General features: G+C 62.7%; 121 protein-coding genes and 1 tRNA gene (2 of these 122 cut by a window edge). 77 read left to right on the top strand and 45 right to left on the bottom strand.

The window, feature by feature from the left end; genetic code table 11:
• The 6 genes from IEY38_RS08205 to IEY38_RS08180 form a co-directional block, all read left to right on the top strand.
• A protein-coding gene (locus IEY38_RS08205) for a DUF7318 family protein (protein ID WP_170096000.1) crosses the window boundary here: on the top strand, nt 1-73 show its end. Its footprint begins 347 nt before the window's first position; the window shows 73 of its 420 coding nt (coding positions 348-420); its start codon lies beyond the left edge, outside the window; the stop codon is at nt 71-73.
• A gap of 1 nt (nt 74) precedes the next feature.
• Complete coding sequence (locus tag IEY38_RS08200) at nt 75-941, top strand: ubiquinol-cytochrome c reductase iron-sulfur subunit (RefSeq protein ID WP_170095999.1); 867 nt, start codon at nt 75-77, stop codon at nt 939-941.
• Nucleotides 942-944: 3 nt separating this feature from the next.
• Complete coding sequence (locus IEY38_RS08195; protein WP_005534629.1) at nt 945-1748, top strand: cytochrome b; 804 nt, start codon at nt 945-947, stop codon at nt 1746-1748.
• A 4-nt stretch (nt 1749-1752) separates the two neighbouring features.
• Entirely contained in the window at nt 1753-2517 is a 765-nt protein-coding gene (locus IEY38_RS08190; RefSeq protein ID WP_188976893.1) for a cytochrome bc complex cytochrome b subunit, read from the top strand.
• Nucleotides 2518-2628: 111 nt separating this feature from the next.
• The gene (locus IEY38_RS08185; protein WP_188976891.1) at nt 2629-2928 is read left to right on the top strand and encodes a DUF7315 family membrane protein; all 300 of its coding nucleotides are present in this window, start codon (nt 2629-2631) and stop codon (nt 2926-2928) included.
• A 10-nt stretch (nt 2929-2938) separates the two neighbouring features.
• On the top strand, nt 2939-3208 hold the full coding sequence (locus tag IEY38_RS08180; RefSeq protein ID WP_004517812.1) for a DUF7314 family protein: 270 nt from the start codon (nt 2939-2941) through the stop codon (nt 3206-3208).
• Between the two features lie 30 nt (nt 3209-3238).
• Here IEY38_RS08180 and IEY38_RS08175 read toward each other — a convergent pair whose 3' ends face one another.
• From IEY38_RS08175 to IEY38_RS08160, 4 genes are all read right to left on the bottom strand, one after another.
• A complete protein-coding gene (locus tag IEY38_RS08175; RefSeq protein ID WP_188976889.1) occupies nt 3239-3415 on the bottom strand; it encodes a DUF7317 family protein in 177 nt (58 codons plus the stop codon).
• 232 nt (nt 3416-3647) lie between these two features.
• Nucleotides 3648-4109 carry a DUF7313 family protein gene (locus IEY38_RS08170; protein ID WP_170095996.1) on the bottom strand — a complete coding sequence of 154 codons (462 nt, stop codon included), beginning with the start codon at nt 4107-4109 and terminating at the stop codon, nt 3648-3650.
• Between the two features lie 41 nt (nt 4110-4150).
• Nucleotides 4151-4864, bottom strand: a complete 714-nt coding sequence (locus IEY38_RS08165) for an NAD(+)/NADH kinase (RefSeq protein ID WP_188976886.1) — start codon at nt 4862-4864, stop codon at nt 4151-4153.
• Between the two features lie 54 nt (nt 4865-4918).
• Nucleotides 4919-6154, bottom strand: a complete 1236-nt coding sequence (locus IEY38_RS08160) for a digeranylgeranylglycerophospholipid reductase (protein ID WP_188976884.1) — start codon at nt 6152-6154, stop codon at nt 4919-4921.
• Between the two features lie 111 nt (nt 6155-6265).
• Here IEY38_RS08160 and IEY38_RS08155 point away from each other — a divergent pair, with 111 nt between their 5' ends.
• The 4 genes from IEY38_RS08155 to IEY38_RS08140 all read left to right on the top strand — a co-directional run bounded on the left by IEY38_RS08155 (nt 6266) and on the right by IEY38_RS08140 (nt 8827).
• Entirely contained in the window at nt 6266-7435 is a 1170-nt protein-coding gene (locus IEY38_RS08155) for a hypothetical protein (protein WP_188976882.1), read from the top strand.
• A gap of 68 nt (nt 7436-7503) precedes the next feature.
• Nucleotides 7504-8052 (top strand): COG1361 family protein, encoded by a 549-nt coding sequence (locus IEY38_RS08150; protein ID WP_188976880.1) that lies wholly within the window; start codon nt 7504-7506, stop codon nt 8050-8052.
• Nucleotides 8052-8534: a metal-dependent hydrolase gene (locus IEY38_RS08145; protein ID WP_188976878.1), complete on the top strand. Its 483-nt coding sequence runs from the start codon at nt 8052-8054 to the stop codon at nt 8532-8534. The genes IEY38_RS08150 and IEY38_RS08145 overlap by 1 nt, the downstream gene beginning before the upstream one ends.
• 83 nt (nt 8535-8617) lie before the next feature.
• Nucleotides 8618-8827, top strand: a complete 210-nt coding sequence (locus IEY38_RS08140) for a TOBE domain-containing protein (RefSeq protein ID WP_188976877.1) — start codon at nt 8618-8620, stop codon at nt 8825-8827.
• A 29-nt stretch (nt 8828-8856) separates the two neighbouring features.
• On the opposite strand, the gene IEY38_RS08135 is transcribed toward IEY38_RS08140, so the two are convergent.
• The 3 genes from IEY38_RS08135 to IEY38_RS08125 all read right to left on the bottom strand — a co-directional run bounded on the left by IEY38_RS08135 (nt 8857) and on the right by IEY38_RS08125 (nt 13107).
• The gene (locus IEY38_RS08135; protein ID WP_188977351.1) at nt 8857-10227 is read right to left on the bottom strand and encodes a cryptochrome/photolyase family protein; all 1371 of its coding nucleotides are present in this window, start codon (nt 10225-10227) and stop codon (nt 8857-8859) included.
• A 259-nt stretch (nt 10228-10486) separates the two neighbouring features.
• Entirely contained in the window at nt 10487-11350 is an 864-nt protein-coding gene (locus tag IEY38_RS08130) for a 2-oxoacid:ferredoxin oxidoreductase subunit beta (protein WP_004517803.1), read from the bottom strand.
• Nucleotides 11347-13107, bottom strand: a complete 1761-nt coding sequence (locus IEY38_RS08125; protein WP_188976875.1) for a 2-oxoacid:acceptor oxidoreductase subunit alpha — start codon at nt 13105-13107, stop codon at nt 11347-11349. Before IEY38_RS08125 ends, IEY38_RS08130 begins: the two co-directional genes overlap by 4 nt.
• Before the next feature lie 205 nt (nt 13108-13312).
• Between IEY38_RS08125 and IEY38_RS08120 the strand changes: the two genes are divergently transcribed.
• Nucleotides 13313-13948, top strand: a complete 636-nt coding sequence (locus IEY38_RS08120; RefSeq protein ID WP_188976873.1) for an FAD-dependent oxidoreductase — start codon at nt 13313-13315, stop codon at nt 13946-13948.
• A 68-nt stretch (nt 13949-14016) separates the two neighbouring features.
• Here IEY38_RS08120 and IEY38_RS08115 read toward each other — a convergent pair whose 3' ends face one another.
• Complete coding sequence (locus tag IEY38_RS08115; protein WP_188976871.1) at nt 14017-14883, bottom strand: universal stress protein; 867 nt, start codon at nt 14881-14883, stop codon at nt 14017-14019.
• A 128-nt stretch (nt 14884-15011) separates the two neighbouring features.
• Between IEY38_RS08115 and IEY38_RS08110 the strand changes: the two genes are divergently transcribed.
• Complete coding sequence (locus IEY38_RS08110) at nt 15012-15302, top strand: transcriptional regulator (RefSeq protein WP_004592932.1); 291 nt, start codon at nt 15012-15014, stop codon at nt 15300-15302.
• A 37-nt stretch (nt 15303-15339) separates the two neighbouring features.
• Here IEY38_RS08110 and IEY38_RS08105 read toward each other — a convergent pair whose 3' ends face one another.
• Nucleotides 15340-15756, bottom strand: a complete 417-nt coding sequence (locus IEY38_RS08105; RefSeq protein WP_188976869.1) for a Rieske (2Fe-2S) protein — start codon at nt 15754-15756, stop codon at nt 15340-15342.
• 537 nt (nt 15757-16293) lie between these two features.
• On the opposite strand from IEY38_RS08105, the gene IEY38_RS08100 reads away from it, so the two are divergent.
• Nucleotides 16294-17547 carry an alpha-amylase domain-containing protein gene (locus tag IEY38_RS08100; RefSeq protein WP_229775248.1) on the top strand — a complete coding sequence of 418 codons (1254 nt, stop codon included), beginning with the start codon at nt 16294-16296 and terminating at the stop codon, nt 17545-17547.
• 75 nt (nt 17548-17622) lie between these two features.
• Here the strand turns inward: IEY38_RS08100 and IEY38_RS08095 are convergent, their stop codons facing one another.
• The 5 genes from IEY38_RS08095 to IEY38_RS08075 all read right to left on the bottom strand — a co-directional run bounded on the left by IEY38_RS08095 (nt 17623) and on the right by IEY38_RS08075 (nt 22228).
• A complete protein-coding gene (locus IEY38_RS08095; protein WP_188976865.1) occupies nt 17623-18495 on the bottom strand; it encodes an aminotransferase class IV in 873 nt (290 codons plus the stop codon).
• The gene (locus tag IEY38_RS08090) at nt 18480-19229 is read right to left on the bottom strand and encodes an anthranilate synthase component II (protein ID WP_188976863.1); all 750 of its coding nucleotides are present in this window, start codon (nt 19227-19229) and stop codon (nt 18480-18482) included. The genes IEY38_RS08095 and IEY38_RS08090 overlap by 16 nt, the downstream gene beginning before the upstream one ends.
• A complete protein-coding gene (gene pabB / locus IEY38_RS08085; RefSeq protein WP_188976861.1) occupies nt 19226-20695 on the bottom strand; it encodes an aminodeoxychorismate synthase, component I in 1470 nt (489 codons plus the stop codon). Before pabB ends, IEY38_RS08090 begins: the two co-directional genes overlap by 4 nt.
• A 70-nt stretch (nt 20696-20765) precedes the next feature.
• On the bottom strand, nt 20766-21380 hold the full coding sequence (locus IEY38_RS08080; RefSeq protein WP_188976859.1) for a helix-hairpin-helix domain-containing protein: 615 nt from the start codon (nt 21378-21380) through the stop codon (nt 20766-20768).
• Between the two features lie 50 nt (nt 21381-21430).
• Nucleotides 21431-22228 (bottom strand): shikimate dehydrogenase, encoded by a 798-nt coding sequence (locus IEY38_RS08075; protein ID WP_188976857.1) that lies wholly within the window; start codon nt 22226-22228, stop codon nt 21431-21433.
• Between the two features lie 133 nt (nt 22229-22361).
• On the opposite strand from IEY38_RS08075, the gene IEY38_RS08070 reads away from it, so the two are divergent.
• From IEY38_RS08070 to IEY38_RS08040, 7 genes are all read left to right on the top strand, one after another.
• Entirely contained in the window at nt 22362-23723 is a 1362-nt protein-coding gene (locus IEY38_RS08070; RefSeq protein ID WP_188977349.1) for a sodium:calcium antiporter, read from the top strand.
• A complete protein-coding gene (locus IEY38_RS08065; protein WP_188976855.1) occupies nt 23723-25078 on the top strand; it encodes a D-aminoacyl-tRNA deacylase in 1356 nt (451 codons plus the stop codon). Before IEY38_RS08070 ends, IEY38_RS08065 begins: the two co-directional genes overlap by 1 nt.
• A gap of 103 nt (nt 25079-25181) precedes the next feature.
• Nucleotides 25182-26342, top strand: a complete 1161-nt coding sequence (gene ftsZ, locus IEY38_RS08060) for a cell division protein FtsZ (protein ID WP_188976853.1) — start codon at nt 25182-25184, stop codon at nt 26340-26342.
• Between the two features lie 129 nt (nt 26343-26471).
• Complete coding sequence (locus IEY38_RS08055) at nt 26472-27710, top strand: ABC transporter substrate-binding protein (protein ID WP_229775247.1); 1239 nt, start codon at nt 26472-26474, stop codon at nt 27708-27710.
• Nucleotides 27707-30160, top strand: coding sequence for a methyl-accepting chemotaxis protein (locus tag IEY38_RS08050; protein ID WP_188976851.1), 2454 nt, complete (start codon nt 27707-27709; stop codon nt 30158-30160). Before IEY38_RS08055 ends, IEY38_RS08050 begins: the two co-directional genes overlap by 4 nt.
• Before the next feature lie 145 nt (nt 30161-30305).
• Nucleotides 30306-30485 carry a protein translocase SEC61 complex subunit gamma gene (locus IEY38_RS08045; RefSeq protein ID WP_004592944.1) on the top strand — a complete coding sequence of 60 codons (180 nt, stop codon included), beginning with the start codon at nt 30306-30308 and terminating at the stop codon, nt 30483-30485.
• A gap of 4 nt (nt 30486-30489) precedes the next feature.
• On the top strand, nt 30490-30927 hold the full coding sequence (locus tag IEY38_RS08040; RefSeq protein WP_004516836.1) for a transcription elongation factor Spt5: 438 nt from the start codon (nt 30490-30492) through the stop codon (nt 30925-30927).
• A 125-nt stretch (nt 30928-31052) separates the two neighbouring features.
• On the opposite strand, the gene IEY38_RS08035 is transcribed toward IEY38_RS08040, so the two are convergent.
• Nucleotides 31053-31352, bottom strand: coding sequence for a DUF7565 family protein (locus IEY38_RS08035; protein ID WP_004516837.1), 300 nt, complete (start codon nt 31350-31352; stop codon nt 31053-31055).
• A 115-nt stretch (nt 31353-31467) separates the two neighbouring features.
• Here IEY38_RS08035 and IEY38_RS08030 point away from each other — a divergent pair, with 115 nt between their 5' ends.
• Entirely contained in the window at nt 31468-32229 is a 762-nt protein-coding gene (locus tag IEY38_RS08030) for a PHP domain-containing protein (protein ID WP_188976849.1), read from the top strand.
• Here IEY38_RS08030 and IEY38_RS08025 read toward each other — a convergent pair.
• Together IEY38_RS08025 and IEY38_RS08020 are read right to left on the bottom strand one after the other, a co-directional pair.
• Nucleotides 32226-32732, bottom strand: a complete 507-nt coding sequence (locus IEY38_RS08025) for a metal-dependent hydrolase (RefSeq protein ID WP_058996143.1) — start codon at nt 32730-32732, stop codon at nt 32226-32228. The two genes, IEY38_RS08030 and IEY38_RS08025, sit on opposite strands and share 4 nt — an antisense overlap.
• Before the next feature lie 36 nt (nt 32733-32768).
• Nucleotides 32769-33278 carry a CinA family protein gene (locus IEY38_RS08020; protein WP_188976847.1) on the bottom strand — a complete coding sequence of 170 codons (510 nt, stop codon included), beginning with the start codon at nt 33276-33278 and terminating at the stop codon, nt 32769-32771.
• 74 nt (nt 33279-33352) lie between these two features.
• On the opposite strand from IEY38_RS08020, the gene IEY38_RS08015 reads away from it, so the two are divergent.
• Together IEY38_RS08015 and IEY38_RS08010 are read left to right on the top strand one after the other, a co-directional pair.
• Nucleotides 33353-33496: a hypothetical protein gene (locus IEY38_RS08015; RefSeq protein WP_170095974.1), complete on the top strand. Its 144-nt coding sequence runs from the start codon at nt 33353-33355 to the stop codon at nt 33494-33496.
• 38 nt (nt 33497-33534) lie between these two features.
• Nucleotides 33535-34653, top strand: coding sequence for a pyridoxal phosphate-dependent aminotransferase (locus IEY38_RS08010; RefSeq protein WP_188976845.1), 1119 nt, complete (start codon nt 33535-33537; stop codon nt 34651-34653).
• 15 nt (nt 34654-34668) lie between these two features.
• On the opposite strand, the gene citE is transcribed toward IEY38_RS08010, so the two are convergent.
• Genes citE through glmS form a run of 5 tightly spaced genes read right to left on the bottom strand, consistent with a single transcriptional unit; the run spans nt 34669 to nt 39939 of the window.
• Nucleotides 34669-35709 carry an L-malyl-CoA/beta-methylmalyl-CoA lyase gene (gene citE / locus IEY38_RS08005; protein WP_188976844.1) on the bottom strand — a complete coding sequence of 347 codons (1041 nt, stop codon included), beginning with the start codon at nt 35707-35709 and terminating at the stop codon, nt 34669-34671.
• Entirely contained in the window at nt 35706-36782 is a 1077-nt protein-coding gene (mch, locus tag IEY38_RS08000) for a 2-methylfumaryl-CoA hydratase (RefSeq protein ID WP_188976842.1), read from the bottom strand. Before mch ends, citE begins: the two co-directional genes overlap by 4 nt.
• Nucleotides 36775-38043 (bottom strand): methylaspartate ammonia-lyase, encoded by a 1269-nt coding sequence (locus tag IEY38_RS07995; protein WP_188976840.1) that lies wholly within the window; start codon nt 38041-38043, stop codon nt 36775-36777. The genes mch and IEY38_RS07995 overlap by 8 nt, the downstream gene beginning before the upstream one ends.
• The gene (locus IEY38_RS07990; protein ID WP_005534697.1) at nt 38033-39496 is read right to left on the bottom strand and encodes a methylaspartate mutase subunit E; all 1464 of its coding nucleotides are present in this window, start codon (nt 39494-39496) and stop codon (nt 38033-38035) included. Before IEY38_RS07990 ends, IEY38_RS07995 begins: the two co-directional genes overlap by 11 nt.
• 2 nt (nt 39497-39498) lie before the next feature.
• Complete coding sequence (gene glmS, locus IEY38_RS07985) at nt 39499-39939, bottom strand: methylaspartate mutase subunit S (RefSeq protein WP_004516847.1); 441 nt, start codon at nt 39937-39939, stop codon at nt 39499-39501.
• A 121-nt stretch (nt 39940-40060) separates the two neighbouring features.
• Here glmS and mct point away from each other — a divergent pair, with 121 nt between their 5' ends.
• The 6 genes from mct to IEY38_RS07955 all read left to right on the top strand — a co-directional run bounded on the left by mct (nt 40061) and on the right by IEY38_RS07955 (nt 46490).
• Nucleotides 40061-41251 carry a succinyl-CoA:mesaconate CoA-transferase gene (mct, locus tag IEY38_RS07980; RefSeq protein ID WP_188976837.1) on the top strand — a complete coding sequence of 397 codons (1191 nt, stop codon included), beginning with the start codon at nt 40061-40063 and terminating at the stop codon, nt 41249-41251.
• A gap of 70 nt (nt 41252-41321) precedes the next feature.
• A complete protein-coding gene (locus IEY38_RS07975; RefSeq protein ID WP_188976835.1) occupies nt 41322-41762 on the top strand; it encodes a TRAM domain-containing protein in 441 nt (146 codons plus the stop codon).
• Between the two features lie 202 nt (nt 41763-41964).
• The gene (locus tag IEY38_RS07970) at nt 41965-42525 is read left to right on the top strand and encodes a TATA-box-binding protein (RefSeq protein ID WP_004516850.1); all 561 of its coding nucleotides are present in this window, start codon (nt 41965-41967) and stop codon (nt 42523-42525) included.
• 140 nt (nt 42526-42665) lie between these two features.
• The gene (locus tag IEY38_RS07965) at nt 42666-45113 is read left to right on the top strand and encodes an ATP-dependent DNA helicase (protein WP_188976833.1); all 2448 of its coding nucleotides are present in this window, start codon (nt 42666-42668) and stop codon (nt 45111-45113) included.
• Nucleotides 45114-45188: 75 nt separating this feature from the next.
• Entirely contained in the window at nt 45189-45350 is a 162-nt protein-coding gene (locus tag IEY38_RS07960; RefSeq protein WP_004516852.1) for a DUF7563 family protein, read from the top strand.
• A gap of 51 nt (nt 45351-45401) precedes the next feature.
• On the top strand, nt 45402-46490 hold the full coding sequence (locus IEY38_RS07955) for an ArsA family ATPase (protein WP_170095965.1): 1089 nt from the start codon (nt 45402-45404) through the stop codon (nt 46488-46490).
• A gap of 18 nt (nt 46491-46508) precedes the next feature.
• Here IEY38_RS07955 and IEY38_RS07950 read toward each other — a convergent pair whose 3' ends face one another.
• The 4 genes from IEY38_RS07950 to IEY38_RS07935 all read right to left on the bottom strand — a co-directional run bounded on the left by IEY38_RS07950 (nt 46509) and on the right by IEY38_RS07935 (nt 50208).
• Nucleotides 46509-47333, bottom strand: a complete 825-nt coding sequence (locus IEY38_RS07950; protein WP_188976831.1) for an SDR family oxidoreductase — start codon at nt 47331-47333, stop codon at nt 46509-46511.
• 42 nt (nt 47334-47375) lie between these two features.
• The gene (locus tag IEY38_RS07945; protein WP_188976829.1) at nt 47376-48194 is read right to left on the bottom strand and encodes an endonuclease V; all 819 of its coding nucleotides are present in this window, start codon (nt 48192-48194) and stop codon (nt 47376-47378) included.
• A 2-nt stretch (nt 48195-48196) separates the two neighbouring features.
• Nucleotides 48197-49132: a rhomboid family intramembrane serine protease gene (locus IEY38_RS07940; protein ID WP_188976828.1), complete on the bottom strand. Its 936-nt coding sequence runs from the start codon at nt 49130-49132 to the stop codon at nt 48197-48199.
• A gap of 131 nt (nt 49133-49263) precedes the next feature.
• Nucleotides 49264-50208 carry a response regulator gene (locus IEY38_RS07935; protein WP_188976826.1) on the bottom strand — a complete coding sequence of 315 codons (945 nt, stop codon included), beginning with the start codon at nt 50206-50208 and terminating at the stop codon, nt 49264-49266.
• A 407-nt stretch (nt 50209-50615) separates the two neighbouring features.
• Here IEY38_RS07935 and IEY38_RS21635 point away from each other — a divergent pair, with 407 nt between their 5' ends.
• Complete coding sequence (locus tag IEY38_RS21635) at nt 50616-50750, top strand: DUF7503 family protein (protein ID WP_268238757.1); 135 nt, start codon at nt 50616-50618, stop codon at nt 50748-50750.
• An 88-nt stretch (nt 50751-50838) separates the two neighbouring features.
• On the opposite strand, the gene IEY38_RS07930 is transcribed toward IEY38_RS21635, so the two are convergent.
• Nucleotides 50839-52914, bottom strand: a complete 2076-nt coding sequence (locus IEY38_RS07930) for a caspase family protein (RefSeq protein ID WP_188976824.1) — start codon at nt 52912-52914, stop codon at nt 50839-50841.
• Between the two features lie 226 nt (nt 52915-53140).
• Here IEY38_RS07930 and IEY38_RS07925 point away from each other — a divergent pair, with 226 nt between their 5' ends.
• The 3 genes from IEY38_RS07925 to IEY38_RS07915 are packed head-to-tail and all read left to right on the top strand — an operon-like array spanning nt 53141 to nt 55788.
• Nucleotides 53141-53593, top strand: a complete 453-nt coding sequence (locus IEY38_RS07925; protein ID WP_188976822.1) for a DUF5788 family protein — start codon at nt 53141-53143, stop codon at nt 53591-53593.
• 1 nt (nt 53594) lies between these two features.
• Complete coding sequence (polX, locus tag IEY38_RS07920) at nt 53595-55331, top strand: DNA polymerase/3'-5' exonuclease PolX (RefSeq protein WP_188976820.1); 1737 nt, start codon at nt 53595-53597, stop codon at nt 55329-55331.
• Complete coding sequence (locus IEY38_RS07915; protein ID WP_188976818.1) at nt 55324-55788, top strand: Mut7-C RNAse domain-containing protein; 465 nt, start codon at nt 55324-55326, stop codon at nt 55786-55788. Before polX ends, IEY38_RS07915 begins: the two co-directional genes overlap by 8 nt.
• A 24-nt stretch (nt 55789-55812) precedes the next feature.
• Here the strand turns inward: IEY38_RS07915 and IEY38_RS07910 are convergent, their stop codons facing one another.
• The gene (locus IEY38_RS07910) at nt 55813-56832 is read right to left on the bottom strand and encodes a LolA family protein (protein ID WP_188976816.1); all 1020 of its coding nucleotides are present in this window, start codon (nt 56830-56832) and stop codon (nt 55813-55815) included.
• Nucleotides 56833-56890: 58 nt separating this feature from the next.
• On the opposite strand from IEY38_RS07910, the gene IEY38_RS07905 reads away from it, so the two are divergent.
• Genes IEY38_RS07905 through IEY38_RS07895 form a run of 3 tightly spaced genes read left to right on the top strand, consistent with a single transcriptional unit; the run spans nt 56891 to nt 59413 of the window.
• Nucleotides 56891-57646 carry an ABC transporter ATP-binding protein gene (locus tag IEY38_RS07905; protein ID WP_188976814.1) on the top strand — a complete coding sequence of 252 codons (756 nt, stop codon included), beginning with the start codon at nt 56891-56893 and terminating at the stop codon, nt 57644-57646.
• The gene (locus tag IEY38_RS07900) at nt 57646-58881 is read left to right on the top strand and encodes an ABC transporter permease (RefSeq protein WP_188976812.1); all 1236 of its coding nucleotides are present in this window, start codon (nt 57646-57648) and stop codon (nt 58879-58881) included. Before IEY38_RS07905 ends, IEY38_RS07900 begins: the two co-directional genes overlap by 1 nt.
• A 52-nt stretch (nt 58882-58933) precedes the next feature.
• The gene (locus IEY38_RS07895) at nt 58934-59413 is read left to right on the top strand and encodes a DUF5797 family protein (protein ID WP_188976810.1); all 480 of its coding nucleotides are present in this window, start codon (nt 58934-58936) and stop codon (nt 59411-59413) included.
• 23 nt (nt 59414-59436) lie between these two features.
• Here IEY38_RS07895 and IEY38_RS07890 read toward each other — a convergent pair whose 3' ends face one another.
• Nucleotides 59437-60462, bottom strand: a complete 1026-nt coding sequence (locus tag IEY38_RS07890; RefSeq protein WP_188976808.1) for a DUF5787 family protein — start codon at nt 60460-60462, stop codon at nt 59437-59439.
• A 207-nt stretch (nt 60463-60669) separates the two neighbouring features.
• Here IEY38_RS07890 and IEY38_RS07885 point away from each other — a divergent pair, with 207 nt between their 5' ends.
• Nucleotides 60670-61110 (top strand): DUF5684 domain-containing protein, encoded by a 441-nt coding sequence (locus IEY38_RS07885; RefSeq protein WP_229775246.1) that lies wholly within the window; start codon nt 60670-60672, stop codon nt 61108-61110.
• 95 nt (nt 61111-61205) lie between these two features.
• On the opposite strand, the gene IEY38_RS07880 is transcribed toward IEY38_RS07885, so the two are convergent.
• A complete protein-coding gene (locus IEY38_RS07880) occupies nt 61206-61634 on the bottom strand; it encodes a bis(5'-nucleosyl)-tetraphosphatase (RefSeq protein ID WP_188851239.1) in 429 nt (142 codons plus the stop codon).
• A 95-nt stretch (nt 61635-61729) separates the two neighbouring features.
• On the opposite strand from IEY38_RS07880, the gene IEY38_RS07875 reads away from it, so the two are divergent.
• Together IEY38_RS07875 and IEY38_RS07870 are read left to right on the top strand one after the other, a co-directional pair.
• The gene (locus IEY38_RS07875; RefSeq protein WP_188976806.1) at nt 61730-62062 is read left to right on the top strand and encodes an uS10/mL48 family ribosomal protein; all 333 of its coding nucleotides are present in this window, start codon (nt 61730-61732) and stop codon (nt 62060-62062) included.
• Between the two features lie 55 nt (nt 62063-62117).
• Nucleotides 62118-63389 (top strand): amidohydrolase, encoded by a 1272-nt coding sequence (locus IEY38_RS07870; RefSeq protein WP_188976804.1) that lies wholly within the window; start codon nt 62118-62120, stop codon nt 63387-63389.
• A 5-nt stretch (nt 63390-63394) separates the two neighbouring features.
• Here the strand turns inward: IEY38_RS07870 and IEY38_RS07865 are convergent, their stop codons facing one another.
• Together IEY38_RS07865 and IEY38_RS07860 are read right to left on the bottom strand one after the other, a co-directional pair.
• The gene (locus IEY38_RS07865; RefSeq protein ID WP_188976802.1) at nt 63395-63847 is read right to left on the bottom strand and encodes a type IV pilin; all 453 of its coding nucleotides are present in this window, start codon (nt 63845-63847) and stop codon (nt 63395-63397) included.
• A 242-nt stretch (nt 63848-64089) separates the two neighbouring features.
• Nucleotides 64090-65508 (bottom strand): geranylgeranyl reductase family protein, encoded by a 1419-nt coding sequence (locus IEY38_RS07860; RefSeq protein ID WP_188976800.1) that lies wholly within the window; start codon nt 65506-65508, stop codon nt 64090-64092.
• 175 nt (nt 65509-65683) lie between these two features.
• Between IEY38_RS07860 and IEY38_RS07855 the strand changes: the two genes are divergently transcribed.
• Both IEY38_RS07855 and IEY38_RS07850 read left to right on the top strand, forming a co-directional pair.
• Entirely contained in the window at nt 65684-66016 is a 333-nt protein-coding gene (locus IEY38_RS07855; RefSeq protein WP_188976798.1) for a 2Fe-2S iron-sulfur cluster-binding protein, read from the top strand.
• Nucleotides 66017-66211: 195 nt separating this feature from the next.
• A complete protein-coding gene (locus IEY38_RS07850; RefSeq protein WP_005534746.1) occupies nt 66212-66814 on the top strand; it encodes a DUF7110 family protein in 603 nt (200 codons plus the stop codon).
• Nucleotides 66815-66894: 80 nt separating this feature from the next.
• Here the strand turns inward: IEY38_RS07850 and IEY38_RS07845 are convergent, their stop codons facing one another.
• The gene (locus IEY38_RS07845) at nt 66895-67512 is read right to left on the bottom strand and encodes a stage II sporulation protein M (RefSeq protein ID WP_188976796.1); all 618 of its coding nucleotides are present in this window, start codon (nt 67510-67512) and stop codon (nt 66895-66897) included.
• Between the two features lie 136 nt (nt 67513-67648).
• Here IEY38_RS07845 and IEY38_RS07840 point away from each other — a divergent pair, with 136 nt between their 5' ends.
• A complete protein-coding gene (locus IEY38_RS07840; RefSeq protein ID WP_101349902.1) occupies nt 67649-68626 on the top strand; it encodes a phosphoadenosine phosphosulfate reductase family protein in 978 nt (325 codons plus the stop codon).
• A 697-nt stretch (nt 68627-69323) separates the two neighbouring features.
• Nucleotides 69324-70514 carry an MFS transporter gene (locus tag IEY38_RS07835; protein WP_188976794.1) on the top strand — a complete coding sequence of 397 codons (1191 nt, stop codon included), beginning with the start codon at nt 69324-69326 and terminating at the stop codon, nt 70512-70514.
• Here IEY38_RS07835 and IEY38_RS07830 read toward each other — a convergent pair whose 3' ends face one another.
• Nucleotides 70515-72536 carry an acyl-CoA synthetase gene (locus tag IEY38_RS07830; protein ID WP_188976792.1) on the bottom strand — a complete coding sequence of 674 codons (2022 nt, stop codon included), beginning with the start codon at nt 72534-72536 and terminating at the stop codon, nt 70515-70517. It lies immediately after the preceding gene.
• A 144-nt stretch (nt 72537-72680) separates the two neighbouring features.
• Nucleotides 72681-73550: an SDR family oxidoreductase gene (locus IEY38_RS07825; RefSeq protein ID WP_188976790.1), complete on the bottom strand. Its 870-nt coding sequence runs from the start codon at nt 73548-73550 to the stop codon at nt 72681-72683.
• A gap of 246 nt (nt 73551-73796) precedes the next feature.
• On the opposite strand from IEY38_RS07825, the gene IEY38_RS07820 reads away from it, so the two are divergent.
• The 5 genes from IEY38_RS07820 to IEY38_RS07800 are packed head-to-tail and all read left to right on the top strand — an operon-like array spanning nt 73797 to nt 78735.
• On the top strand, nt 73797-75146 hold the full coding sequence (locus tag IEY38_RS07820) for an ABC transporter substrate-binding protein (protein ID WP_188976788.1): 1350 nt from the start codon (nt 73797-73799) through the stop codon (nt 75144-75146).
• 9 nt (nt 75147-75155) lie between these two features.
• Nucleotides 75156-76100 carry a branched-chain amino acid ABC transporter permease gene (locus tag IEY38_RS07815; RefSeq protein ID WP_188976786.1) on the top strand — a complete coding sequence of 315 codons (945 nt, stop codon included), beginning with the start codon at nt 75156-75158 and terminating at the stop codon, nt 76098-76100.
• On the top strand, nt 76100-77248 hold the full coding sequence (locus IEY38_RS07810; RefSeq protein ID WP_188976784.1) for a branched-chain amino acid ABC transporter permease: 1149 nt from the start codon (nt 76100-76102) through the stop codon (nt 77246-77248). The genes IEY38_RS07815 and IEY38_RS07810 overlap by 1 nt, the downstream gene beginning before the upstream one ends.
• A 1-nt stretch (nt 77249) precedes the next feature.
• Nucleotides 77250-78005, top strand: coding sequence for an ABC transporter ATP-binding protein (locus IEY38_RS07805; protein WP_188976782.1), 756 nt, complete (start codon nt 77250-77252; stop codon nt 78003-78005).
• Nucleotides 77998-78735 (top strand): branched-chain amino acid ABC transporter ATP-binding protein, encoded by a 738-nt coding sequence (locus tag IEY38_RS07800; RefSeq protein ID WP_188976780.1) that lies wholly within the window; start codon nt 77998-78000, stop codon nt 78733-78735. Before IEY38_RS07805 ends, IEY38_RS07800 begins: the two co-directional genes overlap by 8 nt.
• Nucleotides 78736-78758: 23 nt before the next feature.
• Here IEY38_RS07800 and IEY38_RS07795 read toward each other — a convergent pair whose 3' ends face one another.
• On the bottom strand, nt 78759-79463 hold the full coding sequence (locus tag IEY38_RS07795; protein WP_188976778.1) for a helix-turn-helix domain-containing protein: 705 nt from the start codon (nt 79461-79463) through the stop codon (nt 78759-78761).
• A gap of 107 nt (nt 79464-79570) precedes the next feature.
• Between IEY38_RS07795 and IEY38_RS07790 the strand changes: the two genes are divergently transcribed.
• Nucleotides 79571-80155, top strand: a complete 585-nt coding sequence (locus IEY38_RS07790) for a GNAT family N-acetyltransferase (protein WP_188976776.1) — start codon at nt 79571-79573, stop codon at nt 80153-80155.
• Nucleotides 80156-80177: 22 nt separating this feature from the next.
• On the opposite strand, the gene IEY38_RS07785 is transcribed toward IEY38_RS07790, so the two are convergent.
• The gene (locus tag IEY38_RS07785) at nt 80178-80651 is read right to left on the bottom strand and encodes an FKBP-type peptidyl-prolyl cis-trans isomerase (RefSeq protein ID WP_188976774.1); all 474 of its coding nucleotides are present in this window, start codon (nt 80649-80651) and stop codon (nt 80178-80180) included.
• 129 nt (nt 80652-80780) lie between these two features.
• Between IEY38_RS07785 and IEY38_RS07780 the strand changes: the two genes are divergently transcribed.
• Nucleotides 80781-82463, top strand: a complete 1683-nt coding sequence (locus IEY38_RS07780) for an acyl-CoA mutase large subunit family protein (RefSeq protein WP_188976772.1) — start codon at nt 80781-80783, stop codon at nt 82461-82463.
• Nucleotides 82464-82546: 83 nt separating this feature from the next.
• Nucleotides 82547-82936, top strand: coding sequence for a methylmalonyl-CoA epimerase (gene mce / locus IEY38_RS07775; RefSeq protein WP_170097825.1), 390 nt, complete (start codon nt 82547-82549; stop codon nt 82934-82936).
• Nucleotides 82937-82959: 23 nt separating this feature from the next.
• On the opposite strand, the gene IEY38_RS07770 is transcribed toward mce, so the two are convergent.
• A complete protein-coding gene (locus IEY38_RS07770) occupies nt 82960-83607 on the bottom strand; it encodes an NUDIX hydrolase (protein WP_188976770.1) in 648 nt (215 codons plus the stop codon).
• Nucleotides 83608-83691: 84 nt separating this feature from the next.
• Here IEY38_RS07770 and IEY38_RS07765 point away from each other — a divergent pair, with 84 nt between their 5' ends.
• The gene (locus IEY38_RS07765; protein WP_188976768.1) at nt 83692-84660 is read left to right on the top strand and encodes a sugar phosphate nucleotidyltransferase; all 969 of its coding nucleotides are present in this window, start codon (nt 83692-83694) and stop codon (nt 84658-84660) included.
• 28 nt (nt 84661-84688) lie between these two features.
• Here the strand turns inward: IEY38_RS07765 and IEY38_RS07760 are convergent, their stop codons facing one another.
• The 4 genes from IEY38_RS07760 to IEY38_RS07745 are packed head-to-tail and all read right to left on the bottom strand — an operon-like array spanning nt 84689 to nt 88338.
• Nucleotides 84689-85408 carry a diphthine--ammonia ligase gene (locus tag IEY38_RS07760; protein ID WP_188976766.1) on the bottom strand — a complete coding sequence of 240 codons (720 nt, stop codon included), beginning with the start codon at nt 85406-85408 and terminating at the stop codon, nt 84689-84691.
• Between the two features lie 35 nt (nt 85409-85443).
• Nucleotides 85444-86565: a DUF373 family protein gene (locus IEY38_RS07755; RefSeq protein WP_188976764.1), complete on the bottom strand. Its 1122-nt coding sequence runs from the start codon at nt 86563-86565 to the stop codon at nt 85444-85446.
• A gap of 40 nt (nt 86566-86605) precedes the next feature.
• Nucleotides 86606-87601: a signal peptide peptidase SppA gene (sppA, locus tag IEY38_RS07750; RefSeq protein ID WP_188976762.1), complete on the bottom strand. Its 996-nt coding sequence runs from the start codon at nt 87599-87601 to the stop codon at nt 86606-86608.
• Nucleotides 87601-88338 (bottom strand): proteasome assembly chaperone family protein, encoded by a 738-nt coding sequence (locus IEY38_RS07745; RefSeq protein WP_188976760.1) that lies wholly within the window; start codon nt 88336-88338, stop codon nt 87601-87603. The genes sppA and IEY38_RS07745 overlap by 1 nt, the downstream gene beginning before the upstream one ends.
• Before the next feature lie 87 nt (nt 88339-88425).
• On the opposite strand from IEY38_RS07745, the gene IEY38_RS07740 reads away from it, so the two are divergent.
• Both IEY38_RS07740 and IEY38_RS07735 read left to right on the top strand, forming a co-directional pair.
• Nucleotides 88426-89337, top strand: coding sequence for an RsmB/NOP family class I SAM-dependent RNA methyltransferase (locus tag IEY38_RS07740; RefSeq protein WP_188976758.1), 912 nt, complete (start codon nt 88426-88428; stop codon nt 89335-89337).
• Nucleotides 89334-89834, top strand: coding sequence for a DUF7122 family protein (locus IEY38_RS07735; protein ID WP_188976756.1), 501 nt, complete (start codon nt 89334-89336; stop codon nt 89832-89834). Before IEY38_RS07740 ends, IEY38_RS07735 begins: the two co-directional genes overlap by 4 nt.
• A gap of 34 nt (nt 89835-89868) precedes the next feature.
• Here IEY38_RS07735 and IEY38_RS07730 read toward each other — a convergent pair whose 3' ends face one another.
• Entirely contained in the window at nt 89869-91677 is a 1809-nt protein-coding gene (locus IEY38_RS07730) for an ABC transporter ATP-binding protein (protein WP_188976754.1), read from the bottom strand.
• Nucleotides 91678-91825: 148 nt separating this feature from the next.
• Between IEY38_RS07730 and IEY38_RS07725 the strand changes: the two genes are divergently transcribed.
• From IEY38_RS07725 to IEY38_RS07710, 4 genes are all read left to right on the top strand, one after another.
• On the top strand, nt 91826-92122 hold the full coding sequence (locus tag IEY38_RS07725) for a PqqD family protein (protein WP_188976752.1): 297 nt from the start codon (nt 91826-91828) through the stop codon (nt 92120-92122).
• Complete coding sequence (locus IEY38_RS07720) at nt 92049-92540, top strand: lasso peptide biosynthesis B2 protein (protein ID WP_326838511.1); 492 nt, start codon at nt 92049-92051, stop codon at nt 92538-92540. Before IEY38_RS07725 ends, IEY38_RS07720 begins: the two co-directional genes overlap by 74 nt.
• A 424-nt stretch (nt 92541-92964) precedes the next feature.
• Nucleotides 92965-93879 (top strand): phosphoenolpyruvate carboxykinase (ATP), encoded by a 915-nt coding sequence (locus IEY38_RS07715; protein ID WP_188976750.1) that lies wholly within the window; start codon nt 92965-92967, stop codon nt 93877-93879.
• Complete coding sequence (locus tag IEY38_RS07710; RefSeq protein WP_188976748.1) at nt 93873-95096, top strand: nucleotidyltransferase domain-containing protein; 1224 nt, start codon at nt 93873-93875, stop codon at nt 95094-95096. Before IEY38_RS07715 ends, IEY38_RS07710 begins: the two co-directional genes overlap by 7 nt.
• Before the next feature lie 77 nt (nt 95097-95173).
• On the opposite strand, the gene IEY38_RS07705 is transcribed toward IEY38_RS07710, so the two are convergent.
• Nucleotides 95174-96742 (bottom strand): DUF790 family protein, encoded by a 1569-nt coding sequence (locus IEY38_RS07705; RefSeq protein WP_188976746.1) that lies wholly within the window; start codon nt 96740-96742, stop codon nt 95174-95176.
• Between the two features lie 89 nt (nt 96743-96831).
• The gene (locus IEY38_RS07700) at nt 96832-98166 is read right to left on the bottom strand and encodes a DEAD/DEAH box helicase family protein (protein ID WP_188976744.1); all 1335 of its coding nucleotides are present in this window, start codon (nt 98164-98166) and stop codon (nt 96832-96834) included.
• A gap of 151 nt (nt 98167-98317) precedes the next feature.
• Between IEY38_RS07700 and IEY38_RS07695 the strand changes: the two genes are divergently transcribed.
• From IEY38_RS07695 to IEY38_RS07605, 19 genes are all read left to right on the top strand, one after another.
• Nucleotides 98318-99403: a right-handed parallel beta-helix repeat-containing protein gene (locus IEY38_RS07695; RefSeq protein ID WP_188976742.1), complete on the top strand. Its 1086-nt coding sequence runs from the start codon at nt 98318-98320 to the stop codon at nt 99401-99403.
• A gap of 99 nt (nt 99404-99502) precedes the next feature.
• Nucleotides 99503-99573: transfer RNA gene (locus IEY38_RS07690), tRNA-Pro, on the top strand.
• Nucleotides 99574-99743: 170 nt separating this feature from the next.
• Complete coding sequence (locus IEY38_RS07685; RefSeq protein WP_188976740.1) at nt 99744-100298, top strand: SWIM zinc finger family protein; 555 nt, start codon at nt 99744-99746, stop codon at nt 100296-100298.
• Nucleotides 100299-100437: 139 nt separating this feature from the next.
• On the top strand, nt 100438-100893 hold the full coding sequence (locus tag IEY38_RS07680; protein WP_188976738.1) for a hypothetical protein: 456 nt from the start codon (nt 100438-100440) through the stop codon (nt 100891-100893).
• A 254-nt stretch (nt 100894-101147) separates the two neighbouring features.
• A complete protein-coding gene (locus IEY38_RS07675; RefSeq protein ID WP_188976737.1) occupies nt 101148-102380 on the top strand; it encodes a hypothetical protein in 1233 nt (410 codons plus the stop codon).
• Nucleotides 102377-102943 carry a hypothetical protein gene (locus IEY38_RS07670; RefSeq protein ID WP_188976735.1) on the top strand — a complete coding sequence of 189 codons (567 nt, stop codon included), beginning with the start codon at nt 102377-102379 and terminating at the stop codon, nt 102941-102943. Before IEY38_RS07675 ends, IEY38_RS07670 begins: the two co-directional genes overlap by 4 nt.
• Entirely contained in the window at nt 102937-103497 is a 561-nt protein-coding gene (locus IEY38_RS07665; protein ID WP_188976734.1) for a hypothetical protein, read from the top strand. The genes IEY38_RS07670 and IEY38_RS07665 overlap by 7 nt, the downstream gene beginning before the upstream one ends.
• Nucleotides 103498-103501: 4 nt before the next feature.
• Nucleotides 103502-104074 (top strand): hypothetical protein, encoded by a 573-nt coding sequence (locus IEY38_RS07660; protein ID WP_188976732.1) that lies wholly within the window; start codon nt 103502-103504, stop codon nt 104072-104074.
• The gene (locus IEY38_RS07655) at nt 104071-104325 is read left to right on the top strand and encodes a hypothetical protein (RefSeq protein ID WP_188976730.1); all 255 of its coding nucleotides are present in this window, start codon (nt 104071-104073) and stop codon (nt 104323-104325) included. The genes IEY38_RS07660 and IEY38_RS07655 overlap by 4 nt, the downstream gene beginning before the upstream one ends.
• On the top strand, nt 104325-105125 hold the full coding sequence (locus tag IEY38_RS07650) for a DEAD/DEAH box helicase family protein (protein ID WP_229775244.1): 801 nt from the start codon (nt 104325-104327) through the stop codon (nt 105123-105125). The genes IEY38_RS07655 and IEY38_RS07650 overlap by 1 nt, the downstream gene beginning before the upstream one ends.
• Nucleotides 105122-105262 (top strand): hypothetical protein, encoded by a 141-nt coding sequence (locus IEY38_RS07645; RefSeq protein WP_188976728.1) that lies wholly within the window; start codon nt 105122-105124, stop codon nt 105260-105262. Before IEY38_RS07650 ends, IEY38_RS07645 begins: the two co-directional genes overlap by 4 nt.
• 110 nt (nt 105263-105372) lie before the next feature.
• Nucleotides 105373-105618, top strand: coding sequence for a hypothetical protein (locus IEY38_RS07640; RefSeq protein ID WP_229775243.1), 246 nt, complete (start codon nt 105373-105375; stop codon nt 105616-105618).
• A gap of 2 nt (nt 105619-105620) precedes the next feature.
• The gene (locus IEY38_RS07635) at nt 105621-106151 is read left to right on the top strand and encodes a hypothetical protein (protein WP_188976725.1); all 531 of its coding nucleotides are present in this window, start codon (nt 105621-105623) and stop codon (nt 106149-106151) included.
• 7 nt (nt 106152-106158) lie between these two features.
• Entirely contained in the window at nt 106159-106887 is a 729-nt protein-coding gene (locus IEY38_RS07630) for a hypothetical protein (RefSeq protein ID WP_188976723.1), read from the top strand.
• A gap of 100 nt (nt 106888-106987) precedes the next feature.
• Nucleotides 106988-107170, top strand: coding sequence for a hypothetical protein (locus IEY38_RS07625; protein ID WP_188976721.1), 183 nt, complete (start codon nt 106988-106990; stop codon nt 107168-107170).
• Complete coding sequence (locus IEY38_RS07620; protein ID WP_188976719.1) at nt 107170-107679, top strand: hypothetical protein; 510 nt, start codon at nt 107170-107172, stop codon at nt 107677-107679. Before IEY38_RS07625 ends, IEY38_RS07620 begins: the two co-directional genes overlap by 1 nt.
• The gene (locus tag IEY38_RS07615; protein ID WP_188976717.1) at nt 107679-107882 is read left to right on the top strand and encodes a hypothetical protein; all 204 of its coding nucleotides are present in this window, start codon (nt 107679-107681) and stop codon (nt 107880-107882) included. The genes IEY38_RS07620 and IEY38_RS07615 overlap by 1 nt, the downstream gene beginning before the upstream one ends.
• A gap of 81 nt (nt 107883-107963) precedes the next feature.
• Nucleotides 107964-108320 (top strand): hypothetical protein, encoded by a 357-nt coding sequence (locus IEY38_RS07610; RefSeq protein ID WP_188976715.1) that lies wholly within the window; start codon nt 107964-107966, stop codon nt 108318-108320.
• Nucleotides 108320-108462 carry the 5' portion of a hypothetical protein gene (locus IEY38_RS07605; RefSeq protein WP_229775242.1) on the top strand. 253 nt of this gene lie beyond the right edge of the window, so 143 of the gene's 396 nt are visible here — the first part of the coding sequence; the start codon lies at nt 108320-108322; its stop codon lies beyond the right edge, outside the window. Before IEY38_RS07610 ends, IEY38_RS07605 begins: the two co-directional genes overlap by 1 nt.

Here is a 108462-nt window from a genome sequence, read left to right as displayed (position 1 = left end):
AACGACGGTGGCGGACGGCGACAAGCTCGCAGAGACATTCAAACGCGCAGTGTACCCATACTACAAGAAATAATATGCCACTTGATGAAGACAAATACCCGGCTGAAACAGGCCGTCGCCGCTTCGTAAAGGGCGTCGTCGGAAGTGCGGCACTCTCCGGCGTTGGTGTCGGTGGTGCAGCAGCCGTCGACGCGACGACAGACGCCGCTGGCGAAGGTGGCGGGACGACCCCGTTCGTTGCCGTCGAGAACATCGGCGGACCGGCCCCGCGGGGGATGCCGATCATTCCTATCGAGATTAACGGTGGCGAGATCAGCGGGCACTGGCCGGAATACGATGAGGAAGCCGGTGCGGCCGTTGCACCGGACTTCGGTGGAAGCGGTATCGACTACACCTCCCAGTGGTTCCAGTACTGCGGTATCCAGAGCAGTGAGGCTGTCTACCCGCAATCGGACCGGAACAGCACATTCCTCAACGACACTGGGTCCTTCTCTTGGCAGGGTGAGTACGAGTCCGGTAAACCAGTCACAGTCGATATGTTCACTGACTACGAGGACTGGGGCAACGGCATCGGCGACTCCGGCCTCGGGAAGCCAGCAAGTGTCGCTTGGCGGACCAACAGCGAGGGAAGCGATGGGGTTCCGGTGCAGATCATCAGGTCACCTGAGGTTGAGAAGATGGCCAACGGCGAGGGCGAGTACGCGGAGCTTCCCGGAAGCGTCCAGTCGTTCATTTCCGAGGCGACAGATCAGGGCTTCATCGCCTGGCTGAACAAGTGCACGCACTTCTGCTGTGTGCCAGGGTTCAAAACGCAGAGCGGGAGCGCCAACTTCGGTGCGGCCAACGACATCTACTGTCAGTGCCACCAGTCCGTGTACGACCCGTTCAGCCCTGTGCAAGCGACGTTCGTGGCGCTGCCACGCCCACCACTGACGGAGTAACCAATGAGTCTCGAACGCAAAGACGAACACGACCACAAAGGCTGGATGGAATCGCGCGAGCTGACGCCGGTAGAATCGGTGTACCTGACCGTGCTTATCTGGCTCGATCGGCGGCTGCGCGTCGTTGACTATCTGGAGATCCTCGAAGATCTCTACTACAAGGTCAACATGCAGATGCCGAAGAGCCACACGGAACAGTACAACCTCGACAACAAGTTCTGGTACTGGTACCCACTGTACGCACTCGGGTCGTTCTCGACAGTTGCGTACATCGTTGCTGCGATATCAGGCGCGCTGCTGGGCTTCTACTACGCTCCGGCCGCCGCGGCTGCCGACGGGTCGCCCACGGTCGCGTACGATTCAGTGATGCTTATCATGGGCCAGCTCAATCTCGGCTACTTCCTGCGCTCGGTCCACCGCTGGGCCGCGCAGATTATGGTCGCCGCGGTGTTCCTCCACATGCTCCGTGTGTACTTCACCGGGGCATACAAGGAGCCGCGCGAGCTGAACTGGCTCATCGGTATCGTCCTGATTTCGCTGACGCTGGTGTTCGGATACACCGGCTATCTGCTGCCGTGGAGCCAGCTCTCGTTCTGGGCCGGCCAGATCGGCGTTGAAATGTCCCTCTCCATCCCACTTATCGGTGAGTGGGTCGCACAGCTGATGTTCGGCGGGTTCACACTCTCGCAGGCCACGCTACAACGGATGTACATCCTGCACGTGTTCTTCCTGCCGTTCATCACGACTGCCATCATCGCGGTCCACATTGGCATTGTCTGGATGCAGGGGATCGCTGAACCACACTAATACTATGAGCGACAACGACACAGACGACGTTCGCACGGACGGTTCCGGCACCGGTATCGTCTCGCCGGACGACGAGACCCCCGCATGGTCCGAACGCAAAGAGCGGACCCAGGGGCTCTCCCGGCTGACGTACGAGTACTTCGAGCGGGCGCGCCGCGAGGACCAAGACCTTCGCCAGCAGTCGGATTACGTCGAGCGCGACGTGCTCGCGTTCCCGGCTTGGCCCCACGAGATGATGCGCAACATCGCGCTCACCTCCTTTTTCGTCGGGATGATCCTGTTCGTGGCGGCGACACTCCCGCCGGAGATGCCGAATCCGGCGAACTCCAGCGTGACGCCGGCGATTATCCTGCCGGACTGGTATCTCTACTGGTCCTTCGGCCTGCTCAAGCTCGGCCCGCTGAACCCCGACCTGAGCATCCTCGGCGGTTCGAAGCTCATGGCTGACCGAACCTACGGTGTGCTGGCAAACGTCGTGGTCGTCGGCTTCGTTGCCATCGTCCCCTTCCTGAACAAGGGGTCCGCCCGCCGTCCCGTCGAGCAGCCGTTCTGGGCCGCCGTCGGGATGTCCGGCGTCATCTTCAGCCTGACCATCGCGGCGCTGTCGATCAAGAACCTCGCCCCGATAGCTCCCCACCTGCTGTTCGACCTGACGTTCCTCGTCCCCATCATCAGTGCGACGATTACCTACGCGGTGCTCAAGACGATGCGCGAGGGCTACATGTTCGACCTCAACCGTCGGTACTACCGGCTACGACCGCCGAAGTAACCCCGGTCAGTACTTTTCTCCGTCGTTTCTCACGTTCTCTGCTCGTGGCTGTCGCAAGCGGTGGCGACTCGTCTCGCCGCAGTAAAGTGGCTCCCGTCCCTACTAGTACCGATGACAGAGGACCAGTCAGCGGGGACTGAAGACGGTTCGGATCGGCGGGACGTTGTGGTGCCGCTGCGCGTGTACAAGGCCGTGACAGTGTTTTCGACGCTGTTTGCGGTCGTCAGCGTCGTCGCCGGCTTCATCCTCGTCGACGTGGCGACACAGCGGGCGTCAGCGCCCGCCTCGGAGATCGATGTGCCGGTCGGCATCGCCGGAATCGCGTGCATCCTCGCTGGCACAGTCGTCTATGCGTTTTCGACACGGTTCCGGACCGAGGAAATGGGAAAGTCTAAAGACGACGCTACCTAACGTTCGGATAATGGCTGACGAGTTCATGAAGGGGTTCGCGTGCCTCATGGTCGGCGGACTGGGTTGGATGACCATCAAAGGATGGTACAACACGCCGAGTTTCGAGGGGGCACAGCTCACGGGCGAACTTACTATCGAGGAACCGACCACGTTCGACCAGATCGCCCTGTTCATGGGCGACGCGTTCTTTTGGTTTGCGGTGCTGGGCGCACTGACTTTCTGGGTCGTGCTCCCGCTGATTAGTGAATTCCAGGCGTATCTCAACGAGCGGTCGGCGTAAGTAGCCTTTTTCACGGGACCGACGCCGAACTCAGTTCGGAGTCTGGTCGACTGGCGTAACGTCTTCGTCACGCACCTGAATGCCGCGCGAGCGAAGCGCCGTAGCGAATTTTGTTGGTGACACCCCGCCGTACGTCGCCGCCTCTTCGAGTGTGAGTGTTTCCCCGCGATACAGTGTCAGCGCCGTTGTGAGGGACCTGTGTGACATTTTGGTCTACATCGATATCCATGCAGCGGTGGCATTAAACTATTTCGCCCAATACTAGACCAAACTGTCGATAATAGTGCTCAGAAGCAAACGATAACTCAATTAAGTAGCATAGAACTATACAGACGAACGATATGGCCTAGCAAGTAGTTACCGACCGCATACACGAGGTTATCGATAAGCGCGGCTGCTGAATTGTCGCACTCGAAGTCCGCAAAAGGAGAAACCGTGTTTAGACGATGGCGCTCCAGGGACCCTTGATGACCCAGAACAGGCTCTGGTAGCCCGCGTACATGAACACTACGAGGGCGGCGACGATGGCTCCCTTCGGCCGTTCGAGCGGAATGTCACGGCGCGCCTCGACTTTCCGGGACTCGAACTCGAAGAAGTCGGTGATGACTGCACCGAGTACGAGTACAGACAAGACCATTCCACCGTGGTGGTGGAGCGTCATGTAGAAGAACGACAGCACGATCAGCGCGATGTTGGTGAACGTGTGTGCCGGGTGGCGGCTGATCGCGTCCGCGCCACCGTTTTCGTACTGCTTGACGTGGCTTCTGTGGGCGAGCTGCCGCGTGAGGAAGTTGACGATTACCACTCCAAAAATGATGTACTCAATGAGGAACGAACCGCCGACTGTGGGGTTCCCCAGAATGGTATCCAGTGGCCCAAAGAGCGTTACGGATGGCTGCATATCCAAAGCTCTGTCCACCGTCCATTAGTGTCTTTCCAATCTCACTCGAATCTGGACTGGCTCTTGTCGACGACAGCGGTCCGAACAGGGGACCCGAGCGAGATCGTGATACGCTCCTGATAGCTAACGGGGCGCGAGATCCGGTCATCAACAAGTAATTCGACAGTCGCCTCGTCGCGCTCAATCGAAGCACTGAGTCCGTCGACTGGCAACACCCAGTGGTCCGGGTCAGTCGCAAACGGTGCGATCGGTGCTACCACTGCCTGGTCCGACGGTGCCAGAATCGGGCCGCCGACACGGTGGGCGTAGCCCGGTGAGCCAGCGGCCGTCGCAATTACGACACCGTCGGCCCGGAACTGTCCGATGCGGTCAGCCGTCGATGCAATAGTGAACTCGGAGATGCGGGCCGCGTCGGCAGTCACGAGAGTCACGTCCCAGAATGCCTGTTCGACCGTCCCGTCAGGCATTGTCACGTGGAGGACCGGATGCGTCTCAATCCGGGCATCAGCGAGTCCCGACACAGCGGCGACGGCGTCGTCGCGTGGCACTGACCGGACGCCGCGACCCGCCGCGACCGGTAACACAAGCGGGTCACCCTCGGCCCGTGCCACGGCGGCGACGGCGTCCTCGCCGACGGCGACGACCCGGTCAGTATCCGGAACCGCGCCGTCACTACCCCGCTCAACAGCTATGCCGGCGTCTCGAAGCACGTCTGCCAGGGCGTCGTCACCGACCACACCAACGGGGGTTCCCATCACCTGAAACTCCGGGCCGGCGGAAAAAAACCTGCCGCACTTCGCGCGATCAGTTCAAATATCGAGGCGACGGCGGGCGTATTCGACGAGAATCGGCATGTCAGAGAGGTGGGTGAGTTTCGCAATCGCCCGCCGGTCGCCGCCGTTGATCTGCCTGAGGGTATCCTGGCCGGTGCTTCGGAGATCGGCCATTAGCTGATCGTATCGCTCGTTCGGGGCGAGATACAGCAGTTCCGTCATCATCAGGCGGGCGTTGTGTTTCGGGGCTACCTCGCTGTGCCAGAGCTGATCGTAAACAGAGAGGTTCTCCGCCGACGTATCGGGTTCGTCGGGCTTGAGCGCCGAATCGGCTGTCGCGGCTGCGGCGCGGGCCGATTTCATCCCTTTGTGTATCCCCTCTCCCCACAGCGGGTCGACAGTCGGGACGGTGTCGCCGATAGCCATGAAGTTGTCCGTGCTCATCGAATCGGGTGGCTGGATGTGGGCCGATCCGCGGTGGGCCTGTGTGCCCTCAATTCGCTCGGCGTCGTCGAATCTTGGGTCCGAATCGAGCCAGTACTCCAGATAGTCGTCGATGCCCATCCCGTCTTTGGCGTACTTCTGGTGGGAGCCGTTCTGGATGTAACAGAGACCGACCTTCGCCGTATCCTCACCGGTGTGGAAAATCCAGGAGTAGCCACCCGGGGCGAGGTCGTGATCGAGGCGGAGCATCATCGCGTCCCTGAGGTCGGCGTAGTCGTCGTGGTTGACTTCCACGCCCTCGAGCTCGTACTCGACGCCGATGGCCTGGTGGTCCCGCTGGAGGTTACACACGTCGAGTTTCTTCGCCAGCGGCGCGGCAGGGCCGGTGGCGTCGATGACGATGTCTGCGTACACCTCTTCGTCGCCGTCGTAGCGGACGCCGACGATCTCACCGTTCTCCATGATCGGTGCCGAGACGCGGGAGTCAAAGCGGTAGGTCGCGCCCTTATCGCGCCCCTCAGAGACGAGCCACTGTTTGAACTCCGCGAACTCCAAGACTGCGCCGGTCTGACTGCGGACGTAATGGTCGTTGGGGGACTCAAGCACGACGTTGTCTGTGTAGTTCATCACCACGTCATCAGGAATCGCAAAGCCCGTCATCGCCGACATAAACGTCCCGGCGGTAGACTTGTTGCTCTGACGCGGGAACCCGTCTTCGGGCTCGCTTTCGAGAACGAGCACCTCGTAGTTTCGCTCCGCTAGATCACGGGCACACTGCGCCCCGGCAGGGCCGGCTCCGGCTATTACCACGTCAAAGCGCTCGCGCATGGTTGTGGGTATTCCCTGTCAGTAATCAGTCTTTCCGAATACACCGAGGGCGTTCTCGAAAGGGTAAAGACGGCCCCACTACCATGACGGGAACACCCGGGGCGACATACAATGGTTCTCAAGACAGGCGCGGGCGTGCTCGCGGACAGACGTCGGCTTCCCACGGCAGTACGGGCAGTGCTGGGATACTACGCGGACACCGGTGTGTTCGACGCCGGCAGCCTCTCGTTGAAGTCTGAGATCGACGATCGGACAGAGTCGATGGTCGACGATGTCACTGACCGCATCGAGGATGCCCTCGAAGACGAGTTCGGCCGTCCGGTCGAGTTCTCCTATGACACGAAGCTCATCCTGCCTGCACAGCTGACGCTCGGCTACGTCTACCGCAACGCCCGTCAGCAGGCACCCGGTGACCCCGTTATCGATACTATCGCCGACGGCGTCCCGACGGTCGACGAGACGGCACTGGAAAAGGGGCCTGCACAGGACCTCGCACCCCGCGAGATGGTCGTCCGCGCCGAGCAGATGACTCGCCTCTCCATCGAGGCACTCATCGATGGCGACATGCGCGACGCCATCAACGACGACGAGTTCGAAGATTTCGAGGTCGACTTTGACGTGAGCGAAGCTGACCGTCGTCGCGTCGCCGAGGTCGCCCAGTCCGCGCTGCAGTCCCATCTCGACGGCCTGTTGGAGGACATGCCGCCTGTTGTCGAGAACGCCTATCAGTGGGCTGTCGACTACAGCGAGGCTCATCAGGACCGCGACGACTACTTCCGGGAGCTGATGACCGCGGCCGAGGACGGCGACGCCGATGCCCTGACCGATATCCGCGAGGCGTACAAGTTCGCCGAGTACGACGAGGAGCCGGCGACCCTCACCGAGACAGAGAAGGAACTCCCCTACAGCAAGACCCAGTACGCTCGCGTGGGCGTCCTCTACGACGGAATGCTTGATCTCTACCGACTCGCTGGCCTCGACATCGACGACGAGTTCGCGAAGGCCATCGTCCTCGCCATCATCGGCGCACAGGTGTGGCTCGACGACGTGGACGACTACGAGGACGACCGCGCGGAGGGACAACTGACGCCCGTCACCGCCGAGTACCTGCTCGCGCCCGACGACGAAGCCGCCTATCGGCGCGTCGTCGACGTGACCGAACAGTACCTCGATCTCGCGAAGTCCTACGCCACGGCCGCCGACTCGCCGCTGACCGGCGTCGCTGTCGAGTACATCTACCGCTCCGGCGACCCGGATGTCCTGCCCGGGAAGCCTGAGTAGGCGCACGAGCGACACCAACTCGACCCAAGCGCCAGAATTTATATCCCACCGCCCGCACTGGAATCTGAATGCTTCACTCGCGGGTGGGCAGGGTTACAGCTATCGCTGGACTGTTGGCCGTGTTATTCGTACTCATGATCGGACTAGGGACGATTACACCCACGCCAGCGATGGGCGACTACCCCGGTGGAAACTCGTTGGCTCAGCATCCGGATAGCTACGTCGGCGAGTCCGTCCAGGTGACCGGCACTGTCATCGGAACGGAGCCAGTCGAGACCACCGTCGGGTACGAGTACGCTGCCAACGGGGAGTACCACAGCGGCACATTCACAATTACGGTCCGGAACGTCGGCACAGCCGTCACTGAAGGCGAATCGCTGCAGGTGTACGGAACGCTCGGTCCGGAGCTGACTGTCACCGCGGAGAACAGCGTGAGCGTGCCGGCGCGGAACTACGCTGCGATGTATCTCGTTTCTGCCCTCGCTGGCTTTTGGACCCTCGGGCGACTGGTCTGTGGCTGGCGGCTGGACTGGCAGACAGGAGCACTGTGTCGGCGAGAGGAGCCACTCAGGCCGATACAGGCGCTCCGTACAAGAATGCAGGAGGTGCGTGCCTGATGCCGGACCTGCTCTCGCATGCCTTCATCGCGTTCACCGTCTGTACTCTCCTCTCACTCAGGTATGACTGGCTCACCGGCGAGTACGTCACTGTGGGGATGGCCGGTGCGTTCATCCCGGATATGGCGAAGATCAAGATTCTTGTGGACGCTGCGGCCGTCGAGGCGGCGCTGGATCTCCCGTTCGACTGGCTTGGCGTCCACACGCTCGGCGGCGCGTTCGTCGCCGTCCTCGTAGGGACGGTCATCGTGAACCGCTCAGACCGACGGCGCGTGTTCGGCCTGCTGTCGCTCGGGGCGGCCAGCCACCTGTTTGCCGATGCACTTCTGCTGAAGGCCTCTGGGCGGTCGTACGAAGTACTGTGGCCACTGACACAGTACCACCCGCCGACCCCGGGGCTGTACCTGAGTACGGATATCTGGCTCACGGGCGTCACCGGAACCGTCGCGGTGGCAGCGTGGCTGTTCGCGTCCCGGTCGTGATTATACGGAGACCACTTGCCAGTCTCGCGACCATACTCCCCGGGATGACAACTGTATTACTATTGTACATCTAACCAGTTCGCATGGCACTCAGTGCCCGGAACAACCTCAGCGGGACGATTCGTTCAGTGACGATGGATGAAGTGATGGCCGAGGTGGTCATCGAACTGGACGGCGGCGAGACGGTCACGTCGACGATCACACGCGGGTCCGCGGACCGGCTCGACCTCGCAGAAGGCGACGAGGTGTCGGCAGTCATCAAGGCCAGCGAAGTGATGGTCAACAAGGACTGAAAACGGCGTCAGCAACGCTCTCGAACCGACTAGCGCTTCCCCAGCGCCGTCTCGAACACGCGCTGTGCCCGCTCGTAGGCGGCGTTCCGGTCGACGATTGGGTGGTAGTAGTTTGGGGCCAGGTCCTCGCGTTCGCCGTCCGAGAGCGTCGGCCAGTCGACGATTTTGTTCGCCGGAACGTCACGAAGTTCCGGCACGTACTCCGTAACGTAGTCCGCCCCGCTGTCGTACTTGCTCATCTGTGCGACCGGGTCGAAGATTCGCACGTCCACGGAGTCGGTCCCGGTCGAGGCCGTCCACTGCCAGCTGGCGGCGTTGTTAGCCGGGTCGTGGTCGACCAGTCGCTTCCGGAAGTGCCGCGCCCCCTCACGCCAGTCAACGAGGAGGTGTTTCGTGAGGAATGACGCGACGTTCTGGCGCGGCCGGTTGTGGATGTACCCCTCCCGTTCCAGCTGGCGCATCCCGGCGTCGATGAACGGATACCCCGTCTCGCCGCGCTTCCATGCCTCGAAGTTGTCCTCGTCGTTTTCCCACTCGATGCGGTTCGGGAACGACTTGTAGTTCTCCGACAGCAGCGTCGGGTTGTGGTACAGCAGGTGATAGCTCTGTTCGCGCCACGAAAGCTCGTAGCGGTACTTCTGGATGTTCCGCTGGGCGTCACCGGTGGCTTCCGTATGTCGGTCGGACGCGTCCCGCCACATCTCGCGGATGCCGATCATCCCCGCCGCGAGGTACGGCGACATACGCGAGACAGCGCTGCTCGGCCGCTCGACAGCAGCCCGCATATCATCCCGAGTGTCGTTGTACGTCTCGATGCCGCCGGTGAGGAAGTCGTCATACCGCTGCCGTGCGCCCTCGTAGCCGGGCGTCGGCAAGTCGATATCCGTCTTGATGCTCGGGGCCGTCGTCGAGTCCGACACGTCGACGAGCGAGTCGCCTTCCGGACGTCCTACCGGCGGTAGCTTGTGGTGGGCCTGCCAGTCGTCGTAGAAGCGACTGTGGTTCTGGTACCGGCTATCGAGCCCCGCCGGGTCGACGAGCACGAGGTCTGTCAGCGATTTCGTCGGGAGTTCCCCGTCCACGCGGCGCTGTCGGTTCCGCCGTGCAGGCCGGTAGTGTTCGTTGTAGTACACCCGGTCGGCATCGTACTCGTCAACGACATCTGAGAGCACCTCGACGGCGCTTCCCTTCCTGACAAGTAGATACCCGCCGTGGTCCCGATACGCCTGTTTCAGCGCTCGGACGCCGGCCAGCAGGAAGGCTCGCTGCCGCTTCCCGACCTTCGACAGCAGGTCTGTGTCGAGAACATACACCGGCAGTACTTCCTCGTCTGCGGCGGCGGCAGTCAGTCCGCGGTTATCCGGTATCCGGAGGTCCCGCTGGTGCCAGAAGACGTGCATACCTGTTGTTAGGGATGCCCGCATATGGGTCCAAACCCGATTCTATTGTGTAGGCGTCGGTCCCAAAGCCAATGTGCTGTCGCCGGGTGGTCAGCGAGTCAAAAATCACAGTGGTCAGCATACGGCGGCCGCAGGCCGCCGTTTCACCGGAATCGAGGCCGATCCTCGATTCCGGCCTTTTTCGCCCACGTTTTTCGAGGAGCCTTCCCACAGCGCGCTCTGTGATCGCGCGAGGAAAGGCGACGCTGAAAAAGGTGGTCTAGTAGAACTCGCGGACGAGGTCCATCGCGCCCTCGGGCGCACCGTCCGGAATCTCGGCCATCGAGCCCTCGACGCCCTCACGCTCCTCGAAGGGAACGGAGTCCTCGTCCTGATATAGGACACCCATGTACTCCTTCTCGCTTTCGAGGATCTTGTCCTTGGCCTGGTCGCGGTCCGACGGGTCGTGGTCGGTCTCGTCGAGGTCCACGATGGCGTCGCGGAAGTAGTCGTAGGTGTCCACGTCGTTGAACGTCACACACGGCGAGTAGACGTTCACGAAGCCGAACCCGTCGTGTTCGACGGCCTTCTGGACGATTTCGGCGTGTCGCTGCGCGTTCGAGGAGAACGACTGCGCGATGAACGTCGCACCGGAGGCCAGCGCCAGCGCCTTCGGGTTGACCGGCGGCTGGTTCGGTCCGTCGGGCGAAGTCGAGGTCTCGAAGTCCTCGCGCGAGGTCGGTGAGGCCTGCCCCTTCGTTAGCCCGTAGATGCGGTTGTCCATCACGACGTAGCTCATGTCGACGTTCCGGCGAACGGCGTGGATGAAGTGGCCGGCACCGATGGAGTAGCCGTCGCCGTCGCCGCCCGAGACCATCACTTCGAGGTCCGGGTTGGCCATCTTCACGCCGATGCCCACCGGCAGGGCGCGGCCGTGAACGCCGTGAAGCGCGTAGCTGTGCATATACGTCCCGATCTTGCCGGAACAGCCGATACCGGCGACGATGAAGGTGTTGTCGGGGTCGTTGCCCGTCTCTGCCAGTGCCTTCATCATGCCGTTCATCGTCCCGAAGTCACCGCAGCCGGGACACCAGGTCGGTTGCTTGTCGGATTTGAAGTCTGTGAAGCGAACGTCGGAACTCATTGTGTTGCCTCCGCGGGTGTGTCAAGCGTTTGCTTGATCTCGGTCGCCAGTTCGTCTGCTTTGAACCGCACGCCGTTGTACTTGTTGATTCGCTGTACCCGTTCGAGGACGTCGTGCTCGATGACGTCCGCGAACTGGCCAGTGGCGTTACACTCGACGACGATGACGTCCTCTGCGGCTTCGATCTCTTCGGAGAGGTCCGGCCGCGGGAAGATGTACGGCACCGAGAGGAACCGCACATCGTAGCCGTCCTCCTCCAGCAGCGTCAGTCCCTCACGCAGAGCCCCTTCGTTGGAGCCCCAAGAGATGACGAGCGTGTCGGCGTCGGGGTCGCCGAACTCGCGGTAGTCGAAGTCCTCCTGCTCGCGGGCGGTCTCGACTTTCCGCTGGCGCTTGTCGACCTGCTCGATACGCACGTCCGTGTCTTCGGTCCGGCGACCGAGTTCGTCGTGTTCGAGGCCGGTCGTCATGTGTGCGCCGTCGGTCGTGCCGGGGAATGCACGCGGCGAGACCCCGTCGGCGGCCGCAAAGTGGGCCTGGAAGCGGCCCTTCTCGTCCAGCCAGGTGTCGATTTCGTTCTCGTCGACGACCTTCCCGCGGTCGATTTCGACCTCGTCCATGTCGAAGGTCTCTGGCGAGAAGGTCTGTTCCGTCACGGCCATCGCGAGGTCCGAGACGAGGAAGACCGGGGTCTGGTACTTCTCGGCGAGGTTGAACGCCTCGACGGTCTTCCAGAAGCACTCCGAGACGGTCGTCGGCGCGACGACGAACCGCGGAATCTCGCCGTGGCCGCCGTACAGCGTCATGTTGAGGTCGCCCTGTTCCTGCTTGGTCGGCATCCCGGTCGAGGGACCGGAACGCATCACGTCACAGATGACCAGCGGCGTCTCGCTGGTGGCGACCAGCCCGAACGTCTCGGTCATCAGGTCGATACCCGGACCGGACGTTGCGGTCATGGCTCGGGCACCGGCGCGGGCCGCGCCCAGTGCCATATTGATGGCCGAGAGTTCGTCCTCGGCCTGAACGACCTTGCCGCCGAACTGGTCGACGCGGCCAGTCATGTACTCCATCACGTCCGTCGCCGGTGTGATGGGGTAGCCGGCGTAGAAGCGACAGCCGGCGGCGATAGCGCCCATGCCGATGGCTTCGTCGCCGTTGAGGAGCACGTAGTCCTCGTCGGTGGTCTCCATGTCGTAGTCGAACTCGCCGTACTCCTCCTGGACGTAGTGCTGGCCCTTCCGGGCGGCCTCCTTGTTGTTCTCGACGATGGCCTCGCCCTTGTCGCCGAAGCGCTTTTCCAGGCTTTCGTCGAGGTTCTCGATGGGGAAGCCGGTGACCTCACACGCCGCGCCCAGCGCAACGACGTTGAGCATGATGGCCCCGCCCGCGTCCTCGGCGAGCCGTTTCAGCGGTACTTCGAGTGCCGTCGCGTCGCCGGGAACCTCCACGTCCTGCATCGTCGAGCGCTCACCGTCGTAGATGATGACGGAGTCCTCGTGGAGTTCGTCCTCGTTCTCGTGGATGGTGCGCTCGGTGAGTGCAATCAGGATGTCGAGGCGGTCAACGACACTCTCGACGCGGTCGACTGACGTCCGTACCTTGTAGGCAGTGTACCCGCCACGGATGCGGGAGGCGAAGTCCTTTGAGGTGAAGACGTGTCGACCAGCCCGGGAGAGTGCCTGCGCGAAAATCTTCCCGGTGGAGTCGATTCCATCGCCGGCTTCGCCGCCGATGGCCCAGTTCAGGTCCTCTGGCATTATATCCCTCGGGTAGCCAGCGTGGTAGGAAAAGCCTTCCGTAACCGCCCGCGCGCGCACTACTCGCATTCGAGTGAATACCGGTGTAGTTTCGAGCGGATACCGGCATAATACACCGTATGTGGGAAAACACCGGCAATCGATGCCGACGAACGTGAAACTCCGCGACCGTAACCCCCTTGCCCGGTCACGGTAACTCCCGAGTATGGATGAACGAGTCCTCGACGTGGTTGCCGTCCGGGATGTCGGACCGGATACCGTGGCGATCGACTTCGAGACACCGGACGCCTTCGACGCACAGCCAGGTCAGTTCGTCAAGCTGACCCTGCCCGTTGAGGGGGAGGACGTCTCGCGGTTCTACACGATCTCCTCGCCGACAGTCGAAGGGGCGTTCGAGATCACTGTCGGTATCGACCCCGACGGCGAACTAGCCCCCCAGCTCGGCGCGCTCGAAGCGGGCGACGGTGTCCGCATTGCCGGGCCGTTCGGGTCAGATTACTACGAAGGGGAGAGTCGCGCTGTCGTTCTCGCCGGGGGTTCCGGTGTCGGTCCGGCCGTCGGTATCGCCGAGCGCGCGCTGGACGACGGTAACGAGGCCGCAGTCGTGTATCAGGACGATGCACCGGTCCACGAGGAGCGGCTGGACGCGCTCGCCGAGGCCGGAGCGCTCGTCACGGTCATCGGCAGCGAGGAGTCCCTGGCCGAGCCAGTCGCCGACGCCGTCGAGGACGGCGGGCAGGTGTTCATTTACGGCTTCGCGGACTTCCTCGACGCCGCCACGGAAGCGCTGGAAGCTGCTGGGGTCAACACTGACGACGCGAAGGTCGAAAACTTCGGATAGTTAGTCGAGCGCCGTTCGGTGCTGTCTTACCGGCTGGCCGTCCCTACGATAGGCCGCTGGTAGCGGCGTTATTGCTCCTCACCGGCGTCCGACGCTCGAACAGTCATCACCGGCACCGGCGAGGTTCGGACCAGCTTTTCGGCAACGCTGCCCAGTAGGTAGCGGTCGATGCCGGTACGGCCGTGAGTTCCGATGACGACGAGGTCGGCATCAGCTTCCTCAATAGCGTCGAGGATAGCCCGATACGGGACGCCGTGCGCGATAGCTGTCTCGACGGTTTCGACCCCCATCTCGGAGAGTCGGTCGGACGTATTCTCGACTGCATCCGTCGCGACTGACTCCAGCTCGTCGACGATAACGCCCGATCCGACATCGACACCGAGCGACCGCGTGTCAACGACCGAAACGAGATGGACGGTGGCATCTGTTACGCTTGCGAGCGCGCCCGTCGGTTCAATCGCTGCCTCTGCGCCGCTACTGCCGTCGGTTGGGAGCAGAATATCGTCGAACGAAACGGTTCCCGGCTCCGCGTCGGCTTTGACCGAGAGGACTGGCACGTCGGCGAGACGGACGACCTTTTCGGTAACGCTGCCCAGGAGGAACCGCCGGACGCCAGTTCGACCATGGGTCCCCATGACGATGAGATCGATGTCGGTCTCGTCGGCGTAGTCGAGAACCGCGTCATGGACAACTCCCTCGCGGACCGCGGCGGTGACGGACAGGTCCTCGGTGTCGACGTGGTCGGCCTGGGATTCTATGAAGGCCGCTGCTGGGGAGTCGCCGTCGTAATCCCAGTCGTCCGTGGGTCCGTGCTCGTCAACGACCGAAAGGACGTGAACGGTGGCGTCGTGTGTTCTTGCGAGCGTCGCGGCGGCCTCAAACGCGCGCTCGGAACCGGGGCTGCCGTCGGTCGGAACGAGTATTCGGTCGAACATCGGGTGTCGCTATTCACCGCCGTCGGTGATAAAGTATCGTGGCGGATGGAGGAACTGGCCAGGAGACGGCGACGGTGGTGCCACAAGAACAGAACAAAGCCTATAACAATCGGATGCCAACTTCTCCCATGCGCGAGGCAAGTCGGACGACGCGCCAGCGCATCGCTGACCAACTACGCGACGAAGCGATGGCCGCCGGGACAATCGCGAACGAGTTCGAGATACAGACCAGCGACGCGCTCACACACGTAGAGCATATCTCGAAATCTCTGGAATCGACCGACGAACAGCTTCTCGTCGCGCCGCCCGAGTGCGAGGAGTGCGGCTTCACGGACTTCGACGACCTGACGAACCGACCGAGCCGGTGTCCGGAGTGCAAATGCGAGGCCGTCTCGGAGCCGGCGTACCGGATCAGCTGATACAGGACCGACTCCCAGCGGCACCGGTTCTGTGCGTTCAGTTCCCGGAGAAGCCGATGCGACCGCGCGATGAAAGGTCGTGGTCGCCCGACGGTCCCTGATTTTCGAATTCGTAGCGCTCGTCGGTCAGATAGACGTCACCGTCCTCGGTGGTGATAGCGACTTCCTCCAGAACCGCCCCTTCGCAGGGACCGTAGCTACACAGTCCCGAATCGGATGCAAACGTCGCCCCGTGTTTCTCACACACCAGTTCCCCGTTGCGGATCGTCGCTCCACTACCCTTGTCCAATCGGACATCCGTCCAGTGGGGACAGTAGTTCTCGAACGCGACGACTGCATCTGACAACTCGACAATAATCGCTTCCTTGGTGTCGAACCCGTCGCGAACAGTGAACAGAAAGGTTCCGTCATCAGGTACCTCGTCCAGTGCGACGATACGGCTGTCCTCGTCCATACTACGCATCCGTAAGGATGTAAGCCGTTTCAAACCGCCGGTCACGGCGAGTAGCGCGGAACGTAGCTCCGCAGACCTTGTGGTGGGAATCAAGTCGCCAAAGCCGTGAACGGCCACCAAGCGGGTCCCGGATGCGAACCACTCGTCGGGATTCTGATGTCCACTGGCACGTCGGGATTCTGAGTTGCGTCTCGCTATTGGCGGTGTGGAGCGCGAAGACGTGGTGTGAACGAGCCGCCTCGATACAGAGCGAGTTTGCAATTAAGCAATCAAATAAGAAATACGTTCCCAACGCTGTATATATCGAGAGTCAGAAGTGGGTATAGATAGCGGCTCTGTCGACGATTCTTTCCCTGATTAGCATTCAGGTTCTCTCGAACTCTGACACATAATTCTACTATTACTACCGACTATTTATTGTGATGTAGTGTTTCATCATTCTTTGCAGATGTGCATGGTAAATAACATGAGACACACCTTCGATTCCAGATGAACAGAACCCAAATAACCGGCAGTGGCCGAGCGTCTCGGCGAACTGTGCTGAAAGGGATTGGCGCGCTCGGTGCTGCAGTATTCGGCACCGCCACATCGGTCAGCAGTAGCGCCGCCGTCGGTGATAGCGCGGTGTACCAGTACTACCACACAGACTGGACAGAAGTCACAGCGACACTGGAAACAGTTGCACAACAGGGCTACGATGCAATTCAGGTTCCACCGGCCCATCGGAGCCGCCTCGATCGGAGCCATCAAAACGGTGTCACCGACCCACCGCTGGGGTACCAGCCCGTCGACCTGACGGATTTCAACAGCGTGTTCGGCACAGAGGCCGAGTACGAGGCGATGGTTCAGGAGGCCCACAATCAGGGCCTCGACGTCGTCGCCGACGCAGTCATCAACCACATGGCTGCAAATGACGACTTCCGGGACGCGCCGGGCATTACGTTCGAGGACCTCCCCCGGTTCAGCGAACGCGACTTCCACCCGAAAGACGACATTAACTACGACGATCCAGAGTCGGTCGAGGACGACTGGCTCGTCGGGCTGAAAGACCTGAAACAGCAGTCCGAATACGTCCGCGGCGAGTTACAGAACTATGTCCAGAAGTACGCGGACCTCGGTGTCGACGGCATTCGCTGGGACGCCGCCAAACACGTCCCCGAGTCGTTTTTCGCCGACTACGCGAACCAGTGGGCCGACGACCTCGATCTCTGGACAGTGGGTGAGGTGCTCGACGGCGATGTCAGCGTCTGCCAGGGGTACGCCGACACGGGGATGTCCGTCACTGACTACCCACTCTATTACACGATGAAAGAGGAGACATTCCACAGCGGCGGCGATATGCAGGCGCTCGACGGCGCCGGCATGGTGAATCAGTCGCCGTTCCAGGCGTTCACGTTCGTTTCAAACCACGACAGCGGGCCGCCGGACTACGAGAAACTCGCGTACGCCTACATCCTCACATACGAGGGGTATCCACGGGTGTACAGCAACCGTATCAGTGTCGACGACGACGACATCCGGAACCTCCTCTGGATCCGGAACAACCTCGCAAGCGGCGACGCTCAGACCCGTCACGTCGATCAGGACCTGTACGTCTACGAGCGCAAAGGGAACCTCCTCGTCGGCCTGAACCGTGCGAGCGGCCAGCGGAGCAAGTGGGTCCCCACAAGCTGGACGAACCAGGCACTCAACGATTACAGCGGCAACGCGGGCAATATCTCGACCAACGGTGACAGCTGGGTCCAGATCACCGTTCCCGCAACAAGTTGGGTCTGCTACGCACCCGAGTAGGCCGCGGACGCGGGCACCAGCCAGCTAGCACGCCAGCGATCCACGCTGGCTTGCTTTTTACCCCCTTCAGTGCAATCAGTACTGTTGCTCCTCAATGCGCTCGTCGAACAGCCGCTGGAGGAGCTTCGTCATCGGCCCGCTCCCGACGGAGATGCCGTCAACGGTCTCGATCGGCCGGATCTCCCACGTCGAGTTTGTGAGAAACGCCTCGTCGGCGTCGCGCAGGGCATCGAGCGAGTAGTGGCCCGTCTCGACGGGGAAGTCCTCGCCGCGAGCGATGTCCATCACCACGTCACGGGTGACCCCCGGTAGCAGATCGAGGTCCGTACTCGGCGTCCGGAGACCGTTGTCCGTGACGAAAAAGAGGTTGCTCGTCGCCCCTTCGGCCAGATTTCCGTCCACGTCCCGGATGAGACACTCGTCGGCGGGCTCGCCGCCAGCGGCGGCTTTCCGGAGTTCGAGTCGGCCGAGAATCCCGTTGAGATAATTGTGCGTCTTCGCATCCGCCGGGACGGCCTCGCTAGGAATCCGCCGGGTCCTGACCGTCTGGACCGACGCCGGTTCGTCCCAGACGCGCTCACCCTCTAAACCGCCCCGTTGCAGTCCCTTGCATATGACGACGACAGTCGGGTCGACGTCGCTCCCCGGCGTGAGCTTTCCGGGCTGGACGCCCCGCGTGACAGATAGCCGGACGTACGCCTCCTCCAAGTCGTTAGCCGCTAGCGTCTCGTCAACGCGCTCCCGGAGATCACCGGGCACGGCGTCGGCGAAGCCCAGTGTCTCGGCCGTCCGCTGGAGACGGTCGCGGTGGGCGTCCCACCGGAACGGCTCGCCGCCGTAGGCCCGAAGCGTCTCGAACGCCGCGTCGCCGTACATGAACCCGCGGTCGCGCACCGACACCGTTGCCTCGTCCTCGGGGACGAGCGTCCCGTTTACGTGGTATTGCATAGCAGGCAGAAGTTCTCGATCATGGTCTTGCCGTGGTCAGTCAGGATGCTTTCGGGATGGAACTGCACGCCGATGTGCGGGCGGTCGTTGTGGCGGACGCCCATGACGACCTGCGACTCGTCCGTGCCGTCGGCGGTGGCAGCGTCGTCCGAATCAGATGCCATAGCGGTCCCAGCAGTATCGCCGTCACTGACGGTGTACGCTGTCTCGGTCAACACGTCGGGGAGGTGCTCGCGGTCGACCGCAAGCGAGTGGTACCGGCCGACGTCGAACGGGTCCGGGATGTCTTCGAACACGCCTGTGCCGTCGTGGGTAACCGACGAAGATTTACCGTGGACGACCGCCTCGGCGTGGCCGACGGGTGCGCCGTTGGCCGCACACAGTGCCTGATGGCCGAGACAGACTCCCAGCGTCGGGTACTCCAACTCTTCGAATATAGGCATCGAGACGCCCGCCTCCTCGGGCGTCCCCGGCCCCGGCGAGACGACGATGCCGTCGGGGTCCATCTCTCGGATGTCCTCGATATCGATGGCGTCGTTGCGCCGCACAACTACGTCGTCCTCAGTCCCGCCGAGGCGGAGGACCACCTCACCGACGTACTGGACGAGGTTGTACGCGAACGAATCGTAGTTGTCGACGACCAGCACGGTCGGCGCCAGTGAATCTGTTTCCGGACCGCCCGCGGCGTCGGTGCCGCTATCGCCGCTACCACCGCTGTCAAAATGACCGCTCATCCCTCGCCCTCCATCGACAGGTCGACGCGCCGCCCCAGCGCCTCGTCGACGGCGTTGACGAGCGCGCGGCCCTTGTCCAGCGTCTCCTGATACTCGCTGTCGGGGTCCGAATCGTGGACCACGCCGGCACCGACGCGGAGGTGGTACTCCTCGGCGTACCGGACCAGGGTCCTGATGACAATGTTCAGCGTCGCTCTGCCGTCGAAGCCGAACAGGCCGATAGAGCCGGTGTATGGTCCCCGCCGGGTAGCCTCCACCTCGTCGATAATCTCCATCGTCCGGGGCTTGGGCGCACCGGTGATGGTGCCGCCGGGGAACACCGCGGCGATGGCGTCCTGCAGGGACGCGCCGTCGCGGAGTCGGCCCTCGACGACCGAGACGAGGTGCATCACCTCTGAGTAGCGGTCGACGCGGCGGTAGTCCGACACCTCGACGCTCCCGAATTTACTCACTTTCCCCAGGTCGTTGCGCTCCAGATCGACGAGCATCGCGTGTTCGGCCCGCTCCTTCTCGTCGTCGAGCAGGTCCGTTTCCAGTCGGTCGTCGGCATCGGGCGTCTCGCCACGCGGCCTGGTACCGGCGATGGGTTCGGTCTCGATCCGATCACCGTCGCGGTGCAGGAGGAGTTCCGGGCTGGCGCTGACGAGGTCGACGCCGGGGAACTCAAGCAGGGCCGAGTACGGTGCGGGATTCACAGTTCGAAGTGCGTCGAAGGCCTCGACCGGGTGGACTGCGGCGGGTGCGCGCAGGCGTTGCGAGACGTTCGCCTGGAACGTGTCGCCGTCGCGGATGTACTGCTTGACTGTCCGGACGCGGTCGGCGAAGGCCCCGCGCGTGCAGTCGCTCTCGAAGGTCGCTTCGTCGGCTTCGACCGGCGGGTCCTCGACTGCAGGATCGCCCTGCATGGCCGCCCGAGCCAGATCCAGCGCGTGTTGCTTGCCGAACTCGTAGGCCAGTTCTGGCGTCTCAAAGTCGCCGACCCGCGGGCAAGCCGTCACGCGCAGCGTCACCGACTCACCGCGTGGCTCTTCCCAGGCGGCGAAGCGGTCGTAGCGAGCTATCTGGAGGTTCGGGAGCGCGCGGTCGGCGTCGGCGCTGTCGGGCAGTGACTCCAGTTCCCGTGCCACGTCGTAGGAGAGCCAGCCGACGGCTCCGCACGGATACGGCACGTCGCAGTCACCGCGGACCAGTCGTTCGTCATCGAGAAACTCGGTCAGCGCGGCGAGGGTCCCGCCTGCTCTCGGATCGACCTCGCGGAAGTCCGCCGGAGCGGTCCCGAAGTAGCCCCACCCAGACTGGCCGCCGGTCGTCGCCAGATACACACCGCCAGTCTCGTCGCGCGCCCGGCGATAAGCGAGAAACGGGTCATCGACGTCCACTCGAACCTCGACAGGGACGCGCGCTTCTGAGGGCGCATCGGCTGCGAGGTCGGTGAACGTTGTCCGGTCGGTTTCGACCGATTGCATTACCGAACAAAAACAGTGCGGCGACTAATTCCCTTGCGGTTCGGCGCACAAAGACGGAACGTCAACGGTCTCAGAAGTCTTCGGCCCGCTCGATCCAGCCCGAAACACGGCTCTCGGAGAGGTCAGTGTCTGCGGCGATGTCTGCTGCATCCGCGACGGCCAGCTCGCCCACCGTCTCGATACCGATATCGGCGAGTCGATCAGCGTAGGCGGGACCGATACCTTTGATGTCTGTGACAGGGGCGGTGCTCCCCTCCTCGATATCGGTCGAGTCATTGTTGGATTCGGCTGGCTCCGCATCGGCCTCGGCCGGGTCCTCGTCAGCGGTGGCCTCCGAGTCGCCGGCTTCGTCGTCGGCCACCGTTTCTGTCTCGGAGTTCATAGAAGAATCATCGGCCGAAGATGTCGATTCGTCATCAGTAGTGGTCGGTGACGCGGCAGTCTCCGACTCGTTCGTGTGAGCGGGCGTCGCACTCCCATCCCCTGATTCAGTACCGTCCCCAGCCGCGGTATCGGATGTGTGGGTCTCGGTAGTCGTCGCGGTGTTCGTCCCCTTCACAGCGTCTTCGTCTTCAGTAGAGGGCTCTCGCTCGACGGTCACGTCCACGTCGCGGTTAGTTCCCGACGTGGATGACCCAGTCCCGTCAAGCCCGAGGGCGGATTTCAATTTCTGAAGCAGACCCATACATGAACGTATTTATCCCCCACACAAATCTCTTGCTGGTGACCGCTCCGCTACAGGTGGTCGCGCAACTGGTCGTTCATCCGGTCCACTGGCGCATCTTCGCCAGTCCAGCGTTCGAACGCTTCGACCCCCTGATACAGGAGCATCCACGCACCGTCGACTGTCGTTGCGCCCGCGGCCGCCGCGTCCTGTAGCAGACGGGTCTCGATCGGCGTGTACACCGCATCGAGCACCGCGAGGTCACCGTGCAACGCGTCAGCGGGGACCGGTGTCGTATCTTCTTCCATGCCGACGCTGGTGCAGTTGACGAGGACGTCGGCGTCCGCAAGCAGGTTGGGGAGCGAGTCGAGCCCGTGGCCGGAGGCGTCCGGGACCTCATCGGCGAGTGCGTCGGCTTTCGATTCGGTCCGGTTCGCGATCCGCACCGACAGTCCCTCATCGGCGAGGCCGAACGCGACCGCTCGTCCCGCACCGCCCGCCCCGACAACGACCGCCGTGCCCGACAGCGACACGTCGTGGTGCTCTAGCGCTCGGACCGCACCGACCGCGTCGGTGTTGTAGCCCGTCGGGGTCCCGCCGTCGAAGTCGACGGTGTTGACCGCGCCGATGCGCTCAGCGAGCGGCGCTGGGTCGACGGCGTCTAGCACGTCCTGCTTGAACGGGATTGTGACGTTTAGGCCGTCAACCCCGAGCGTTGCTGCCGCTTCGATGGCTTCGGCACCAGAATCCGCTGGTGGTTCGAACGTAACATAGCGTGCATCAAGTCCCAGTGCCTCGTAGCCCGCCTCATGCATTGGGGGCGACAGCGAGTGCCCGACCGGGTTGCCGATGAGTCCGTAAACGTCCATACCAACGCCAGCGCGCCCCGGTCGTATCAACGCCACGCTCTGTGGGAAGCACGGCCTTAGGCCGACACTTTCGCAAGCTTTTCAGCCGGACCCAGCCACATTTCCGATAGTGAGTCGTTTTCGCCATCCACTGATGCAAGTCGCAGTCGCGCTGGCCCTGACTGTCGGCTGGATTTACCTATTTATTTCCGGCATTGAGGTCGGGAACGTGACCACCGTCGCGGTCAGTGGGCTCGCCGTCCTCGGGGCGTCGTTCCTGCTGGCCTGGGGCGCTGAAACCGCAGAGAAAGACGTACCGAGGGCGTTCGCTATCGCTGTTCTCGCTATCCTCGCCGTGGCTCCCGAGTACGCCGTCGACGCGCTGTACGCCTGGAACGCCGGGGCTGGTGGCGCGACAACGGAAGCCTGTCGGCAGTTCACGGCGGCAGAAATCGAGTCCGCGACCGGGGGGCTCGCTCGTGCCTGTCACGACGCGAACCTCGCGATCGCGAACATGACCGGCGCGAATCGTATACTCATCGGTATCGGCTGGGCCGGCATCGCCGTGTTCACCGTCTGGCGCGCCGCAAAGACGCGAGACGCGGCAGTCACGAAACGCGACGGGTTCCTGAAAGACGCTGTCCAGCTGGACACCGACATCGCAACCGAGATTGCATTCCTCTTTCTGGCGACGATGTGGGCGTTTCTCGTCCCCCTCGGTGGCGGTATCGGTATCTTCGATACGCTGTTTCTGGTTGGCCTCTACGTCGCGTACATCGGCCTCGTGCTCAAGTCTGACATCGAACACAGCGAGCACACTGTGGGCGTGCCGAAGTACTTTCAGGAGTGGTCGCTACCGTGGCGGCCGCTCGTCGTCCTGGCGCTGTTTGGCTACTCCGGCGTGATGATCTTCACGGCTGTCGAGCCGTTCGCCCACGGGCTCGAAGAGATCGGTGTCGCGAACGGCATCCCCGAGTTCTTCATGATCCAGTGGGTCGCCCCGCTGGCCAGCGAATCGCCCGAACTCATCGTCGTCGCCGTGCTGGTCAACAAAGCCCGGTCGACGGCCGGGTTCAACGCCCTCATCTCCTCGAAACTCAATCAGTGGACGCTGCTCATCGGGACCATCGCGGTGGTGTACTCTATCGCGCTCGGCGGGTACGGTGTCCTGCCGTTCGACGCCAGACAGGGCGCTGAGATCTGGATTACAGCGGCTCAGTCCTTCTTCGCGCTCGCCATTCTGGTCAACTTCGAGATCAGTATCCGCGAAGCCGTCGGGCTGTTCGTGCTGTTCATCTCGCAGGTGATTTTGGAGTTCGCTATCATCAGGGATCTCATCGCTGTGCCGATATCGAGTCACGACCTCCTGCTAGCGTACACAGGGCTGTACGTCGTCGTCGGGGCCGGACTGTTCGTCCAGCGTCGCGAGGCGCTGAAACACCTGTTCGGACTGGCTGGTGACGCCGTCCGGACCGCAATGGGCCGTGAACCGGTCAATCTGGAGAACGCGGACTGATGCTTGGAATCGTCGTCTCACACGCTGACTCGGCGTCGACTCACATCGGCGAACACCTGCGTTCTCTGCGTGACTGGGAAACGAGCGTCGATGAAACGCGGCCCGACGCCGAGGGCGGTGGCACGGTGTTCCGTACAGACAGCGTGGAACTCCGCGAGTTCGATGCGTTACATCTGGACATCGAAAACGTCGCGGCGGCGTTCGACGACCTAGACCTGCTGGTGTTCGCTTCAAAACACGCCGGCGAGACGGACGAACTCCTGACGGCTCACCACACTGGGAACTTCGGTGTCGCGGAGTACGGCGGCGAAGACGGGCAGTTCGCCCGCGCCTGTCCCGGTGCTCACAAGGCCGTGGTGTCGGCGCTCCAGCGCCACGCTCCGTCGGACTACGAAGTCGGGATGGAGTGTACGCACCACGGTCCCACGGCGGTCGGCGTCCCGTCGATGTTTGTCGAGGTTGGCAGCGCGGAGCCACAGTGGGAGGACCCAGACGCCGCCGAGGCCGCTGCGAGGGCGATACTGGACCTCGCCGACGAACCGGCAGACAAGCCGCGGGAAAACGGGACGCGCCGCCACCTCCTCGGTGTCGGCGGCGGCCACTACGCCCCGCGATTCGAGCGGGTCGTCCGTGAGACGGACTGGGCGGTCGGGCATATCGCCGCCAACTGGTCGCTGGACGCACTGGCGGAGTGGGCTGACAGCGACGAGGAGCGCGATACCGTTCTCGAACGGGCCTTCCGGGCCAGCGCGGCCGACTATGCCCTCATGGAGGGCGACCGGCCGGACCTCGAGGCAGCTATCGAGTCGCTGGGCTACCGTGTCGTCAGTGAGACGTTCGTGCAGGAGACGACCGGTGTCGATCTTGGCCTCGTCGAGACGCTGGAAGACGCTGTCCGGCCGGTCGACGATGGTCTCAGGTTCGGAGAGCTTGCACCCGGATACGACGGCGAGTGGACGGTTATCGATCTCCCTGATGAGCTTATTTCGGACGTGCGCGGCGTCGATAGCGAGGCCCTGCGCGAAACTGTCGAACGGCAGTCCATCGCGTACGCGACCGAACAGAACGGAACCGTCCTCACCGGCCCGATCGTCTGTCCGGCGACGACGGACCTGCAAACGGTCGTCGACCCACTCGTCGAAATCCTCGAACGGCGCTTCGACACCGTCGAGTGGACTGCGGACGAACTCGTCGCCCGCGAGACGGCGTTCGACCCGGACCTCGCCCGAACTGCTGGCATCCCGGAGGGGCCGAAGTTCGGGAAGCTCGCCTCGGGCGAGTCAGTCGAAATCGATGGGGAAGAGATCGACCCAGAACGCTTCCAGCGCGAGCGTATACGTCGATATACGCTGTGAACACTGGCGTGTCAGCCGTCGAAACTGGCGCTCAACACGTCAGACGAGCGTCAGACACAGGGGGAAAACTAATAACTGCTCGTCTGCAAGGACGCTTTAAATTATGGATTCGATAATTGACGACGCTATCGACGAGGCAGAACAAGATGGGGAGGACGCGGCTGGTGGCACTGTCGACGAGACGACATCGACGCCGTCACAGGACATGTCGACGTCGGGGACGATGTCCGACGAGGAACTGGCAAGCGTCGTCAAAGACCTGGAAACGAAGATCACGGTCGTCGGTTGTGGTGGCGCTGGCGGGAACACGGTCACTCGGATGATGGAAGAGGGCATCCACGGGGCCAAACTCGTCGCCGCAAACACCGACGCACAGCACCTCGCCGACGAGGTAGCCGCCGACACCAAGATTCTCATCGGCCGCAAGCGTACCGGTGGCCGCGGGGCCGGTTCGGTCCCGAAAATCGGCGAGGAGGCCGCCCAAGAGGACATCGAGGACATCCAGCAGTCTATCGACGGCTCGGATATGGTGTTCGTCACCGCCGGTCTCGGTGGTGGCACCGGTACCGGCGCGGCCCCGGTCGTCGCACAGGCCGCGCAGGAAGCCGGCGCACTCACCATCTCTATCGTCACGATTCCGTTCACCGCCGAGGGTGAGCGCCGCCGTGCCAACGCCGACGCTGGCCTCGAACGACTCCGCTCCGTCTCCGATACGGTCATCGTCGTACCGAACGACCGTCTGCTGGACTACGCGCCGTCGATGCCGCTCCAGGACGCGTTCAAGATCTGTGACCGCGTGCTGATGCGCTCGGTCAAGGGCATGACCGAACTGATCACCAAGCCCGGCCTCGTCAACGTGGACTTCGCCGACGTTCGCACCATCATGGAGAACGGCGGCGTCGCGATGATCGGCCTCGGGGAGTCCGACTCCGAGAACAAGGCCCAGAACTCCATCCGCTCGGCGCTTCGCTCCCCGCTGCTGGACGTGGAGTTCGACGGCGCGAACTCCGCACTCGTCAACGTCGTCGGCGGCCCTGACATGAGCATCGAGGAAGCCGAGGGCGTCGTTGAGGAGATCTACGACCGCATCGACCCCGACGCCCGCATCATCTGGGGCGCGTCGGTCAACAACGAGTTCGAGGGCAAGATGGAGACGATGATCGTCGTCACCGGCGTCGAGAGCCCACAGATCTACGGCCAGAGCGAGGCCGAACAGGAGAAGGCCGCCCAGCAACTCGGCGAAGACATCGACTACGTCGACTAAACTGCCTCGTCGTCTCAGATTTTTCACTCTTTTTTAATCACCAAAACGTACAGATTCATCTACACTCTCCCTATCATAAATGATATTCTCGCCGAAAAGCGTTTATCCAGAAATTCGGACTCTTTGTCTATGTACTCAGACTCGAGGCGTGGTGTTCTCAAAAAATGTATTGCAGCTGGGAGCTTGGGGCTCTCGTCTGGCTGCCTTGGCTCTCTGAGCGGGAGCGGTGACACTGTACAGTTTGGTGCGCTTCTCCCACTCAGTGGTGCGCTCGCCCCACTCGGGCAACACGGCAAGCGGATGGTGGAACAGGCAGCGAGCGACGTCAACGCGGGCGGTGGTATCCGCGGGAACGACCTCGAAGTGACTATTCTTGATACTGAAGCGAACGCCGAAACCGCTGTCGAGCAGTACGGGACGCTCGTCGACCGTGGTGTCACCGGCTTCGTCGGTGGCCTCGTCAGCGACGCGTCGCTCGCCCTCGCACCGGAGGCGGCCAGCGACGAGATCATGGAAGTCAGTCCTGCCAGTACTGCCCCACAACTGTCGACAGCCGGCCGAGCCAACGGGCGGAAATACTTCGGCCGAACGGTACCGAGCGACGGGACGCAAGCGCTGGTCATGGCGAAGGTCGTCGACGACCCGCTGTACATCGATGCGGACTCCGTCGCGTTACTGAGCATCGACAACTCGTTCGGTGCTGGACTGGCAGACGCACAGCGTGAGGCACTGGACGCCGAAATCGTCGCCGACGTTCGGTACGACCCGTCGTCGGGATCGTTCGACGACACGATCGCGGACGTGTTCCAGAACGACCCTGATGCCGTCAGCTTCACCAGCGTCTCCGGCCAGGAGCGGGGTATCCTCGAGGCATACAATCAGTCGGAGTACGACGTTCCTTGGGTGTTGTCCGCGGGGATGTTCGGCGGCGACCTCCCGTCGTACTACAACGGATTCTACAGTGCGTCGCTGTCCTCCGCTCGGACGCAAGCGTACTTCGAACTCGTCCGCCGGCTCTCAGACATCGACCAACCCAGAGCGTACTCTGTCAATGCCTACGACGCGCTGTTTTTGATGGCGTGTGCCGCTGAACAGGCCGGTGAAGCCAGCGGGCCGGCAATCGCCGAGACCATTCAGTCGGTTTCCGGCGGGTCTGGACACACTGTCTCTGTCGGCGACTTCGGCCGCGTTCGGTCACTCACCGACGCAGGCCGAGCAGTGAACTATCAGGGCGCGTCCGGAAGCGTCGACCTGACTTCGAACCTCGAACCGCTGAGTTCGTACCTGATCGAACGAGTCAATAACGGGTCAGTCGAGTCGCTGGAGCTACTGCAGTCACGGTTCTTCAAGTCAGGAGGCAACCAATGAGTTCACTTCCAAGCCGGATGGTTCAGGCGACGGAGCGTGCGCTCCCTGACGTTATTCGGCGGCGGTACGCGGCGAAGTTCGGCGTCTTGTTGCTTGGCGTGGTCGTCGTGCTTGCGCTCGGCGGCGCAGCGATCCACCTCGACACGGGGTCGCTGGTCGAGTCACAGACCGAGGAGCAGATTCTCGGTGTCGCAGAGTCCCAGTCGAGTTCCGTCTCGAGTTGGGTCTCGAACAAGCAATCTACGACGTCATTCCTTGCGTCATCTATCGGTGACCGGTCCGAATCAACCTCGGATACAGACCACCAGCGGTGGCTCGAACAGAAGCTCATCGGGCTCCCGGGAGATGTCCGTGCGCTGCACTACGTCGACGCCGCTGACGGTACAGTCACCGCCAGCACTGACGACGACCTGAACGGCGTTGCACTGAGCGACGTTGACGACCCGTGGACCGACGAGAGTGGGGCAGTCGTCTCGTCGGGACCGACAGGCACGTCCGAAGCGTACCAGAGCGGGAACGAATCGGTCATCGCGTTCGTCCAGCCCGTCTCCGGCAGCGACGAATACGTCGTGCTGACGGCGTCACTTGAGGCGCGCTCCCACGAGTTCACGTCACCGTTTGCGACCGGCGACGTGAAAGTCGTCGGGTCGGACGGCCAGATCATACTCGACAACCGGAAAAGCTCGATTCTCGAAGAGTACGCGGCAACCGGGGACGCGACCGATACGAGCGTCGAAGCAGCGCTGAACGGCGAAACCGGCTACAAATCCGTCTCCGCCAGAACGGGGATGGAAGACGGGCAGTACGTGATGGCGTACACGCCGGTGACCGGCACTGAGTGGGCGTTGCTGTATCACGTGCCCCAGGACCGCGCGTTCGCACTGCAGTCGGCTGTCTCCAAGAACATCGCGCTCCTGGTGGCGCTTGCCGTCGGAGCACTGTTCGTCGTCGGTGTGACAATCGGGCGCGGAACCGCAAACGCACTCTCTCGCGTGGCTGAAAGCGCCGAGGACATCGCTGCCGGTGATATCAATAGCACCCTCCCCGAGACCACACGCGTCGACGAGATGGGACAGCTGTACGACTCATTCGCGTCGATGCAGGCGTACCTGACGACCGCCGCTGACCAAGCTGACGCGCTCGCGGAAAAGCGGTTCGACGACCCGGCGCTCGACGAAAGCATCCCCGGGGAGTTCGGCGCGGCGCTGGAAGAGATGGGCGAAGACATCCAGACGTTGATTACCGACGTCGAGGCCGCCAGAGACGAGGCGGAGGCGGCGAAAGAAGACGCGGAGTCGATGGCGTCTGCCCTCGAAGCGAAGGCAGCCGAGTTCAGCAACGTGATGGACAAGTCGGCGGCCGGGGACCTCACCCAGCGGATGGCCACCGACAGCGACTACGACGCGATGGTCGATATCGCGGAGAGTTTCAACGAGATGATCGCGGAACTCGAACGGACGGTCAACCGTATCGAAGGGTTCGCCGGCACCGTCGACAGCTCGACGGAGACGATTTCCGCGAGCGCACAGGAAGTGCGGTCGGCCAGCGAGTCGGTGAGCGAGTCGGTGCAACAGATCGCCGAAGGCGCTGACGAGCAAAACCGGAACATCCAGCAGGTGAGCGACGAGATGACCGATCTGTCGGCCACTGTCGAGGAAATCACTTCATCCACCGACGAAGTCGCATCGAAGTCCCAGCAGGCCGTCAACGACGGCGAGTCCGGCCGCGAATACGCCGAGCAGGCCGCCGCCGAAATCGAGGCGCTCGAACGGAAGTCCACCGAGGCAATCGAACAGGTGGAGTCCCTCGCGGAGGAGATGGAGCGCATCGGCGAGGTCACGACGCTCATCGACGAGATCGCGGAACAGACGAACATGCTCGCGCTCAACGCGAACATCGAAGCCGCCCGGGCCGGTGAGGCGGGCGAAGGGTTCGCTGTCGTGGCCCGCGAAATCAAGACGCTCGCTGAGGAAACCCAGGAAGCGACGACTGACATCGAGTCGATGATCGACGACATCCGGTCCCGGACGGACACCACCGTCGAAGACATGCGGGACATGGGCGAGAGCGTCGACACCGGGAAAGAGACGGTCGAAAACGCGACCGACTCGCTGACCAGTATCGTCCAGCAGGTCAACGAAGCCAACGATGGCGTGCAGGCTATCAGCGACGCGACGGACGAACAGGCGGCTTCGATGGAAGAAGTCGTCTCGATGGCCGAGGAAGTCGGCTCGATCAGCGAGGAGACATCCGCCGAGGCCGAGAACGTCGCCGCGTCCGCAGAGGAACAGACGGCGTCGATCACGGAGGTCACCGAGAAGATCCAGTCGCTCTCCAGTCAGGCGACCGACCTCAAGGAACTCATCGACCAGTTCGAAACCAGCGATGCCGATGGCAGTAGTGAACCGGGGTCACACGGGTCGGACGGAACCGCGCTGACCGACAACTGACTGAACGAGTTCAGAACGCCCGTTCCGATTATCGGTCCGTTCTGTCGGCTGCTTTTTTCTGACACTATACAGTCCGCTCTGTGAAGGGTCGGACTCGTCGCCGCGCACCACAATATAGAAAAGCCACCAGTGGGTACGACCCACTATGGACGTTCCATACGATCTCACCTCCTACATCCGCGTACTCAAACTGGCGAGTACGCCGTCGTGGGAGGAGTTCTCCCAGATCGCGAAAATCGCCGGCGCGGGCATCGCGCTGGTCGGACTGCTCGGGTTCATCATCTTCGCCGTGATGACCTTCATCCCTGGCAGCAAGCCGGTGTAAACCGATGGGGATCTACGCAGTCAAAACCACGGCCAGTCAGGAGCGCACCGTCGCGGACATGATCATCTCCCGCGAGGAAGACGAGATCCACGCCGCACTCGCGCCGGACTCGCTGACGAGTTACGTGATGGTGGAAGCGGACGATCACAACGTCTTCGACCGCATCCTCGACGAGATTCCTCACGCCAACGGTGTCGTGCAGGGGGAATCCTCGATGGCGGAAGTCGAGCACTTCCTCTCCCCGAAACCGGACGTGGAAGGGATTGCGGAGGGCGACATCGTCGAACTCATCGCCGGCCCGTTCAAGGGCGAAAAGGCGCAGGTCCAGCGTATCGACGAAGGCAAAGATCAGGTCACCGTCGAACTGTACGAGGCGACAGTCCCGATTCCGGTTACCGTGCGTGGTGACCAGATTCGGGTGTTGGATAGCGAAGAGCGCTGAGCGCAGCGAAGCGCGCCTCGTTCAATTCGAACGGGGAGCGTAGCTGTCCGTGAGAGACCGGAATAATCCTTCTTCGGCGACGTACCGATTGATACGCCGTCTCCGTTTTCAAAAACGCGCAGTCGCTACGCTTCGCCGCCTTCCAGTCGGTCGATGACCTCGCTCATGTTGGCGGCGGCCTCGACGGATTCCTTGATCTGTTCGCGGCGGCGGACCTCGGCGGCGGAGGCGTCGTAGGCGCGAACGTACTCCGCGCGGGAGTGTTCGTCGAAGGCGTGCTTGATGGCGAAGTAGCCGTCGGGGACAACGGCACCACAGACCTTGCACTCGATACGGTCGTGTTCGACCGACTGGTGGATGATGAGCTCCTCGACGCGGTCGAACTGTCTATCGTCCCCTTCGATGTCGCACTCCCAGCGTGGCATTTGCTCAGTGGCAGGCGACGCGGGGTTAAAAACGTTGGCTGCTACCTGTCAGGAGTCTGTCGCTCAGATTGCCAAAACGGAAACCCCTAATGGCAGTACGGAGTTAGCGTTCACCGTGCAACCCGAGGGGTACGCCGTTGATCTCCACGTGAAAGTGCTCGACGATGGGGTTGTCGAGCGCGCGAAGGCACGTGGCCTCGACGCGCTGGTGTACGCGCCGCATTTCACGCGGCTACCGGAGATACGACGGCAAGCTGAGGCGTTTTCCGACGAAGAGCTGACTGTGTTTCCAGCCAGAGAGATATTTACTGGCACCTGGCAACAGCGCCGGCACGTGCTAGGCATCGGACTCGAAGAGCCGATCCCGGATTTCATTACCTTCGACGGCGCGATGCGAGAACTGGATCGCCAAGATGCGGCTGTACTGGTTCCGCATCCCGGCTTTCTCAATGTCAGTCTCGGACTGGACGACATCGAAGCGTACGACGACAGTATCGACGCGCTGGAAGTGTACAACCCCAAGCAGTTGTCCCACCACCGGGACCGCGCGCAGTCGTTCACGTCGGAAACCGGTCACGAGCCGTTCGTCTCGTCGTATGCTCACGTCCGTGGGACCGTCGGCGAGGCGTACGTGAACTTTACCGAAGCGTTCGACGACGTGGCGGCGCTCAGTACGGCGCTGAAAAACGACGTGGAGCGATCGCTGTTCCATCGCGACGGTCTCTCACACGACTTGCGGCGGGCGGTCGAGTGGGCCCATCTGGGGCTGGAAAACACCTGGGGCAAGTTCGACCGGTTGATGTTACAGGGAACCGAGCCGACGCATCCTGACCACGTCGCGTACGACGGTCGATTCAACGACGTGAAAGTGTACTAAACCAGAAACGCGCTGTTCTCGACGACGAAGGTTCTGACCGTTGGCGGCAGATACTGTGGGAGTACGTGGACAAGCAGGGCAACCGCGAGCAGTTCGAAGGCAGTAATCACGACGGTGACGGCTTCAGCGCGGTCGCTTGACGTTGTCACGCCTGTCGGCGAGCCGTACTCTGTGTCCGAGAACGGGTAAAACAGCGCGATGCCCCGTCGGGAGCCGAAGTAGTCAAGCACGTAGTGCGTGAGGACGCCGAGCCACACCCACTGGAGATTACCGCCGTGATACAGCGGATGGGCCAAGAATATGAGGAGGACGGGGATGTTGTGCAGCGTCTTGCGGTGCTTGCCAAAGGCAGTGTCGACATCGGGGAACAGCGCACCCAGGACGATGGGAAGGAACACCTCCGCGATTGTCGCGAAGGTCGTCACGTCGCCCGAGGGATCGAGAACGTACCCCAGTCCGATGCTCAGGAGGACGGCGTTCAGGACGTGCCCACGTTTGTTCATCTATCTGACCGTCCGTGTCCCAACTAAAAGAGCTTACTACTCCTGTAATGCGGTTTCCAAGTCCCGAAGCGCCTGTGTCGCGATGGCCGCCTTTATTTCGCGACGGGTGCCGTCGAACTCGTAGCGGGAGACTGTCACGCCAGATTCGTTGGTCCCCCACGGGGCGGCCTCGGCAACGGCGATGTACACCGTCCCGACGGGTGTCTCCGGTGAACCGCCGCTCGGCCCGGCGACGCCAGTCGTGGCGACGCCCCAGTCGGTCCGGGCGGTGTCGCGAACGCCCCGAGCCATTTCGATAGCAACCGGCTCTGAGACCGCGCCGTGGGCGTCCAGCGCTTCCCGCGAGACGGCCAGCAATTCCCGCTTGGCCTCGTAGGAGTAGGTGACCAGCGAGCGGTCGAAGTAATCGCTCGATCCGGGGATGTCCGTTATTTTCGACCCCACGAGGCCACCGGTACAGGACTCCGCGGTGGCGACCGTAGCAGCAACTTCTCGGAGACGCTTGCCGACGCGCTTCTCGACCGGGTCCGCTGTCTCGTCTGCCATTGCCGGTGTTTGTCGTGACAGGCGAATAAGCGTTCAGGGCGGGATACTTTCAGTTCAGAGATACAACTGCGTATGTGAGCTATCAGACGACGCTTGGCTGGTCACTCGTTACGTCGGGCCTCGTGACGCTGTTCCTCTGGGTCTTGCCGGGGTCGGACCTCCTGTGGGGGCTACTGCTGCTGGTCCTCGGCGGGCTGACGCTGTACATCCGCCAGTAGACAGAAAAGCAGACGGGGCCGGCGGTCGGAGTGTGCATATGGACTACACGGAACCCCAGTTCTTCCGGGTCATGCAGTACGCGTCCCGGGCCGATCGGGACGTGGTGGACATGGTGTCGGGCAATCCCGACTGGGACCCACCCGAGGGGCTTCGGGACGGGCTCAGAGACTACGCCGAAGCCCCGGCCGACGACTACCAGTATCCGCCAAGCGTGGGCCTCACGCCGCTTCGCAATGAAATCGCCGCTCGGCGTGGTGTGGATCGGAACCGCGTGCTGGTCACGAATGGCGCTGGCGAGGCGAACCACCTCGCGATGACCGGCGGGCTCCACCATTTCGACGGCAACGAAATCCTCCTGACGGACCCCGTCTACCCCTACTACGCCGGCCGGGCGAATTTCATCGGCGCGGACATCTCCTTCGTCCCGGTCGACGAGCACAACCGACTGGTCCCCGCGGACGTTCGAGCAGCTGCAAGCGAGGAAACAGCCGTCATCGTCGTCAATTCGCCGAACAACCCTACCGGCGCGGTGTACGACGCCGACGCGATGGCCGAGTTCGCGGCCATCGCCGAGGAGTACGACGCGCTGTTGCTCAGTGACGAGGTGTACGACCACTTCGACTACGCGGGTCGGTTCAGTTCAGCACTCAACGCTGACTCCGACCACGTCGTCGCCACCAACTCCTTTTCGAAGACGATGGCGATAACAGGATTCAGAGTCGGCTATTCGATTTTCCCGCCGGAGGACGGGCCGACTGGGGCACTGCTTGAACGCGCTCGCACTCAGCACATGCTCACGAACGTCACCGGGAGCCGGCCGGCCCAGTACGCCGTCCTGCGGGCGCTGAAGACGACGAGTCCCGACTACTACGCCGCCTGTCGACATCGTCTCGAAGATCGCGTCGACGACTTCTGTGCCGCGCTTGCGGAGGCCGGTGCCGAGTACAACCGCCCCGACGGCGGGTTCTACGTGATGGCGCGCTTCCCTGACTTCCCCGGGTCGTTCGAGAACGTGTACGAACTCATCGACGAGGCCGGCGTCGCCGGGATGCCCGGCGAGGCTTTCGGCGAGTCCCGGCGCGACTGGATACGGTTCGCGCTCGTGACTTCCCGGGTGGACGAGGCAGCCCAGCGGCTGGCGAACTATTTCGAGTGAAAAGCTGTTGCTGGCTTAGCCGAAGATCAGTTCCACGTCTCTCGCCCGCGACAGCAGGTCATCGTTGTAGTACTCCTCGGTCTGGGAAGGGTGCGTCTCGTCGATGGCCCGGACCGTTTTGACGGTGTTGGCGAAGTTTTTGTAGGTCGCTTCGTCGACCATCTGGCCGTCGACGACGACTGCGCCGGTCCCCTCGCGCTTGGCCTCGTTGAACGACTCGATCTTGTGGAGGTCTCGCTCCATTTCTTCCACTGTCGGCATATGGATTCGATTCGCCTGTTCGGTCTGCTTGGGATGGAGCGACCACGAGCCATCGATCCCGATGGTCGCCTCGTACTCCACCTGATCGGCGTATCCCTCGGCGTTGTAGTAGGTGACACCGGCACGCTCGTGGAACAGCTGGTCGAAGGGGCCGCCGATAGCGACGATGTCTGCCGCGCTCGTCTCGTTCGAGAGCGCTTCGAGCAGGCCATCCCAGCGGGGCCGCTCACCGTCGAGCGTGCGCCCGCCGAGTTCCGCCGTGTAGTCGACCGGTCCGAACACGAGCCCGGAGAGCCGGGAGTCTGTTGCGTACTGGCAGATCTCGCGAAGGTCCGAGCGACCCGGTGCCGTCTCAAGAATGATTGCCATCTCCAGCGTCCCCTCCGCAAGCCCGGCGTCGCGCTCTGCGTCAGCGACGACCCCTGCGGCATCACGAACGTCGTCGAGGCGGCCGGTCTTCGGGAAGACGAAGCCGTCGAGTTCCTCACCGACTTCCTCGGCCAAGCGAGTCACCTGCTCGATGCCACGCTCGCGGGCATCGGCGTCGTCGTAGGCCCACTCGACTCGGGGGAGGATGTCCCCGGCGAAGTCGTCGGCATGGTCCGGAACGTGCTCGACGATGTTGTCGACGGCCTCGTCTTTCATCGATGGCGCGGTGCCGTCCTCAATGTCGGGGACAAGCCAGTCGGGGGCCTGAAACCCCTCGCTGGTGAGTCCCGAGACGAGGAATTTCGCGCTGTTGTCGTTCGGTATCGCGGCCGGTGCGGTCTGGAATGAGCGACAGAGTCGTGTCATGTATTTCGCTGAATGAGTGCGGTTCGCCGGCCCGAGTAGACCGGGGTCTGCTCCTGATTGAACGCGACGTGCTCGAACGTGACCGCGCCGGCCTGCTCCGGTCCGGCGTCGGGGTCGCAGTCGAGGACGCGGGTGAAGCCGTAGACAGTGTCTCCCAGCGTAACGAAGTCGTGGAACCGCTCGTCAGCGAAGCGACGCTCGCGGTAGGTCGCCTCATCGGAGCGAGCGTGTGCCAGCGCAATTGAGCGGGTCACGTCGCCGTACGCGACGATGTCGCCCGACGGCGAATCGGCCATCTCGTCACGGTTGTGGTGCTGGCGGGCGGTGTTGAGCGTCGCCAGCGGGAGGCCAGCGACCAGTTGGTCGTCCATCGTCCGTCCACGTTCGTGGCGGTAGGCGACGGCCGTGTTCTCCTCTTGGGTGGTGTCGAGCGCCCGCCGGAAGTCCTCGAAGTACTTGCCATCTGGAGAGACGAGGGTATCGGGCAGCGCTGGACCGCCTTCGTCTTGCTCCCCGACAGCTCCGCCGTCGGTGGCCGCTGGCTCGCGGCGCGGTATCATATTCGTCCGCTGGTAGGATACCAGTGTCTCGCCGGTTTCGCGATCCCGGCCCTCCGTCTCCCAAGTGACGATTCCGTACTTCGGCCGAGAGGACGATGTCTTGGTGTCAACGACAGTCGAGGTGACTGACAGCGGCGTCCCGGCCGTCACCGGCTGATGGAACGTCACGTCGTCGCGGCCGAGGAAGTACCCGCCCTTCTCTGAGAGGTCCTCGACGGTGATGCCCATCACACACGCCAGCAGGTAGTCCGGGTGGACCGGGCGCTCGTCGAAGCCGCGTTCGCGGGCGGTGTCGGCCCGCCAGTACGCCGGGTCGTGGTTGAGCGTCTGGCCCATCCACTGCTCGCTGCCATGGTGGGTGAGCTGGAGGCCGGGCTCGTGAGTGAGTTCGTCGCCCTCGGCGAAGAACTCGAAGAAGTGTCCCTTCTCTCTGGTGTCAGCCCGGTCCAACAGTGAGTCGAACGTCTCGCCGTCCGAGAGGTCCAGCGCGTCGGGGTCAGTCCAGTCAGTCATCAGCCGGCACCTCCTGTGTAGCGTCCCGTCTTGCAAGCGCCCGCCGCATCTCGTTCGTGACGACCATGAACCCCTCGTCGAAGCCCATACCCGGTTTCGCGAGTACCTGCGCGGCGTCGGTCGCCAGCGCCACGTGGGCACAGGCCCGTGCGGAGGTCACGGTCTCGTTGCACGTCCCGCCGACGTAGGCCCGGGTGTCCGTGCCGTCGCAGTACAGCACGGCCTCGGCCGAGCGTTGGATGCCCCCGAGGTCCGGTGTCTTGATCTGGACGAGGTCGGCCGCTTCCGCGTCGACGAACGCCTGCACATCCTCAAAGGTGTTGCACCACTCGTCGGCGACGATGTCCACGTCGACGCCCGCATCGGCCAGTCCCTCACGGAGTTCAGCCATCTCGGTTATTTGTGCCTGCCGGCCGCCGGCGTCCATCGGCCCCTCGACCTGAAGGGGGTAGGGCGCGGCGGCCTCCCGCAGCGTCTCGAAGTAGTCTGTCACCTCGGTGCGGTCATAGGGCGGCCCGAACACCTTCCCAAGGATGCCGTACACGTCGACGTGGAAACGCGGCGAGTACGGCTCCGGCCCGAGCGCCGTTGCCCGGTCCGAGAGCCAGGCAAGGTAGTCACGCAGTCCTTCGCCGTTCTCGCCAACCTTCTCGACGCTGTTGAACAGGCCGTGGGGCAACACCGGCACGCCCTTGATGAGCATCTTTTCGGCGTTGATGCGGCGCTCGTCACCTGACTGCCCGAACACCGGAATCGGCGAGGTCGCCGGCTCGGTGTCGTAGGTGTCTGCGAGCACGTCCGTCGGCGTCACCCCGCGTGCTTGTGCGGCGGCGTTCAGCAGTGCCTGCGACACGCCGTAGCGGACCGCTGTGTGGAGCTGGTCGCCGCCCGAACGCTGGGCGGTCATCTCCTCCAGCATCGTCGCGTTGGCCCCGAACTGGGTTGCGTCCTGCCCGCGTAGCGCGTCGGCGACGGGACCCTCGACGACCGGGCGATACTTCTCGGCCCGGAACAGCGGGTCGCGGCCACCGGCCCCCGAGTACTGGACCGCGGCGCAGTCGCCGGTCGCAATGGAGCCGTCGGCGAGTTCGATTTCCACGATCAGCGCTTCGCCGGCCTCGCGGATGCGGTCGAACCCCTCGGTGACCGGCTGGCCGTCGTAAGCGAACCCGCTCTGTGTCGCCCCGTCCTTGATCGCCTGCTGGTCGTCGAAGAAGAACCCGGAGAGGCCCGGAACCGTTCGAACGTTCTCAATCCGCATCGCTTGCACCCCCAGCGGGGCTGTTGTCGCCGGCCGGCCGCCCGATGAGCTTCCCGTCACTGATGGCGTCCACGTCGTCGGCGACCATCCGGAACGACTGGTCGCGGCCTTCGGTCTCGGCCCGCTCGCCAAGGCGTGCAGCGTGAATCTCCTTGATGTCGTCCGGAAGCGCGAGGTCCGCGAACTCGAAGATGCGGACTCGGCCGTCGTCGTCTCTGGCCGGCAGCACCGCGCCCTTGGCGGCGTCGCTGGGCGCAAAGGGCACGTCCAGCGCGCCGCTGTCGAAGGCGTTGATAACTCCCTGTGCAACGTCGCCGTCGCCGGCCTCGTAGATCGCGTCCATCAGCGCCCGTGTCTCCCGTTCGATGAGCGCCTGTTCCTCGTCGATACCCCCGAGGTCGATGTCCTGTTCGATCATCATATCGATAAGCTGTCTCGTCGTTCGCAGTCCAGCCGCGTTGGCCTCCTTCGTCGGCACGCCCTGGAACTCCTGGGCGGACTTCGTGATGACTTTGTCCGGCTGGGCGACGGCAGCCGTCGCGCCGCCGAGACTGATGACACCGTTGGCCCGCGCCTCGTCGGGCGGGAAGCCCCCCATCCACTCGTGGAAGACAGTCGTGACGGTCACCTCGTCGCGAAGGTACTCGTTACCGAGCTTCCGAAGTGCCCGCAGCGCCGCCACGTCCTGCACGAGGTTTCCGACCTGTCCGTAGCCAAGCGTGAGCGACCGAACACCCTGTGTCGCGGCGAGTTCGCCCTCGACGAGCATCACCGCGATGGCAATGCTCGGCGGGACGAGCGTGCCGGTCAGCGGTCCGAAGGGCTCGCGGTTGATAGTCACGCCGCGCTCGGTGTAGGCCCCGCAGAGCCGGTCGACGAACTGCCAGTGTTCGATGGTCGTCGCGAGGTCGTGTCGCTTCGTGTAGGGGATGTTGTATGAAATCGGCCCGCCCTCGAAGCTCTGGAAGCCGCCAGCGAGCGTGACCATCGCCAGTAGCCGGGCGTCGGGCGTTCCGTGGCGGACCTCCACTGGGGCGTCGAGCGCCCGGATGAGCCGCCGGCAGTCCTCGACGCCGTGGTTCACCGCGGGGAAGCCGTTCAGTTCGTTCTCGTCGCTGCCGCGGGAGGCGGCCAGTCCCTCTTCGGCTTTCTCGTACTCGTTGTCCCGCGTGTAGGAGTCGATGGTCGTCGGCAGGAGGTCCGCGCCGCCCTCGTCCTGCAGGTACCGCAGCAGGTCAATCTGTTCTTCGAGGCAGGGAACACCCGCCCGTGGCTGGAGGAGCGGCTGATCGGCGGACTCCAACACTTGGGCGAACTGTTTTGAGGCTGGCAGTGACTCGTGGAAGGCGATAGCTTCCTCGAAGTCGACTTCGCGGCCCGTGTGCCAGTTGTCCCTGAGGTCGTTTGCGATGCGCTGTAGCTGGTCGTCGCTGAGTCGCTCGTCAGTTGGCATAGTCACCCGTCAACCCTGATCTGCTCCGCCTCTGTTGTCGTCAGTTGCAGGTCTTCGCGGAGCATCTCGATAGCCTCCTCCGGGTCCGTTTCCGCGTCGAAGACGCGGTCGAAACCCATCTGTCGGAAGGTCGCCTGCGTCTCCTCGAAGTCGGACTGTCCGACGGCGAGGTTCCCACCGACGTAGGTGAGCACGTCGAGCCCAGCGTCGTCGAGCTCGTCGTGCAGCCCCTCGCAGTCCTGGCGGGCGTGCCCGTACAGCGAGGATACCAGTACTGCCTCGGCGTCGTGAGATTTCGCGGCGGAGACGAACTCGTCCTGTGACGTCTGGACACCGAGGTTGATGACCTCGAAGCCAGCGGCCGAGAGCGCCTGCTCTAGAATCGTGATGCCGACGACGTGCGCGTCGGAGCCAATCACGCCGAGGATAACGGTCCGGGGCATGTACTACGTCGTCGTCGGCGGGTAGTGATAAACCTAATGGTCTTTCATGATAATATGGCCTTAAGGAATTTATAACGGACGTTCAAGAAGGTTTATGCGGCCGCCCCGTCGTGGTTTTCGCATGGGTGCGCTTGACGACTTGCGTGTGCTCGACCTGACACAGGTCCTCGCCGGACCGTACTGTACGATGTTGCTCGCGGACATGGGCGCGGACGTGGTAAAGGTCGAACGCCCCGGCGGCGACCTCATCAGGTCGAACCCGCCGTTCGTGAGCGACGGCGACGAAGAAGCCTACGGCGGGTACTTCCAGAGCGTCAACCGTGGGAAACGCTCGCTCGAACTCGACCTCGGGGACGCCGATGACCGCGAGGCGTTCCTTTCGCTCGTCGAGCGCGCAGACGTGGTGGTCGAGAACTTCAAGGCCGGCACGATGGAGAAGTTCGACTGCGGCTACGAGACGCTGCGAGAACACAACCCGGACCTCATCTACTCTTCCATCCGGGGCTTTGGCGACCCGCGAACGGGCGAAACCCACCGACAGGGCCAGCCGTCGTTCGATCTCATCGCGCAGGCGCTGGGTGGCGTCATGGAAATCACGGGGCAGTCGGACGGCCCGCCGACGAAGGTCGGCCCCGGCGTCGGCGACCTCTTCACTGCCGTACTGAACGCTGTCGGCATCCTTGCGGCCGTCCATCACCGCGAACGCACGGGCGAGGGCCAGTACGTCGATACGGCGATGTACGACTCGATGGTGTCGCTGTGTGAGCGAACGGTGTACCAGTACTCCTGTGACGGCGAGTCGCCGACCCGGCAGGGGAACTCTCATCCGACACTGTTCCCGTACGACTCCTTCGAGGCCGCCGACGGCCACGTCGTCATCGCGGCGTTCGCCGACGGCCACTGGGAGGCGCTGTGCGAGGCGATGGAGCGACCGGACCTCGCCGCGGACTATCCAGACGCCGGCAGCCGGATCGCGAACCGGGAGTCCCTGCGCCGCGAGATTGCCGACTGGACCGCCACCATCGACTCGGAAACCCTCCTTGACCTGCTCGGAGGGCGCGTGCCGGCTGCGCCGGTCCAGAACACCGCTGATATCTTCGATGACCCGCACATCCACGACCGGGAGATGCTCACCGATGTCGACCAGCCCGGTGCCGACGAACAGATAACCATCGCCGGCAGTCCGATAAAGATGACCGAGACGATGCCCTCGCCCGGTGGTCGCGCGCCGCTACTAGACGAGCACAGGACGGAACTGCTTGATGAAGTCGGGGTTGAAACGGACACTAATCGCGTCGAAAGCGACGACTAATCGGCAACTGCCGGCAATTTTCACCACATCAGGGCAGGACCATTATCTATCATGAGCCGTAGAATAGCCTATGGTCGAAGTTCCAGATGCACTCAGTACATTGTTCAGTGCGCGAGTAGAGACTGACGGGGACAAATATATCGTCGAGATTCCGAAAAGCGAAGTGTCCCACGGAGCGATTTCGCCGGGCGAGACCTACCGCGTTGGCCTGCTATCGCAGGTCGATGCCGGCTCGTCGACGACAGCCCAGCCGCAAACGCCTACACAGGATGCCGAACCGGAACGAGCCGACACCGGCGTCCCGCAACCGCCGGTCGACGAGGGCGAAATCCGAAACGTGACCATCGAATCTCTCGGCGACCAAGGCGACGGCATCGCCAAGGTCGAACGCGGATACGTCGTCATCGTCCCCGACGGCGAACCGGGCGACTCGCCGACCGTCGAGATCGAGACCGTACAGGAAAACGTCGCGTTTGCGAGCGTCGTCGACAACGACGGCCACACTGTATAGCGGTATCGTCGCGTCTTCAGCGGCCCAGTGACCGCCGGGCTGGAAGCCTACTGGGCCGGAACAGACGGCCACAGCAGGGTCGCTCAGCCGGCAGACCCCTACTTGAATGGGATCTGTCGGACGTTGTAGAGGTCGAAGAACGACTAGTAATCACAGCATCACAAACGTTTATATGATTTAAATCCGGTATTTAAAACACTATATGGTCGACCCAAAAGAGAGCATTGACATCGAAAATGTCGTTGCTTCGACCGGTATCGGACAAGAACTCGACCTTGAGAGCGTCGCGATGGACCTCGAGGGTGCCGACTACGACCCAGAGCAGTTCCCGGGCCTCGTCTATCGGACACAGGACCCCAAATCTGCCGCGCTCATCTTCCGGTCGGGCAAGATCGTCTGCACGGGTGCGAAGTCGACGGACGACGTCCACCAGAGTCTGCGTATCGTCTTCGACAAGCTCCGTGATCTGAATATTCAGGTCGACGACGACCCCGAAATCGTCGTCCAGAACATCGTCAGCTCCGCGGACCTCGGGAGTTCGCTCAACCTCAACGCCATCGCCATCGGCCTCGGGCTCGAGAACATCGAGTACGAGCCCGAGCAGTTCCCAGGCCTCGTCTACCGACTTGACGAACCCGACGTGGTCGCGCTGCTATTCGGTTCGGGGAAGCTCGTTGTCACCGGCGGGAAGCGAAAGGAGGATGCGGAGGAAGCCGTCGACACCATCGTCGAGCGGCTGAGCGACCTCGGCCTGCTGGACTAACGGCTCGGTGCCAGTGACTGGGCGGCGACCAGTCACAGCCCGTTTTTCGGTTCACTGCGGTCCCGACGCGACTCACACTGAGCGACTGCGACGGACGGGAACCCCGCGGTTCAAATACCGGGACGACTAACCCCGTCTCGATGGGAGACCCCGCCTCGACGGGCACGGAGTCCTGGCGTACGTATTTCGGCTTCGACGAGCCGTACGAGAATCAGGCCGACGCCGTCGAACGAGCCATCGAGGCGGGCAAGGCACGCGGCTTTCTCGCGATGGAGGGCCCATGTGGGACGGGCAAGACGATGGCCGCGCTCACCGCCGGCGCGACCCTGGTCCGCGATACGGACCTGTACGAGCGAATGGTCGTCGTCACGCCGGTCAAACAGCAACTCCAGCAGTTCGTCGACGACCTGCGAGCGCTGAACGCCGGTATCGAGGAGCCGTTCGCCGGCATCTCGCTGGTCGGGAAGCGCGACCTCTGTCCGTACGGCCGTGAGGGGCAGTTCCCGGACGACGTGGGGACACACGACCGCTGTGAGGACCTCAGGGAGGCGACAGCGCGGTTAGTCGAGGACGACGGACACTCGGACGGCGCGGCCGTCGCGGACGCCGCAATCGCCGGTGAGGCCGACGACGACCAGTGGTGGGACCCGCGGAAAGGGCAGGACCTCGCCGCGGCCGCACGCCCCGACGCGGCCGATCAATCGACCCTTGGTGACGACACGCTTCGGACGGCCGGTGCGGCCTCGCCGTACCGGCAGGCCCAGCCGACGGCCCCAGAATCAATGGCGGAGGGATCAGACCCGCCGCTGTACTGTCCATTCGAGGCGGACTGGTACGCTCGCAACAAGGGTTCACCCGTCGACTTCTCGGCTGGGGAAGAGCACGTGGTGACGATGGACGACTACCTTCCGGCGGCGACGGAACGCGGGACCTGTCCCCACCGGGTGATGAGTGTGATGCTGAACGAGGCCGACGTTATCGTCGGGAACTACAACCACCTGTTCGATCCGGGCTCCCGCCCGCTGCTTGCGGACGTACTCGACAACCAGACGCTCGTCATCGTCGACGAGGCCCACCGACTCGAGGAGCGCGTCCGGGACCTCTTGTCGGATCGCCTCGGCCGCCAGAGCATCGTGCAGGCGCGCAACGACTGCACGACGCTCATCCAGCGCGCCCAGCAGAGCGCCGACCACAAGGCGCAGGTCCGCGAGGTGCTGTCGGCCCGTGAGGTCCCACTGGATGCGGTTGACCAGGCCCGGAAGTTCTACGACGAGCTCATTCGGTGGCTCGACAACCGCATCGAGTCCTTCCTTGACGCCGAACACGAGGGCTGGCGCGCGGACCCGTCGGTGCTACCGGAACACGATAGGGAGATTCCGCTCCGGGACCCCGACACGGTCGAGCAGGACGAACTGACCGAGTGGGCCGAGCGGAAGGGCTACGACGGGTCGCTGTGGCGCTCGCTGTCGAAGGTCGGGGCCGCTGTCGAGGACGCAATCGACCAGCTCGGGCTGACCCGCCAGCCGGTGTGTGCCGCTGTCGGCGTGCTGGCTGGGCAGTGGTGGGAGCGCGACCACGCGACGTTCCTCCGGGAGATTGAACTGGAGCACTCGCCGAACCACGGACAGAGCCTCGATTCCGATTACCAGGCTGTCTACACGCCGGGGCTGCTGTGTTACAACTGTATGCCCGCGACGGCCCTGCGGAACGTCTTCGACGACCTCGGGGGCGGTATCCTGATGAGCGCGACGCTGGAGCCGTTGGACGTGTTCACCCGCGTGTCGGGACTGGACTCGATGGCCGAGACGGGCTCGACGGCCCCCGATGAGCAATCCGGCGACGGACGACCGGTCCGATCAACGACCTACGACCTACCGTTCCCGCCCGAGAATCGAGCGTCGTACCTCGTCGACGCGACGCCGTTTACTGCGCGCAACCGGGGCGACCCCGAAATGATGCGCCCGCTCGGCGACAACTGGAACCCCACCCGCGACGAGTACGCACAGGCGCTACGCGCACTGGCCCGCTCACCGGGCAACGTCATGGTGGCGATGCCGAACTACCGGGAGGCGCGCTGGGCCGGCGCGTATCTGCAGGAGGCCGTCGAGAAGCCGGTCCTCGTAGACGAGTCATCGAGCAACGAGGAGACTGAACGGCTGAAACGCGAGTTCTTCAGCGGCGACGGGAAAGTCATGGTCACGTCGACGCGCGGGACGCTCACAGAGGGCGTCGACTACGACGGCGAGAAGCTCTCGACCTGTGCCGTCGTGGGCATTCCGCTGGTGAACATCGGGTCGCCGCGCGTCAGGGGCGTCCAGCGAGCATACGGCGACGCCTTCGGCGAGGACAACGCCTTCGAGTATGCCCTGACAGTTCCGGCTGTGCGGCGCGCGCGCCAGGCCATCGGCCGCGTCATCCGCGGCGTTGACGAGGTCGGCGTGCGGGCGCTAGTCGGCCGCCGGTACACACCAGATGCGCGGCATTCGGTGTACCCGTACCTGCCCGCCGGCGAGCGCGAGGAATTCACCCGGATGACGCCCGATTTCCTCGCGAGCCAACTGGATTCATTCTGGGCCGACCACCAGTAGCGCCGCCCGGTGATTAACCGGAAGATTTCGTTGACAGCGGAAGGCATTTACATCGTGGAACGAGTGTACCTATAGATGCCCGAGTGTCAGAACTGCGGTGAATTCGTAACCGAGCAGTACGTACGGGTTTTTACACCAGAAGCCGTCGAAGGTCATGGCCCCCGGGTCTGTCCGAACTGCGAGGACAAACTCCGGGACGGCGCGGACGTCCGTGAAGCGCGGTCTTCGAGACAGTAGGACACCTCTTTTTCGGGAAGTACTCAAGGCCGGACGAGCGTAGCTTCTGGCATGAGCGAACTCGACGTCGAGGCAGTCGACGACATCGATGCACCCGCGGGAATCGACGCGGCGGAGTACGTCCTCTACGGCGGGAAAGGCGGCGTCGGCAAGACGACGTGTGCTGCGGCCACGGCGCTTGCCTCCGCGCGTGACGACACGGCGACACTCGTTGTCTCCACGGACCCTGCCCACTCGCTGTCGGACACACTGGAGGCGGACATCCCAGCAACGCCGACGCGCATCCGCGAGGATATCCCGCTGTACGCCGCAGAGATCGATCCGGAGGCCGCCGTCGGCGAGGGGCCCCTCGGTGTCGAGGAGGACGCACTGGGCGGTGTGGGCGAACTCCTCGGCGGCGATGGGATGTTCGGCGGTGGCGCGGGCGGCGCAGCAGGTGCAGGCCAGACCGAGGACCCCATCGGCGGCGAGGAGGGCCTCCTTGGCGGGTCGATGCCCGGAGCTGACGAGGCCGCGGCGCTCCGGCTCCTGCTGGATTACGTCGACGACGACCGCTTCGACCGCGTCGTCATCGACACCGCGCCAACCGGCCACACCCTCCGTCTGCTGGAACTCCCCGAAACGATGGATTCGATGGTCGGGAAGATTCTCCAGCTCCGCGAGCGGTTTTCGGGGATGATGGACAACCTCACGGGAATGTTCGGCGATGATCAGGATGTCGACGCCGAGGCTGGTATCGAGGACTTACAGGAGCTGTCGGACCGGATCGAGCACCTGCGGTCGATTCTGCAGGACCCACGGAAGACGGACTTTCGCATCGTGATGGTGCCTGAGGAACTGTCCGTTGTCGAATCCGAGCGATTGCTCGCACAACTCGGCGAGTTCAACATCCCCGTTAGCACCGTCGTCGTCAATCGAGTGATGCAGGACCCGAGCGAGGTGCTCGGCGAAGACGTGGACATCGCTGGCCCGAACCACGCCGACTGTGAATTCTGCGCGCGACGCTGGCAGGTCCAACAGGACGCGCTGGCCCGGTCACAGGATATGTTCCGTGGCCACGACGTACGCCGTGTACCGCTGTTCGCCGAGGAAGTGCGCGGCGAGCGGTTGCTGTCAGTTGTAGCGGCCTGTCTGGACTGAACTGGGCGAGGGCGGCGGTTAGCTCGTCAGCTTCCGGATGACGCCGAACGCTGCATCGCGCCACCGCGCCGGCAGGTAGTCGAGCATGAGAAGTAGCTGTGCGCCCTGTCCGACAGGATACCGCGGTTCGGGATCGCTGGCGTTGGCAGCGTCACGGATGGTCAGCGCAACCGTCCCGGGCGTGACAGAGAGCGCGTCCTGAATACCGACGAGATTCGAGTCTTCGTGGGCCTGATACAGCCAGTCGTACGCACCGGACGTATCCAGGTCGTCGAGTTCTTCGTCGGCGCGGTCGTCGAAGTTAGTCTCCACGGGTCCGGGTTCGACAAGTACCACGTCGATGCCGAACTCTTCGACCTCCATCCGGAGCGCGTCGCTGAGCCCCTCAAGGGCGAATTTCGAGGCGGCGTAGCTACCCTGATTCGGGAACGCAATACGGCCCGCGACGCTGGAGACGTTGACGATAGTCCCGTTCTCCCGGGCACGCATGTGCGGGAGTGCCTCGCGGATGAGTCGGTGCGGGCCGTAGAGGTTCACGTCGAACTGCTCGTGTAGTGCCGCCGTCGACACGTCCTCGACCGCACCAAACTGTGCGTAGCCGGCGTTGTTCACGAGACAATCGAGCCGCCCTTCGGACTCGATGAGCGCCTCGACGACACGCTCGCATTCGCGCGGGTTCGTCACGTCGAGTTCGGCGGTTTCACAGCCGTCTTCGCCGAGCTCTTCGATGTCCGATTCCTCGCGGGCAGTCGCCCAGACAGTCCAGTCGTCGGCCAGGAACGCCTCGGCACTCGCCCGTCCGATACCCGAGGACGCACCCGTAATCAGCACCGTCTTCGCCATGTGTTGGCCGGGAGAACACACCCCGGGAAGTTATACTGTCGGTTATTCGGACGGATTATTGACGGCCGTCTTCGCCTCGTCGGCGTAGCTGTCGGCCAGCCGGGTCGGCTCGGGGAGCTTGTAGCCGTCAGCGGTGGCTTCGACGATATCCGCCGCGGAGCTTGCGCTGACGCGATGGCCGGGGCTGACGATAAGCGGATTGATATACCGATTCGGCGAGTCGTACTGGCGCGTCTGGACCGCGTGACCGATGAGAGTCCTGTCGGGGCAGGTCTCGACGCTGTCGTCGGCTGCAATCGGAATCCGCGTTCCCTCCGGGTACGTCTCGTCGAGCGACTGTTCCGGCGTGCCACAGAGGAGGCTCTTGGCAACGCCGACGGCTGGTACGTCGAGCGTGACGCCAATGTGCGTCGCCAGCCCGGCTTCTCGGAAGTGGATGCGGCCGCTGCCGTCGACGAGTACCACGTCGGGGTCGGTCTCCAACTCCGCAAACGCGGCCAGGATTGCGCCGCCTTCGCGGAACGACAGCAGACCGGGAATGTATGGAATCTCGGTGCGTTCGACGGCGCTGACTCGCTCGATGACCTCGCCGTTCCGCAGCACGACGATAGCCGAGACGGCCTTGTCATCGACGAACGCCTGGTCGACGCCGGCGACGAGCGGCGCGTCCGTCGTATCGTCGCCAGCACCCAGCGTGGTCTGGTCGCTGTCCGGCGCGTCTCCGGCGGGCGCGATTGTCTCGGGCAAAACGTCCATCTCGTCCTCGAACCGCGCAACCTCGGCGATGTCGCGTTGCAACTCCTCCATCTCAGCCTGCGAGAGCGACGGGTCAGGGACGAACTCGGGGCGAGCTGGATTCATCGTCACGGACGACGCCGGCCGGGACCGCCCGGTCCACCAGGGCCGCCTGGGCCGCCGCCACCGCCGAACTGTATCTGGCCGGGCATCCGGGTCTGCCCCTTGATTCTCTGGCCGTACCAGAGCCCGATGACGAGGCCGATGAGGTGGGCGAGGTGGGCGATATTGCCGCCGAGCAGCCCTGCGCCTCCAATGCTAAACGTCCCAGCGATGCTCAGAAGGAAGTAGAAGCCAGTGATAGCCCAGATTGGTACCGGGATCAGGAAGTACAGGTAGACGCGCAGATCCGGCTTCAACACGGTCAAGAATGCCATGATAGCCAGTGCAGCCCCGCTGGCCCCGAGGACGCCGTAAGCGGGGCCGCTCAGGAACATCTGGAGGCCGACCTGACCGAGGCCCGCCAGTGCGCCGGAGACGAGGAAGAAGATCGCGAACTTCTTCGATCCGATCTGCTGCTCGACGATCCGGCCGAAGAAGTAGATGATAATCCCGTTCCCGAAGATGTGATAGAACCCGCTGGGGTCATGTGAGAACACCGACGTGACCCATGTCCAGACGTATTCGGGGTGGCTCGGGCGGAGGACAAACAGCGTGTTGAACGCCTCTGGTCCGAGGGAAAGGCGGACAATGTTTTCGAGGATAAAGAAGATACCCATAATGGCCAGGAACAGGTACGTGACGTTCCCCCGGAAGTACGCCAGCGGCCCGCCCGGCCCGGTGTTGATACCGAGCCGGTCGGTGACGCCGCCTCCGGAGGTCTGGCCACTGTTTACACTCTCGTCGAACCCGCTGTCGAACACGCCGCCCGGATCGCCCCAGTTGTCAAGTCCGGGGCAATCGTGGGCCTCGGGCAGTCTGTGTTCCGCACAGTAGGTCCCGCCACAGTGCCCACACTGGTACGGCATGTTCTCCTGCTTTCCACAGGCATCGCACTCCGACATTGTACCATGATACGAGTGGACGGTGGAAAGGGATTGTGCTTACAGTGGGCCAGCCACTGGCAGACCGCTACGATACTTCGATGTCTGCGCTAGTAGAATCAAAAGGCGGCACACAGCAGCTAAACGGCGACTCACTCGCCAACGTCGGGGTTGCTTTCGGCATCTCGAAGCACACCGATCCACGCCGGGTCGCCGTCGTACTCGATCGACCCGCCGGACACCTCGATAGTCCGCGTTTCGCCGTCAGCCTGTCGGCCCTCAAACTCCGAATGGAACGTTTCGAGCTCGTCTGAGTCCGCTCCTCGAAGTGATTCGGGAAATCTGTCGCCGTCGCCCTCCGCCGCGAGAAGGGTCGGGGATTCGTCGATGAGATCACTCTGGTCATAGCCGAAAATGTCCGCCAGCTTCTGGTTCACGTAGACGAACGATCCGTCCTGAATGATACAGACGCCCGCGAGCTCCTGTTCGACGAGCCGTTGATACCACGAGAGGGCGTTCCAGAACCGTTGCTCGGTGCGATGTTGCTCAACGGCGTTCTCGATGCGATTGGCGAGAACGTGGTACGTATCTGATCGACCCCCCTTTTGCATATAGTCCGTGACGCCCGACGCGATCGCCTCGCTCGCGATTTCCTCACTGCCCTTGCCAGTGAACAGAATGAACGGGATGTCCTGGTACTGCTCGCGGACGAGTTCCAGAAACTCCAGTCCGTCAGTGTTTGGCATATCGTAGTCGCTGACGATACAGTCGACCTGCTCGGTCCGGAGGAAATCAAGCGCGGCGACGGCACTGGTCTTCGTCACGACGTCGAAGTCGTCGTTGATGCGTTCGAGATACACCTCAACCAGTTCACCAACCTGTGGATCGTCGTCGACGTGCAACACAGTACACTGCTGGGACTGCTCGACTTTCGCCAGCGGAATCGGGACCTCTGTCCGCATCTCGTCGCGTCGGTCCACTGATTCAGTCCGGAGAAGCGGTGTATGTCTCGTTGCCGCCCGTCGGCTTCCACTGATGGCCGCGCTGGATAGCTCCACTGTCTTGTCGCCGAGCCGCCACTGTTCCTCAGAAGTCATTTTTCCTCCCGGTGCTGCAAAAAGAGCCGCCAGCAATCATCGATTCCACCAAGTTAGTCGCGATTGTTGCATGCATCGACCCCCCCTGCGTCCGACCCCTGAAGCGAGCCAGCAGGACGTATATATCCTGAATAATTGTCTTCTGATTTCCATTTAGACATCAATACTAAACCCTGATTATCAATTACGCACCTGCATACTAAACGGTACTGATGGGGGGTATCGGTAATTTCTCCGCGTCTGCACGCACAATCCCTGTGTGATTTTTCCCTCTAAACTCGTGATCTTGGCCTTGTGAATGTTAGTTTCCGGATTTGACTGTTAATTCTATCCTTAATACAATATATAATATGTAGGTACTTTTCAAATAAATTTAATTATCTACCCACCATCATCGAAGTTGTATCATGTCAGATACCACCATGCGCGAATACCTCGCAGAGCACCCGAAAATGGCCGGCGCACTGTTCACCCTCCTGATGCTACTGTCACAGGCAGGGAGTGCAGCAGCCGCTAACAGTTCAAGTTATGTCGGGCCGTAGAGGACACGCTAAGTAGAGTCTGTCAATAGTTTCGCTTTCCTTCAGTAACGATCCGCTTGGTCCCGCTTGTACCTGGCAGTTTACATTATCAATCAAGGGATAATGATGTACTCCAATGGAGCCCGTTTTCTGTTCGCACTGGGACTTCCTCCATATTGAGGAACCTCAATAATTCCGACTCAGAAACACTAAATTCACTAATATTTCCAGAGATGAGGTAGTGCTTATCAATATTTTCGATATGTGGTATTATCAAGCTCCCTAGCCCTCTGTTATCTGTAGTGTATGTTATCATCTTCAAAGTATAACCATTATCTTCCGGCTCCACTTTGAGCATATTTGGTGTTCCGCTCTCGGCTTGGGCTACAGTAACACTACCGTCACCCACAACAATGTACTGCCCACCAAGTACGCTCTCACCGCGTGCGATAGTAAGCGCCGCTCGAAGGGGAAAGCCGCAGTTCAGCAGTCGGGCGACTGCCTCACCGATACGAATCGCGCCGTCGTTCAGGACTTCGTTGAGCGTGACGATGCCGGCGATTGCACCCTTCTCGACGAGTGCCAAACCCTGATTGTACGAGTTGCAGGCGTTCAGCAGGAACGTGTCGATGCCGACCGAATCGACCGTCGTCACGTCGAGCTTGCCATCGGAGCAGACGAAGCCGTCGTGTTCGGTGTGGCCGATGTAGTGGAAGAACTCTGCGTCGGTCGTGAGGACCGTTCTGAGTTCCGCCGTCGTCAAGTCGTCGTGGACCGTGACATCGAACGGCAGATCGTCCCGGGTACCGTACACGTCATCGACGACCTGCCGTTCCTCGTCCATCCGGGCGTCGTTCTGGACGACGCGAATCGTGATGTCCTCGGCGTTCGTATCGCGGTCAAGTCGGTGTTCGAACGCTGCTTTGGTCAGTTTGCTCGCACCGATGGGGATGCTGTCTCCGATCCAGGCCTGTTCGAGTGAGTCCTCGGCCTGTGGCTCGACGTAGTCCGTCTCGGCTGTGGCAGTGCCAGTTTCGGAACTCGCGGCGCGGGTGATGACATCGTCGCGGGTGAATTCAGCCTCGGCTTCTGCCGGCACGCTTGCCTGATTCAGCCGCTGTTGCTGATGCGTTCGGACGATAGCCAGATCGTCGACGACGTACGGGAGCTGTTCCGCGTTCGCCGGCACCGGGTCGATATGTGTCGTCAGCCGCCACTTCGGAATATGGTCCTCGATAACGTCGTACGGGACCTGCAGATAGGTGGCGACCTGCTCCGCCACCGGCCGCTGATACAGTGATTCGAAGTCGAGATCGACGTAGGGCTCGATGGCCGCGCGCTCGTGCAAGTCGATCTGGTGGAACCCCTCAGTGCGTGTGACACAATCGAGGAAGAACAGCCGTTTGAGCGTCCGTCCGACCTCGGATTCGAAGCCTCGTGCGGTGTCGAGTGAGTACGTGAATCCCTTGTCAGTTACGAGTCGTGGCTCAGATGCGGGAGCAAGTGAGGCACCGAGGTAGTACGAAAGCGGCGCGGCGACGAAGATAGACGCGAGATCGGGCGGGAGTTCGAGCGTGACACCGGTATCCGGACTGTCGATATCCGCTGGGATGCCCAGCGTATCACCGATTTCAAGCGCCGGCGGGTGGCCGCGAAGTGTCGGATAGGAGCGCTCCGGGTCGTGGGCCTTGAGCGCCGACCCGAAGGTCTCGACCGCTGCCATCACGTCCGCCGGTTGCTCGGTCGTCGTGACCGTGGCCGCCGGGCGGTCGTGCTGGGAGCGAGCGCCGATGAGCAGGTCCGTCGGACTGTCGAACTCGATACGGGTCCGGTCCGAGTCGACGGTGACCTCGACTTCGGTGTCCTCGACCCGCATGTACGTCTTGATCTGCGTCAGCGGGTCCAGTACGTAATCATCCGCCGGCAGCGTCTCAGACTCGAACTGCGCAACCTCGGCGGCTATCGCTCCGTCGTCGTCACGGACGTACACCATGACCACTGTCGGTAGTTCGATAGCGCGCGTCTGTATCCGGACAGCGTCCCCGACGGGATACTGAAACACGTCGGTCTCCGCCTCTCTGAGGGCGATTGGGGTCAGCGTGTGTATCCGGTAGCGCTGGCGCTCGATCTGGTCAATGACCGCGAGCCCAGGACGGTCGTCAAGCGGTTCGAACGTTAGAGTCATATAATAAACGAGGGGGGCAGTATTACTCTCGTACGATGAGAACGACAGAGACAATGAAAAAGATATCGCCGACTTCGTTTATCTCAGTCGGGACCGCTCACTGAGTCTCCCTGAAACACGGAGGCTGAACGGGCACACGTGGGTAGAGCAAAAACAGGCACCGCCGCGCAAGCCTTAGTGGCCGATGGGCGAAGCGGGTAAGGGCACCCCGGTCTAACATCCGGTAGTGAAAGAGTTCGAGCGCAAACAGTTGCTGGAGCGCATCGAACGCGACAGCGCGACCGTCGGTGCTGACATTCCCGATGAGATCACCATTCAGGGCGAGGAGATCGAACTCCAGTCGTTCGTCTTCGAGATCAAGCGTCGGGAGACGATTCCGCGAGGCGAGCGCGAGCGCGTCGAACAAGCTAAGAAGAACCTGCGGCGCGAGCGCCTCCAGCGCAAGCAGCGGATCGAGGACAACGAAGTGAATTACGAGCGCGGTGAGGAGCTTGCCACGGCTATCATCGGTATCGACCGTGCGCTCAACGCCCTCGAACAGCTCGGTGCGGCGGACATCGAGAAGGAAGCACAGGCACAGGAGGCGGCCGACAGGAAGCGCTGGATGAAATTCCTCCAGAAAGCCCTCGGACACGAGGACGCGGACTCCGGCACGGGTCGTGCCGGACGGAGCTACTAACATGAGTCGGAACGACGAAATCGCGACATTGCTCGAAGAGTTCGCCGACCTGCTAGACGCGAAAGGCGTCGAGTACAAGCCCCGAGCCTACCGCCGGGCAGCCGAGAACATCAGGGACTTTCCCGGTGCCATGGAGGGGCTGGCGGCCGAGGGCGAAGCCAGCGTCGGTGAGATAGACGGCGTCGGCGACGCCATCTCCTCGAAGGTGGTCGAGTACTTCGAGACCGGCGAAATCGAGGAGCTGACCGAACTCCGTGCGGAACTCCCTGTCGAGATGGCCGCCCTCACAGCAGTCGAGGGAATCGGGCCGAAATCAGTCGGCTCACTGTACGAGGCGCTGGGTATCACCACCCTCGACGAACTGGAAGCCGCCGCCGAGGCCGGCGAGATACAGGAGGTGTCGGGCTTCGGTGCAAAGACGGAGCAGAACATCCTCGACAACATCGACTTCGCCCGCGAGGCTCACGAGCGGTCGCTCCTCGGCGAGGGCCGGCCGCACGGCGACAGGGTCAGGAGCTACATGGCCGCCGGCGACGCTGTGGCCGAGTGCGCACTCGGTGGGTCGATTCGTCGCTGGCGACCGACCATCGGCGACGTGGACGTACTCGTCGGAAGCCCCAACCCCGAGGCAGTCGTCGAGCGGTTCGTCGACTGGGACGGACTCGACCGTGTCATCGAGTCCGGAGACACGAAAGCCAGCGCATACGCTGACGACGTTCGGGTCGACCTGCGGGTCGTCGACCCCTCGGAGTTTGGTGCGGCGCTCCAGTATTTCACCGGTAGCAAGGACCACAACGTGGCGGTCCGCAACCGCGCTATCGAGCAGGACTTGAAAGTCAACGAGTACGGCGTCTTTGATGTCGAGGGCGTCGAAGACGACGACCAGCGGGCTGGCGAACTGGTGGCCAGCGAAACCGAGGAAGCAGTGTACGACGCGCTGGGAATGGACTGGGTTCCACCGGAACTCCGGGAGAACCGCGGCGAGGTCGCAGCCGCCGCCGACGGGTCGCTCCCGGACCTCCTCGCCGAGGGCGAGGTCCGTGGCGACATCCACACGCACACGAACTGGTCGGACGGCAGCAACAGTATCACGGAGATGGTTGAGGGTGCCGCCGACTTCGGCCACGACTACCTCGCCGTCACGGACCACGCGACGGGGCCGGGGATGGTCGGCGGCGTCGGTGTCCCGGACGAGAAGCTCCGCGAGCAGATCAGCGAAGTCGAATCGGTTGCCGCGGACGCCGACATCGACGTGTTCACCGGCGTTGAAGCGAACATCGCGGCGGACGGCAGCATCTCAGTCGTCGACGACCTGCTGTCGGAACTGGATGTGGTCGTCGCCTCGCCCCACGCCGCGCTCGACGGGGACGGCACGGATCGCCTCGTCGCGGCCGCACAACACCCCGACGTGAACGTCATCGGGCATCCGACAGGCCGGTATCTCAACCGTCGTGAGGGGCTGGACGTGGATGTGGGGCGCCTCGCAGAAGCCGCCGCTGACAACGACACGGCGCTGGAAATAAACGCCAACCCCGCCCGCCTAGATCTTGGCGGTGGCGCGGTCAAACAGGCCATCGAGGCTGGGGCAACAATCGCGATCAACACGGACGCACATAGCCCAGCCAACCTCGACCTCCTGCGCTACGGCGTCCACACGGCGCAGCGGGGCTGGGCCGAAACGGGCGACGTGCTGAACACCCGCGACGCCGAGGGCCTTCGCGAGTTCTTCGATGCCTGACGACACCCCCAGCGACCGGCTCGTGCTCGATGCGATGCTCGGCAAGCTCGCCACCTATCTGCGGATGTGTGGGTACGACACGGCCTACGCGCTCGATCGAGATGCCGAGGCTGACGACGACCTTCTCGCGATAGCGGAACGTGAGGACCGGCTGGTGATAACTCGGGACAGCGACCTCGCTGCCCGCGCATCCGAGAGCGTGCTCCTTACCGAGCGGGAGGTTGACAATCAGCTGCGGGAACTCGCTGACGCCGGCTTCCAACTCTCGCTCGCTTCGGAGCCGGGCTACTGTGGCGTCTGCAACGGCCCGGTCGAGGAGGTCGACCCGGTAGAACCGACGCCGGAGTACGCACCGAGTGCCAGTGACGAGCGGGTCTGGCGCTGTACGGACTGCGGGCAACACTTCTGGAAAGGGAGCCACTGGGCGTCGGTCAAGTCAACGCTGGAAGACCTATAGAATACAGACAGTTGGCGGGCGTCGCTACAGTTCTTCAGCGACAGCGATGGCCTCGTCGGTCGTCCCCTCAACGACCACACCAGTCGTGACATCGTCCTCGGTCCAGTAGACCACAGCCCTGTCGTCGCGCTCGATTGCGGTCGCGTTCTGCCCGTTCACCTGCACCGCCGTCCCGTTCTCCGAATCGTCCAGATAGCTCGATGCGCCGGTTGCGGTCAGAACCGTCACGTTCTCCCCATCAGCGTCGTACTGCTGAGCGACGGCTGTACTGTCGGGCCGGCTGATGTACCGGGCTTCCTCGAAAGTCCCGTCCTCGTACGCTGGTAGGTCCATATCTGTCGCGGACTGGGCTGCGTCGTATGAGTCGTACGTCTCGACGGTCGTGACGGCGACCCGGTCAGCCGGCGGGGCGAACTGGCTGTCGTCGATACTGACGTTGAAGTTCGTCTCCTCGACGGTGAGTTCCGTCCGGTTCGTCCCGTCGTCAGTGGTCATCTTGTGGACGCGGTAGTCCTCGGTATCGACCCACAGCGTCGTGTTCGGCGCGTCGATGCTCTCGTTGGTTGGTTCGAGGTCGAGAACGTACGTCGATTCGCTGTTGACCTCCTCAGTCCCCCGGAGCGTCGCAGTGACGTTCTCCTCGGGAACCGGGTCGGTGGTGTCGTTCATCGCCACGGACTCCTCGGTCAGTTCGCGAGCATATGACTGGTTCTCGCCGACCGCCCAGACGACGGTCCCGTTCGTCCCCATCTCGTAGGACCGGTTCTCACTCGTGACGGCGGCCCACGTTTTGTTCGGTTCAGCGGCGGCGTACTCCACTGTCGCAGCCTTCGATTCCGAGTCGTTCGTAACGGTCACTGTCGCAGTCCCGGTAATTGTTTCGGCCGCGTCGTAACGCTGTTCGGTTTGCTCAAGCACGTCGTCGCCGGACGGCTGCCCCATCTCGCTGAGGCCGGACATGCCGGCGACCGCCCCAGCGGCCAGTAGTCCAATGGTGACGAACACCGCAACGATAGCCAGTTTCCGTCCGGTATCGGCTGTCATTGTCCGGGCTTAGGACTGGAATGGTAAGTGGGTTGCTCCTGTCACAGCGCGGACTACTATGACAGAGGGCGAACCCCTCATTGCCGTCCAGTCCGTACGCGTGGCCGTGAGCGAGTCAGCGAACACGACTGTCCGCGTCGACGGCGTCAGCAAGCAGTACGACCTCGGCGGGACGGTGACAGCGCTGGACGACGTGAGTCTGGACCTGTCGGCGGGGTCGTACACGGCGGTGATGGGACCGAGCGGCTCCGGGAAGAGCACCCTGTTGAACCTCATCGGCGGGCTGGACACGCCGTCGTCGGGGCAGGTGGTGGTCAACGGACAGGATGTTTCGGCCGCCAGCGAGGCCGAACGGGCTGACATCCGCGGCACCGAGGTCGGCTTCGTCTTCCAGACGTTCAATCTCATGCCGCGACTTTCCGCGGTGGAGAACGTCGCCCTGCCGCTCGTCTTCGACGACTGGGACCGCGCCCGTCGCCGCGAGCGGGCGAGGTCGCTCCTCTCTGAGGTTGGACTTGGGGACCGCACCGACCACGTCCCCTCTGAACTCAGCGGCGGCCAGCGCCAGCGGGTCGCCATCGCCCGTGCGCTGTCGACCGACCCGGCGTTGATTCTTGCCGACGAGCCCACCGGCAACGTCGACACGGAGACCGGCGCACAGATACTCGACCTGTTCGACGACCTCCACGCGGCGGGCAACACGTTCCTGCTGGTGACCCACGAACGCCACGTCGCCGAGCGGGCGGAGCGAATCGTCCACGTCGAAGACGGCCACATCCAGTCCGTCGAGGATGTCTCCGGGGGCGAGCACTGATGGACACCGGCGAGAGCGTTCGTATCACGCTCCGGTCTATCAGAGCGCACAAGCTTCGGTCGGCGCTGACTGTCGTCGGCGTCGTTATCGGTATCGCGTCGGTCATCACTTTCGCCACGTTTGGGGCCAGTGTCGAGGCCGAAATCGTCGGGGACATCGAGACGTCGAACGCGGGCAACATCTACGTGTTCGGGACCCCTTCGGGCGATGACGACTTCGACCGGACGCTCCAGCCGGTGTTTACCGAGCACGACATTCAGGAATTAGAGGGGATTGCTGGGGTGCAGGCGGTGCTCCCGCGTGGAATCGTCCAAACGCAGTCGGTACAGCACGGGAACCAGACACTCGCCAGACAGCAGGTCACAGCGACGCGGCCGGCCAGTTTCACGCCAGGTGTCCTCGTCGAGGGTCGCTCCTTCGAGACTGACGAGGAAGCCGTCGTCGTCAACGAGCGTATGGCCGGGTCGTTCTCCGAGAACCTCACGGCCGGCGAGCGGCTCACGATGACGATGCCGGACGGGAGCGAGCGGAACGTCACCGTCGTCGGCGTCGTCAACGGGACACGCGGGGAAGTCCCGGTCAGTGAGTTCGCCCGCCAGCCGCGGGTGTACGTCCCCATCGACCCCTTCTATGAGTCCGTCGTCGAGAGCCCATCGGCGGGCGTGCGACAGCGGGCATACCCGCAGGTGACACTTGTCGTCGACCCTCGGGAGATTCCGGAGACGCAGTCGGCGATTCAGACGTACCTCACCGGTGCGTCTGACGCGCGGTCGCTGTCGGCCGACGACACGGAACTGGTCGCCCGGTCCGGAAACGACTTCGTCGAGGAGATTAGCGATGTCATCGAGCGAATCACTCGCTTCGTCACCGGCATCGCCGTTATCGCGCTCGTCGTCGGTGCTATCGGTATCGCCAACGTGATGCTCGTCAGCGTCACCGAGCGGACCCGCGAAATCGGCATCATGAAAGCCGTCGGGGCGCGCAACCGCGACGTCATGCAGGTGTTCCTCGTCGAAGCCGCACTCCTCGGCACGATCGGCTCGCTGCTCGGCGTGCCACTCGGACTGCTCGTCGGCTACGGAGCGACCCGGTACGCCGAAGTGACGTTCTCGCTCGCGCCGCTGTGGATGGCGCTGGCGGTCGGTGTCGGTGTGCTGGTCGGCGTCGTCGCCGGCCTCTACCCGGCGTGGCGGGCGGCACGGGTCGACCCAATCGACGCGCTCAGACACGAGTGAACCTTACCCGGATGCAGAACACCGAAATACGTGGTCGTCGTACCGACGGGCCATGACTCTCTCGGAGGAAGCCCGCGAACGGCTCGCCGATATCGTCGAACTCCAGCCGACGAAAAACGGCGAGTTACAGGAGCGCTGGGACATGGACAGCGGGAGCGAGGTCCACCAGTACCTCGAATCTGAACTCAAGGAGCATTACTACCGCAACGACAACAGTCTCATCTGTGCGACGCCGGAAGCGACGACGCTCATCGACGGAGAGGACTCCGAGCGGATTCAGACGGTGACGGTCACCCCGCTCCAGCAGGCTATCGTCGACGTGATCGCCGGGCCGGACGAGGAGAGCCAGAGCGTCGTCGCCGTGTTACACGCACTCCGTGAGGTCGGCGAGGACCGCGACACCGACGACGTTCGCTCCGCGCTTCGCAGCCTCGCAGACAAGGGTATCGTGGAGACAGTCGAAAAGACTGTCCCGACGTTTAAACTAGCCGTGCCGCGGGACGAACTGGATATCGAACTGTCCGAAGAATAAGTTCGGGTCAAGGAATCGGTCCGTTACTCAGACAGTCCCGGCCGTTGTCGTCGTCGACGCCGCGTTAACAGCCGTTTTATCGCCTTGCCCGGTCCGCCGTCGAGCGGCCAGTCCATCGACCGCCACGTCGGTGGTTCCGGCTCGTAGGACGGACACTGTCCTCGACACTCCGCCGCTGTCGGCAGACAGTCTTTCGCCGCACAGTGAGGGTACACGCCAGTCTCGTCGGCGCTGAGCTGGAAGTGCCTGCAGTCAGGACGCATCGTATCCGCGTACGCTCGCCACCCACGAGCGTACGCCCGTTCGGCGATGGCGAGACGCCGCTCGTGCTTCCAGTCGGTGTCCACGTACTCGAACCGCGCCGCGCTGGTGTCGTCGTCCGGTCGGTCGAGAATGCGCGTTCCGGGCTCGTCGACCGACAGCGACCGCGGTTGCCAGACCGTCTCAGCCGTGCCGGATTCTGGGTCGACCGTCAACACACCGGCGGCTGCTGGCAGGTCCGCCAGCAGAATCGGTTCCACGCGCTCGTCAGTCGTCGCCGTCGCAACCCACACCTCGTCGGCCAGCGAGAGCGCGATGTCCCGCTCCAGTTGTGGGACGAGATTCCTAGCGGCGCTGGCCGTCAGATCGGGCTTGTTCTCGATGGCGATGATCCGCCGGAGCCAGTCTGGATAGGGGCGCACCCGACGGATTTCGATGCGGTTGCTGCGCTTTCGGGTCTCGATAGCGTCCCGGTCGGCCGCCTCGTGAATCGACTCCCGGACATACCGCCACGGATAGCCCGGATCAGGCAGCGCGTCGCGGTAGTAGGTCCAGTCGGCCGGCGCGTGCCGGAGGACATGCAAGAGGTCCGAGTGAAACGATTCTGTCCCGAACTTCGCCCGTTCCTGGAGTCCGACGGGATCACACTCCAGTACAATCGTATCCCAGCGGCGGTGTTTCGTCCCGAACTGTCTGGCGACCAGCACCGCTGCGTCGTCAGATGGCGACCACGCTCGCTCGGCCCACTGGCAGACGGCCAGCTCGAAGGCGAACTCGGAACTGGTCATAGCACTGATTTGGCTTCGGTCCAAATAAACCCGCTTTCTCTGGGTAACTCAGTCACTTCGGCTCATCCTTCGTCATTTGGTTCCGGTCCGGAAACAAGATTACTGAATTTGATATTGAGAGCTAAAGCGAATTGGCTGTGAAAGTGCGTTTCTTGTTAAATAAGTATACAAAGAATTTATTCCATATGGGTCGAGATGAGTGAGTGCATGTCAGTACTCAGTAGTTCGATTGGTAGTGTCGGAACAGCGTTACTCCAGTCTGGCGGTGGTGGTACTGCCGCTGGAATTTTTGGAGGCCTTTTCTTCATAGTCCTCGCTCTGCTCGCGTTCGGTGCCTTCATCGCATATATTGCAGGAATGTGGAAAGTCTTCGAGAAAGCCGGACAACCGGGCTGGGGATCATTCATTCCGATATTAAATATCCTCTACATGTTGGATATCGCCGACAGGGAAACCTGGTGGATAATTCTATTTTTCATCCCAGTAATCAACGGACTGGTGTTCATCGTAATCAATATTGATATTGCGAAGAACTTCGGAAAAGGACCCGGATACGGACTCGCGATGTGGCTCCTCCCATTCGTGTTTTGGCCACTGCTCGGGTTCGGTGACGAGTCATACGTTGGCGACACCTCTCCCGGCGTATAACTCACAACAGAACTCACTTCGTCCCGTATTGGCCCTGAGACACAGTCCTGCTGCTCATAATTTCACTGAGCAGCCGCTATCGACCGCGACTGGCTCTACTTCTCGTCTTCTCGTTCGTCGAGGAACTCGTCTGCCTGTTCGAGTATCTCGCGGGGACCGTCCTGCGTGACTGTGTTGATGGCCTGTTCGTAGTCGCGCCACTGCAGGTCGCGGTGTTCTGTGGACAGTTCGGCTGACGCTTCGAACGATTTCGCGACGAACAGGTGGACCGTCTTGTGGATGGTGTTGCCGTTCGCCTCGAACACGTAGTCGTAGTCTTCGCGGAACCCGTCTAAAAGCCGGAAATCGCCGATCCCGGCCTCCTCTTTCACTTCGCGTATGGCGGTCTGCTGGAGCTCTTCCTCGCCCTCGACGCCGCCCTTGGGGAACTCCCAATCGCCGGGTCGGCTCTTGAGCAGGAGGTACTCCCGCCGGCCACGCGTATCGCGAAAGAGGATGGCTCCCGCGCTCGTGGCCTCTATCATTATCGGATTTTATGACACCGCTACTTAAGAGAATATCGGAGACACAACGGAAACAGATGGCCTTTTGTCACTCGCGATTGAGTGTTCGTCTACAGATGCCCTTTGTCACGACGCTTACCTTCACCAGTGGGGACCGACATCGCCTTGAGGACATTGTCACAGAGATCAAAGAGAGCGCCGAGCAGAAGGGGGTCGAACTCAAGGGTCCGCATCCGAAGCAACCACAGGAACTGCGGATTCCACAGTCGAAAACGCTGGGACCGGACGGTGGCCGCTTCGATTCCTGGACCCACACCGTCTACACCCGGACGATAGAGATCGTCGGGTACGAGGAGTTCGCCCGGGACGTTACCCAGCGAACGTTCCCGAACGCCATCCACGTGGAGGCCGGCGTCGAACAGCGGACGCAGGTCGGCAGCGGTTCGTAGAGCCGTCGTCCATTCCTGTGGGTTCTTATAAGTAACTGTAACCCGTTTCGCCGGCATGAACGAGGCCCGACAGGAGCGGCTCAGGTCCGTCCGGCGCGACCTACACAGCTATCCCGAACCCGCATGGCGGGAGTTCTACACCACCAGTCGCATCGTCGACGAACTCGAGCGTATCGGCGTCGATCAGTTGTACACCGGCCGGGATGTCGTGGATGGCAACGCGCGGATGGCTGTCCCCGACGACGATGAACTCGAAGACTGGCAGCGGAAGGCCCGCGAAGCCGGAGCCCGTGGGGACGTACTAGAGGGCGCTGCCGGGGGATTCACCGGTGCTCTCGCTGTGCTCGAACAGGGCAAGGGACCGACTGTCGCGCTCAGAGTCGATATCGATGCGCTGCCGATAACGGAGGCAGACAGCGTGGCGCACGCCCCGTCGACGGAGGGGTTCCGTTCGACGAACGAGGGGTACATGCACGCCTGCGGACACGACGCCCACGCGACGATTGGTCTTGGCGTGCTTGAGGCAGTCAAAAAGAGCGATTTCAGGGGCACGTTCAAAGTCGTCTTCCAGCCGGCCGAAGAGGTCATTGGCGGTGGGAAGGCTGTCGGCGAAAGCGGTCATCTGGACGACGTGGACCACTTGCTGGCGATACATATCGGTCTCGACCATCCGACCGGGGAGATCGTCGCTGGCGTCGGCGGCTTCCTCGCAGTCCGGCAGTTCGAGGCGACATTCTCCGGTGAGACAGCGCACGCCGGCGGGCATCCGGCACAGGGACGGGACGCTGTCCAGGCCCTCGCAACCGCCGTCCAGAACCTTCATGCGATTCGCCGGCACGGCGACGGCGCGACGCGTGTCAACGCTGGAGTTGTCGAGGGTGGGACAGCGACGAATATCGTCCCCGGGGAAGCGACACTGGAAGGGGAAGTCCGGGGTGAAACGACCCCGCTCAAGGAATGCATGAGCGAGCGGGCGGACACCGTCATGTCGTCGGCCGCAGAGATGCACGACTGTGAAGTCGCTATCGAGACGACCGCGGAAGCGCCGAGTGCGGTAAGCGACGACGCGCTCGCGGATGTGGTGTACGACGCGGCAGACTCGGTTTCCGGCGTTACCAGCCGCCTTCGAACCGACGACCTCGGCGGCAGCGAGGACGCGACGTACCTGATGGACCGCGTCCAAGATCACGGCGGAACGGCGACATTTGTCGGTATCGGGACCGATCACCCCGGCGGCCACCACACACCGACGTTCGATGTCGATGAAGATTCGCTGACTATCGGCGTCGATGTCGTCAGCGAAGCGATCCGTCAACTGAGCAAGTGACGACGCTACGGCGCTTCCCAACTGGCGAGCTGAATTGATTTGCCGCTATCCGGCGACTTCCAGTTTAGCGTGACCGTGGCGTCAGAAAGGTCCGACGTCTTGGAAAACGTCACCTGCGACCCGGCTGTGATTTCCGAACTGGCCGCCGGTGCGCCACTGAGACTCGGGAAATCGTGCTGTCCGTTAGCGCCTGAAGCCCCGCTAACAGTGATGTACAGATTTCCGGCCCGAATCGAGTCGCCGCTTCGGTGTTCGATTGTTAGGGTGTCGGGACCCTCAGAGTCGTAATCGAACGAAAACGCTGCCTGTGGCGCGCTCTGGCCGAGGTTCCCGGAACCGAAATCGAGGAAGAACGTCGCTGCTGTCGCCGCCAGCAGCACCGTTATTGCAACCATTAGTATAACTCCCACAACTGGCGAGACTGCACTATCGTCGGATTTGAATCTGTGTGCTAGCATGATTGACCCCCACTTGGGCGACGGTCGACACGCTGTCTCCGTCTCGGTGACCCCCCGGTCGACCGACCCCAGAGTGACTTCATTTTGATATTATGTTGTCGAATAATAAAACTTGTCGTTCAAAATTATAGTTTATGTGTTACTCAACTACTATCCAGACCAAATTCAAAACGCTACATCTGCCCTTAGCGAACTCATGCCAGAAGATCAAAACCAACCGAAAAACGCATCGAGCCGCCGGATCAGTACTTGGGCTCTGCGCCAGTGACTTCGTAGATATCGTCCATAATCGAGTCACGCTCGCGTTGCCAAGACTCGAAGCCGGAACGGTCGCTGGGGTAGGATTCGTAATGGTCCAGCAGCCGGTCGGCGGCCTTCTTCGTCTGGTAAAGGTCCCGGATCGTCCCGAGGTGGCCGATGCTCTTGACGGCCATCTTGAGTTTGAGTCCGAGCCCGATGCTGGTCGAGCCGCCGTACAGCGCTTCGGCGAGCTTCTCGCCGGGCAGTGCGGCCAGCAACGCCATCAGATCGTCGACATCGTAGGCAGTGGTGAAGATATTGTACACGTCAAGCGCAGCGTACCGGGCCCCGAAGTGGTCCATCACGCGCTCGTTGTACTCCCAGAGCGCGGCTTCGTCGTCCGTTCGGCCGGACTCGATAGCCTCGATAGCCTGCTCAGCGGCGTAGGTTCCAGCATAGGCTGCACCGGCGATCCCACCGCCGGTCGTCGGATTGACGTGTCCAGCAGCGTCGCCGACGGCCATGAACCCGGGCGCGACGGCCGAGTCGTACGGCCGACGCGTCGGCAGCGCAGCGCCGAGTTTGTCCTGTACCTCCGCGCCCTCGAACTCGCTTCGGCCCTGAAGATCGCGCTTGAGGTCGTCGACTAGTTCCATCGGCTCCTCGTTCATCTGGAAGCCGAGACCGGCGTTGATTTCCGTGTCCGTGCGCGGGAAGTACCAGAGGTAGCCAGCAGAGCGCTCGGTCGGCTTGAACACGAGCGCGTCATCCCATTCGACCGGCTCATCTACCTCGATAATCTCCCGGTATGCCGAGCAGAACTGCGAGTACTGGACGTTCGTATCGAAGGTCGCGTCTTCGAGGTCGGTTTTGTCCTGCAGGATCGACAGCGCGCCGGCCCCGTCGATGACCATGTCACCCTCGTACGTGACAGGGTCGCCCTTCCGCATGGCTTTCACCCCGGTCACACGGCCACTGTCGTCCTGTCGCACGTCCTGAACGACCGTATCGTAGTGGAACTCCACGCCGCTATCGGATGCACCCTCGATGAGACAGCGACCGTACTCCCAGCGATCGATGACAGCGAGTTCGCCCGGAACGGGGATTTCGAGGACAGTGTCCTCCTGCGGTATCTCGAAGCGGCCGTGGTCGACATCCGTGTTGGTAAAGGCCGGTTCGAGCTGGGACTTCGGAATCGCGTCGGGGAAGTCGCTGGCTCCCTTCAGTGCGTCCCCACAGGCGATGTGGCCGGCTTCCGTCTCGTCCTTTCGCTCTACGACGACGACGTCGTAGCCTGCATCCGCGATAGTCGCGGCGGCGTAACAGCCGGATGTTCCGGCCCCGACGACGACAACGTCCACGGAAACGGTCCGTGCCGTCGCCGACTCTCCGCCGGCGTTGCCGTCCTGGTATGTGGTCATGCACTCTCGTCCTGCCCGGAGAGAGAAAATTATTCCGCTACGGGTTTCAGACGGACTGCTGGAACAATTTCTCGCGACGGACGGGTGTTTGATGCGGCATCGACGGATAACAGTCCGTTTCACTCCGGGACAGCGGTGATAAAGAGTTTTGCTGGGGGGTATCAAATGGCCGAGCATGACCGAGCATACGGTGACATTTGTGGGGACGGGTGAGGAGATTACCGTCTCAGAGAAGGAGACGATTCTCTCCCGGTGTATCGAGGAGGGTATCGCTCAGGAGTATTCCTGTCGCGTGGGGATGTGTCTGGCCTGTTCGGCGAAAATCGTCGAGGGGTCGGTCACCCAACCCGCCGCTCGTGGATTGACCGACCGGGAACGGGAGAACTACGCACTGACCTGCATGGCGCGCCCGCAGTCGGACCTGAAACTCGACCGCGGGAAGTACCCGCCCAGTATTGAAGCGGATGTCGACCTAGAGGACGGCGACCCCACGCCTGCAGACGACTAGTAGGCACTGAATACCGCTAACATATGGCCTACTAGAATATCTCTAAATACCTTTAACATACGTCTGAAGAATTCCCTGATATAGAGCGGTGAAACTGCGAATGAAGGACAGGTCATATAAGCAAGTGGCCCCTAAGGAATAGTGACTACAGCGTCAGCGGACGGCCTTCGACGACTGAGACACGCTTCCCCAACCATGACCAGCCGCGTATACAGACTTCACTCGACACTTGAACTGCCACTGGAAGACGCCTACGATTTCTTCGAGGATCCGGACCTTCCACCTGAAATCGCTGACATCGACATTACTCGTCGAAATAATACGCTAATCGTCAGCGCCGTCGCCAAGGACGACTCCATGAGCAAGTACACCCCAACGGCCCAACTCAAGGCCAGCGTCACCGAGAACCGGGTGTACGAGGAGGACCCCGACGAGATGGGTCCACCCGGGGCTGCGAGTACCGGAAGCTCCGGCGGTGGCCCCCAGTGGGGCGCACTCGAAGAGGAAGAAGAAGAGATCGAGTCCGAACTCGTCGAATACGCCTGTTTCAAGGGTGACCGTGAGACCGTGCTCCAGAACACCGCGCTCCAGTACGCGATGTTCGAGGTCTTGTGTGAGGTCGCGAAAGTCGCAGAAAAGGGCACGTTGACAGCAATTGCGGCGGTCGACGAGGAACTCAAAGCTGTCCGCATCGTCGATGGGGAAGAGCGGCCCGCTGCGATCAACGTTGCAGAGGAACCCCGCGACGGCGAGGAAGAAGAGGGCGTCAACTGGCGCGACAACGAGTTCATCTCGTAACGCGGCTCGCATAGCGTCCAGTCACGGATTCAGTTTTGTCGAGCCGTAGCTCAATAGCGAATAGCAAACGGCTTAGACCGCTACGCCGGCGTGAGGCCTGAGAGATCAGCGTCGGTAAATCGTGACGCGATTTCGATGGTGAGGTTCGCTTCGATGTAGGCAGCAATCACGATTAGTACGGCGGCCGTCGCAAGTAACCATCCCGCTTCTCGGATCTCCTGTCCAGTGACCAGTTCCTTCGTACGGCCGCGGATATACTGTATCGTGCGCCATCCGAACCGCAGTCCAACGGCGGCGACGATGAGCAGTGCGGGTATCTCGATAAGCCCGTGTGGGACGATGAGCGCGGCGACGACGACGGGCGAGACCTGCTTGAGTGCGATACCGACGACAACACCGATAAGCAGTCCGTTCAAGACGAGCGACAGAACCGTCATCGAACCGAGCGAAATCGCACCGAGCGACATCACGAGCAACGCACCGAGGTTGTTAATGGTCAGTGAGACTGTCGTTAGCTCAGCCGGCATAAATGGATTCTCGCCGGTCGTTCCGGGGTTCTGAAGCCACTCTGCGGGGACCTGACTGCCGAGCCCGTACCCGAGCAGTCCACTGACGATCAGGATCAGCGCGGCTACAGGGACATAGCGCAACAGCCAGCGGTGAAAGAGACGGGCTGGGAGGGTTGGGCGGTCGTCCATACCACACCTTCTGCGCCGGCAGCAAAAAACCCGAGTGACCGGAACGGACGCGGCCGTCATTTTATTTGCCACCGCCTCACACACCTGTCGGACATCCAAAAAGTACTTGGCACTCGTAATTATATCTCATTACACTATGTCCGAATCAGCAGAGTTCCCGGACTATCTGGACGTTGATTACACTGACGGGGAAGGCGAAGACCCCGAAGAGTACCCGACCGTCAACCACAAGATCGAGAAGGCTATCGAGGTCACGAAGACCGGCCTCGAAGAGTACAAGAACCCTGTCGTGATGTGGACTGGCGGCAAGGACTCGACGCTGACGCTGTACTTCGTCAAGGAAGTCGCCGAGCGCTTCGACCTCGAAGTTCCGCCGGTTGTCTTCATCGACCACTACCAGCACTTCGATGAGCTCATCGACTTCGTCGAACACTGGGCCGACGAGTGGGACCTCGATGTCATCTGGGCCCGCAACGAAGACGTGGGCAACTACGTCGACGAGAACGGTCTCGAACCAGGTGACGACATCCCCGTCGACGAACTCTCCGAACACAACCAGCACCACATCCGGAACATCCTCGAATACGAGGAGGACACGTTCCCGTTCCTGCTTGACACTTACGTCGGTAACCACCTCCTCAAAACGGTGGCGCTCAACGACACTATCGAGGAACACGATGTGGACGGTATCCTGTCGGGCATCCGCTGGGACGAGCAGGAGTCCCGCGCCGACGAGACGTTCTTCTCGCCGCGTCACGACCCGGACATCTACCCGCCGCACGACCGCATCCAGTCGATCCTCCAGTTCGCGGAAGCCGACGTGTGGGAGGCCTTCTGGAACTTCGTCGTCCCGGACACGGTCGAGGGCTACCCGGACGACGGTTACGTCCCACAGGGTCAGGACGACCTCCCCGAGGGCATCGAGAAGGAAGACGTGCCGGTCTCGCCGAAGTACTTCGCCGGGTTCCGTTCGCTCGGGAGCGAGGTCAGCACCGACAAGTCCGCCGAAGAGCCCGCCTGGCTGCAGGACATGGCGAACACGACCGAGCGCGCCGGCCGCGCCCAGGACAAGGAAGACCTGATGGAGCGCCTGCGCGACCTCGGCTACATGTAACGGCCACGGAACGACACCGGTTCCGTATCGCTGTTTCTCTTGCTGTCTCAGTAGCGATGTTCGCCACACCAGACGTAAGTACACAGCCGAATCCGCCTGTCGACCGAAACGGGCGGTCTCCAGTAGCGGACCCCAGAACTCAGAACCTGCTAACGGCCCGTGTATTGCCACTCCAACACTTCGACAGAAGTCGATGTAGGCTGCGCCGGCAGCAATCCCGGATCCGGTGTGGTCGAGCGCATAGAGCGGACACGGCTGCCGGTATATGCGTGGCAACAACTACAAGCGTCGGCCAACGCTCGTTTTAGGCCCTTGTTCATCTTTTCTGAATGATGTAATTATCCGTCCCACAAGCTGGTGGATTGCAGTCTAAGCCTCGCTACATCCCATAAAACGGCGGAAGAAGTGCTATGGACAATTGTCGAGAAAAGGTTTAGGTACTGTCGAACACTACCAGTGCGTGAATGAGTTCAGATCAGTACAACTGTCCGAACTGCGGGGCGGAATTGAGCTACCAGACGACGAAGCACAACGGCTGTTCGAACTGCGGGTTCGTTCCGCCCCACGGCGCTGAGTAACGCGGATTGACCGGGTTAGCGGACGCGCTGTTCTGTCGTCGGTAGTTGTAGTGGTCGACGAGTAGTGTGCCGTATTTTGGTCCGACATCTATTTTTCTCGGCTCGCTGTATGGTTGTCTGTGACGGACCGTACAGACCGGGGCGTTCTCGCGGGCGTTATCTTCGCCGTGTTACTGGCGCAAGTCTTGCTGTATCCGGGCGTCGACAGACTCGTTCGGTCGCTTGGTGCGACGACGGACCTGAACGCGAGTATGTGGTTCCTTGCGGCCGAATTTGGGGCGTTTGTCGTTTTCGCTGGTGTGTGGGGCGTATTCAGCGACGCGACCGGACGGCGCACACCGTACATCGCCGGCGGAGCGGGCGTAGGCGCAGTACTGTATGCCCTCATCGCGTGGCTCCCCGGGGCTGTCTCGCTCCCGTTTGTCGGCGTGTTGGTCTTGCGAGTCCTTCAGGGCGGGGCAACGATTGCCGCGTTCTCCCTGGCGATGACGATGCTGATGGATCTCGGCGGCGGCCACGGCAAGAACATGGGAGCGGCAGGAATCGCTATCGGAAGTGGGACAGCGCTTGGTGCGCCACTCGGCGGCCAACTGTATGAAATCCAGACCACGCTCCCGCTGTACGTGGCGAGCACGCTGTCGCTTGTCGTCGCGGTGGCCGCCCTATTCGTGACCGACCGCGCACCGTCGGACGGGCGATCGGGTCTGGCTGCGACCGTGTCCGGGCTCAAACAGCGGCCGACGCTCGGCGTGCCGTACGCCTTCGGGTTCATCGACCGACTCACTGCGGGGTTTTTCGCACTCGTCGGAACCCTGTATTTCAGGGAGACGTTCGAACTATCCCCCGGGGAGACCGGCGTCATGCTGGCGCTGTTTTTCGCCCCGTTCGCCCTGCTGCAGTATCCTTTTGGCGTGCTTTCTGACCGTATTGGCCGTACTATTCCTATCGTCCTCGGATCGGTGCTGTACGGCCTCACGGTCATGGGCGTCGGGCAGGCTCCGACGGTGGCCATCGCCGGGGCAGGAATGGTTCTGACTGGCGTTATCGGAGCACTGATGGCCCCGGCGACGATGGCGCTCGTCTCGGACCTCGCCGGCGAGACGGAGCGCGGCACTGCGATGGCCGGGTTCAACATCTTCGGTAGTGTCGGCTTCCTCGCCGGCATCCTCATCGGCGGGACTGTCGCTGGAGTCTTCGGCTATCCCGTTGCGTTCCTCGTCGCCGGCGGGACGGAAGTCGTCCTAGCGGTGCTGGCGCTACCCGGACTGTTACGACTTGAGAAGCCCGCCAAGGATGCCGTTGGGAGCTGATTACGACGCTTCGCGGATCTCGTCCAGCGCCGCGGGGTTCTCGATGCTGGACATGTCGCCCAGGTCCTCGCCGTGGTAGACGCCAGCGATGGCCCGGCGGATGATTTTCCCGCTCTGAGTCTTGGGGAACTCGTTGACGAACAGCACCTCGCGGGGCCGGAACGGCTTGCCGAGTTCCTCGCCGACAGCGGCGCGGATATCGTCCCGGAGGTCGTCGTCGGATTCGTAGCCGGGTTCCAGCACGGTGTAGAGAACGACGGCAGTGCCGGTGGTGTCGTCCGGCGCACCGACGGCGGCGGCCTGATTGACCGCGTCGTGTTCCATCGCCGCCCCTTCGACCTCCGCCGGTCCGACCTTCCGCCCGGCGACGTTGAGCACGTCGTCAGCCCGGCCGTGGAGGAACCAGAGGCCGTCCTCGTCTTTCTGGGCCCAGTCGCCGTGGTCCCAGACGTCGTCCCAGGTCGACCAGTACTCGTGCAGGTAGCGTTCGTCGCCCGACCAGAGCGACCGGGTCATCGACGGACAAGAGTCCCGAGCGACCAGATAGCCGCGCTCGTGCGTGTCGGCGATGGACTCGCCATCGGAATCGACGATATCGATGTCCATCCCCAGCCCTGGACCGCCCAGCGTGCAGGGTTTGAGCGACTGGATTGGCATCGGCATGAGGAAACAGCCCATTATTTCGGTCCCGCCCGAGATGTTGATGATGGGACAGTCCTCGTTGCCCACGTGCTCGTAGAACCACTGCCAGCTCTCGGGGTCCCAGGGTTCACCGGTCGAGCCCAGCAGCCGCAGGCTGGAAAGGTCGTGACCTTTCAGCCACTCGTCGCCTTTCTTGCGGAGCGCCCGAACCGCGGTCGGCGAGACGCCGAAGGTGGTGATGTCGTGGCGGTCGATCATCTTCCAGAAGCGGTCCGGCTCGGGGTGGTCCGGCGCGCCCTCGTACATGAAGACCGTCCCGCCGAAAGCGTGGTTGCCCAGCAGCGTCCAGGGGCCCATCATCCAGCCGATGTCGCTCACCCAGAAGAAGCGGTCGCTCGGCTTGTGGTCGAAGCCGAAGTAGATCTCCTTGGCCGCCTGCATGAGCGCGCCGGCGTGCGTGTGGACGATGCCTTTCGGCTTCCCGGTCGTTCCAGAGGAGTACAGCAGCATCGACTCCTGATTGCACGGGAGTTCCTTCGCCGCATACTCGTCATCAGCAGTCTCTATTGCTTCGTCCCACCACTCGTCGCGACGTGTCCAGCGGATGGTTTCGTCGGGGTCGTCCGCGACGCCGAGGCGGTCGTAGACGACTGTGTGTTCGACCGGTGTCGTCCCGAGTTCCTCGCCGGCCTGCTTGATGGCCTCGTCGGCGCTCTCCTTGAGGTGGACCTCAGAGCCCCGGCGGTAGAAGCCGTCGCCGGTGAAGAGGACAGAACACTCGGCGTCCGCGATACGGGTCGCCGTCGCGTCGACGCCGAACCCGGAGAAGATGGGCACGGCGACCGCGCCGACCTTGAGACAGCCGTACAGTATCGACGCGACTTCGGGCACCATCGGCATGTACAGACCGACGGTGTCGCCGGTGCCGACGCCGACGGACTCCAGATAGTTCGCTACCTTGCTGGCCTGCCGATTCAGTTCGTGGTACGTGACTTCTCGCACGTCGCCGGGTTCGCCCTCCCAGATGAGTGCGACCGTGTTTCGAGTCGGGCTGTCCCGCGCTGCGTGGCGGTCCAAGACGTTGTGGGCGGCGTTGATACTCCCGCCGGTGTACCAGTCGGTGAACTGTGGGCCCTCACTGTTGTCCCGGACTTGATCGTAGTCTTCAAAGAACTCGATGTCGAGGTACTCCGGGAGCAGGTCCCAGAACCACTCGACGCCCGAGTCGGATTCCTCGGGCAGATCTGTGGTCGTTCGCTCGATGAGTTCGTCGTAGTTGTCGATGTCGTATTCCTGCATGAACTCCCAGACGTTCGTCGATTCGACGAACGAATGGCTCGGTTCGTGGACGATGGAGTCTACGTGGTTTTGTTCGCTCATTGCGTCAGTATTCCGTAGTGTTTGGTCGTCTGGTATAAACTGGTACCGCCGTCCGGCACGCGATACGCGTGTGCCGGTCGGGTAGCCCGATTCCGCACCGTCTGTGTGTGGCGCATCGGCAGTTCATCGCCTCACGTCACTGTCTCACTCGTACGTTTTTGTCATGCCGCCGTCGAACAGCAGGTCCCCGCCGTTGAGGTGGTCGGCGTGGGTCGAGAAGCCGAATACGAAGAGGTTCGCCACGTCGATGGGGTCCATCATCTCCTTGACTCGGGCCTGTCCCAGCATCACGTCGTCGATGACCTCGTCGACGCTGATGCCCCGTTGCTCGGCGGTGTCGGGAATCTGGTCGACGACCAGCGGCGTCTTCACGTAGCCGGTACTGATAGAGAACCCGCGGAGCCCGTCACCACCCTCGGCGGCGATAGACTGTGTCAGCCCCCGGAGGCCGAACTTCGAGACGTTGTAAGCCACCTTGTCCGAGGTGACGTAGTGGCCGTGGACCGACGCCATGTTCCCGATGGCACCCACGCCGTCGTCGGTGCCGCGGATGTGCGGGATGACGCGCTTGGAAAGTGCGAGCGGGGCACGCAACATCACGTCGTGCATCTGGTCGTACTTCGCCATCGGGAAGTCCTCGATGGCGTCGATGTGCTGGAGACCGGCGATGTTGGCGAGGTAGCGCACGGTGCCATGAGAGGCGGCGGTCTCGACGATGGACTCGATATCCGCGTCGTTCGCGAGATCGCCGGTCACCGTCTCGACGGTTCCATCGAGGTTGAGGTCCGCCGCTGTGTCCGCGACTTCCGCGAGGCCATCCGCGTCGATATCCGTTGCGACGGCGGTCACCCCGTTGGCGGCCATCGCCAGCGTCGTCGCTCGGCCGATACCCGACCCGCCGCCGGTCACCAGACAGACGGTGTCGCTCGTGTAGTGGTCATCGTCGACGAACAGGATCGAGGACTCGTCGATCGGCTCGACTTCGAGCCGTTCGTGAGAGGTGCTGGATGCCATTCAGTCACACGTTCTCCAGACATCTCCGAATAGGGGCGGGTTGACATGTATACCCGACTGGCTGCTGCCGTGCTGTCGCAGTCCGCCCCGAGAACGCTGTTCCGTCATCTCACCGGCGACGTGGTTTACGTGTAAACCTCCCGTTATTCGGGGGTTACGTCGGAAGACTCAGTCATCCCTGTGAGCGTGGCACACACCACGTGACCAGCTTCCCCGGATTCGTCCGGGATGTATTGGGACACACCTATGAAACGAACGACGACGGACCATGACAGCGAAGGTATCGGCAGGCGACAACTGCTCTCCGCCGTCGGCGGCTCAGCCGTCGCCGCAGCGCTCGCTGGCTGCTCGACGCTACTGAGCGACGGCGAGGCGGCGGACCAGGGTGGGCAGTCCGGTGGCGAAATTTCCGACGAACCGATACAGGCCGGGCTGTTGACCTTCACCCGCGGCGCACCGGGCGTCCTCGGGATTCAGGCCCAGCGTGGAGCCGAACTCGCCGTCCAGCGCATCAACGAGGCGGGCGGTATCGGCGGGCAACGCGAGATCGAACTGGACGTGGTCAACGAGGGGTCGAACCCGCTCGACAGTTACAACCAGTTCATCGAAGAGGGGAAAGAGGTCACCTTCGGCCCCATCTCTAGTGGCACACACAGCCAGATCGCTCCTGAAGTCGAGAAAAACGAGGTCATCAACGTCAGTACCGACGGGACGGTGACGACGCTCTACGAGGAGACGGTCCCCGATCCGACCTACTCCTTCCGCTTCCAGAACTACGACATCATGGAAGTGGTGACGATGGCCCGGGAGGCCGTCGAGCGCATCGGTGCGGACAACATCTCGACCGTTGCCGGGGTCAACCCTGGCTACTCCTTCGGCGAGGACGAGATGCGAGTGTTCACACAGGCCATTCAGAAACTCACTGGCGCCGAAGTTGTCTACGAGGGGTTCCCGGAACTCGGGGCTAGCGACATGGCGAACCACATCACGTCGATCAACAACGAGGAACCGGACGTGACATTCTCCAGCCTGTGGGGCGGCGATGTGACGACGTTCGTCAGGCAGGCCAACGCCAACAACATGTTCGAGAACACGACGGTGTTCGGCACGACGCTGTACAGCGCAGCCGGCGATGTGCCGGGCGATGCACTGGCCGGGACAGACATCTACTCCGGGTCGCGGAACTACTACTGGGGCCTGCCGGCGCTCGGCAACTGGCAGCCCGGCCGCGAACTGTTCGACGCCGCAACACAGCAGGAGGGCGTGACAGTTCCGACGGCGCACTATATGAGCGGGTATGGAGCCGTCACTGCCTGGGCGACGGCCGTCGAGAAGGCCATCGACCTGCTGGGCACCTACCCCAGCCAGGAGCAGATCGCGCAGGTCCTGGAAGGACACGGCTTCTTCACGCCGGCCGGCTACCACAACATCGCCGAAGACCACCAGGGAGCGTCCAACTCCTTCGCCGGGAAAATGGTGTATGACGACGACCTCGGCGCGGCCAGGCTCGAGGACGTGAACACCTACGCGGCGACCGAGACCGCGCCGCCGCCGGGCGTCACCGGCAGCGACTGGCTGGATAGCTGGAGCGCCTGATACCGAGCCATGGCCGTAACACCCACAGCCGCGCTCGTCCAGACGCTCAACGGCATCCAGTTCGGGTTCATCCTGTTCATGATCGCCTCGGGACTGACCGTCATCCTGGGCATTCTGGACGTTCTGAACCTCGCCCACGGGGAACTGTTCTCACTGGGCGCGTACACCGCCATCGGCGTGTTCGGGTTTATCATCGGCATCATCGGCCCGCCGGGTGACGGCGTCGTCGGTACCGCCGTGTTCATACTCGCAGTTCTCGCGGCCGTTCTGGTGACAGCAGCCATCCTCCTCCCTGTGGGGACCCTCTTTGAAGCGGTGTTCCTGCGCCAGATTTACGACCGCGATCAGGTGTACCAGCTGGTACTGACCTTCACCCTCTTGCTCATACTCCTCGACGTGAAGAAGTTCATCTGGGGGGACAGCTCGATCCGGACAGATGCCGTCTACAGCGCAATCAACGCGATTCCGACGAGCGAACTCGTCGGGCTGAACTACCCAACCTACAACGTGTTTGTCATCCTCGTCGGCTCGGCCGTCGTCGCGGGGCTGTTCTGGTTCTTCGAACGGACGAAGACCGGCCGCATCATCCGTGCGACGGCCATCGATCGCGAGATGGCGACCGCCATCGGCGTCAGCACCGACCGCGTGTTCACGCTCGTGTTCGCGCTGGGTGCGTTCCTCGCCGGCTTCGCCGGTGCAATGGCGGTGCCGCCGACGTCGGCGACCTTGGAGATGGGCACCAATCCGCTGGTGCTTTCCTTCGTCGTTATCGTCATCGGCGGCCTCGGCAGCCTCCGCGGGGCGTTTGTCGGCGCACTCCTCGTCGGTGTCATCCGGAGCTGGATGATTACGCTGTACCCGCCAGGCGAGATCGCGGCCCCGTTCGCCATCATGGCGCTCATTCTGCTGGTCAAGCCAGAGGGCCTGTTCGGGACGTGGGGTGAGACGGCGTGATGCCGGAGCGCGTCGACCGCGACGGGACGCCGGCGTATCGCTTCCTCGGAGTCGAAGTAACGCGACGAGAAGCAGCCTTCCTCGTCTTGGGGGTCGTGTTCCTGTTCGTCATCCCCGATATTGCGAGCCTCTCGGACAGCCTCCAGCTAAGCGTCATCCACCAGGGCCTGCTGTTCGGCTTCGTGGCGGTCGGGCTGAACCTCCTGCTTCGGCACACGAAGCTCACCTCGTTCGGCCACGCGGCCTTCTTCGGCACCGGCGCGTACGCGACCGCGGTCCTCGCGCGCTACGCCGGTGTCCAGAGCGTCGGGCTGCTGTTGCTCGGAGCCATCGCCGCCGCGACGGTGATGGCGGCCATCATCGGGGTGTTGTCGCTGCGACACACCGGGCTGTACTTCGCCCTCCTGACGCTGGCCTTCGGCCAGCTGCTGTACGCCATCGCGCTGGGCCAGAGTGCCCTCGGCGGGAGCGACGGGCTCCCGATCCGGCCGGGGCCGGCGAACCAGCCGCTCCTGTTCGGGACCGCGTTCAGCCCGGACGTGTACCAGGTCCTGACGTACTACCTGACGGTGGTCGTCATCCTCATCGGGCTGTTCGTGATGTACCGCATCACGCAGTCACCGTTCCGCAACGCCCTGGACGCCATCGGGCAGGAACGGACCCGAGCGCGGTTCATCGGTCTGCCGGTCCGGCGGTACGTCTGGGCCGCGTTCGTCATCTCCGGCATCTACGGCGGCGTCGCGGGCGGGCTGTACGCTGTTGTCCGCCAGTACGTCCGCCCGGAGGGGACGCTGTTTTTCCTCCGGTCGGGCGACATCCTGTTCATGGCGATTCTGGGTGGGTTCCGGACGCTTGTCGGCCCGCTCATCGGCGGTGTCGTCCTCGTCTTCCTGCAGGACGTGGGCCAGGACATCACCCAGTACTACGAGTTCCTGACCGGCGTTGTGCTGCTGATACTGGTGTACGGGTTCCCGCGGGGGATCGTCGGGTCGCTCCGGTCTGGCGGCATCGTCAACGCGCGGCTCAGCGAGCTGCGCCGGGAACCGTCCGTCCTGTCGACGTGGGGTCGGACCGCCGCGCAGTCGATAGAACGGAAGGTGACAGCGGCGCTGACCAGCCTGCGGATAATCCTCTTCGGAGTCGACTGATATGCTCGAAGCACGCAATCTGCGGAAGTCCTTCGGTGAACTGGTCGCAACTGACGACATCACGCTCGAGTTCGGTAAGGAGGAGGGCGAACTCGTCTTCATCGTCGGCCCGAACGGGGCTGGGAAGACGACGTTCATCAACCTCCTTACCGGTTTTCTCTCGCCGGACGAGGGGTCCATCGTCCTCGACGGCGACGACATCACCGGCATGTCGGCAAACGGGCGCGTCGATGCCGGCATCGCCCGGAGCTTCCAGGTCGTCAAGGTGTTCGAGGAGATGACCGTCCGTGAGAACCTCCGGACGGTCGTGTTGACCGAACAGGGCAAGACCTGGAGCCTGTTCTCCATGGCTGACGGCCACGAAGAGGTCGAGTCACAGGTAGAGGAACTGGTCGAGAAGTTCAGGCTCGAAGACGCGGCTGACACCGTCGCCGAGGAGCTCCCCCACGGCGACCGGAAACTGCTCGACGTGGCGATGTCGTTCGGCCTCGACCCGGACTACCTCCTGCTTGACGAACCGACCTCGGGCGTGTCGACCCGCGAAAAGGAGTACGTCATCGAGACGATTGTCGAGGTCGGCCGGGCCGAGGGCGTCACGACTGTGACTATCGAACACGATATGGACATCGTCACGGAGTACGCCGACCGCGTCGTCGCACTGCATCAGGGAACTGTCCACGGGGTCGGCCCGCCGACGATGCTCGAAACCGACGACGAACTCCGGCGGCTCCTGCTGGGGGTGGGCGACGATGAGTAGCGAACCGCTGCTGTCCGTTCGCGGCCTCAACGCCGCCGTCGAGGGGTTCCAGGTGACCGAGGACATCGACCTCGACGTGAACGCAGGCGAGGCGGTCGGACTGGTCGGCCGCAACGGGGCAGGCAAGACGAGTACCTTCCGGGGCATCATGGGCCTGACACCGGTCCGGAGCGGCTCAGTCAGGTTCCGTGGTGAGGAGCTGACCAGCATCCGCTCGGAGCTGATTCCCAAGCGAGGCATCGGCTACCAGCCCGAGGACCGGAAGCTGTTCACCGGGATGACTGTCGACGAGAACTTCCGGCTCCCGATCTGGACCAGCGGGAAGGCCCGCGGTATCGATGACGAGGACGCGGTCATCGAGAGCGTCTACGACGTGCTCACCGAACTCGACGACCGCCGGGACGCGAAGGTTCAGAACCTCAGCGGCGGCCAGGCCAAGATGGTCGCCATCGGCCGGGCGCTGGCGCTCCAGCCCGATTTGCTCATCCTCGACGAACCGCTGGAGGGACTGGCTCCGGTCGTCGTCGAGAACCTCAAGCGCTACATCCGGGCCATCAACGACCAGGATATCGCGGTACTCATCGCGGAGTCCAACGTCACGCACGTCCCCGAGGTCGTGGACCGCCTCTATGTCATCGAGCGTGGGGATATCATCGCTAGCGGCGACCCCGAGGAACTGGCAGCCGACGAGGAAATCCAGAAGTTGATGCAGGGCAGCGGCACGGAGTAGCGGAAATCACAGTCCTGCCCTTCTCACTCGGTCACGTCATTCATCGCCGTCGTGACGCGGTCGAGTATCTTCCGTTGACTGCGCCGGAAGTTCTTCGAGATAGCCATCTTCGACACGTCGAACTCCTCGGCGAGGGAGGAAAGCGTCGCGTCCCGGGGCGTGTCGAAGTAGCCGCCTTCGACGGCTTTCTCCAGTGTGTTTCGCTCGACTTCCGACAGTTCCCGACAGCCGTCGACCAGCCGTTTTGCAGAGTCGATGTTCTGAAGCAGGTCGTAGTAGTCCTCCAGGTCGACCGACTCGCGGGATCGGATCGTGTAGTCGTTGTCCCGTTCGAGTTCCGACAAGGTCCCTTCCGCGACGCGCTCGGTGTCGAAGCCGACGTGCCAGATCTCGGACCCGTCCCGGATGCGGAACGGGCCGGTGATGTAGCCACTGTGGTCGCGGATGACGCTCATCGCGTTCGTCTCGTCGATCCGTGAGCGGATGAGCGCCAGATCATCCTTCCGACGAAGGAGCTGGTAGGACTCCATGTGATCGTGGGTCTCCAGTGCGTTCAGCCCGCGATCTAGTTCCTCACGGTCCGCGCCGTTGACCATGATCCGCGTCTCAAGCTCCCGCTCGACAGGGTGGAAATCCCACTGCTTGGCCAGGAACGACACCTCGTAGTCCCGTGTCGTATCGATGTACGGACAGTCGTACTGGACCATGTCCATCTCGAGCGAGATCATGGGTAATCAATCATGTTGGACTGTCTTAGTGGTTGCCTCTCAACCAGGTCGTCTCCTGTCTCAATCACGCCGCAAACCCTTTTGACTGCGGCAGTCAAGTTTAGAGCATGTACGTCCGGGATGCGAAAAACCGCGAGGAAGTCTGGTTGCTCGACCGTATCGAAGAGATGGGGCTGGACGAGACGGCTTTCAGATCCCGGGACTACGTCGTCGCTATCGACGAGGAGAGTCACAAAAAAGCGGGTTTCGGCCGCATCCGTATCCACAAGGGCGGCGACGAGCCAGTCTGTGAACTGACCAGCATCGGCGTCCTGCCCGAATGGCGCAATCAGGGCGTCGGTGCCCACGTCATCGAGCGTCTGGTCGAGTACGCGGGCGACGAGGGGTTCGACACCGTCTACTCGCTGACGAACGCCTCGGAGTACCTCGCGCAGTTCGGTTTCGAACGCATCGAGCCGGCCCAGTTGCCTGACCCACTCCGGGACCGACTCGCGACTAAGCAGGAGAACATCCAGCCGGATGCGGTGCCGCTCCGGGTTACCGCCGACCGCTTCGAAGTGCCCGGCCACCTCCGCAGGCGGTTCAAGCAGGCCAGTGCCGGGGAACCCGAGGAGCCAGAGCCCGAGGAGGGTCCCGAGGACTTCGGTATCGATCCCGATGAAGCGACCTACAAGTACGACACGGGCGACTGACCAGCTGTCGACGGCGGATTCACTACCGGATGTCGACGACTTCGATGTCGAACACGAGTGTCTTACCGGCCAGCTCGTGGTTGAAATCCACCTCAACAGCATCGTCTCGGACGGCAGTCACATCCCCGTGAAGCCCGTTTTCGGCCTCGACGTGGATTCCGACTTCCGGCTCTTTTCCCACCATGCCCTCGAACGTCTCGGGGTCGTACTCGCGGATGCGGTCGGACTGGAACTCGCCGTATGCTTTCTCTGGGGGCACCGTGACGGTGGCCTCCTCACCCGCGGCCATGCCGACGAGCGCCTCGTCGATCCCTTCGATGATCTCCCCTGCACCGACGGTGAAGGAAAGCGGTGCGTACTCGCTCGCCTCGACACCCTGTGCCTCCATGAGTCCGTGCTCCCTGGCGACTTCGGGACGTGACGTATCGAAGACGCTCCCGTCTTCGAAGCGGCCGACGTACTCGATGGTGACGCCGTCTCCCGGTTCGATTGGCATACGTCCTCGGTAGAGACCGACGATATAAACCCACCTCGGAACAGCGCGCTGTGAATCCCCGCGGGGTGAAGATTACAAATCGTGAAGGATTTAAGAACCCTTAAGCCTCCGCCGTCCGACAGTCCGTCCATGTTTGACCCCGACGAGCTGGAGGAGATACGGGAGTCGAAGGCTCAGTGGGAGGAAGACGATGTCCAGCCCACCGTCGATCGCTTTGGCGAACGCAAGGAGACGTTCACCACGGACACCGAAGGACACGAGGTAGACCGCCTGTACACCCCCGAAGACATCTCGGATCTCGACTACGAAGAGGATCTGGGTTTCCCCGGCCAAGAGCCCTACACCCGCGGCGTGTATCCGACCGGCTATCGGGGCCGCCTCTGGACAATGCGCCAGTACGCCGGGATGGGGACCGCGACGGAGACCAACGAGCGGTTCAATTACCTGCTCGACCAGGGCCAGACCGGGCTCTCGATGGCGTTTGACCTCCCCACGCAGATGGGCTACGACTCCGACCACGCGATGGCCGCCGGCGAAGTTGGCAAAACCGGCGTCGCCATCGACTCGCTGGACGACATGGAGACTGTGTTCGATGGCATCCCGCTGGACGAGGTCTCGACGAGTATGACCATCAACGCCCCTGCGTCGGTGCTGCTGGCGATGTACATCGCCGTCGGCGACAAGCAGGGCGTCGACCGCGAGGAACTCCGCGGGACTATCCAAAATGACGTGCTCAAGGAGTACATCGCCCGGAACACGTTCATCTACCCGCCGGAGCCGTCGATGCGGCTCATCACCGATATCTTCGAGTTCTGCGCCGCCGAGACGCCGAAGTTCAATACTATCTCTATCTCCGGGTATCACATCCGCGAGGCCGGCTCGACGGCCGCTCAGGAGATCGCCTTCACTCTCGGCGACGGCATCGAGTACGTCGAGGCCGCTATCGAGGCCGGGCTGGACGTGGACGAGTTCGCTCCACAACTCTCCTTTTTCTTTGCCTCCTATAACAACATCTTCGAGGAAGTGGCGAAGTTCCGGGCAGCGCGTCGACTCTGGGCGAAAATCATGGACGAGCGCTTCGACGCACAGAACCCCAAGTCCAAGCAACTGAAGTTCCACACCCAGACCGCTGGCTCGACGCTGACCGCCCAGCAAATCGAGAACAACGTCGTCCGCGTCTCCTACCAGGCTCTCGCGGCGGTCCTGGGCGGAACGCAGAGCCTCCACACCAACGGCAAGGACGAGGCTATCGGCCTGCCGACAGAGCAGTCTGTCAGAACTGCACTGCGGACCCAGCAGATTCTCGCCCACGAGTCCGGCGCAGCGGACACCATCGACCCGCTGGCCGGAAGCTACTACGTCGAATCACTGACCGACGAACTCGAAGCCGAGGCCCGTGAACTCATCGAGGAGGTCGACGAACGCGGCGGGATGCGCCGCTCCATCGAGGAACAGTGGGTTCAGCGCCAGATTCAGGACGTGGCCTTCGAGCGCCAGCGTGAACAGGAAGCTGGCGAACGCATCATCGTCGGCGTCAACGAGTATCAGGTCGAAGAAGAGGGCGAGCAGGACATCGAAGAGGTCGACGAAGCGGTCGAGCAGGCCCAGCAGGACAACGTCGCTACGGTTCGGGAGGAGCGCGACGAGGAGGCCGTCGAGGCGAAACTCGACGCGCTCCGACAGGCCGCCGAGGGCGACGAGAACGTCATGCCCTACATCATCGACGCCGTGAAAGTCTACGCCACGACCGGCGAGGTGTGCGACGTGCTCCGGGACGTGTTCGGCGAGTACCAGCCCGGCTCGTCAATGTAGGCTCGGTCGAGACGCGGATATTGCCTGTTTTTCCAGTCCTCCGTGCTCCCAGAATTATAAGCCATCCCGGTGTACGGCCGTCCATGCAATTCGATCACGCTGGTATCGCGACAGACGACGCCGCCCCGCTCGCAGAACTGTTCGCCGAAGCCTTCGGGACACCGGTCGTCCACGAGGAGACATTCGACGGGCTACAGGTGACGTTTCTGGAGATGGACAACGGCTACTTCGAACTGCTAGAACCGCTGCCAGACGCCGACGGCGCGATTCCCAGATATCTCGACAGCAACGGGCCGGGCATCCATCACGTGGCTCTGGAGACAGACGATATCGCCACCGCGCTAGAGACCGTTAGTGACTGCGGCATCGACCTCATAGACGAGGAGCCACGGCCGGGCGCGTGGGGGCACGACGTGGCGTTTCTCCATCCGAAAACGACTGGCGGGGTGCTCGTGGAGCTAGTCGAACACTAACGGAGGGCTCCCGGATTCCGGAGTCACTTGTCGCCGAGGAAGGCCGCGAACCGGTCTTCAGCTCCGGGGGTCAGGCGTTCCGGCGGCTCCGCGAACCACGCCGCGCCGACGAGTTCAGACTCGTCCACGTCGAGGCTCCCCTTCTTGTACTCTGCTTCGAGGAAGATGTCTAGCGTGTGCACCGACCCCTGTGCATCGGTGTCCGGATAGTACTTCGAGTGAACGACCTCCGCGACGCCGGTGACCGTACAGCGGATGCCGGTCTGTTCGTTGACGCGGCGGACGGCAGTCCCTTGGACCGACTCGTACTCGTCCCCCTTGCCGCCGCCGGGCAGCGCCCACATGTCAGCGCCGCGCCCAAGCACCAGCAGGACACGGTCGCGGGTATCGCCGGCTGCCTGCTCTGGTATCTGGTCACTTAGCTCCGGGAACTCTGAGCCGTCTCGGGTGACGAACACGACGCTGTTCCCGGAGTACCCAGTCCCGCGTGTCGCAGCGAACACGTCGGCGTATTCGTCGGGCGATAGCTCGAAGGTCTCCTCGGTGACCGGAACCTCGTCGTAGGCCGCTTCCAGGCTCGAAATACGCTCGTCGACGTTCGTCTGGTTGATCTTCTCTGTGAGGTTCGCATCTCCCGCCCCAGTCTCAGGGCCGTCGGCGTCGTCAGTCATACCGGGTTGTACTCCGGGCCACCGATAAGTGCCGTGGTCCAGCCGATGAAAAAGAACTTGTATTCTGGTTGTCTGCTTCCGGACATGAAAGCGATTGTCCTCGCAGGCGGGTACGCCACCCGGCTCTGGCCTGTCACCAAGCACCGGCCCAAGATGCTGCTCCCTGTCGGTGAAACGACCGTCATCGACCGGATTCTCGGGGAATTAGAGGAGGACGATCGAATCACTGACGTGTTCGTCAGTACGAACCAGCGGTTTGCCGACGACTTCCGGGACCACATCGCCGCGAGCAGTTTCGAAAAGCCGTCGCTGACCGTCGAAGAAACCGCAGAGGAAGACGAGAAGTTCGGCGTCGTCGGTGCGCTCGCCCAGCTAGTCGACCGGGAAGGACTCGGCGATGAAGACCTGCTCGTCATTGCCGGCGACAACCTCATCAGCTTCGACATCGCGGAGTTCATCGACTACTTCGAACAGTACGACGACCCCACGCTCGCCGCCTATGATGTTGGGTCCCTGGAAAAGGCCAGTTCCTACGGCCTCATCGAACTCGACGGCGAGGAGGTCACGGACTTCCAAGAGAAGCCCGACGACCCCAACAGCACGCTCGTCTCGATTGCCTGCTACGCGTTCCCGGCCGATGCGATTCGCTTCGACGAGTACCTCGAAGACGGAAACAACCCCGACGAACCCGGCTGGTTCATCCAGTGGCTCGTCGATGACGGGCCGGTCCGTGCGTTCACGTTTGACGACGCCTGGTACGACATCGGGACGCCCGAGAGCTATCTGGAGGCCGTCGCGTGGGAACTGGACGGGGACAACGTCGTCGCGGAGGACGCCACCATCGAGAACACCACGCTCGGCGAGAACGTTCACGTCCTCTCGGGGGCGGAAATCGTCAACTCCAGCCTCGACGGGACCATCGTGTTCCCGGGCACGACCATCATCGATTCGGACATCCGCCAGTCGATTATCGACCGCGACACGCAAGTCGAGAGTCTGGACCTCGCCGGTGCGCTCATCGGCGCACACACGCAGTTGACCAACGGCGATTAGTCCCGCCCAGCCGTTTTGTCTTTCCTGATTACGCCAGCCACGCGTCTTCGATCTGTACCGTCCCACGACTGCCGTCCCACTGCGTCTCGTACTCCAATTCGATCCGGCGGTCCATGTGTGGCCCGTCGGTGACGAGCGTCTCGAACTCCCCACCTTCGCCGAGGATGTGGACGCCGTACTCGTCGTTGAGTGCCTCCAGTTCGTCGAGCGCGTCGGCGTCGAGCGTGCGACCCAGCCAGGACTCGTCGAGGCCGTAGGCGGCAACACGGATAATCCGAATCTCGAAGCCAGCGTCGAGCATCGCGTCAGCGAGGTCGCGGGGGTTTTCCTGCCACAGCGGCGCGAACACGTTGGCTTCGAGGCGGTCGGCCATCGATTCGATGCGGGTCGTCTGGTACTCGCTTTCGACAGCGCCTGCGGTGACGCCGGTGATGCCGCCGTCCAGTTCACCGTCGAGTTCACGCAGTGCTTCTTCCAGCGGTTCGAGTTCGGCGTCGCCCTGCTCGCCCGAGTCAGGCACGTCGTCGGCCTCGAAGTCATCAGGTTCGACCTCGACCAGTGGGATACCGATACTCTCGGCAGCCAGGCGAGCCAGTCGTGTCGCCGGAACGTGGTACATGTAGGAGTCGCCCTCCGGGTGGACCGTCACCAAGCGTTCGACGGGGTGGCCCCGTTCCAGTGCCCGGTACAGCGCCCACGAGGAGTCTTTGCCGCCGGAGAACAGCGAAACCCACGCGCCGTCTGTCATAGCCGCCGGTAGCCGTCGGCGGCGTAAATCGCTGTCTATTCCACCAGTTCGTCCTCGATATCGGTATGGCTGACGTAGGTTGCGACCCGGACGCCGACGAGGCTAATGAGGATGCCTGCGAGGATGAACAGCCCGAGGCGGGTCCCTGCATCCAGCGAGAACCCCTGAATCTGTACGATACTGAGGTTCGTCTCCGGCACCTGAAACGGCTCGAACACGCCACCGCGTTCGAGGAAGTACGCAGAAAAGCCGCGAACGACGAGCCCGACCGCGACTGCACCGAACGGGAGGTTCACGTACGCGCTCCGGACTCCCTCTTGTTGGATGAGTTCGTCCAGTAGGCGACCGAGCGAGGCGGCCAGCGCTGCGCCGGTCAGCCACGGCACGGACGCGAAGGCAAAGCGGTTCGCCAGCAGGAAGGGACTGATATCGCCGACCGCAGAGACGCCCAGCACACCGGCGAAGACCCCGACGAGCGAGAGGCCGGCGGCGACAACATACGTCACGAGCGACACCTGCCCCGAGTACAGCGCTTCCCGGGTCTGGCTGGGGAGGCGTGAAAGGTACGCGTCGATACCCAGTCCCTTGTAGATGAGGAACACGCCGATGGCGGCCGCGATAGCGCCGACGGCAATGGTCGGGCTGGTGACGACGAGCAACAGCGGGAACGCGAGCATGATGATGCCGACAGGGACCAGAACCGTCTTGCGCAGTTCTTCATCGGCGAGGAACTGCTTGAGCAGGTAGTACGTCGATTCGATGTCGCGGGCCTGGCGGACGACGACGCGGTCGACGGCGTCAACCTGAACGCGGCTCTCGATGATGGGAACCAGCCGCTCGTCGTCGGCGCTGTCGACGACAACGACCGCCGAGTCGGGGTCGTGTTCGGCGACCAGACTGTCGATTTGACCAGCGATCTCCCGGTCCGAGCCGACGCTGTCACTCCCGCCGCCGACGACGGCGAGGACCGGCGAAGACCCCTCGGCTTCGAGTTCATCCGCGACTGCGAGCCCTTCGAGGAGGCAGTTGACCCGGCTGTCTTCCGGGTCAACGACGCCTGTCTGGGTGATGAGTGACTCGACGGCGTCGCGGCCGACGACGGGACACGCCGCTGCGGCCGGACTGTCCCTGTCGATACACACCACCAGCGTAGTCACACTACGGCGAAGGCGGTCCCCGAATAAAAAACCTCCCGAGCTATCGCCGGAAGGAGAGGCCCTCGATATCGCCGTCGGCGACGCCGGCGATACCCGCGCCGAGGGCGAAGGCGACCTGCTGTGCGCCCCCACGGAGTTTTCCTGTCAGTCCGCGCTTGGGCTCGTACTCCTTGACAGTCACATCCTCGCCCAGCCGTTGCTCCAAGCTCGCCTCGACATCGTCTCGCGTGCCGAGTCGGTCGACGAGCCCGCGTTCTTCCGCCTCATCGCCGAGGAAGATGCGCGCTTCGGTGTCTTTGAGCGTCTCGGCGTCCATCTCGCGGCCTTCGGCCACAGTGTCGATGAACTGGTCGTAGTAGTCGTCGACGATGCCCTGCAGGTACTCGCGCTCGTCTTCGGACATTTCCTTCAGCGGGACGCCGGCGTCTTTGTACTCACCGGCGGTGAACTGCTCGTAGGAGAGGCCCAGGCGGTCGGCCAGTTCCTTGGCGTTGACCCGCGAGCCGACGACGCCGATGGACCCGACGATTGAGCCATCCCGCGCCCACAGCTCGTCGCAGCCGGCGGCGATATCGTAGCCGCCGCTGGCACAGACATCCGTCGCGTAGGCGATGGTCGGCCCGTCGAACTGCTCGGCGGCGATACGGATGTCCTCGCTGGGGACGATTTCCCCGCCCGGCGTGTTCAGCTTCAGGAGCAGTGCCTCTGAACCTCGGTCGGAATCAGCGCGTTCGATCTGTTCGACGATGTCATCGGCGGAGGCACCGACCGGCGGACTGGTGATGCCACCACCGCCGTCACGGCTGATCGGCCCTTCGACGGCGACTTCCGCGACGTTGTGTGCTGGGAGGAGGGAGCCGGCGATGTTACTACCGATACGGGCAGTGGCGACGGCGACAGCGACGACCAGCAGGACGCCGAGCAACTGGGCAAGGTTGTCAGGTGTCCTGACAAACAGCACCCACCCCAGGATCGTCCCGATACCGACGATAGCTATGACCAGTAACCCGCGAACGATGTCGTCTGCGCCCGCCATTACTGATACATCCCGAGCGGTCGTGCGCTCGTGCTCTCCTCTTGATTCTCCTGCAGTTGCTGTGCTAGCTGTGCCTTGGCGCGCCCGATTTCCTCGGCCTGCTCGACTAGGGCCTCAGTGTCGATCTCGAAGTCAGTTAGTGGACTGATGCCTGTCTGGAGCAGTGCCCGCGCCGCTTCCGGGTCGGGGAACTGCTGGTCGGCTTCGACGATAAGGCCGACGCTCGTTAGTCCGACCCGCTGTGATTCGTGGACCAGCGCACCGGTCGGGCCGGTGATCGCGCCGTTCTCGGAGGGCGGGTTTACGTCCGCCTCCTCAAGCATTGCCGCCCCGTCGCCTGTCGAGACGCCGTACACGGCCGGAACCCCATCTTTCTCCGCAGGACGGCCGCTGAGGTAGATCGGTGTCGCATCGTTGGTCTCGAACCAGCCGACCATACAGCTGGCGAACTCCTTCGCACCAGATGGGGAAACCGGTGCGTCGCTCTGGAGGACGAGCAGGTCGCGGTCCTCGTCCGCGTACAGCCGGACCGGCGGGCGAACGTCCGGGTCGTCCGTTCCGTACACGGCGATTTCCGGCAATCCCTCGCAGTGGGCCGACGCGTAGTACTCCATGTCGTAGACATCGACAAGGTGGTCAGCGGCTATCTTGCCGACGAGGCCGACGCCCGGGAGCCCCTCGACCAGTGTCGGGGAGTCGAGGGAAATGTCGTCGCGGTGGACCTGTATGTGTGCCATACCTCAGATATCGTCCGCCGACGGCTTGAAAGCCATGGGCCGGTGCCGTTCGAAACCCACAAACCGACCGCCAGCGAACGCCGGACAATGGAACCACTCGACCGCTACCGACCCATCATCGACGACTTCGAGGCGTTCATCGACGCGTGTGAACGCCCGCTGCCGTCGGCTATCAGGGTCAACACGATCAAAGCCACCGTCGAGCGGGTCCGGACGGCGCTCGCGGATGCAGACATCGCCTACGACCCCGTCGACTGGCACGACGGCCTGTTCGTCCTGCCCGAGGACTCCCCCGGCGCGAACTGGCCGTACTTCCACGGCTGGATTCACGGCCAGGAGGAAGTGTCCGTGATTCCGGCGACCGTATTAGACCCTCAGCCCGGTGAGCGGGTCTGGGACGCCTGTGCGGCACCGGGGAGCAAGACGACCCAGCTCGCCGCCCTGATGGAGGATACCGGCGAAGTCGTCGCAACCGACAATAATCTCGGACGTATCTCAGCGCTGCGGACCAACACCGAGCGACTGGGGGCGACGACGGTCGCCGTTACCCACGAGGACGGCCGCAACCACTCGCTCAAGCCCTTCGGCGGCGAGGGATACGACCGGGCGCTCGTCGACGTCCCCTGTTCCTGTGAGGGGACGATTCGCAAGAACCCGGATACGCTGGAGGACTGGTCGCTCTCGCACGTCGAAGGCATCTCCGGCGTGCAGAAGGGTATCCTCAAACGAGCTGTCGAGGTGACCGAGCCCGGCGGAACCGTTGTTTACTCTACCTGCACGTTCGCCCCGGAGGAAAACGAGGCCGTGCTGGACTACGTGCTCGACGAAGTTGCCTGTGAAATCGTGGACTACGACCTCCCGCTCGATCACGCACCGGGAATCACCGAGTGGCAGGACGAGCGCTTCGACCCGAGGGTGACAAACGCCAAGCGCATCTACCCGCATCACAACGATACGGGCGGGTTCTTCTGTGCGAAACTGGAGGTGCCTGCAGAATGAGCGACCAGAGCACTGAGTTCACGCGACTCCCAGAGACGGACGAAGCGCGCGACGACCCCGAGCGAGCGACCCGACAGGAAGTGCTCGGCTTCTGGGCTGAACGCTTTGGCGTCCCGCCGGAGACCTTCGAGGGGTACACCTTCTGGGAGCGCGGTGCTGGCAAACTGTGGCTGTATCAGGGCAGCCCGCCGTCGCCAGTCGATATCGAAGGACTGGGAATGACGTTCCTGCGGACACGTCAGGAACACTGGAAGCCGACGCTGGAGGCCGTCCAGCGGTTCGGTGAGCACGCCAGCCAGAACGTCATCCACCTCGATGCGGACGCTGCCCGGGCGTTCGTGGCCGGCGAGGATCAGGAACTCGACTGGGACGGTGACTGGGGGTATCTCGTCGTCACTCACGACCTTGCTGGTGAGGCCGAACCGGTGGGCGTCGGCCTGTACGTCTACGGCGAACTCAGATCACAGGTCCCGAAGGGCCGGCGGCGAGAGGTCTGACAGAGGGCGGTACGACCACTTGGACGAGAACGGCTCAGCCGCTGGAAGACTTCGCGGCTGCCGTTCCTTGCATCGCGTACAACTCCGCGTACGTCCCGTCGACGTCGAGCAGTTCGGCGTGGCTCCCCCGTTCCGTTACCCGCCCATCCTCGACGGTGTATATTCGGTCGGCATTGGAGACGGTCGAGAGTCGGTGGGCGATTGCGATCACGGTCTTGTCTCCGTCAAGCGTCTCGACGGTTCGATGGATCTGCCGTTCCAGATTCGAGTCGAGGTCGCTGGTGGCCTCATCGAGCACGAGTATCTCTGCGTCCGTCAGCAGCGCTCGCGCCAGTGCGACGCGCTGGCGCTGCCCGCCAGACAGTTTCACGCCGTCGTCGCCCAGTACCGTGTCGAGCCCCTGCGGGAGGTTATCGAGAAATTCGAGAACGAGGGCCTTCTCGGCGACTTCGTAGAGCGTCTCGTCGGAGATATCCCGTCCGGCAGTGAGGTTGTACCGTAACGTGTCGTTGAAGATATGTGGGTCCTGTCGGACCATCGCAACGGCGTCACGCCATTCGTCGAGGGCATAGGTCGAAATCGGCGTCCCGTTCGCTAGGATGTCACCGCTATCCGCCGCATAGAGCCGAGTGAGCAGCGAGACGACTGTCGACTTGCCGCCGCCGGACTCGCCGACGATACCGATGAACTCGCCTCGCTCGACAGTCATCGAGAAGTCTGCAAGCACTGGCTCGTCTTCGTAGGCAAACGAGACGTTTTCGAACGCGATCTGCCGGATTCGGTTCGGGACCGACTGCCCGCCAGCTGGCTCCTGCTGGGCTTCGAGGCGGTCGATGAACTGGTGCGTTCGAACCAGATGTGGTAGCTCTCCCTCGATAGCGTAGACGGTGGAGTTGAGCGAGCTCAGCCGGGGCGCGAGTCGGAGCATCGCGAACAGGAACACGCCGAGTTCCGGGATAGACAGCGCCCGGAAACTGAGTGCAACGTAGACGAGACCAAACAGGAGCAGCGAGACCGAGAGCCGATAGAGGCTACCGATTGCGACCTCGTTCCGGCGAACAGCGATGCTGGTCGAAGTGTACCGGTCGAGCGTGGCCCGGAACTCGGCAATCAGCCCGTCGCCCATGCTGAACAGCTTCACGTCACGGATACCCTGCGTCCCCGCCTGTGTTGTCTCCTGTAGCTGTTCGTTTGCCGTCGCCACACGGTCGCCGACGGCGTACCCGGGCTCGATGCCGTATCTGATGATCGCTGTGACACCGCCGAGAGCGACAGCAGAACCGACTGCCAGCATCGGTGCGATAGCCAGCGCGATTCCGATATACACCAGAGAGAGGATTGCCTGCTGGAAGAACTGGATAATCCGGCCGATGACACGCCCGGCGTAGCGGGTCTGTGTCAGAATCGTGTTCATGATGTCGTCGGACCCCTTATCGTCGTAGTAGGCAACTGATGCGCCCATTGCCAGTTCGTAGGCCCGGTCTTTGAGGTCACGTTCGTACGTCTGTGTGAGCTTCGCCGCGAGCCATTTCACGGTAAACGACGCCGTGTACCGGACGACCATCACGCACGCGAGGCCGGCCAGCAGGAATTCGAGTGTGAGCGGCAGTCCTGCAGCGGCGTACGCGGAAAGAAATTGGCCGGTGACGCCGTCCGGCTGAAACGGGAGGCCCTGGCCGGCCTGTGCGGCGTCGAGTATCGGAAACAGGAACGAGAGGCCGACGCCTTCCAGCAGCATCACGAAGAGGCTGGCGGCGACGATACTCCCCGTCAGCGCCGGACGATACAGCGCCACGCGGCGCAACGATGCGTATTTTTCACTGACCGAGGGAGTGGCAGCCATTGTTCGGGATGCGGTTTCTATGAGGCATAGTTACCGGCTTACTACGGCCGGGTCGTTCGGGAGCGAAGGGCACGTCTACCGGCAGTTAGAGCGGCGGCGGGGAGGAAAAGAGGCCATAACAAATAGTGCGAGTAGCGCGGATATCCGTATGGTCGCAATAGATTCCGGATTGACTGTCGTCGCAACTGATAACTGTGTCACCACGACTATCAACGGGGAAATCGTGTTGCTCAACAACGAGACGGGGCGGTACCAGGGCCTGTCGGGAGTCGGCCCGGATATCTGGGAGCGAATTCAGGAACCGACTGAGCCAGCGGACATCGTCTCGGCGCTGGTCGGGGAGTACGATGTCGACAGAAACCGAGCGGCAAATGACGTGGAACACTTTCTGGAAACGCTTGCCGGGGAGCAACTCATCAATGTCGATGCGAGCCCGACTCCGTGAGTGCAGAGCGTTGCCTCGGGGACAGAAGCTTTTGCTCTGTGAAGCAGTGGTACTGATCGCTGCGAGCAAGGTACTGCTTGCAGTCGCTGGGCTGGAGGACGCGGAGCGATATTTCGGTACGGCCGCTCAGTTTCTCCCCTGCCATCGACAGTCTGCGTCACCGGAGTCTGTCCGCTGGGCGGTTCTGACAGCAGGATCGTGTCTACCGGGCACCTACGATTGTCTCGACAGAGCACTCACTGGTAGTACACTGCTGGTCGCCAACGACCTGCCGCATCGTCTCCGCTTCGGCGTGGATCCGCAGTCCGATACGTTCGAGGCACACGCTTGGATCGAATCGAACGGGGACGTCCTTATCGGAGATATCGACGACTTCGGGCGTTTCCGAACACTCACCGAACGCGAAGTACATGGCTAACGAGTAGTAAACACTCTATTCTGAAGTAATTCAATAGTAATAGATACTATAACAAACACACCGACATCTGAAAGCAGGGACGGGGGTAACCCATGAAGGAATACGAAACGCCGTCGGTCGAAACGTACGGAACTGTCGAGGAAAAAACGAACTGGTGGGACCACGACGACGGATACGGGAAGTGGAGCTAACGTCCACAGCCGGCCCACATATCTAACAGCCTTCTCTTTTATTGGTACTCGACACTGGCGACGTTCAGTGTATTCACCGCGACGGTTCTATCGATATGTGCTGGGAGTAAAGAGCCCATTCTTATCCACCACAGCAGTCAAGCGGTCTGCTATGAACCAGGGGTGCCGTAGATGGGGTGTGTTTCAACATAGATGGAATCGGTGGACAACCACGCAGGGAGGAAACTAGCCGGATGGCGACGACAAACGCGGCCACGTACGAAGCCTTTGGCCTGACGGTCCGCTCGGCTTTCGACGTACCGGAGCTTCCGCCCGCTGAGACAGCGCCCGACGGGCGAGTTGATGTCACCATCACCGAGGAACGGATTCCCCGCCCACTGTCGGCTGCGTCCGGGACGACTTTTCACGTAGTAACTGAGCGCGAATACTACCTTCTATACGACGCCGCAACGGTCAGAATTTGCGACGGCACGTCCATTGCTGTGGACCCGGCCGCGGGCGTGCCCAGCGAAGTGCTCCGTCATGTATTGGTCGGCCCGGCGTTGAACCACCTGCTGGATCAACGGGGCTACTTCGTGCTGCACGCCAGTACTGTCAGCATCGACGGGCGTGCAGTGGCGTTCGTCGGGGAGTCGGGGGTCGGAAAAACGACAACTGCGATGGCCTGCCTGCTCGACGGACACCGTGTCCTCAGCGACGACGTGGCTGCGATAGCGCTGGACGATGAAGGACCGATTGTCCGGAGCGGCTACCCATCGATGAAACTCGATCCGGAGGCAGTTGAGGCGTTCGACCCCCCGGTCGAACCACCGGAACAGGTCCACGACGGGCGCCCTCGACACTTCTACGGGCTCAGGCACGACCAGCCCGCGACTCCGGTACCGTTAGAGCACATCTACCTCCTCGAAGACGGCGAGACAATCGAAGTAGAATCAGTCAGGCCGAACGAGCAGATCATGGCGCTCGTGAATAACACGTACACGCTGGGCGCGCTGGAAGCCGACGGTCAGGCCGTGTCTAACTTCGACGCCTGCGGGGAGATCGTCGACAACACAAATATAAGACGGCTTCGCCGGCCACGAGATCTCGATACGATTCGGGATGTCGCAGCCAGGATTCAGTCTGATCTCAAGAGCGATTCATGCTGACGGAGGCTGAACCCGAACTTCAGGTGGTGCTCAACTGTACTCGGACCGCAATTGTCACCGACGCTTCCCCCGAGCCTCTCCCGCTGGATGACACGCCCGACTGGGACCGCGTCGTTGAACTCGCCCGGTATCACGGCGTCGTGCAACTCCTCTATGAGGGGCTGGAGGTGATGGCACGCGAGAGTGGTGATGAGTTCACCGTGCCAGCGGACGTGTTGACACGACTTAGCAGCATCGTACAGGGAAAACGGATGCGAAATCTCGCGTTCACGGCCGAGCTACAGGAGATACTAGAGCGCTTCGAGACACGCGGTGTACGCGTAATGCCGTTCAAGGGACCGGTGCTGTCTGCCGTTGCGTACGACGACGCAACAGCGCGTGAGTACAATGACCTGGATCTGCTTGTCCATCCGGAAGATATCCCCGTTGCCGCGGATATTCTGGAAGAGCGAGGATACGAGTGGCGGGGGGGCACGCCGCGGTTGGACGACGCCGCACTGTTGGGCGGTCCTGTGACGAAAGCAATCGTTCACGAGTACGAGATGCGAGGGCCGGAGTTCGACGTTGAGCTTCGCTGGCGGGTTGGCGACGCCGAGCGGCCGTTCTCAACACCCTTCGATGAACTCTGGGACCGCCGCGACGCAGTGGCGGTCGGCGGCCAACCACTCCTGGCGCTTGCACAGTCAGACCGGCTGCTCGTGTTGGCGTTTCACGGAACCAAGCACCGCTGGTATCTCCTGAAGTGGCTCTGTGACTTCGTTGCGGCGCTGGAGTCCGCAGATGCCGACTGGTCACACGTCCTTGCCCGGGCACGAGAAACTGGCGTTGAGCGGAATCTACTGCTCGGGGCTGCGCTCGCCCGTGCCGTCTTCGGGTATGCCCTCCCAGCGCCGATACTGGACCGTCTTCGCACGGACGGTCGCATCGCTGAATTAGCTGAAGCCGTCGTCGAGTCGCTGGCTGCCGGGACGACAGAGGCGCCCACGCAGTTCGAAGCCGCTCGGTTTTATCTGGCTGCCAGCGATTCGATAACTGCGCTGGTGCCGTTCCTGCTGTTGCACTCGTCGCTTCACCCAACGTACTCGGAATACCAGTTTTGCCCGCTCCCCGGTCCGTTGCATCCGCTGTACTACGTCATCTGGCCGCTCCGACTCTTCCTCGAAACGCCACAGTGGCGGCGACAGCCTTCCGAGGAGCAACTTGACGAACCGGCCTGAACGCCGGTTGCTCCCTTCATTGCGGTGGGGATCCGCTGTACTTGGGAGCGGATTCCCCGTCGTTTCTCACAGCCAGCTCACTCCCGTGGCTGGATTGTCCCCTCACCCAGTCCTTCCCAAGCAACGCGGTAGCCAAGGCGTGCGAGCGCAGCGCTGTCGTCCTCGATGTCATAGTCGGCCAGTCGGTCAATCGCCGCCTCGTATGCCATTTCGGGTTCGATTTCCTCGGCCAGTTCATCAAGCACAGCGGGGTCTACGAGCGTGCGGCCGACGCGCTCGTGAGCTGGAAAGGCCACGTCTGCCAGCGCATCCTCGCTGACACCGTACTCCACAGCGAGGTCAGCGAGCGAGATTACTTTGGCATCTGGCCGCAGTTTGTCGGGCATCTCCGCCACGCTCTCACGCACCAGTCGCTCCTCGTAGGGTCGCAGGGCATCCCGCACGTCTTTCACGCTGACCGTACCGGAGTACGGGATTGCTCGATTGTCCGTCGCTTCGATCTCCTCACCAACGCCAAGCGATTCGTCGACAGCGACCAGCATCTCGATGTCATCTAGCGCATCGAGGCGAGCGAGTTTCTTCTCGACGTACTCCGGCGTCCAGAACCCCATAATCTCGAAGAAGACGCGGAGGGGGTCGTCATGGCCGGGTTCATCCGAATCTTCCACACCACGCCCAGTATCACGAACACCGGTGTCAGCGCCGGGCCGCCACTCGAAGGCGAAGTCCGGAATGACGACGTGTTCGCCCGCGGCAAGGGGTTCCGGTTCGCGTATCAGGTCCCAGTCGAGGTCCAGCGCGGCGAACCGACCGGCGAAGTCGGCTTCGACGCCGCTGTCGTAGCTTACCTCCGTTACGGGCTCGACACCGGGCACGGAGACATCCGCGTCCGAGAGCGTGAGTTGCCGCTCGGTGCCCCGGTCGTCGATAGTCGCCGTCAGCTCCCACTCGCTCGCGGTCGCGACCGTCCGCAGGAGACGAGCGAAGCGGGTCCCGTACCGGCGTGTGTTCGAGAACAGCGCGTCCGGTCCTGTAACGACGACTTCTCGACCGGCCTCAGTCCGGCGGATCTCGTACATCAGCCGGAGACGTTTGACGGCAGAAATGAGCGCTTTCGGCTCGGAGGAGCGGACTCGTACTCCCGTCGCGTCGAACAGCGCTGTCTGTGCCAGCGAGAGATTGTACTGGGTCCGCAGTTCGGCCGGTCCCCAGCGCGAGTCGACATCGGTGAGGATCTGCCGCGAGTCCCGGTCGGCGTACAGCGCGTCGGCCAGCGTCGCGGCGTCCGTGCCGAAGTGATCGGCTGCCTCGGTGAGTGTTTGCTGGCGCTCGGCTTCGCTCACGACCCCGATGTCCGCAGCGGCTTCGAACACCCGACGACGGGCGCGAACGGGGTCGACCGGAGCTTGCGTCTCGAAGGTAGCCTCCCGTTCAACGAGTTCCGCCAGCCCGCGGACCAGCTTGAAATCGTCGGCCTCACGCTCTATATCCGCGAGTGCAGCCTCCAGTGTCTCGCGGGATTCGCCGACGTGGCCCTGATAGATGCCAAGCACGCGGGCCGCAAGTCGCTCGGCGTCGGTGTCGGCGAACTGCAGGTGATAGCCGCCGCCCGCCCGAGACACCCGCAGGAGGTCTTTCGTCAGCACACGCGTGTTTCTGCGACGGAGCGACAAAAAACAGGGAGTCAGGCAATCCCATCGGCAGGCTCAGGAGCCGCCTCGATGCGCATCGCTCACTATCTGCGGCGCCTAGCGACCTGCTCTTCCGCAGTCTCCTCGGTCACGAGTTCGTACAGCAGTGCCCGCCCGCCGTCGGCTTTCGGCCGTAGAATCCGGCCGAGTCGCTGGGTAAACTCCCGCTCTGAGCCACTGCCCGAGAGGACGACGGCGACGTTCGCGTCTGGCACGTCAACACCCTCATCGAGGACGTTCGCCGTCACGACCCGGGAATACGTTCCGTCACGGAACCGCTCTAAGATCTCTCGGCGCTCGCTCGCGCCAGTCTCGTGCGTTATCGCCGGAATGAGAAATCGCTCTGAGAGGCGGTACACGAGGTCGGTGTGGGCGGTGAAGACGATGATCCGGTCCTCGCGGTGGCGGTCCAGAATCGTCGCCAGCCGGTCGACCTTCCGCTGGGCGTTCATCATCACCTCTCGAGCTCGCTGTTTCGCCAGTAACGCCTCGCGAGCCGCCGGGTCGTTGCCAGACCGCTTCACGAGTTCCTGATAATCGCTGCCCGACCGGAGCTGGATGTTGGACTGCTTGAGATAGTCGGTGAACGTCCCCTGATACTCCTCGTAACGGTCCCGTTCGTCCGGCGTAAGTGAAACTTCGAGTCGCTTGATATCGTAGTCCGCGAGGTGCTCACCCGCTAAGTCGTCAATGCTGACTCGCTGGACGAGCGAGCCGACGAGGTCCTCGATGGCCTCGTGGGCTCCGTCCGGCCGCTCGAACGTCGCTGTCAGTCCGAGTCGAGCCGGCGCAGCGAGTAGCCGAGCGATGTCCCGATACCCCTCCCCGCCAAGGTGGTGAACCTCGTCGAAGACGACGAACCCGAACCGGTCACCGAGTTCATCGGCCCGCAAATATGCCGAGTCATACGTCGACACTGTGATATCCTCGACGTGCTGTTCGCCCCCGCCCATACGGCCGACGGAATGGTCGAACTCCTGCTGTAGCTCGCCTTGCCACTGCTCCAGCAGATCGATGGTCGGGACGACGACCAGCGTCGGTGTCCCCAGCGCCACCATCGCCGCGATGCCGATAACGGTCTTGCCGCTCCCCGTCGGTAATTCGAGACAGCCTCTGTCATCGGCCCCTCGCCAAGCGTCCAGTACCGCCTGCTGGTACTCCCGGAGATCGTACGCCGTCGAGAGCGACAGCGAGGGGAACGCACCGATGTGGTCCTCATATGCAGCCCCACGCTCATCGAGTTCGGCAATCAGTTCGGCGTACCGGTAGGCCGGCGCTCGCCCTGTCTGTGACCGCTGGTCGTACTTGACGCCGGGCAGGTCCGACGGGGGGTCTCCCGTTACGCGGATGGTCCCCGACTCGTACGTCAACTCCAGCACACCCAGTGGTTCGCTGGTCCGGCCGATAACGCTTTCGCGCGCCGCGCTGCCGAGTATGTCGCTGGTATTTCCAGCTTTACCGCAGCGGCCTGTCGCCGACGGGTGAAAGAACACTACGGTTTACATCTATTCGGACCCTACTATTCCAAATATGAGCGACACGCGTACGAGACTACCTGCCCTCCTGTTGTCGATCATGCTGACACTGGCTGTCGTGCCAGCCGGCGCGGCTGGAGCCCAGACAGGACAGGAGACGCTGACCGTCGATAAATCCGGGAGTGCTGATTATCGGTCGATACAGGCCGCCGTGAATGCCGCCGACAGCGGTGACACTGTCGAAGTCCAGCCGGGTACCTACTACGAAGAGGTCAGTGTCAACGAGAGCATCACTCTCGTCGCACCCGACCGGGCAATACTGGACGGGTCGCGGTTCGTCAATGGGACCGGCGTCACGGTGGCCGGCACCGCCGAACCGAACGTCACCGGGTTCACCGTACGAAACTACCGCTTTGGCGTCGCCGCTAACGGAACCAGCGGTGATTGGACGGTCAGTGACACGACTGTTATCGCTGCTGACGTCGGCGTTTACGCACCAAACACGACCGGGAACTGGACTATCGAGGACGCCGCCGTCGCCAGCACGACCTACAGCGGCGTGTTCGCCCGTGGCACCAGCGGCGACTGGACGATTCGCGACACCCGCTTTGTTGAAGTCGGCGGTGACGGCGCCGACGTCCGTGAGTCCTCCGGCGACTGGACGATCACAGCGGTCGTCGTCGACCGGTCCGGTGCGGACGGCGTCGACGCCTCTGGGACAACTGGTGACTGGTCGGTCCAGAACACGGAGGTCCGCCGAAGCGATACAGGGGTCAAAGCTATCAACAGCGATGGTGACTGGACGGTGACCGACCTGACGGTCAGTCGAAGCGACATCGGTCTCGTAACCGCCTTTTCCGGCGGCGCGTGGACACTCGAAGATTCCACTCTCGACACTCGCGATATCGGGGCCTTCACCGCACGAACGACCGGTGCGTGGACCATCCAGAACACGACCATCGAGAGTCGGCAGCAAGGAATCCACGCCATCAAGACCAACGCGTCGTGGACTGTCTCTGAATCGACTATCTCTGTGACTGCTGAAAAGAATGCCATCGGTATCGACGCTCGGTCCGCGGCTGAGGGCTGGTCGCTTGAGAACGTCACTATCGACAGTCCCGATATCAAAGTCGCCGACTGACACGCGCCCGTTGAACCCCCTCGCTGTCACTGGTTTCATCCTATTGGGCCGCCGAGAAAACGAAGCCCTTAATTAAACCACCCTCCTCTCACGAAGTGCGGGACCGTGGGGTAGCGGTATCCTCGGCGCATGGGGTGCGTCGGACCTGAGTTCGAATCTCGGCGGTCCCACTCCAAAATAAAGGATAGCGGCCTTCTATGCCGCTTTTTCACTTCAACGAGGTGGTCAGCGTGAGCCGTGCGACTGACCCCTCCACCCGGCAAATCTGCCGGTTCTGTGGCTTCGTTATCGACCGTGAACTGAAGCGGTGTCCGGCGATGGACGAGGGGGTGTGTCGGCCATGAGCCGTGCCGAGCGCAGCTGGCAGCCGAGCGACGATCTCCCCGGAACGGTTGGCGGGCCGTCGCCACTGTCGATGCCCGATGACTGGACGCTGTCGACGGCGTGGCAACGCGCTCAACAAGAGAGCGACAATGGCGGCGCTATCAACGACGCCGAGCGTATCGTCACCCTGTCCGACGGTGACGACTACCACCGCGTTCAGTGGGCGCTCAAAGGCCGTACGCTCGTCGCTGAGTGCGACGGTGATGGCTATCACTACAACGACAGTTGGTGTGCCCACGTCGCCTCTCTGTGGTGGCAGTGGGTTCGTGGGCAGATCGTTGTGACTCATCTCGACACCGGCCGCGAGTACCCAGCGCCACCAACATGGCTCCGCCTCGACGACGACCCGACCGCTTTCGACCAACTCACTCCTGCCGAACTCGATGCGTACCTCGCCTGCGAACTCGGTAGCTTCGGCGTTCGGGAGTTCGCCCGCTACACCGACCGGGCGGCTGGCACGATCGGGAACCTGCTGACCAACGCCCGCGAGAAGACAGGAGGCCGCCGATGACGCACGCACACACGCCCGGCCTCACGCGAGACCTTCTGGCGACCCCACGGGGGGCTGTCCTACAAGTACCAACATCGGCATCAGTCACGCCGCCGTGTGGGGATTCGGCCCCGTCTTACGAGGAGGTGGCTAGTCAGACATGACTGGTGGAAGCCAACTTCACGAGGAGAGCGGGAGCGACAAGATCACGTTCCGACTGCCGACCCACCTGAAAGAACAGTACAAGGAACAGGTCGACAACATGAGTGCCGACCTCGAAGAGTACGTGCGGCGGAAGGTTTCAGAGCCGACCGAAGACGGTGGCGTGGAACCCTACGCCGATCCAGACGACCGAGACCTCGCCGTCGCTTACCGAACGCTGTGCAAGAAGCGTACCGAGAGTGGAATCGTCCGGGGTGAAACCGCCAAACGGGCACTGGCGCAAGCTGTTGACAACATCGACCAGCAAGGCGCACAGCGCCTTCTCAACCGACTGGCAAAGCGTGGGTACGTTCGCCTACAGAACGGGATTCCACCGAGTGACTACATGGCTGTTCACGTTCGGCCGTTCTCCCGCCACGAACCTGCTCAGGGAGGTGCAAAAGCCGATGTGTGAGTCGTCCGGTACTGAACATACGCACTACTGTGACGACTGTGACGAACCACTCTCGTTACTCTATGATGACCGCAACGACGACAGTGTCCCTGTAGTCTGCGGTCATTGCGGCGGTACCAACACGCGGCGGTTACAGGAGTCGAGAGTTCCGAGTCAGTAATGGCCTAATCAGTCATTCAGCCATTCAGCGGTGCGTTTTACGGGCTTTTAGCGATTCTGTTTCTGCGTATGCTCGCTTATCGAGTGGTGATAGTTTGACGGAGCGAATCGAGTACGGAAGTAAAGACGCCGCAGACGCGGCGAGAGAGCGACACCCCGAGTACCTGTGTACCGACGACGACCGCCGGCTCAAGACTGTTGCGTGGGCAGAAAGCGGCACGCCTGAGTGGGTCTTAGAGCAGGAGCGGCTGGAAGCGGCCGACAGCCGCGACGATGGCGGCGACGACGGCGGACAGGTGCCACTGTCCGACACTGAGCGCGAAGGCATCGACTTCTTCGACGGCCGAGCAAACGTACTCCATGCCCGCTCTGTGAAGGGTATCGCCCAGTCTGAGGGGGTAGAGGACTGGGTGAGCTACTACGACCCCACACTGACCGTAGATGAGCATCGAGAGGTGATGCAGCAGGCCGGCCGAGAGAGTGGGAAGCGGTCGGCCGACGAGACTGCCGACGAGAAGGCAGCCCGAGCGGCCCGGTCGGCACAGTCCAATCAGTGCGATCATGCCCGAGGGCACTGCCTGAACGGCGATCCCGAAGCGTGCGAGTTCCTCCAAGAAACCTGCCAGATGTCGCTAGACGATGTGATGAACGACGTACTGGCTCGGAATGAACCCGACCGGCGACCGGACCCAGAGCAGCCCGACGCCCCTGCTGACCCGGACCCAACCGAACTTACCGGCAAACAGAAAGGGGCGCTACAGCGGTCTTGGGACGGCTACAAGGCGGCGATGGCCGACGTGGAAGAAGCACTGGAACAACTGGCCAACAACTGGGTGCAGGCCCAGCGGGCCGCCCGTGCTATTAACGCGATACGCGGAACAGTCGGCCAGACGCCGCTCCACTTCGAGCGGTTAGAGACCGAGCAAGCAGCCCTGATGGACCTAACCCGGGAGATGGCCGCCGACTGCCACGAGTGCCATGCCGACCACTCTGAACACAGTCACGAAGTGACCGATGGACCCCGAGAGGAGCTGCCGAACGCGGTGGTCAACGGGGCGGCCGATACCCCTGTTGGAACCGGTGACGAGGCTGAAATACTCGAGACAGATGACCAGCGCACACTTTCGGGAGATCGAGCGGACGACCAAGCGCGCTTAGCCGGTGGTGAGCGCGGTGAGCGCGCTCAAGGTGAGGTGGTTGAAGCGGTCGAAGAGAATCCCGGTGGGCTACGGAGCGACGAGCGCGCCGATAGCGGCGGCTCAGGCAAGACAGAACAGCAGATACCCGACGAGTTTGCGGTTGCTGAAGGCGGTCAGAACACGTTATGACAGGACCAACTTGCCCCGCTGAGGGGTGCGACTACAACGAGAACGGCGAGAAGAGTAAACAAAGCGTCCGGCGGCACATCAACGCGAAAACCGACGACGCACACAGCGACACGGAAGCACTCAGGAGCGCGCTGAACCGCCCTGCCGAGGGGGACGAAAAGGGCGCTGAACAGGGCGATCAGGGCGCTCCCGACGACACCGAGGACGACGAGCAGGGCGAAGCGGCGCAAGAGCGCCCTGAAGCGGACGAAAACAGCGAAACAGAGCACCAAGAAATGGACCAATCAAGCGAGTACGAGCAGCAGGTAGCGCGCAACACGGGCGAGGAGAGCACCGACGAGGGGACCGAAACCGAGGGACAGCAGGGGAACAAGACCAGCCAGACGACCAGCGGTCGAGGGGTGCCTGTAGGGGCCATTGTGGCTGGTCTCTTGCTGCTCGGGGTGCTGGCCGTCGCCCTCTCCGGCAGCAACGACCAGCCGACCGAGGTAGACAGCGAAGTGGTCGAGGACACGGACGCCGACCCAGTGGCCGACGACCCGGAGGCTGATGTGCAGTGGTAGAGACCGAGCAGACCGACCCGGCCGAGCAGGAGAGCGACGAGGGCGAGACCGAGGACGACGCCCCGGAGATCGACCCTGACGAGAAAGCCGAAATCTCTCTCGATGAGATCGATGTGGACCCTGAAGATGTGGAGCAGGAGGCAGGGGCCGCAGCAGACGACGAGGGCGACACCAGCGATTCGGACGACGCCGACGCCACTTCGGCCGACGAGACGGCAAGCCAGCCGGCGATGCCCGACGGAGAGACGTGGGGCGACCAGTACGTTTCGATGCTGGCGCTCCTGCTCGGGGAGATCGCGGAGTCGACCGAGGGCGAGCCGGGCAAGACCGCCGAGGATATCGAGGAACTGGCCCGCGCCCCACCTGTCGAGCTAGACGAGAACGTGGACGAGTGGCTACAGCAGGCCGGGATGGGCACCGAGATACCGCCCGGCAAGGCCGTAGCACTCGGGACAGCCGGACTCGTGGCCGTCGTGCTGCTGACTGAGACCGACGCGGCGAGCGACCTGATGAACGGACTGAGCGACCAACTGGCAGACGCAGACCTACTCTAAGACAATGATGGACAAAATCAAGCAGATTCGAGAGGCAAAGCACGAAATCGAAAACCCCCACGAAAGCGAACGTATGCGGGCGCTGGCGGCGATACTGGCAGAGATCGAGACCGCCCAACGTGCGGCCGTCATCGACCAACGAGAGGCGGCCGGCATCGACCCCGACGACGGCCGGGACCGCATCGACAAGGAGACCCGGACCACCGAGATCCTGGACCTCGTCGACGGCTACGGGCCGGGGGGCAAACCACTGTCCGAAGTCTGGGTAGACGAGTGCTGCCCCGTCGACGGCGACCCGGCGGCGCTCTCACACTACGCCGAAATGAACGAGTCCGAGTGGTCGAAGCAGATCGAGCGGTGGGCCGAGACTATCCGCAACAGCCAAGCCGGGGAGATCGACGCGACAGACCGCGAACTCGCAGACCACCACGTCAGCAAGAAGTGGGGCGTCAGCGTCGACCGCTTCGAGCAGGAGGTTGTAGCCTTCGAGCCGGCCGACGCGCTCGAAGACCTGCTGGCCGGGCCGTCGAAAGAGACCGAGCAGGCCATCGAAGCAAACACGGAGGCGCTGGCATGAATATCCCATCGGCCTACCGAATCCAAGACTACGCCGAAGCGGCCGCGTGGCTGCTATTCTGCGCACTTCTGGCACACACAATCTGGCAGCACACCCGGAGCGACAACGACGACAGCGAGCAGTCCGACTGGGCAACTCTCACCCACTGCGACCTGCAAGCCCTCGGTGACGGGGACGCTCAGACTATCCAGACCGGCAGCGGCGACCTGTACCGGCTCGAAGCCGTCGACGTGGAGACCAACGACGACTGATGAACCTCGCTTTCGTCGCACAATCTGGCTGGGGCAAATCGTACCACGCTCAGGCGTGGATGGAGAGCAACGCAGAGGAGTACGGCGCTCTCGTCGTGATGGACTACTGCGCGGAGTACCGGGGGCTTGTCAAAGCCGGTATTGCTGACCATCTCATCGTCGGCCCCGTCGAAGCTCAGTGGTCGGTACAGGACTGGATGGCGGTCCTGAAGGCAAACCCGCGCATCGTCTTGGAGCGGCACAAGGCGGAGATCGGCACCGACCGCTGGCGTGACATCTGTACCCGAATCGCCTCGGCCGTCCGCCGACTCGACCGTGACCAGCTTGTCGTGGTTGACGAGGCTCATTTCGTCGCGCCCCAGCGGACGAAGCTCCCGCAGCCCATCAAGGAACTGGCGACGACCGGCCGGGGAGCGGGCACGTCGACCATGTGGGTCACACAACGGACCGCGGAGATCGACAAGACGATTCTCACGCAGTGCCAGGCCCGGATGATTGGCGGCTTCGATGGCGCGGAGATCGGGCCGCTTGCTGGCTCGATCAACTACCCGGCCGACCTGCACGACCCCGGTGCGGACCTCCTCCCGTCCAGTGTCCCAGACGACCTGCTCCCGACCGGCAGAGAGCGGCCTACGTCCCTGCAAAAGACCAAGGACGACAGCGGCTCTATCACCGGTACAGAGTGGATTTACTCAGACGACGATGGGGACCGTCGCCGAGTCGACACCGGCACCGTCTCGATGACCAGCACGCACTACGGCAGCGAGGGCAACGACCTGAACCCACCGGAGTACGCATGATGACACAAATCACGCTACGCGGCGACGACAGCGACCGATTCGAAGAAGCACGCGAGCGAATCGACCGGGAGCTACCCGGAAGCGAACCGAGCAATGCCGAGGTGGTTCGCATCCTGATAGACGACTCGCCGTACTAACCCACACCGAAGCAGGCCGAAGCACCCCGAAGCAGACCGCTTCGCTTTTTCGTCGGTTCTTGATGGTACACCCATCCAAACCCCGGAGTTGCATGGACTTTGGTAATGCAATGTCGACGCTGGCATCCGAGGACTACGTTGTGGACGTGGCCCTCGTACTCGCCGGGTTCGTCGGCCCCGCAGTCGTCAAGTACGGAGTCGAAGACCAGATGGGCAAGGACCTGCCCGACGAGGCGTACGGCGCTACTGTTGCAGTCGGTGGCGCTCTCTACGGTGGCGAGGGCCGGAAGGTCGCACTCGGCGGCGGCGTACATGTTGTCGAGTCACTTCGAGAGCGGTTCATGGGGGATGACTGAGCATGTCCGAGGACCTATTCGCGTCTGAGGGCGAGAGCGCGGAGGCTGTCACGGTCGCCCAGAACGCGCCGGCCAGCCCCCGCCCAACGCCGATTCTCGAAATCGGGCCAGAGCGCGGCCAGTTCCTCCGGTTCCTGAACCGCGTGGCACAGGGCCAGCAGGACGGCATCCCCGTCTACGCCGACCTGCGAGACGCCAACGGCGACCCGATGCCGACCAACACCTCGCTGTACTTCGCGGTCGAACCCAGCGGTCACGAGTCGACCATGAAGGTCTCGGAGGTGCTGAAGAACATCTCGCAGTACGTCAAGCTCACCATCTCCGAGCAGCGCAACGTCGATAACATCGACTCGGTGAAGATCGAGCTACAGGCCCCGGAGAACGCGCCGAACGGCGGCGACTCCGTGCCCAAAATTGACGTGCGCGACATCGACACGCTGTATCTGATGTGCGACTCCCCCGCCCAAATCGACTGGTCGCAGTCCGAACTGTACATCGAGAGCAACGCCGTCGAGCAGCACGGGCGGCGGTGATTCACCGATGAGCCTGATGGACAGACTGGCCGATGCACGACGCCAGCCCGGGCACATCACGCCCGACGAGATGGACACGACGGTCAACTCGCAGGGCCAGCGGTCCCGAATCGGCCGCTACCGGGCCACCACAGCCCACATGCTCCGAGAGGGGCGAGACAACCCCTTCAAAATCGCCGTACCTGCCTACCAGCAGTTCAGCACCAACGCCTCAGCCGACGACTCCGAGACGTTCGGACTCACTCACTCGGTCACAGACACGCCGGTCACGCAGGCCGTCGTGGTGTGGCTTGACGGCGAGTACTACGGGACTCCCGACTCGGTGGACTACGACGCCAACGAGATCACCGTCACCGACCCGGGCACTGACAGCACCGTCCACGTCTACTACGTCAGCGACAAGGCCGCCTCTTTCGAAGTCCGCAAGGCGGCGAGCAATGCGGACAGCGGTTCTCAGCGCGTGTTTACGGGCAACCTCGGTCTCATACATGAGGCTCCGCAAATCGAGCAGCCCGAGTACATGCGGCTCAACCAGACGCCGCTGCACCCGTGGGTCGGCACTGACATGACTGTGGACGTGTATCTCGACGCGCCGTACACCGTCCGATGGACTGACCCGGACGGCGACGGGACCGAGCCGACAAACGCACTGCTGCACCTGCCTGCCATGATCGGCCAGAGTGAGGTTCAGGGTCTCACGTCGGCCGTTTCGGCAGATATGGGACGGCAGCCGTAGGGGCTTCTTAGCCATGTTTTCGGTAGAAGCTACACCTGTCTGGGAGGAAGGACAGCAACCGGCCAGCGGCGGCAACAGCGGACACAGTGGGGGTAACTCCATGACGGTCACGACGACCGACGCCGACACGGTGGCCGGCAGTAATAGCGAGACGAACGGGCCGCTGACGGCTCACGTCGCACGCTCCGAGTGGACGACCGACGACGTGATGATAGCCCTCTCAGCCGCGAACGTGCTGATGTTCGCGCTCCTGCTGTACCTGTCCTACGGGGGTGACAATTAATGGCCGAGTGGTTGCCCGACGACCTCGAACCCGAGGACGGGACCATAGCCGACACGGCGGCCGATGCGACTGGCAGTTATGTCGATTGGGCAACTTCGCCAGTCCAGAAAGCCACAGGAGTCGGCCCTACAACGTCCGAGGCAGCCGACTTCCTATACGGAGCCTACGGTACAACTCCCGACGAGGAAGGCGAGTACAATCAGGACGCGGTTCTGACCGGCCCCGCTCGGGACGCCTACGACTACGCATTCGACTACAGCGGGGAATGGGGCGACCAAGAGGATCAGCACGACGTAGCTGGCCCCTCGGTCGACTTCTCGGCCCTGCTGGATGCACAGAGCGACGACCCGGTCTTTCGTCGACAGTCGGACCCCGACGCCGGGAGCGGACTACTGGGCTACGGGATGGTCGGCCCGAAGGAAGCCGGCGGTATCCTCATCGCGCTGGGACTGCTGTGGTTGGGCGCTCCGTACGCTCAGATGGCCGTCAGTGCAGGAGGGAGCGCCTGATGCTGGGGCTTCCCGACCCGCTCATCTACCAGATGGCGGCCATCCTCGGAGCGTCCGGCGTGGCCGGTCTCGCTCTCGAAGCGCGGTGGCACCGGAACGCGGTACTGAGACACGAGCGGCAACTGTCTGGGACCGACCACCGGAAAGGCGTCCTAACGCTGGTGAACGAGCATCTGCGCGGCAAGGAGACCGATGAGAACTAACATCGAAGCGGAGGTAATCGAGATGGACGAGCAGGAGATCGAGGAGCAACGGCGACGTATCGAGGAGGAGGGGGGTGCAGCGTGATCGTCCCCGAACCCTCTCCCTCGGACGTGCCGTACAACGACCCCATCTCGCGCAAGATCGGGCCGGGGAAGCAGCTGGTCGTGACCTTCGAGCCGACCCAGCAGGTGACGGAATTTATCCTGCCGACGCTCGCCATCTCGAAGCACCCCAACAGCAGTTACGAGGTGTGGCGAGACGACGAAAAGGTGTACGGCCCAGCGCCGATTCCGCCGACAGACATTGACGACCTGACGGCGACGTGGATACCGGCACGGAGGTTCAGCAGCAAGCTCCGTATCATCGTCCGCAACCTATCGGAGACGACAGCGCGGACCTACTCGGTGCAGCCTATCGGCTGGGAGGTGAGCGGATAGTGGTTCTCGACACAAACGCGGATGTCGAGCGCATCAACAAGGTCCAGAACTCCGAAGGCGACGACACGACGCCGGCCAACGAGGACCGGCAGAAGGCCATCGAGGAGGCGCTGGGGAACCCGACCGGCGCGACCATCGAGAC

It is taken from the genome of Haloarcula sebkhae, from assembly GCF_014647415.1.
GTDB lineage: Archaea > Halobacteriota > Halobacteria > Halobacteriales > Haloarculaceae > Haloarcula > Haloarcula sebkhae.
The sequence above is the reverse complement of the archived record's forward strand: the minus strand, read 5'-3'. Positions and strand labels throughout refer to the sequence as shown.

Coding starts and splice junctions, on each gene's coding strand:
- IEY38_RS08105 (WP_188976869.1), bottom strand. CDS start 15,756: ATGGACGAGGACAGCCGTATCGTCGCACTGGACGAGGTACCTGATGAC.
- sppA (WP_188976762.1), bottom strand. CDS start 87,601: ATGGCGGGCGCAGACGACATCGTTCGCGGGTTACTGGTCATAGCTATC.
- IEY38_RS08080 (WP_188976859.1), bottom strand. CDS start 21,380: ATGGGTCTGCTTCAGAAATTGAAATCCGCCCTCGGGCTTGACGGGACT.
- IEY38_RS08170 (WP_170095996.1), bottom strand. CDS start 4,109: ATGCAGCCATCCGTAACGCTCTTTGGGCCACTGGATACCATTCTGGGG.
- IEY38_RS07670 (WP_188976735.1), top strand. CDS start 102,377: ATGACAGGACCAACTTGCCCCGCTGAGGGGTGCGACTACAACGAGAAC.
- IEY38_RS08125 (WP_188976875.1), bottom strand. CDS start 13,107: ATGCCAGAGGACCTGAACTGGGCCATCGGCGGCGAAGCCGGCGATGGA.
- IEY38_RS07830 (WP_188976792.1), bottom strand. CDS start 72,536: ATGAGCGAACAAAACCACGTAGACTCCATCGTCCACGAACCGAGCCAT.
- IEY38_RS07625 (WP_188976721.1), top strand. CDS start 106,988: ATGACGGTCACGACGACCGACGCCGACACGGTGGCCGGCAGTAATAGC.
- glmS (WP_004516847.1), bottom strand. CDS start 39,939: ATGCCCCGGACCGTTATCCTCGGCGTGATTGGCTCCGACGCGCACGTC.
- IEY38_RS07885 (WP_229775246.1), top strand. CDS start 60,670: ATGTCAGTACTCAGTAGTTCGATTGGTAGTGTCGGAACAGCGTTACTC.
- IEY38_RS07845 (WP_188976796.1), bottom strand. CDS start 67,512: ATGGACGACCGCCCAACCCTCCCAGCCCGTCTCTTTCACCGCTGGCTG.
- IEY38_RS07710 (WP_188976748.1), top strand. CDS start 93,873: ATGCTGACGGAGGCTGAACCCGAACTTCAGGTGGTGCTCAACTGTACT.
- IEY38_RS08010 (WP_188976845.1), top strand. CDS start 33,535: ATGGACTACACGGAACCCCAGTTCTTCCGGGTCATGCAGTACGCGTCC.
- IEY38_RS07760 (WP_188976766.1), bottom strand. CDS start 85,408: ATGACAGACGGCGCGTGGGTTTCGCTGTTCTCCGGCGGCAAAGACTCC.
- IEY38_RS07825 (WP_188976790.1), bottom strand. CDS start 73,550: ATGGCATCCAGCACCTCTCACGAACGGCTCGAAGTCGAGCCGATCGAC.
- IEY38_RS07650 (WP_229775244.1), top strand. CDS start 104,325: ATGAACCTCGCTTTCGTCGCACAATCTGGCTGGGGCAAATCGTACCAC.
- IEY38_RS08130 (WP_004517803.1), bottom strand. CDS start 11,350: ATGAGTTCCGACGTTCGCTTCACAGACTTCAAATCCGACAAGCAACCG.
- IEY38_RS07740 (WP_188976758.1), top strand. CDS start 88,426: ATGGAACCACTCGACCGCTACCGACCCATCATCGACGACTTCGAGGCG.
- IEY38_RS07725 (WP_188976752.1), top strand. CDS start 91,826: ATGGTCGCAATAGATTCCGGATTGACTGTCGTCGCAACTGATAACTGT.
- IEY38_RS07855 (WP_188976798.1), top strand. CDS start 65,684: ATGACCGAGCATACGGTGACATTTGTGGGGACGGGTGAGGAGATTACC.
- IEY38_RS08095 (WP_188976865.1), bottom strand. CDS start 18,495: ATGCAATACCACGTAAACGGGACGCTCGTCCCCGAGGACGAGGCAACG.
- IEY38_RS08175 (WP_188976889.1), bottom strand. CDS start 3,415: ATGTCACACAGGTCCCTCACAACGGCGCTGACACTGTATCGCGGGGAA.
- IEY38_RS07770 (WP_188976770.1), bottom strand. CDS start 83,607: ATGACTGACGACGCCGACGGCCCTGAGACTGGGGCGGGAGATGCGAAC.
- IEY38_RS07910 (WP_188976816.1), bottom strand. CDS start 56,832: ATGACAGCCGATACCGGACGGAAACTGGCTATCGTTGCGGTGTTCGTC.
- ftsZ (WP_188976853.1), top strand. CDS start 25,182: ATGGATTCGATAATTGACGACGCTATCGACGAGGCAGAACAAGATGGG.
- IEY38_RS08090 (WP_188976863.1), bottom strand. CDS start 19,229: ATGAGCGGTCATTTTGACAGCGGTGGTAGCGGCGATAGCGGCACCGAC.
- IEY38_RS07715 (WP_188976750.1), top strand. CDS start 92,965: ATGGCGACGACAAACGCGGCCACGTACGAAGCCTTTGGCCTGACGGTC.
- IEY38_RS07860 (WP_188976800.1), bottom strand. CDS start 65,508: ATGACCACATACCAGGACGGCAACGCCGGCGGAGAGTCGGCGACGGCA.
- IEY38_RS08075 (WP_188976857.1), bottom strand. CDS start 22,228: ATGGACGTTTACGGACTCATCGGCAACCCGGTCGGGCACTCGCTGTCG.
- IEY38_RS07805 (WP_188976782.1), top strand. CDS start 77,250: ATGCTCGAAGCACGCAATCTGCGGAAGTCCTTCGGTGAACTGGTCGCA.
- IEY38_RS08140 (WP_188976877.1), top strand. CDS start 8,618: ATGGCACTCAGTGCCCGGAACAACCTCAGCGGGACGATTCGTTCAGTG.
- IEY38_RS08185 (WP_188976891.1), top strand. CDS start 2,629: ATGACAGAGGACCAGTCAGCGGGGACTGAAGACGGTTCGGATCGGCGG.
- IEY38_RS07620 (WP_188976719.1), top strand. CDS start 107,170: ATGGCCGAGTGGTTGCCCGACGACCTCGAACCCGAGGACGGGACCATA.
- IEY38_RS08190 (WP_188976893.1), top strand. CDS start 1,753: ATGAGCGACAACGACACAGACGACGTTCGCACGGACGGTTCCGGCACC.
- IEY38_RS07875 (WP_188976806.1), top strand. CDS start 61,730: ATGCCCTTTGTCACGACGCTTACCTTCACCAGTGGGGACCGACATCGC.
- IEY38_RS08145 (WP_188976878.1), top strand. CDS start 8,052: ATGCCGGACCTGCTCTCGCATGCCTTCATCGCGTTCACCGTCTGTACT.
- IEY38_RS07955 (WP_170095965.1), top strand. CDS start 45,402: ATGAGCGAACTCGACGTCGAGGCAGTCGACGACATCGATGCACCCGCG.
- IEY38_RS07745 (WP_188976760.1), bottom strand. CDS start 88,338: ATGGCACACATACAGGTCCACCGCGACGACATTTCCCTCGACTCCCCG.
- IEY38_RS08070 (WP_188977349.1), top strand. CDS start 22,362: ATGCAAGTCGCAGTCGCGCTGGCCCTGACTGTCGGCTGGATTTACCTA.
- IEY38_RS08195 (WP_005534629.1), top strand. CDS start 945: ATGAGTCTCGAACGCAAAGACGAACACGACCACAAAGGCTGGATGGAA.
- IEY38_RS07990 (WP_005534697.1), bottom strand. CDS start 39,496: ATGCCAACTGACGAGCGACTCAGCGACGACCAGCTACAGCGCATCGCA.
- IEY38_RS07870 (WP_188976804.1), top strand. CDS start 62,118: ATGAACGAGGCCCGACAGGAGCGGCTCAGGTCCGTCCGGCGCGACCTA.
- IEY38_RS07900 (WP_188976812.1), top strand. CDS start 57,646: ATGGACACCGGCGAGAGCGTTCGTATCACGCTCCGGTCTATCAGAGCG.
- IEY38_RS07730 (WP_188976754.1), bottom strand. CDS start 91,677: ATGGCTGCCACTCCCTCGGTCAGTGAAAAATACGCATCGTTGCGCCGC.
- IEY38_RS08045 (WP_004592944.1), top strand. CDS start 30,306: ATGGACGTTCCATACGATCTCACCTCCTACATCCGCGTACTCAAACTG.
- IEY38_RS08200 (WP_170095999.1), top strand. CDS start 75: ATGCCACTTGATGAAGACAAATACCCGGCTGAAACAGGCCGTCGCCGC.
- IEY38_RS07850 (WP_005534746.1), top strand. CDS start 66,212: ATGACCAGCCGCGTATACAGACTTCACTCGACACTTGAACTGCCACTG.
- IEY38_RS07970 (WP_004516850.1), top strand. CDS start 41,965: ATGGTCGACCCAAAAGAGAGCATTGACATCGAAAATGTCGTTGCTTCG.
- IEY38_RS07915 (WP_188976818.1), top strand. CDS start 55,324: ATGCCTGACGACACCCCCAGCGACCGGCTCGTGCTCGATGCGATGCTC.
- IEY38_RS07950 (WP_188976831.1), bottom strand. CDS start 47,333: ATGGCGAAGACGGTGCTGATTACGGGTGCGTCCTCGGGTATCGGACGG.
- IEY38_RS08035 (WP_004516837.1), bottom strand. CDS start 31,352: ATGCCACGCTGGGAGTGCGACATCGAAGGGGACGATAGACAGTTCGAC.
- IEY38_RS08020 (WP_188976847.1), bottom strand. CDS start 33,278: ATGGCAGACGAGACAGCGGACCCGGTCGAGAAGCGCGTCGGCAAGCGT.
- IEY38_RS08025 (WP_058996143.1), bottom strand. CDS start 32,732: ATGAACAAACGTGGGCACGTCCTGAACGCCGTCCTCCTGAGCATCGGA.
- IEY38_RS08055 (WP_229775247.1), top strand. CDS start 26,472: ATGTACTCAGACTCGAGGCGTGGTGTTCTCAAAAAATGTATTGCAGCT.
- IEY38_RS08160 (WP_188976884.1), bottom strand. CDS start 6,154: ATGCGCGAGCGCTTTGACGTGGTAATAGCCGGAGCCGGCCCTGCCGGG.
- IEY38_RS07785 (WP_188976774.1), bottom strand. CDS start 80,651: ATGCCAATCGAACCGGGAGACGGCGTCACCATCGAGTACGTCGGCCGC.
- IEY38_RS07995 (WP_188976840.1), bottom strand. CDS start 38,043: ATGCGGATTGAGAACGTTCGAACGGTTCCGGGCCTCTCCGGGTTCTTC.
- IEY38_RS07890 (WP_188976808.1), bottom strand. CDS start 60,462: ATGACCAGTTCCGAGTTCGCCTTCGAGCTGGCCGTCTGCCAGTGGGCC.
- IEY38_RS07695 (WP_188976742.1), top strand. CDS start 98,318: ATGAGCGACACGCGTACGAGACTACCTGCCCTCCTGTTGTCGATCATG.
- IEY38_RS08135 (WP_188977351.1), bottom strand. CDS start 10,227: ATGCACGTCTTCTGGCACCAGCGGGACCTCCGGATACCGGATAACCGC.
- IEY38_RS07895 (WP_188976810.1), top strand. CDS start 58,934: ATGACTCTCTCGGAGGAAGCCCGCGAACGGCTCGCCGATATCGTCGAA.
- IEY38_RS07655 (WP_188976730.1), top strand. CDS start 104,071: ATGAATATCCCATCGGCCTACCGAATCCAAGACTACGCCGAAGCGGCC.
- IEY38_RS07615 (WP_188976717.1), top strand. CDS start 107,679: ATGCTGGGGCTTCCCGACCCGCTCATCTACCAGATGGCGGCCATCCTC.
- IEY38_RS07965 (WP_188976833.1), top strand. CDS start 42,666: ATGGGAGACCCCGCCTCGACGGGCACGGAGTCCTGGCGTACGTATTTC.
- IEY38_RS07765 (WP_188976768.1), top strand. CDS start 83,692: ATGAAAGCGATTGTCCTCGCAGGCGGGTACGCCACCCGGCTCTGGCCT.
- IEY38_RS07810 (WP_188976784.1), top strand. CDS start 76,100: ATGCCGGAGCGCGTCGACCGCGACGGGACGCCGGCGTATCGCTTCCTC.
- IEY38_RS07945 (WP_188976829.1), bottom strand. CDS start 48,194: ATGAATCCAGCTCGCCCCGAGTTCGTCCCTGACCCGTCGCTCTCGCAG.
- IEY38_RS07790 (WP_188976776.1), top strand. CDS start 79,571: ATGTACGTCCGGGATGCGAAAAACCGCGAGGAAGTCTGGTTGCTCGAC.
- IEY38_RS07905 (WP_188976814.1), top strand. CDS start 56,891: ATGACAGAGGGCGAACCCCTCATTGCCGTCCAGTCCGTACGCGTGGCC.
- mct (WP_188976837.1), top strand. CDS start 40,061: ATGGGTGCGCTTGACGACTTGCGTGTGCTCGACCTGACACAGGTCCTC.
- IEY38_RS07940 (WP_188976828.1), bottom strand. CDS start 49,132: ATGTCGGAGTGCGATGCCTGTGGAAAGCAGGAGAACATGCCGTACCAG.
- citE (WP_188976844.1), bottom strand. CDS start 35,709: ATGACACGACTCTGTCGCTCATTCCAGACCGCACCGGCCGCGATACCG.
- IEY38_RS08165 (WP_188976886.1), bottom strand. CDS start 4,864: ATGGGAACCCCCGTTGGTGTGGTCGGTGACGACGCCCTGGCAGACGTG.
- IEY38_RS07795 (WP_188976778.1), bottom strand. CDS start 79,463: ATGATCTCGCTCGAGATGGACATGGTCCAGTACGACTGTCCGTACATC.
- IEY38_RS08120 (WP_188976873.1), top strand. CDS start 13,313: ATGGATGAACGAGTCCTCGACGTGGTTGCCGTCCGGGATGTCGGACCG.
- mce (WP_170097825.1), top strand. CDS start 82,547: ATGCAATTCGATCACGCTGGTATCGCGACAGACGACGCCGCCCCGCTC.
- IEY38_RS07640 (WP_229775243.1), top strand. CDS start 105,373: ATGTCGACGCTGGCATCCGAGGACTACGTTGTGGACGTGGCCCTCGTA.
- IEY38_RS07645 (WP_188976728.1), top strand. CDS start 105,122: ATGATGACACAAATCACGCTACGCGGCGACGACAGCGACCGATTCGAA.
- IEY38_RS07820 (WP_188976788.1), top strand. CDS start 73,797: ATGAAACGAACGACGACGGACCATGACAGCGAAGGTATCGGCAGGCGA.
- IEY38_RS07975 (WP_188976835.1), top strand. CDS start 41,322: ATGGTCGAAGTTCCAGATGCACTCAGTACATTGTTCAGTGCGCGAGTA.
- IEY38_RS07935 (WP_188976826.1), bottom strand. CDS start 50,208: ATGACTTCTGAGGAACAGTGGCGGCTCGGCGACAAGACAGTGGAGCTA.
- IEY38_RS08155 (WP_188976882.1), top strand. CDS start 6,266: ATGGTTCTCAAGACAGGCGCGGGCGTGCTCGCGGACAGACGTCGGCTT.
- IEY38_RS07840 (WP_101349902.1), top strand. CDS start 67,649: ATGTCCGAATCAGCAGAGTTCCCGGACTATCTGGACGTTGATTACACT.
- IEY38_RS07930 (WP_188976824.1), bottom strand. CDS start 52,914: ATGACTCTAACGTTCGAACCGCTTGACGACCGTCCTGGGCTCGCGGTC.
- IEY38_RS07630 (WP_188976723.1), top strand. CDS start 106,159: ATGAGCCTGATGGACAGACTGGCCGATGCACGACGCCAGCCCGGGCAC.
- IEY38_RS07685 (WP_188976740.1), top strand. CDS start 99,744: ATGAGCCGTGCCGAGCGCAGCTGGCAGCCGAGCGACGATCTCCCCGGA.
- IEY38_RS08150 (WP_188976880.1), top strand. CDS start 7,504: ATGCTTCACTCGCGGGTGGGCAGGGTTACAGCTATCGCTGGACTGTTG.
- IEY38_RS07680 (WP_188976738.1), top strand. CDS start 100,438: ATGACTGGTGGAAGCCAACTTCACGAGGAGAGCGGGAGCGACAAGATC.
- IEY38_RS08180 (WP_004517812.1), top strand. CDS start 2,939: ATGGCTGACGAGTTCATGAAGGGGTTCGCGTGCCTCATGGTCGGCGGA.
- IEY38_RS21635 (WP_268238757.1), top strand. CDS start 50,616: ATGTCAGATACCACCATGCGCGAATACCTCGCAGAGCACCCGAAAATG.
- mch (WP_188976842.1), bottom strand. CDS start 36,782: ATGACTGACTGGACTGACCCCGACGCGCTGGACCTCTCGGACGGCGAG.
- IEY38_RS07780 (WP_188976772.1), top strand. CDS start 80,781: ATGTTTGACCCCGACGAGCTGGAGGAGATACGGGAGTCGAAGGCTCAG.
- IEY38_RS07720 (WP_326838511.1), top strand. CDS start 92,049: ATGACGTGGAACACTTTCTGGAAACGCTTGCCGGGGAGCAACTCATCA.
- IEY38_RS07635 (WP_188976725.1), top strand. CDS start 105,621: ATGTCCGAGGACCTATTCGCGTCTGAGGGCGAGAGCGCGGAGGCTGTC.
- IEY38_RS08065 (WP_188976855.1), top strand. CDS start 23,723: ATGCTTGGAATCGTCGTCTCACACGCTGACTCGGCGTCGACTCACATC.
- IEY38_RS07960 (WP_004516852.1), top strand. CDS start 45,189: ATGCCCGAGTGTCAGAACTGCGGTGAATTCGTAACCGAGCAGTACGTA.
- pabB (WP_188976861.1), bottom strand. CDS start 20,695: ATGCAATCGGTCGAAACCGACCGGACAACGTTCACCGACCTCGCAGCC.
- IEY38_RS07800 (WP_188976780.1), top strand. CDS start 77,998: ATGAGTAGCGAACCGCTGCTGTCCGTTCGCGGCCTCAACGCCGCCGTC.
- IEY38_RS07815 (WP_188976786.1), top strand. CDS start 75,156: ATGGCCGTAACACCCACAGCCGCGCTCGTCCAGACGCTCAACGGCATC.
- IEY38_RS08040 (WP_004516836.1), top strand. CDS start 30,490: ATGGGGATCTACGCAGTCAAAACCACGGCCAGTCAGGAGCGCACCGTC.
- IEY38_RS08110 (WP_004592932.1), top strand. CDS start 15,012: ATGCGCGAGGCAAGTCGGACGACGCGCCAGCGCATCGCTGACCAACTA.
- IEY38_RS08050 (WP_188976851.1), top strand. CDS start 27,707: ATGAGTTCACTTCCAAGCCGGATGGTTCAGGCGACGGAGCGTGCGCTC.
- IEY38_RS07660 (WP_188976732.1), top strand. CDS start 103,502: ATGATGGACAAAATCAAGCAGATTCGAGAGGCAAAGCACGAAATCGAA.
- IEY38_RS07880 (WP_188851239.1), bottom strand. CDS start 61,634: ATGATAGAGGCCACGAGCGCGGGAGCCATCCTCTTTCGCGATACGCGT.
- IEY38_RS08115 (WP_188976871.1), bottom strand. CDS start 14,883: ATGTTCGACCGAATACTCGTTCCGACCGACGGCAGCCCCGGTTCCGAG.
- IEY38_RS07735 (WP_188976756.1), top strand. CDS start 89,334: ATGAGCGACCAGAGCACTGAGTTCACGCGACTCCCAGAGACGGACGAA.
- IEY38_RS07865 (WP_188976802.1), bottom strand. CDS start 63,847: ATGCTAGCACACAGATTCAAATCCGACGATAGTGCAGTCTCGCCAGTT.
- polX (WP_188976820.1), top strand. CDS start 53,595: ATGAGTCGGAACGACGAAATCGCGACATTGCTCGAAGAGTTCGCCGAC.